Annotated in this window: 98 protein-coding genes, 1 tRNA gene and 2 pseudogenes (2 of these 101 running past the window's edge); 43 read left to right on the top strand and 58 right to left on the bottom strand. The window is 71.3% G+C overall.

What is annotated here, in order from left to right; genetic code table 11:
• The 3 genes in view from ACWD3E_RS06330 to ACWD3E_RS06320 are tightly spaced (at most 53 nt apart) and all read left to right on the top strand, a layout consistent with a single transcriptional unit that may run on beyond the window.
• Positions 1-864: the 3' portion of an ABC transporter ATP-binding protein gene (locus ACWD3E_RS06330; protein ID WP_451386346.1), read on the top strand. 60 nt of this gene lie to the left of the window's left edge; 864 of the gene's 924 nt are visible here — the last part of the coding sequence; the start codon falls outside the window, past its left edge; the stop codon is at positions 862-864.
• 53 nt (positions 865-917) lie between these two features.
• Positions 918-1643, top strand: coding sequence for an ABC transporter permease (locus ACWD3E_RS06325; protein ID WP_451386510.1), 726 nt, complete (start codon positions 918-920; stop codon positions 1641-1643).
• 48 nt (positions 1644-1691) lie between these two features.
• Positions 1692-2702, top strand: coding sequence for a COX15/CtaA family protein (locus ACWD3E_RS06320; RefSeq protein WP_451386345.1), 1011 nt, complete (start codon positions 1692-1694; stop codon positions 2700-2702).
• A gap of 4 nt (positions 2703-2706) precedes the next feature.
• Here the strand turns inward: ACWD3E_RS06320 and ACWD3E_RS06315 are convergent, their stop codons facing one another.
• The 3 genes from ACWD3E_RS06315 to ACWD3E_RS06305 form a co-directional block, all read right to left on the bottom strand.
• The gene (locus tag ACWD3E_RS06315; RefSeq protein WP_451386344.1) at positions 2707-3822 is read right to left on the bottom strand and encodes an amidohydrolase family protein; all 1116 of its coding nucleotides are present in this window, start codon (positions 3820-3822) and stop codon (positions 2707-2709) included.
• Positions 3823-3909: 87 nt separating this feature from the next.
• Entirely contained in the window at positions 3910-4230 is a 321-nt protein-coding gene (locus ACWD3E_RS06310; protein ID WP_451386343.1) for a hypothetical protein, read from the bottom strand.
• Between the two features lie 90 nt (positions 4231-4320).
• Positions 4321-5310, bottom strand: a complete 990-nt coding sequence (locus tag ACWD3E_RS06305; RefSeq protein ID WP_451386509.1) for a heme o synthase — start codon at positions 5308-5310, stop codon at positions 4321-4323.
• Positions 5311-5689: 379 nt separating this feature from the next.
• On the opposite strand from ACWD3E_RS06305, the gene tkt reads away from it, so the two are divergent.
• From tkt to pgl, 5 genes are read left to right on the top strand one after another with little or no spacing between them, the layout of a single operon-like run.
• Entirely contained in the window at positions 5690-7777 is a 2088-nt protein-coding gene (gene tkt / locus ACWD3E_RS06300) for a transketolase (RefSeq protein WP_451386342.1), read from the top strand.
• A gap of 33 nt (positions 7778-7810) precedes the next feature.
• Positions 7811-8929 (top strand): transaldolase, encoded by a 1119-nt coding sequence (tal, locus tag ACWD3E_RS06295; RefSeq protein ID WP_451386341.1) that lies wholly within the window; start codon positions 7811-7813, stop codon positions 8927-8929.
• Between the two features lies 1 nt (position 8930).
• Positions 8931-10469 carry a glucose-6-phosphate dehydrogenase gene (gene zwf, locus ACWD3E_RS06290; protein WP_451386340.1) on the top strand — a complete coding sequence of 513 codons (1539 nt, stop codon included), beginning with the start codon at positions 8931-8933 and terminating at the stop codon, positions 10467-10469.
• Positions 10466-11533 (top strand): glucose-6-phosphate dehydrogenase assembly protein OpcA, encoded by a 1068-nt coding sequence (opcA, locus tag ACWD3E_RS06285; protein ID WP_451386339.1) that lies wholly within the window; start codon positions 10466-10468, stop codon positions 11531-11533. The genes zwf and opcA overlap by 4 nt, the downstream gene beginning before the upstream one ends.
• Positions 11530-12312 (top strand): 6-phosphogluconolactonase, encoded by a 783-nt coding sequence (gene pgl / locus ACWD3E_RS06280; RefSeq protein ID WP_451386338.1) that lies wholly within the window; start codon positions 11530-11532, stop codon positions 12310-12312. The genes opcA and pgl overlap by 4 nt, the downstream gene beginning before the upstream one ends.
• 38 nt (positions 12313-12350) lie before the next feature.
• Here the strand turns inward: pgl and ACWD3E_RS06275 are convergent, their stop codons facing one another.
• The 5 genes from ACWD3E_RS06275 to ACWD3E_RS06255 all read right to left on the bottom strand — a co-directional run bounded on the left by ACWD3E_RS06275 (position 12351) and on the right by ACWD3E_RS06255 (position 18996).
• Positions 12351-13190 (bottom strand): carbohydrate ABC transporter permease, encoded by an 840-nt coding sequence (locus ACWD3E_RS06275; protein WP_451386337.1) that lies wholly within the window; start codon positions 13188-13190, stop codon positions 12351-12353.
• A gap of 10 nt (positions 13191-13200) precedes the next feature.
• Positions 13201-14556 carry an ABC transporter permease subunit gene (locus ACWD3E_RS06270; RefSeq protein ID WP_451386336.1) on the bottom strand — a complete coding sequence of 452 codons (1356 nt, stop codon included), beginning with the start codon at positions 14554-14556 and terminating at the stop codon, positions 13201-13203.
• 11 nt (positions 14557-14567) lie between these two features.
• Entirely contained in the window at positions 14568-15893 is a 1326-nt protein-coding gene (locus tag ACWD3E_RS06265; RefSeq protein WP_451386335.1) for an ABC transporter substrate-binding protein, read from the bottom strand.
• 59 nt (positions 15894-15952) lie between these two features.
• Positions 15953-17578, bottom strand: coding sequence for a glycoside hydrolase family 13 protein (locus ACWD3E_RS06260; RefSeq protein WP_451386334.1), 1626 nt, complete (start codon positions 17576-17578; stop codon positions 15953-15955).
• Between the two features lie 146 nt (positions 17579-17724).
• Complete coding sequence (locus ACWD3E_RS06255) at positions 17725-18996, bottom strand: ABC transporter substrate-binding protein (protein ID WP_451386508.1); 1272 nt, start codon at positions 18994-18996, stop codon at positions 17725-17727.
• 121 nt (positions 18997-19117) lie between these two features.
• On the opposite strand from ACWD3E_RS06255, the gene ACWD3E_RS06250 reads away from it, so the two are divergent.
• The 3 genes from ACWD3E_RS06250 to ACWD3E_RS06240 are packed head-to-tail and all read left to right on the top strand — an operon-like array spanning position 19118 to position 22664.
• Complete coding sequence (locus ACWD3E_RS06250; protein WP_451386333.1) at positions 19118-19633, top strand: PadR family transcriptional regulator; 516 nt, start codon at positions 19118-19120, stop codon at positions 19631-19633.
• Positions 19630-20379, top strand: a complete 750-nt coding sequence (locus ACWD3E_RS06245) for an ABC transporter ATP-binding protein (RefSeq protein ID WP_451386332.1) — start codon at positions 19630-19632, stop codon at positions 20377-20379. The genes ACWD3E_RS06250 and ACWD3E_RS06245 overlap by 4 nt, the downstream gene beginning before the upstream one ends.
• 2 nt (positions 20380-20381) lie before the next feature.
• A complete protein-coding gene (locus tag ACWD3E_RS06240) occupies positions 20382-22664 on the top strand; it encodes an FtsX-like permease family protein (protein ID WP_451386331.1) in 2283 nt (760 codons plus the stop codon).
• Positions 22665-22666: 2 nt separating this feature from the next.
• Here the strand turns inward: ACWD3E_RS06240 and pgi are convergent, their stop codons facing one another.
• The 12 genes from pgi to uvrC form a co-directional block, all read right to left on the bottom strand.
• Positions 22667-24316, bottom strand: coding sequence for a glucose-6-phosphate isomerase (pgi, locus tag ACWD3E_RS06235; RefSeq protein WP_451386330.1), 1650 nt, complete (start codon positions 24314-24316; stop codon positions 22667-22669).
• Positions 24317-24399: 83 nt separating this feature from the next.
• Positions 24400-25593: an MFS transporter gene (locus tag ACWD3E_RS06230; protein WP_451386507.1), complete on the bottom strand. Its 1194-nt coding sequence runs from the start codon at positions 25591-25593 to the stop codon at positions 24400-24402.
• A 207-nt stretch (positions 25594-25800) separates the two neighbouring features.
• A complete protein-coding gene (locus ACWD3E_RS06225) occupies positions 25801-26088 on the bottom strand; it encodes an RNA polymerase-binding protein RbpA (RefSeq protein WP_365159639.1) in 288 nt (95 codons plus the stop codon).
• A 257-nt stretch (positions 26089-26345) separates the two neighbouring features.
• Positions 26346-26576 (bottom strand): preprotein translocase subunit SecG, encoded by a 231-nt coding sequence (gene secG, locus ACWD3E_RS06220; protein ID WP_207927764.1) that lies wholly within the window; start codon positions 26574-26576, stop codon positions 26346-26348.
• A 113-nt stretch (positions 26577-26689) separates the two neighbouring features.
• Entirely contained in the window at positions 26690-27466 is a 777-nt protein-coding gene (gene tpiA / locus ACWD3E_RS06215; RefSeq protein WP_451386329.1) for a triose-phosphate isomerase, read from the bottom strand.
• 5 nt (positions 27467-27471) lie between these two features.
• A complete protein-coding gene (locus ACWD3E_RS06210; protein WP_451386328.1) occupies positions 27472-28683 on the bottom strand; it encodes a phosphoglycerate kinase in 1212 nt (403 codons plus the stop codon).
• Between the two features lie 153 nt (positions 28684-28836).
• Entirely contained in the window at positions 28837-29844 is a 1008-nt protein-coding gene (gene gap, locus ACWD3E_RS06205) for a type I glyceraldehyde-3-phosphate dehydrogenase (RefSeq protein WP_451351482.1), read from the bottom strand.
• Positions 29845-30142: 298 nt separating this feature from the next.
• Positions 30143-33106, bottom strand: coding sequence for a M14 family zinc carboxypeptidase (locus ACWD3E_RS06200; protein ID WP_451386327.1), 2964 nt, complete (start codon positions 33104-33106; stop codon positions 30143-30145).
• 174 nt (positions 33107-33280) lie between these two features.
• Entirely contained in the window at positions 33281-34270 is a 990-nt protein-coding gene (gene whiA, locus ACWD3E_RS06195; RefSeq protein ID WP_031166139.1) for a DNA-binding protein WhiA, read from the bottom strand.
• Positions 34261-35331: a gluconeogenesis factor YvcK family protein gene (locus ACWD3E_RS06190; RefSeq protein WP_451386326.1), complete on the bottom strand. Its 1071-nt coding sequence runs from the start codon at positions 35329-35331 to the stop codon at positions 34261-34263. Before ACWD3E_RS06190 ends, whiA begins: the two co-directional genes overlap by 10 nt.
• Positions 35328-36314 carry an RNase adapter RapZ gene (rapZ, locus tag ACWD3E_RS06185; RefSeq protein WP_451386325.1) on the bottom strand — a complete coding sequence of 329 codons (987 nt, stop codon included), beginning with the start codon at positions 36312-36314 and terminating at the stop codon, positions 35328-35330. Before rapZ ends, ACWD3E_RS06190 begins: the two co-directional genes overlap by 4 nt.
• Positions 36311-38398: an excinuclease ABC subunit UvrC gene (uvrC, locus tag ACWD3E_RS06180; protein WP_451386324.1), complete on the bottom strand. Its 2088-nt coding sequence runs from the start codon at positions 38396-38398 to the stop codon at positions 36311-36313. Before uvrC ends, rapZ begins: the two co-directional genes overlap by 4 nt.
• A 362-nt stretch (positions 38399-38760) precedes the next feature.
• Here uvrC and ACWD3E_RS06175 point away from each other — a divergent pair, with 362 nt between their 5' ends.
• Entirely contained in the window at positions 38761-39708 is a 948-nt protein-coding gene (locus ACWD3E_RS06175) for a hypothetical protein (protein WP_451386323.1), read from the top strand.
• A gap of 83 nt (positions 39709-39791) precedes the next feature.
• Here ACWD3E_RS06175 and ACWD3E_RS06170 read toward each other — a convergent pair whose 3' ends face one another.
• Entirely contained in the window at positions 39792-40220 is a 429-nt protein-coding gene (locus ACWD3E_RS06170; protein WP_451386322.1) for a QcrA and Rieske domain-containing protein, read from the bottom strand.
• 263 nt (positions 40221-40483) lie between these two features.
• Between ACWD3E_RS06170 and ACWD3E_RS06165 the strand changes: the two genes are divergently transcribed.
• On the top strand, positions 40484-41395 hold the full coding sequence (locus ACWD3E_RS06165; RefSeq protein WP_451386321.1) for a carbohydrate kinase family protein: 912 nt from the start codon (positions 40484-40486) through the stop codon (positions 41393-41395).
• A gap of 191 nt (positions 41396-41586) precedes the next feature.
• On the opposite strand, the gene uvrA is transcribed toward ACWD3E_RS06165, so the two are convergent.
• Positions 41587-44613: an excinuclease ABC subunit UvrA gene (uvrA, locus tag ACWD3E_RS06160; protein ID WP_451386320.1), complete on the bottom strand. Its 3027-nt coding sequence runs from the start codon at positions 44611-44613 to the stop codon at positions 41587-41589.
• A 224-nt stretch (positions 44614-44837) separates the two neighbouring features.
• On the opposite strand from uvrA, the gene ACWD3E_RS06155 reads away from it, so the two are divergent.
• Together ACWD3E_RS06155 and ACWD3E_RS06150 are read left to right on the top strand one after the other, a co-directional pair.
• Complete coding sequence (locus ACWD3E_RS06155) at positions 44838-45524, top strand: maleylpyruvate isomerase family mycothiol-dependent enzyme (RefSeq protein WP_451386319.1); 687 nt, start codon at positions 44838-44840, stop codon at positions 45522-45524.
• A 45-nt stretch (positions 45525-45569) separates the two neighbouring features.
• Positions 45570-46226, top strand: a complete 657-nt coding sequence (locus ACWD3E_RS06150) for an MBL fold metallo-hydrolase (RefSeq protein WP_451351493.1) — start codon at positions 45570-45572, stop codon at positions 46224-46226.
• A 201-nt stretch (positions 46227-46427) separates the two neighbouring features.
• Here ACWD3E_RS06150 and aroQ read toward each other — a convergent pair whose 3' ends face one another.
• Entirely contained in the window at positions 46428-46901 is a 474-nt protein-coding gene (gene aroQ / locus ACWD3E_RS06145) for a type II 3-dehydroquinate dehydratase (RefSeq protein WP_451386318.1), read from the bottom strand.
• 210 nt (positions 46902-47111) lie between these two features.
• Here aroQ and ACWD3E_RS06140 point away from each other — a divergent pair, with 210 nt between their 5' ends.
• Entirely contained in the window at positions 47112-48383 is a 1272-nt protein-coding gene (locus tag ACWD3E_RS06140; protein WP_451386317.1) for an MFS transporter, read from the top strand.
• Between the two features lie 10 nt (positions 48384-48393).
• On the opposite strand, the gene ACWD3E_RS06135 is transcribed toward ACWD3E_RS06140, so the two are convergent.
• From ACWD3E_RS06135 to ACWD3E_RS06105, 7 genes are all read right to left on the bottom strand, one after another.
• Positions 48394-49494 carry a calcium:proton antiporter gene (locus tag ACWD3E_RS06135; RefSeq protein ID WP_451386316.1) on the bottom strand — a complete coding sequence of 367 codons (1101 nt, stop codon included), beginning with the start codon at positions 49492-49494 and terminating at the stop codon, positions 48394-48396.
• Positions 49495-49621: 127 nt separating this feature from the next.
• Complete coding sequence (locus ACWD3E_RS06130; protein ID WP_451386315.1) at positions 49622-49924, bottom strand: hypothetical protein; 303 nt, start codon at positions 49922-49924, stop codon at positions 49622-49624.
• 128 nt (positions 49925-50052) lie between these two features.
• Complete coding sequence (locus ACWD3E_RS06125; RefSeq protein ID WP_451386314.1) at positions 50053-51054, bottom strand: TerC family protein; 1002 nt, start codon at positions 51052-51054, stop codon at positions 50053-50055.
• Between the two features lie 223 nt (positions 51055-51277).
• Positions 51278-53200, bottom strand: a complete 1923-nt coding sequence (locus ACWD3E_RS06120) for a TerD family protein (protein WP_451386313.1) — start codon at positions 53198-53200, stop codon at positions 51278-51280.
• A 58-nt stretch (positions 53201-53258) separates the two neighbouring features.
• Positions 53259-53837, bottom strand: a complete 579-nt coding sequence (locus tag ACWD3E_RS06115) for a TerD family protein (RefSeq protein WP_451351499.1) — start codon at positions 53835-53837, stop codon at positions 53259-53261.
• A 157-nt stretch (positions 53838-53994) separates the two neighbouring features.
• Positions 53995-56151: an excinuclease ABC subunit UvrB gene (uvrB, locus tag ACWD3E_RS06110; RefSeq protein ID WP_451386312.1), complete on the bottom strand. Its 2157-nt coding sequence runs from the start codon at positions 56149-56151 to the stop codon at positions 53995-53997.
• A gap of 49 nt (positions 56152-56200) precedes the next feature.
• Positions 56201-57067 carry an MHYT domain-containing protein gene (locus ACWD3E_RS06105; protein WP_451386311.1) on the bottom strand — a complete coding sequence of 289 codons (867 nt, stop codon included), beginning with the start codon at positions 57065-57067 and terminating at the stop codon, positions 56201-56203.
• Between the two features lie 276 nt (positions 57068-57343).
• On the opposite strand from ACWD3E_RS06105, the gene ACWD3E_RS06100 reads away from it, so the two are divergent.
• Together ACWD3E_RS06100 and ACWD3E_RS06095 are read left to right on the top strand one after the other, a co-directional pair.
• Positions 57344-58237, top strand: a complete 894-nt coding sequence (locus ACWD3E_RS06100) for a glycerophosphodiester phosphodiesterase (protein ID WP_451386310.1) — start codon at positions 57344-57346, stop codon at positions 58235-58237.
• A 59-nt stretch (positions 58238-58296) separates the two neighbouring features.
• Positions 58297-58851, top strand: coding sequence for a methylated-DNA--[protein]-cysteine S-methyltransferase (locus ACWD3E_RS06095; protein WP_451386309.1), 555 nt, complete (start codon positions 58297-58299; stop codon positions 58849-58851).
• 16 nt (positions 58852-58867) lie between these two features.
• On the opposite strand, the gene ACWD3E_RS06090 is transcribed toward ACWD3E_RS06095, so the two are convergent.
• On the bottom strand, positions 58868-59296 hold the full coding sequence (locus ACWD3E_RS06090; protein WP_451386308.1) for a VOC family protein: 429 nt from the start codon (positions 59294-59296) through the stop codon (positions 58868-58870).
• A gap of 100 nt (positions 59297-59396) precedes the next feature.
• Between ACWD3E_RS06090 and ACWD3E_RS06085 the strand changes: the two genes are divergently transcribed.
• Together ACWD3E_RS06085 and ACWD3E_RS06080 are read left to right on the top strand one after the other, a co-directional pair.
• Positions 59397-60305 carry a pseudouridine-5'-phosphate glycosidase gene (locus ACWD3E_RS06085; protein WP_451386307.1) on the top strand — a complete coding sequence of 303 codons (909 nt, stop codon included), beginning with the start codon at positions 59397-59399 and terminating at the stop codon, positions 60303-60305.
• Entirely contained in the window at positions 60290-61246 is a 957-nt protein-coding gene (locus ACWD3E_RS06080) for a carbohydrate kinase family protein (protein WP_451386306.1), read from the top strand. Before ACWD3E_RS06085 ends, ACWD3E_RS06080 begins: the two co-directional genes overlap by 16 nt.
• Before the next feature lie 694 nt (positions 61247-61940).
• Here ACWD3E_RS06080 and ACWD3E_RS06075 read toward each other — a convergent pair.
• Positions 61941-62735 (bottom strand): methyltransferase, encoded by a 795-nt coding sequence (locus tag ACWD3E_RS06075; RefSeq protein ID WP_451386305.1) that lies wholly within the window; start codon positions 62733-62735, stop codon positions 61941-61943.
• A gap of 198 nt (positions 62736-62933) precedes the next feature.
• On the opposite strand from ACWD3E_RS06075, the gene corA reads away from it, so the two are divergent.
• The gene (gene corA / locus ACWD3E_RS06070; RefSeq protein ID WP_451386304.1) at positions 62934-64061 is read left to right on the top strand and encodes a magnesium/cobalt transporter CorA; all 1128 of its coding nucleotides are present in this window, start codon (positions 62934-62936) and stop codon (positions 64059-64061) included.
• Between the two features lie 25 nt (positions 64062-64086).
• Here corA and ACWD3E_RS06065 read toward each other — a convergent pair whose 3' ends face one another.
• Positions 64087-64728 (bottom strand): uridine kinase, encoded by a 642-nt coding sequence (locus ACWD3E_RS06065; RefSeq protein WP_451386506.1) that lies wholly within the window; start codon positions 64726-64728, stop codon positions 64087-64089.
• A gap of 63 nt (positions 64729-64791) precedes the next feature.
• Here ACWD3E_RS06065 and ACWD3E_RS06060 point away from each other — a divergent pair, with 63 nt between their 5' ends.
• The gene (locus ACWD3E_RS06060; RefSeq protein WP_451386303.1) at positions 64792-65490 is read left to right on the top strand and encodes a DUF2293 domain-containing protein; all 699 of its coding nucleotides are present in this window, start codon (positions 64792-64794) and stop codon (positions 65488-65490) included.
• Between the two features lie 353 nt (positions 65491-65843).
• Positions 65844-67331 carry a glutamate synthase subunit beta gene (locus ACWD3E_RS06055; protein WP_451386505.1) on the top strand — a complete coding sequence of 496 codons (1488 nt, stop codon included), beginning with the start codon at positions 65844-65846 and terminating at the stop codon, positions 67329-67331.
• Positions 67332-67383: 52 nt separating this feature from the next.
• Here the strand turns inward: ACWD3E_RS06055 and ACWD3E_RS06050 are convergent, their stop codons facing one another.
• The gene (locus tag ACWD3E_RS06050) at positions 67384-67989 is read right to left on the bottom strand and encodes a carboxymuconolactone decarboxylase family protein (protein ID WP_451386302.1); all 606 of its coding nucleotides are present in this window, start codon (positions 67987-67989) and stop codon (positions 67384-67386) included.
• Positions 67990-68036: 47 nt separating this feature from the next.
• On the opposite strand from ACWD3E_RS06050, the gene pdxR reads away from it, so the two are divergent.
• On the top strand, positions 68037-69533 hold the full coding sequence (gene pdxR / locus ACWD3E_RS06045; protein WP_451386301.1) for a MocR-like pyridoxine biosynthesis transcription factor PdxR: 1497 nt from the start codon (positions 68037-68039) through the stop codon (positions 69531-69533).
• A gap of 92 nt (positions 69534-69625) precedes the next feature.
• On the opposite strand, the gene ACWD3E_RS06040 is transcribed toward pdxR, so the two are convergent.
• Positions 69626-69880 (bottom strand): DUF397 domain-containing protein, encoded by a 255-nt coding sequence (locus ACWD3E_RS06040; RefSeq protein WP_451386300.1) that lies wholly within the window; start codon positions 69878-69880, stop codon positions 69626-69628.
• The gene (locus ACWD3E_RS06035; protein WP_451386299.1) at positions 69881-70741 is read right to left on the bottom strand and encodes a helix-turn-helix domain-containing protein; all 861 of its coding nucleotides are present in this window, start codon (positions 70739-70741) and stop codon (positions 69881-69883) included.
• 235 nt (positions 70742-70976) lie between these two features.
• Between ACWD3E_RS06035 and ACWD3E_RS06030 the strand changes: the two genes are divergently transcribed.
• Together ACWD3E_RS06030 and ACWD3E_RS06025 are read left to right on the top strand one after the other, a co-directional pair.
• Positions 70977-71690 carry an ATP-binding protein gene (locus ACWD3E_RS06030; RefSeq protein WP_451386298.1) on the top strand — a complete coding sequence of 238 codons (714 nt, stop codon included), beginning with the start codon at positions 70977-70979 and terminating at the stop codon, positions 71688-71690.
• A 272-nt stretch (positions 71691-71962) separates the two neighbouring features.
• Positions 71963-72352 carry a hypothetical protein gene (locus tag ACWD3E_RS06025; protein WP_451386504.1) on the top strand — a complete coding sequence of 130 codons (390 nt, stop codon included), beginning with the start codon at positions 71963-71965 and terminating at the stop codon, positions 72350-72352.
• Between the two features lie 148 nt (positions 72353-72500).
• Here the strand turns inward: ACWD3E_RS06025 and ACWD3E_RS06020 are convergent, their stop codons facing one another.
• From ACWD3E_RS06020 to ACWD3E_RS06010, 3 genes are all read right to left on the bottom strand, one after another.
• Positions 72501-72689, bottom strand: a complete 189-nt coding sequence (locus ACWD3E_RS06020; RefSeq protein ID WP_451386297.1) for a hypothetical protein — start codon at positions 72687-72689, stop codon at positions 72501-72503.
• Positions 72690-72820: 131 nt separating this feature from the next.
• Positions 72821-73465 (bottom strand): DUF899 domain-containing protein, encoded by a 645-nt coding sequence (locus ACWD3E_RS06015; RefSeq protein WP_451386296.1) that lies wholly within the window; start codon positions 73463-73465, stop codon positions 72821-72823.
• A gap of 139 nt (positions 73466-73604) precedes the next feature.
• Positions 73605-74768: a cytochrome P450 family protein gene (locus ACWD3E_RS06010; protein WP_451386295.1), complete on the bottom strand. Its 1164-nt coding sequence runs from the start codon at positions 74766-74768 to the stop codon at positions 73605-73607.
• Between ACWD3E_RS06010 and ACWD3E_RS06005 the strand changes: the two are divergent.
• Positions 74746-75309 (top strand): annotated as a pseudogene (locus tag ACWD3E_RS06005) (RidA family protein); the annotation flags it as partial. The gene ACWD3E_RS06010 and the pseudogene ACWD3E_RS06005 sit on opposite strands and share 23 nt — an antisense overlap.
• A 135-nt stretch (positions 75310-75444) precedes the next feature.
• Positions 75445-75882 carry a GNAT family N-acetyltransferase gene (locus ACWD3E_RS06000; protein WP_451386503.1) on the top strand — a complete coding sequence of 146 codons (438 nt, stop codon included), beginning with the start codon at positions 75445-75447 and terminating at the stop codon, positions 75880-75882.
• A 41-nt stretch (positions 75883-75923) separates the two neighbouring features.
• Here ACWD3E_RS06000 and ACWD3E_RS05995 read toward each other — a convergent pair whose 3' ends face one another.
• Entirely contained in the window at positions 75924-76631 is a 708-nt protein-coding gene (locus ACWD3E_RS05995) for a uracil-DNA glycosylase (RefSeq protein ID WP_451386294.1), read from the bottom strand.
• A gap of 129 nt (positions 76632-76760) precedes the next feature.
• On the opposite strand from ACWD3E_RS05995, the gene ACWD3E_RS05990 reads away from it, so the two are divergent.
• The gene (locus tag ACWD3E_RS05990) at positions 76761-77426 is read left to right on the top strand and encodes an RNA-binding S4 domain-containing protein (protein WP_451386293.1); all 666 of its coding nucleotides are present in this window, start codon (positions 76761-76763) and stop codon (positions 77424-77426) included.
• Between the two features lie 119 nt (positions 77427-77545).
• Here ACWD3E_RS05990 and ACWD3E_RS05985 read toward each other — a convergent pair whose 3' ends face one another.
• Both ACWD3E_RS05985 and ACWD3E_RS05980 read right to left on the bottom strand, forming a co-directional pair.
• The gene (locus ACWD3E_RS05985) at positions 77546-77992 is read right to left on the bottom strand and encodes a DoxX family protein (RefSeq protein ID WP_451386292.1); all 447 of its coding nucleotides are present in this window, start codon (positions 77990-77992) and stop codon (positions 77546-77548) included.
• 122 nt (positions 77993-78114) lie between these two features.
• Entirely contained in the window at positions 78115-78807 is a 693-nt protein-coding gene (locus ACWD3E_RS05980; RefSeq protein WP_451386291.1) for a class I SAM-dependent methyltransferase, read from the bottom strand.
• A 173-nt stretch (positions 78808-78980) separates the two neighbouring features.
• Here ACWD3E_RS05980 and ACWD3E_RS05975 point away from each other — a divergent pair.
• Positions 78981-79241 (top strand): annotated as a pseudogene (locus tag ACWD3E_RS05975) (DUF6343 family protein); the annotation flags it as partial.
• A 114-nt stretch (positions 79242-79355) separates the two neighbouring features.
• On the opposite strand, the gene ACWD3E_RS05970 reads toward ACWD3E_RS05975, so the two are convergent.
• From ACWD3E_RS05970 to rpsA, 4 genes are all read right to left on the bottom strand, one after another.
• Positions 79356-79736 (bottom strand): tetratricopeptide repeat protein, encoded by a 381-nt coding sequence (locus ACWD3E_RS05970; RefSeq protein ID WP_451386290.1) that lies wholly within the window; start codon positions 79734-79736, stop codon positions 79356-79358.
• Positions 79737-79786: 50 nt separating this feature from the next.
• Complete coding sequence (gene coaE / locus ACWD3E_RS05965) at positions 79787-80398, bottom strand: dephospho-CoA kinase (protein ID WP_451386289.1); 612 nt, start codon at positions 80396-80398, stop codon at positions 79787-79789.
• Positions 80399-80443: 45 nt separating this feature from the next.
• On the bottom strand, positions 80444-81382 hold the full coding sequence (locus ACWD3E_RS05960; protein ID WP_451386288.1) for a PAC2 family protein: 939 nt from the start codon (positions 81380-81382) through the stop codon (positions 80444-80446).
• A gap of 240 nt (positions 81383-81622) precedes the next feature.
• Positions 81623-83113, bottom strand: coding sequence for a 30S ribosomal protein S1 (gene rpsA, locus ACWD3E_RS05955; RefSeq protein ID WP_023551529.1), 1491 nt, complete (start codon positions 83111-83113; stop codon positions 81623-81625).
• Positions 83114-83443: 330 nt separating this feature from the next.
• On the opposite strand from rpsA, the gene ACWD3E_RS05950 reads away from it, so the two are divergent.
• On the top strand, positions 83444-84346 hold the full coding sequence (locus tag ACWD3E_RS05950) for a class I SAM-dependent methyltransferase (RefSeq protein WP_451386287.1): 903 nt from the start codon (positions 83444-83446) through the stop codon (positions 84344-84346).
• 75 nt (positions 84347-84421) lie between these two features.
• Positions 84422-86986 (top strand): ATP-dependent helicase HrpB, encoded by a 2565-nt coding sequence (gene hrpB / locus ACWD3E_RS05945; protein WP_451386286.1) that lies wholly within the window; start codon positions 84422-84424, stop codon positions 86984-86986.
• Between the two features lie 14 nt (positions 86987-87000).
• Here hrpB and ACWD3E_RS05940 read toward each other — a convergent pair whose 3' ends face one another.
• From ACWD3E_RS05940 to polA, 5 genes are all read right to left on the bottom strand, one after another.
• Positions 87001-87993, bottom strand: coding sequence for a DUF3068 domain-containing protein (locus ACWD3E_RS05940; RefSeq protein WP_451386285.1), 993 nt, complete (start codon positions 87991-87993; stop codon positions 87001-87003).
• 27 nt (positions 87994-88020) lie between these two features.
• Complete coding sequence (locus ACWD3E_RS05935; protein ID WP_451386284.1) at positions 88021-88155, bottom strand: SPW_0924 family protein; 135 nt, start codon at positions 88153-88155, stop codon at positions 88021-88023.
• Between the two features lie 155 nt (positions 88156-88310).
• Positions 88311-90095, bottom strand: a complete 1785-nt coding sequence (locus tag ACWD3E_RS05930) for a lytic transglycosylase domain-containing protein (RefSeq protein ID WP_451386283.1) — start codon at positions 90093-90095, stop codon at positions 88311-88313.
• 270 nt (positions 90096-90365) lie between these two features.
• Entirely contained in the window at positions 90366-90740 is a 375-nt protein-coding gene (locus tag ACWD3E_RS05925) for a hypothetical protein (protein WP_451386282.1), read from the bottom strand.
• Between the two features lie 189 nt (positions 90741-90929).
• Complete coding sequence (gene polA / locus ACWD3E_RS05920; RefSeq protein ID WP_451386281.1) at positions 90930-93656, bottom strand: DNA polymerase I; 2727 nt, start codon at positions 93654-93656, stop codon at positions 90930-90932.
• 165 nt (positions 93657-93821) lie between these two features.
• On the opposite strand from polA, the gene ACWD3E_RS05915 reads away from it, so the two are divergent.
• From ACWD3E_RS05915 to ACWD3E_RS05875, 9 genes are all read left to right on the top strand, one after another.
• The gene (locus tag ACWD3E_RS05915; protein ID WP_451386280.1) at positions 93822-96101 is read left to right on the top strand and encodes an FdhF/YdeP family oxidoreductase; all 2280 of its coding nucleotides are present in this window, start codon (positions 93822-93824) and stop codon (positions 96099-96101) included.
• Between the two features lie 48 nt (positions 96102-96149).
• Positions 96150-96644: a PaaI family thioesterase gene (locus ACWD3E_RS05910; protein ID WP_451386279.1), complete on the top strand. Its 495-nt coding sequence runs from the start codon at positions 96150-96152 to the stop codon at positions 96642-96644.
• A 134-nt stretch (positions 96645-96778) separates the two neighbouring features.
• Complete coding sequence (locus ACWD3E_RS05905) at positions 96779-97135, top strand: hypothetical protein (RefSeq protein WP_451386278.1); 357 nt, start codon at positions 96779-96781, stop codon at positions 97133-97135.
• Complete coding sequence (locus ACWD3E_RS05900) at positions 97132-97809, top strand: Tat pathway signal sequence domain protein (protein ID WP_451386277.1); 678 nt, start codon at positions 97132-97134, stop codon at positions 97807-97809. The genes ACWD3E_RS05905 and ACWD3E_RS05900 overlap by 4 nt, the downstream gene beginning before the upstream one ends.
• A 248-nt stretch (positions 97810-98057) precedes the next feature.
• Complete coding sequence (locus ACWD3E_RS05895; RefSeq protein ID WP_451386276.1) at positions 98058-99293, top strand: branched-chain amino acid ABC transporter substrate-binding protein; 1236 nt, start codon at positions 98058-98060, stop codon at positions 99291-99293.
• Positions 99294-99405: 112 nt separating this feature from the next.
• Positions 99406-100335 (top strand): branched-chain amino acid ABC transporter permease, encoded by a 930-nt coding sequence (locus tag ACWD3E_RS05890; protein WP_451386275.1) that lies wholly within the window; start codon positions 99406-99408, stop codon positions 100333-100335.
• A gap of 5 nt (positions 100336-100340) precedes the next feature.
• Positions 100341-102167 (top strand): branched-chain amino acid ABC transporter permease, encoded by a 1827-nt coding sequence (locus ACWD3E_RS05885; RefSeq protein WP_451386274.1) that lies wholly within the window; start codon positions 100341-100343, stop codon positions 102165-102167.
• A 5-nt stretch (positions 102168-102172) separates the two neighbouring features.
• A complete protein-coding gene (locus ACWD3E_RS05880) occupies positions 102173-103126 on the top strand; it encodes an ABC transporter ATP-binding protein (protein WP_451386273.1) in 954 nt (317 codons plus the stop codon).
• The gene (locus tag ACWD3E_RS05875) at positions 103123-103839 is read left to right on the top strand and encodes an ABC transporter ATP-binding protein (RefSeq protein ID WP_451386272.1); all 717 of its coding nucleotides are present in this window, start codon (positions 103123-103125) and stop codon (positions 103837-103839) included. The genes ACWD3E_RS05880 and ACWD3E_RS05875 overlap by 4 nt, the downstream gene beginning before the upstream one ends.
• Positions 103840-103918: 79 nt before the next feature.
• Here ACWD3E_RS05875 and ACWD3E_RS05870 read toward each other — a convergent pair whose 3' ends face one another.
• Positions 103919-104578 (bottom strand): ANTAR domain-containing response regulator, encoded by a 660-nt coding sequence (locus tag ACWD3E_RS05870; RefSeq protein ID WP_451386271.1) that lies wholly within the window; start codon positions 104576-104578, stop codon positions 103919-103921.
• Between the two features lie 100 nt (positions 104579-104678).
• Here ACWD3E_RS05870 and ACWD3E_RS05865 point away from each other — a divergent pair.
• Positions 104679-104753 (top strand) — tRNA-Leu (locus ACWD3E_RS05865).
• A gap of 66 nt (positions 104754-104819) precedes the next feature.
• Here the strand turns inward: ACWD3E_RS05865 and pyk are convergent.
• The 3 genes from pyk to ACWD3E_RS05850 all read right to left on the bottom strand — a co-directional run bounded on the left by pyk (position 104820) and on the right by ACWD3E_RS05850 (position 109201).
• Positions 104820-106256 (bottom strand): pyruvate kinase, encoded by a 1437-nt coding sequence (gene pyk, locus ACWD3E_RS05860; RefSeq protein WP_451386270.1) that lies wholly within the window; start codon positions 106254-106256, stop codon positions 104820-104822.
• A gap of 111 nt (positions 106257-106367) precedes the next feature.
• The gene (locus ACWD3E_RS05855; protein ID WP_451386269.1) at positions 106368-107786 is read right to left on the bottom strand and encodes a lysine N(6)-hydroxylase/L-ornithine N(5)-oxygenase family protein; all 1419 of its coding nucleotides are present in this window, start codon (positions 107784-107786) and stop codon (positions 106368-106370) included.
• Positions 107783-109201: a pyridoxal phosphate-dependent decarboxylase family protein gene (locus ACWD3E_RS05850; RefSeq protein ID WP_451386268.1), complete on the bottom strand. Its 1419-nt coding sequence runs from the start codon at positions 109199-109201 to the stop codon at positions 107783-107785. The genes ACWD3E_RS05855 and ACWD3E_RS05850 overlap by 4 nt, the downstream gene beginning before the upstream one ends.
• A gap of 303 nt (positions 109202-109504) precedes the next feature.
• On the opposite strand from ACWD3E_RS05850, the gene ACWD3E_RS05845 reads away from it, so the two are divergent.
• Positions 109505-110044 (top strand): N-acetyltransferase family protein, encoded by a 540-nt coding sequence (locus ACWD3E_RS05845; RefSeq protein WP_451386267.1) that lies wholly within the window; start codon positions 109505-109507, stop codon positions 110042-110044.
• 82 nt (positions 110045-110126) lie between these two features.
• On the opposite strand, the gene pepN is transcribed toward ACWD3E_RS05845, so the two are convergent.
• The 3 genes from pepN to ACWD3E_RS05830 form a co-directional block, all read right to left on the bottom strand.
• Positions 110127-112607, bottom strand: a complete 2481-nt coding sequence (pepN, locus tag ACWD3E_RS05840) for an aminopeptidase N (RefSeq protein WP_451386266.1) — start codon at positions 112605-112607, stop codon at positions 110127-110129.
• A gap of 82 nt (positions 112608-112689) precedes the next feature.
• Positions 112690-113040, bottom strand: a complete 351-nt coding sequence (locus ACWD3E_RS05835) for a chorismate mutase (RefSeq protein ID WP_451386265.1) — start codon at positions 113038-113040, stop codon at positions 112690-112692.
• Positions 113018-113569, bottom strand: the 3' portion of a protein-coding gene (locus ACWD3E_RS05830) for a helix-turn-helix domain-containing protein (protein ID WP_451386264.1). Its footprint extends 396 nt past the window's final position; 552 of the gene's 948 nt are visible here — the last part of the coding sequence; its start codon lies beyond the right edge, outside the window — the gene reads right to left on this strand; the stop codon is at positions 113018-113020. The genes ACWD3E_RS05835 and ACWD3E_RS05830 overlap by 23 nt, the downstream gene beginning before the upstream one ends.

Here is a 113569-nt window from a genome sequence, read left to right as displayed (position 1 = left end):
GCGGTGGACGGCCTCGACCTGGTGGCCCGGGCGGGTGTGACCGCCGTCCTCGGCCCCAACGGGGCGGGGAAGACGACCACGGTCGAGACCTGCGAGGGGTACCGGAAGCCGGATTCCGGCGCGGTGCGCGTCCTGGGCCTCGACCCGGTCCGGCAGGCCGCCGAGCTGCGGCCCCGCATCGGCGTGATGCTCCAGTCCGGGGGCGTCTACTCCGGCGCCCGGGCCGACGAGATGCTGCGACACATCGCCAAGCTGCACGCGAACCCGCTGGACGTGGACGCGCTCATGGAACGCCTGGGGCTCGGCTCCTGCGGCCGTACCTCCTACCGGCGCCTGTCCGGCGGCCAGCAGCAGCGGCTGGCCCTCGCCATGGCCGTGGTCGGACGCCCGGAGCTGGTCTTCCTGGACGAGCCCACCGCGGGCCTGGACCCGCAGGCCCGCCGGGCCACCTGGGACCTGGTGCGCGACCTGCGCGCCGACGGCGTCTCGGTGATCCTCACCACCCACTACATGGAAGAGGCCGAACAGCTCTCCGACGACGTCGCGATCATCGACGGCGGCCGGGTCATCGCCCAGGGCTCCCCCGAGGAACTGTGCCAGGGCGGCGCAGAGAACACCCTGCGCTTCACCGGCCGCCCCGGCCTCGACGTGGGCTCCCTGCTCAAGGCGCTCCCGGCCGACTGCACGGCCGCCGAGCTGACCCCGGGCACCTACCGCGTCGTCGGAAAGGTCGACCCGCAGTTGCTGGCCACCGTGGCCTCGTGGTGCGCCCAGAACGGGGTGATGCCGGACCGGATCTCGGTGGAACGGCACACGCTGGAGGACGTCTTCTTGGAGCTGACCGGCAAGGAGCTGCGCTCGTGACGACCGCGACGGGTACGTACACCCCCAAGCCCGGAGCCGCCCCCCTCGCCCGCATGATCGCGGCGCAGGCGGCCCTGGAGACGAAGATGCTGCTGCGCAACGGCGAGCAGCTGCTGCTGACGGTCGTCATCCCGACCCTGCTGCTGGTGCTCTTCAGCTCCGTCGACGTCGTCGACACCGGCAAGGGCAAGGCGGTGGACTTCCTCGCCCCGGGCATCCTGGCCCTCGCGGTGATGTCGACCGCGTTCACCGGGCAGGCCATCGCGACCGGCTTCGAGCGCCGCTACGGCGTGCTCAAGCGGCTCGCCTCCTCCCCGCTGCCGCGCTGGGCCCTGATGACCGCGAAGACGGCGTCCGTCCTGGTCACCGAGGTCCTCCAGGTGGTCCTGGTGACGGTCATCGCCTTCGCGCTGGGCTGGTCCCCGCACGGCGGCGTGGCCGGCGTGGCCGCCGTCGTGCTCCTGCTGATCCTCGGTACGGCCGCCTTCTCCGGCCTCGGCCTGCTGATGGCGGGCACGCTCAAGGCGGAGGCGACGCTGGCCGCCGCCAACCTGGTCTTCCTGCTGCTGCTCGTCGGCGGCGGGGTCATCGTGCCGCTGGAGAAGTTCGGTTCGGCCGGGCAGCACGTCCTCGGTCTGCTGCCCATCTCGGCGCTCTCCGACGGCCTGCGGGACGTGCTCCGGCACGGCGCCGGGATGCCGTGGGGCGACCTGGGGATTCTCGCCGTGTGGGCGGTGCTGGGGCTCGCCGCGGCGGGCAGGTTCTTCCGCTGGGAGTGACCCGCACAGGGTGCCCCTCGTGAACGCGTGCACAAGCGGCGGCCTACGATGGTGCGCGTGCCAAAGCTGAACCGTGCCGACGCCGCAGCGGCGCTGCGCAACCCGCTCGCCTTCATCGCCGAACGCTGGACCCCGGAGCCCCGGACGGTCCAGCGGGCGGCCCTCGCCGCGCTCGTCATGGCGGTGGTCATCGTCGTCACCGGCGGCGCCGTCCGGCTGACCGGCTCGGGCCTGGGCTGCCCGACCTGGCCGACGTGCACCGACGACTCGCTGACCACGACCAGCGCCATGGGCTTCCACGGCGCCATCGAGTTCGGCAACCGCATGCTGACGTACGTGCTGTGCGCCGCCGTCGGCTGGGCGATCATCGCCGCGCGCTCCGAGAAGCCGTACCGGCGCAGCCTGACCCGGCTGGGCTGGGCCCAGTTCTGGGTCGTCATGGGCAACGCGGTGCTCGGCGGGATCGTCGTCCTGGTCGGCCTCAACCCGTACACGGTCGCCGCGCACTTCCTGCTCTCCACGGCGCTCATCGCCGTCGCCACGGTGATGTGGCAGCGCAGCCGCGAGGGCGACGCGCCGCCGCGTCCGCTGGTCGGCAAGGCCGTGCAGCAGCTGGTGTGGTGCCTTGTGGCCGCGTCCACGCTGCTCATCGCCGTCGGCACGGTGGTGACCGGAGCCGGCCCGCACGCGGGCGACTCCAGCGAGGTGAACCGGATCCACATCAGCTGGGAGACGGTCTCCAAGCTGCACGCGGTGCTGGCCTGGATCGTGGTGACGCTGACCTTCGCGCTGTGGTTCGTGCTGAAGGCGGTGGACGCGCCGAAGGGCCCGCTGGACCGGACCCGGGAGCTGTTCCTGGTCCTGCTCGGGCAGGGCGTGATCGGCTACGTCCAGTACTTCACGCATCTTCCCGAGGCACTGGTGGGCCTGCACATGTTCGGCTCCACGCTGGTGTGGATCTGGGTGCTGCGCGTGCTGCTGTCGCTGCGGGAGCGCCCGGAGGTCATGGCGGACGTGCGCGGCCCGGCCGCCGAGGCGACGGTCGGCACGCGCGCGTAGCGGCTCACCGGGCGGCTGCCAGCCCGTACACCCGCCGCGCGTTCTCCGCCGCGACCATCCGCGCCACCCGCTGCGCGTCGTCCAGGGACCACGCGCCCTCGGCGACCCAGGTGCCCAGGACGCGGTCCAGGGCCTCGCGGAACAGGCGGGCGCCGACCACGTGCAGTTCGGGCAGGCCGTGGGCGCCGCTGGAGAAGAGGATCTTGCCGAAGGGGGCCAGTTCCAGGATCTCGGCGAGGACCGTGGCCGCGCGGGCGCCGGTGCGCACGAGGGCCGCGCCGGAGTCGGCGTACACGTGCGGGAAGACCCCGGCCAGGTGTGCGGCATGGCGGTGGTACGGGTAGCCGTGCAGCAGGACGAGGTCGGTGCCCAGACCGGCCGTGGCCCGGACGAAGTCCGCCAGCAGCACCGGGTCCGTGCGGTCGATGCGCGAGCCCGGCTCGCCGAGCCCGGTGTGCAGCTGGAGCGGCCGGCCCGAGGCGACCGCGATCCACAGCAGGTGCCGTAGCAGCACCGGGTCGCTCAGCTCGCCGCCCACCCGCCGCCCGGCCAGCCAGCGGCCCGCCGCACCCCGCACCTCCCCCGGCCCCGGCGGCTCGGGCGCGAGGGCCAGGCCGTGCCGCAGGCCCGCGACAGAGGTGAAGGCGACCGCGTGCACCGCGGCCCCGTGCACCGATTCCGCGAGGTTGGCGAGGAAGGACTCCACGGTGCCCGAGGTATCGGCGACCTGCTCCGCGAGCAGCTCCAGCCGGACGATCTCACGGGCTTCGGCATCGCCCGTGGAGGCCAGCTCGGCGGGTCCGGTGAGATCGCCGGGCAGTCCCGTGTCGACGAGGTAGGTGGTGATGCCGCTGCCGCGCAGCAGTCTGCGGCCCGCCTCGAGGACGCCGAGTTCGCGGCGCCGGGCGAGATAGCGGGCGGGCGGGCAGTGGGGTTCCAGGCCCAGGAGGGGCGGACACCAGCGGCGTACGGCGAAGCCGGTCTGGGTGTCGAAGAGCGTGGTGCCCGGCGCGGGCGGCCCCTCGGTCCGGGCGAGCTGGGCCTCGAAGGTGCCCAGACCCAGCTCCGTGCGCAGTACGCCGTGGCAGTACTGGTCCACGAGGGACGGCGTTTCGATCATTCCGGCTCCCCGTAGGACGCGGTCTTACACGTCCTAACGGGTGAACGGGGTTCGAGGTCGCGGTCGGCCGCCCTCGGGGTCGGCTGTTCAGCCGCCGATCTGCATGCCCGCCATGCGCTTCCACTCGTACGGGCCCGTCTTGACCTTCGCCGCGAACTCGCCCTCGAAGGACTCGTGGACGGTGATGCCGGCCTTCTGGACCGCCTGCTCGGCGATCTCGATGCTGGGGGCCACCAGGTTGCCCCACTCGCCGTCCTCGCCGACCAGGGCGATGCGGGCGCCGCGTTCGCCGATGTAGGCCACCTGGCCCTCGGCGCCGCCGTGCGTCTTGGAGAAGGCGGCGATCTGGCGGGCGAGCCTCGCCGCCTTGCGCTCCGCCTTCGGGTCAACCTGCTGCGTGTCTGCCATGAGCAGGATGCTACTCAGGAGTAGATCAAACGGCGACGGGAGGGGTGCGTGGCATTGACCACGCACCCCTCCCATCACAAGCGCCGCAGGCTATCGCAGGAACGGGTCCACCGCGACCGCGACGAAGAGGATCGACACGTAGGTGATCGACCAGTGGAAGAGCCGCATCTCCTTCAGCTTCGCGCCGGTCACCTCGGCCTTCGCCCGGTTCTGCAGCCCGTGCGCCTCCCACAGCCAGAAGCCGCCGGCCGCGAGGGCGACCGTCGTGTAGAACCAGCCGGTGTAGCCGAGCGGGGTGAGCAGCAGGGAGACGGCGACCATGACCCAGCTGTAGATGACGATCTGCCGGGCGACGACCTTGTTGGAGGCGATGACCGGGAGCATCGGCACGCCCACGCGCGCGTAGTCCTCCTTGACCTTCATGGACAGCGGCCAGTAGTGCGGCGGCGTCCAGAAGAACATGACGAGGAAGAGGATGACCGGCGCCCACGACATGGAGTTCGTGACGGAGGACCAGCCGATCAGCACGGGCAGGCAGCCGGCGATGCCGCCCCACACGATGTTCTGCGAGGTGCGCCGCTTGAGGATCATCGTGTAGACGACGACGTAGAAGAGGAGCGCGCCGAGTGACAGCCAGGCGCTCAGCCAGTTGACGGTGAGCCCGAACAGCAGCGTCGAGACGACCGCGAGGGTGATGCCGAAGACCAGGCACTCGAGCGGGCTGACCATGCCGGTCACCAGCGGACGCTGCGAGGTGCGGTCCATCAAGGCGTCGATGTCCCGGTCGATGTACATGTTCAGCGCGTTGGCGCCGCCCGCGGAGAGGTAGCCGCCGACGCAGGTGAGCAGGACCAGCTTGAGGTCGGGCACACCCTGCTGCGCCAGGAACATCACCGGAACGGTGGTGATGAGCAGCAGCTCGATGATCCGCGGCTTGGTCAGCGCCACGAACGCCTTGACACGAGCCCCGAACGACCGGTGAACCGGGCTCTGGCTCGCACCACCGAGCTCCCCCATTGCCTGAACGGCATGGGCGGTGCCCCCACCCGTTGGACGGGATTCGACGGCCGTCACGCACACCCCTGACAGAGACATCCCAGCAAGCCTGGCCGTGTGAAGTCCCGGCAAAAGGCTCGCGCGTACCACGCCACTTTAGACGTTGCCCATACCTCGGCCTTCGCGGGGGTGGGGTCGTGTTGGCGGGGGTCGCATTCGAGGGGTCGTAGGGCTCGATTGAGCGGTCAGATGAGCGGCTCCGTATTCATGTGCCAAATGCGCTGTCGGCCAGTCGGGAGGCGGATCGCGCGGACTCCCGGCAGTCTGGAATGAGTCGAAAAAACGCACGTCCTTACGAGGGTAGGCTCGACCCGGCCGGTGGGCAGAAGTGCACCGGCGGCCGGGGGTGGGCGCGTGCCCAGACGACCGGCGACCGACATGTGGAGAGGAGCCCTGAGCCAGGGTGAGCACCAAGCCGACCACCACAGACCTCGAGTGGACCGACCTGGACCAGCAGGCCGTGGACACCGCCCGGGTCCTGGCCGCCGACGCCGTACAGAAGGTCGGCAACGGCCATCCCGGTACGGCGATGAGCCTGGCCCCTGCCGCCTACACCCTCTTCCAGAAGGTGATGCGGCACGACCCGGCCGACCCGGAGTGGGTCGGGCGCGACCGCTTCGTGCTGTCCGCCGGCCACTCGTCCCTGACCCTCTACACGCAGCTCTACCTGGCCGGTTTCGGCCTGGAGCTGGACGATCTGAAGGCGTTCCGGACCTGGGGTTCGAAGACCCCCGGCCACCCGGAGTACGGACACACCAAGGGTGTGGAGACCACCACCGGCCCGCTGGGCCAGGGTGTCGCCAACGCGGTGGGCATGGCTATGGCCGCCCGTTACGAGCGCGGCCTGTTCGACCCGGAGGCCCCGCAGGGCGAGTCGCCCTTCGACCACTTCATCTACTGCATCGCCGGTGACGGCTGCCTCCAGGAGGGCATCGCCGCCGAGGCGTCCTCGCTGGCCGGCCACCAGAAGCTCGGCAACCTGATCCTGCTGTGGGACGACAACCACATCTCGATCGAGGGCGACACCGAGACGGCCGTCTCCGAGGACACCGTCAAGAGGTACGAGGCCTACGGCTGGCACGTGCAGCGCGTGGAGGCCAAGGGGAACGGCGACCTGGACCCGCAGGCGATCTACGCCGCGGTCCAGGAGGCCAAGGCCGTCACCGACCGGCCGTCCTTCATCGCGATGCGCTCGATCATCGCCTGGCCGGCCCCGAGCGCGCAGAACACCGAGGCCGCGCACGGCTCGGCGCTCGGCGACGAGGAGGTCGCGGCCACCAAGCGCGTCCTCGGCTTCGACCCGGAGAAGACCTTCGAGGTCTCCGCCGAGGTGATCGCCCACACCCGGCAGGCGCTGGAGCGCGGTGCGCAGGCGAAGGCCGAGTGGGAGAAGTCCCTCCAGCTGTGGCGGGACGACAACGCCGAGCGCGCGGCCGAGTTCGACCGGATCAGCAAGGGCGAGCTGCCCGCGGGCTGGGAGGACCAGCTCCCGGTCTTCGAGCCGGGCAAGGGCATCGCGACGCGTGCCGCCTCCGGCAAGGTCCTCCAGGCGCTCGGCGCGATCGTGCCCGAGCTGTGGGGCGGCTCCGCCGACCTCGCCGGGTCGAACAACACGACCATCGACAAGGACAGCTCGTTCCTGCCGGCGGACAACCCGCTGCCCGAGGCCAACCCCTACGGCCGCACGATCCACTTCGGCATCCGCGAGCACGCCATGGGCGCCGAGATGAACGGCATCGCCCTGCACGGCAACACCCGCGTCTACGGCGGCACCTTCCTGGTGTTCTCCGACTACATGCGCAACGCCGTGCGCCTGTCGGCCCTGATGCACCTGCCGGTGACGTACGTGTGGACGCACGACTCCATCGGTCTCGGCGAGGACGGCCCGACCCACCAGCCGGTCGAGCACCTGGCCTCGCTGCGCGCGATCCCGGGCCTGAACATCGTCCGCCCGGCGGACGCCAACGAGACCGCCATCGCCTGGCGCGAGATCCTGCGCCGCTACACCAAGGAGTTCGGCAAGGGCCGGCCGCACGGCCTGGCGCTGACCCGGCAGGGTGTGCCGACCTACGAGCCGAACGACGACGCCGCGCGCGGCGGCTACGTCCTGTTCGAGGCCGAGGGCGGCGAGCCGCAGGTGATCCTGATCGCCACCGGTTCCGAGGTGCACGTGGCCGTCGAGGCGCGCGAGCAGCTCCAGGCCGACGGCGTTCCCACGCGCGTGGTGTCCATGCCGTCCGTGGAGTGGTTCGAGGAGCAGGACCAGGCGTACCGGGACTCCGTGCTGCCGCCGTCCGTGAAGGCCCGTGTGTCGGTCGAGGCCGGTATCGGTCTGACCTGGCACAAGTACGTCGGGGACGCCGGCCGCATCGTCTCCCTGGAGCACTTCGGTGCGTCCGCCGACGGCAAGGTCCTCTTCAAGGAGTTCGGCTTCACCGCCGAGAACGTGGCCGCCAAGGCCCGGGAATCCCTGGCCGAAGCCCAGCGCTGACGCTCATATACGACACGTAGGAGATGTAATTCCATGACAGACGCACTCAAGCGCCTCTCCGAGGAAGGCGTCGCGATCTGGCTGGACGACCTGTCGCGCAAGCGGATCACGTCCGGCAATCTCGCCGAGCTGATCGACCAGCAGCACGTCGTGGGCGTCACCACCAACCCGACGATCTTCCAGAAGGCGATCAGCAGCGGCGACGGCTATGAGCAGCAGCTCGCCGACCTGGCCGCCCGCAAGGTCACCGTCGAAGAGGCCATCCGCATGATCACCACGGCGGACGTCCGCGACGCCGCCGACATCCTGCGTCCCGTCTTCGACGCCACCGAGGGCCAGGACGGCCGGGTCTCCATCGAGGTCGACCCGCGCCTCGCCCACAACACGGCGGCCACCATCGCCGAGGCCAAGCAGCTGGCCTGGCTGGTGGACCGTCCCAACACCCTGATCAAGATCCCGGCCACCAAGGCGGGTCTGCCGGCGATCACCGAGGTCATCGGCCTCGGCATCAGCGTCAACGTCACGCTGATCTTCTCGCTGGAGCGCTACCGCGCGGTCATGGACGCCTACCTCGCCGGTCTGGAGAAGGCGAAGGAGCGCGGCCTGGACCTGTCGCTCATCCGTTCCGTGGCGTCCTTCTTCGTGTCCCGCGTGGACACCGAGATCGACAAGCGGCTCGACGCCCTGGGCACCGACGAGGCCAAGGCGCTGCGCGGCAAGGCCGCCGTCGCCAACGCGCGCCTCGCCTACCAGGCGTACGAGGAGGTCTTCTCCTCCGAGCGCTGGAACGCGCTGGAGAACGCGGGCGCCAACAAGCAGCGTCCGCTGTGGGCCTCGACCGGCGTGAAGGACCCGTCGTACTCCGACACGATGTACGTCACCGACCTGGTCGCGCCGAACACGGTCAACACCATGCCGGAGGCCACCCTGGTGGCCACCGAGGACCACGGCGAGATCACCGGTGACACCGTCACCGGCACCTACGAGCAGGCCCGCGCCGACATCGACGCGGTCGAGAAGCTCGGGATCTCGTACGACGACGTGGTCCAGGTGCTGGAGGACGAGGGCGTCGAGAAGTTCGAGGCGTCCTGGAACGACCTGCTGAAGTCGACCGAGGCGGTTCTCGAGCGCCTCACCCCCTCGGAGGGCTGAGTTGTCACCCCTCGTCGGTTCCGGAGCGAACCCGCTTCGTGACCCCGCCGACCGACGGCTCCCGCGTATCGCGGGGCCGTCGGGCCTGGTGATCTTCGGCGTCACGGGCGACCTGTCGCGCAAGAAGCTGATGCCCGCGGTGTACGACCTCGCGAACCGTGGTCTGCTGCCGCCGGGCTTCTCCCTGGTGGGCTTCGCCCGCCGTGAGTGGGAGCACGAGGACTTCGCCGCCGAGGTCCACGACGCCGTCAAGGCGCACGCCCGTACGCCGTTCCGGGAGGAGGTCTGGCAGCAGCTCATCCAGGGGATGCGCTTCGTCCAGGGCACCTTCGACGACGACGAGGCGTTCGAGCGGCTGCGCGCCACCATAGAGGAGCTGGACAAGGCACAGGGCACGGGCGGCAACTTCGCCTTCTACCTCTCCGTGCCGCCGCGCTCCTTCCCGGTGGTCATCCAGCAGCTGAAGAAGCACGGCCTGGCCGACCAGGAGGGCGGTTCCTGGCGGCGCGCGGTCATCGAGAAGCCGTTCGGCCACGACCTGAAGTCGGCCGAGGAGCTGAACAAGGTCGTGCACGAGGTGTTCACCCCGGACCAGGTGTTCCGGATCGACCACTACCTCGGCAAGGAGACCGTCCAGAACATCCTGGCGCTGCGCTTCGCCAACACGATGTTCGAGCCGATCTGGAACCGGTCCTTCGTGGACCACGTGCAGATCACGATGGCCGAGGACATCGGCATCGGCGGCCGGGCGGGCTACTACGACGGCATCGGCGCCGCCCGTGACGTCATCCAGAACCACCTGCTCCAGCTGCTCGCGCTGACCGCGATGGAGGAGCCCGCCTCCTTCGACGCGGACGCGCTCGCGGCGGAGAAGACCAAGGTGCTCGGCGCGGTCCGGCTGCCCAGGGACCTGGGCGACAGCACCGTGCGCGGGCAGTACGCGGGCGGCTGGCAGGGCGGCGAGAAGGTCATCGGCTACCTCGAAGAGGAGGGCATCGACCCGAAGTCGAAGACCGACACCTTCGCCGCGATCAAGCTGGGCGTCGACAACCGCCGCTGGGCGGGCGTCCCCTTCTATCTGCGCACCGGCAAGCGGCTCGGCCGCCGGGTGACCGAGATCGCGGTCGTCTTCCAGCGGGCCCCGCACTCCCCCTTCGACCACACGGCGACGGAGGAGCTGGGCCAGAACGCGATCGTCATCCGCGTCCAGCCGGACGAGGGCATCACGGTCCGCTTCGGCTCGAAGGTGCCCGGCACCTCGATGGAGATCCGGGACGTCTCCATGGACTTCGCCTACGGCGAGTCCTTCACGGAGTCCAGCCCGGAGGCGTACGAGCGGCTCATCCTGGACGTGCTGCTCGGTGACGCCAACCTCTTCCCGCGCACCGAGGAGGTCGAGCTGTCCTGGAAGATCCTCGACCCGATCGAGGAGTACTGGGACAAGCACGGCAGGCCTGCGCAGTACCCGTCGGGCACCTGGGGCCCCGCCGAGGCCGACGAGATGCTGGCACGAGACGGACGGAGCTGGCGCAGGCCATGAAGATAGACCTGACCGGCACCACCGCCGGAGAGATCAACAAGGCGCTCGTACAGGGCCGCCGCGCCATCGGCACCCCGGCCGTCGGCATGGTCCTGACCCTGGTCATCGTCACCGACGAGGAGAACGCCTACGACTCGCTGAAGGCCGCCAACGACGCCTCGCGCGAGCACCCCTCGCGCACGCTGGTGGTCATCAAGCGGGTCTCCCGCAGTGCACGCGACCGCACGTCCTCCCGGCTGGACGCCGAGGTGCGGGTGGGCGCGGACGCGGGCACCGGCGAGACGGTCGTGCTCCGGCTGTACGGCGAGGTCTCCGACCACGCCGACTCCGTGGTGCTGCCGCTGCTGCTGCCGGACGCCCCGGTGGTCGTCTGGTGGCCGGTGAACGCGCCGCTCGACCCGGCGAAGGACCCGCTGGGCGCGCTCGCCCAGCGCCGGGTGACCGACTCCTACGCCGCCGAGCAGCCGGTGCGGGAGCTCGCCGCCCGCGCCGCGGCCTACACGCCCGGCGACACCGACCTGTCCTGGACCCGGATCACGCCGTGGCGCTCGATGCTGGCGGCGGCCCTGGACCAGGTCACCTGCGAGGTGAAGGCCGTCGAGGTGGAGGGCGAGGAGTTCAACCCGAGCTGCGAGCTGCTGGCGATGTGGCTGGCGGACCGGCTGGAGGTCCCCGTGCGGCGCTCCCTGTCGGCCGGCCCCGGTCTGACGGCGGTCCGCATGGACACCGACGGCGGCCCGATCACCCTGGCACGGGCCGACGGCTCGCTGGCCACCCTGTCCATCGAGGGCCAGCCGGCCCGTGCGGTGGCGCTGAAGCGGCGGGACACCGCCGAGCTGATCGCGGAGGAGCTGCGCCGGCTGGACCCGGACGACACCTACGCGTCGGCGCTGCGCTTCGGCGTGGAGCGGCTGAACACGGTGCCGGAGGCTGCCGCCTCGGAGTCCGCTTCCGCGGAGCCGGTCGCCGTGCCGGTGCCGGAGGAGGAGGCCGTGAAGGCGCCCGCGAAGAGGGCGGCGGCCAGGAAGGCCACGGCCCAGACCAAGAAGGCGGCGGCCAAGTGAGCACTCCGCAGCTGGTCGTGCACCGCGACAAGGATCTGATGGCGCAGGCCGCCGCGGCCCGGCTCATCACGAAGATCGTGGACGCTCAGGCCTCCCGGGGCCAGGCGTCCGTGGTCCTCACCGGTGGCCGCAACGGCAACGGCCTGCTCGCCGCGCTGGCGGCGGCTCCGGCCCGGGACGCCATCGACTGGAGCCGCCTGGACCTGTGGTGGGGCGACGAGCGCTACCTCCCCGAGGGCGACCCGGAGCGCAATGTCACGCAGGCCCGCGAGGCCCTGCTGGACGCGGTGCCGCTGGACCCGGAGCGCGTGCACGCCATGCCCGCCTCCGACGGCCCGTACGGCGCCGACGTGGAAGCCGCGGCGGAGGCGTACGCGGCCGAGCTGGCGAAGGCGACCGGACCGGAGAACCACGGCTCGGTGCCCACCTTCGACGTGCTGATGCTGGGCGTCGGCCCGGACACCCACGTGGCCTCGCTCTTCCCGGAGCTGCCGGCCGTACGGGAGACCGAGCGCACGGTGGTCGGCGTGCACGGCGCGCCCAAGCCCCCGCCGACCCGGATCACCCTCACCCTGCCCGCGATCCGCGCGGCCCGCGAGGTCTGGCTCCTCGCGGCCGGTGCGGACAAGGCGAAGGCGGCGGCCATCGCCCTGTCGGGCGCGGGCGAGATCCAGGCCCCGGCGGCGGGCGCCTACGGCCGGCAGCGCACCCTGTGGCTGCTGGACGCGGCTGCGGCCTCACAGCTGCCCCGCGCGCTGTATCCGCCGGCTTCGCCGTGAGCACAGGGGTGGCGGGGGTTCACGGACCCCCGCCACCCCTATTTCACGGACCCCGCCATGACCCCCTGCACGAAGTGCCGCTGGAACGCGAAGAACACCGCCACCGGCACGATCAGGGACAGGAACGCACCCGGGGCCAGGACGTCGATGTTGCTGCCGAACTGGCGGATCTGGGACTGGAGTTCCACGGTCAGCGGCTGGGAGGAGCTGTCGGCGAAGAGCAGGGCGACCAGCATGTCGTTCCAGACCCAGAGGAACTGGAAGATGGCGAGCGAGGCGATCGCCGGGCGCCCCACCGGCAGGACCAGCCGCGTGAAGATGCGCCACTCGCTGCCGCCGTCCATCCGCGCCGCCTCCAGCATCTCCTTCGGCAGCTCCGCGAAGTAGTTCCGCAGCAGGAACACCGCGAAGGGAAGGCCGTAGGCGACGTGGAAGAGGACGACGCCGGGGATGGTGCCGAACAGGCCCAGTTGCCCGAAGAGTTTGGCCACCGGCAGCAGGCCGATCTGCACCGGCACCACCAACAGGGCCACCACCAGCAGGAAGAGGGGCTCCCGCAACGGGAAGTCCAGCCAGGCGAAGGCGTATCCGGCGAGGGCCGCGATGACCACGACGAGCGTCGTGGCCGGTACCGAGATCAGGACCGTGTTCCAGAAGGCCTGGGTCATCCCGGCGTTCTTCAGCAGCGCCGAGTAGTTGTCGAAGGACAGCTGTCCGGGGCTCGCCAGGGCCGTCCACCAGCCGCCCTTCGCCGTGTCCTGGGCCGAACGCAGGGAGGACAGGAACAGGCCCGCGAGCGGCGTCAGCCAGACCAGGCCGATCACCACCAGGAAAGCCTGCACCAGGCCGTTGCCCAGGCCCCGCCTGATCGCGTTCATCGCTGACTCCTCATCGCTGACTCCTTCGGAAACGGCGGACGTTGAAGACCATCGCGGGGATCACCAGGAGCAGCAGGAGCACGCCGAGGGCGCTGCCGAGGCCCTGGTTGTTGCCGCCGCCGAAGGAGACGAGCCACATCTGGGTCGCGAGGACGGTGGCGTCCTCCTGCACCGGTCCGGGCGCGATGATGTAGACGAGGTCGAAGACCTTCATCACGTTGATCACGAGGGTGACGAAGACGACCGTCAGGACAGGGGCGAGCAGCGGGACCGTGATCCGGCGGAAGATCTGCCACTCGTTCGCCCCGTCCATCCGGGCCGCCTCCAGCGCGTCCCGGGGCAGGGTGGACAGGCCGGCGCCGATCAGCACCATCGCGAAGCCCGTCCAGATCCACAGGTACGCGCCGATGATCGCCGGTGTGACGAGGGTCGGGCCGAGCCAGGAGACGCCCTGGTACGGCGCGGCGAAGTTCGACTCCGGCAGTCTCACCGTGTACGAGCCCGTGTGCAGCCCCGGGAAGCGGAAGGAGCCGTCGGCTGCGGTGGTCGCGCTCGCGACCGTCCTCCCGTCGCGCACCGCCTGCACCTTCATGCCGGGCAGACCGCTCTCCTTCGGGTCGGCCTTGCCCTGCCTGCCTCCCCCGCCGGGGGTGAAGTCCAGGTAGACGACACCGCGCAGTTCGCCGGGCGCGGCCTTCCTCGTGGCCGCCGGGTACGCGGGCGAGGCCCCCTCGGGCAGATCCTTCGGCAGCACGCCGACCATCGGGAGCAGCACCGAGTCGCCCGGCGAGGCGGTCGTACGGTACGAACCGTCCCGGTCCTGGGTGAGCAGTCCCGCGCGGCCCCGGGCCGTCGGATACGCCGATGTTCCCTTGAAGGCGTCGTGGACGGAGACGACGGCCGCGTTGAGCACGCCCTTGTCCGGGTCCTCGTCGTAGGCGAGCCGGAAGATGATGCCGGCGGCCAGGAAGGACACGGCCATCGGCATGAACAGCAGCAGCTTGAAGGCGGTGGCCCAGCGGACCTTCTCCACCAGGACGGCCAGGATCAGGCCCAGGCCGGTCAGCAGGGCGGGGGCCACGACCACCCAGATGGTGGTGTTGCGGATGGCCTTCAGCGTCGCCGGGTCGCGGAACATCTCGGCGTAGTTGTCGCCGCCGACGAACCGGGTGCCGGAGGCGTCGAAGAAGCTGCGGCCGACGGAGAACAGCACCGGGTAGACGACGAGCGCGCCGAGCAGGAGCAGGGCGGGGAAGACGAAGAGCAGGGCGACCAGCCGGGCGCGCCGCCGGCCGCGGCGCCCGCGCGCCGGGCCGGCGGCGGCCCGTGGGCCCGCCTGCTGTTTCACGAGTGTGGTGGCGGTCATGTCCGGTCCGATCAGCCCTGGTAAGCCTTGGCCGCCGCGGACTCCAGCTTCGCCGCGGTGCCCTTCGGGTCGGACGGGTCACGCAGGAAGTCCTGGAGCAGCTTCCACTCGCCCGCGCCCTTGGTGCCGCCGAAGGCCGCCGGCGCCTGGTCGGACATGTCGAAGCGGACCGAATCCCCGGCGCCGACCAGGGACTTGGCGGTGGCGCGGGTGACGTCGTCGCCGTACGAGGCGAGGTCGAGCTTCTTGTTCGGGGACAGGTAGCCGCCCGCCTTCGCCCACACGGCCGCCGCCTCGGGGGTGGCCAGGTACTCCAGGAGTTTCATGCCGGCCTTGGCGTTCTTGGCGTCCTTCAGGACGACGGCCGCGTCACCGCCGCTGACGACGGGTGCCGTGCCGCCGTCGACCGCGGGGAAGGGGAAGAAGTTCGCGTCCTTGCCGATGGTCTTCCCGAACTGGTCGTGGGCGACGCCGGCGACGAAGTCGCCCTCGTAGACCATGCCTGCCTCGGGCTTCGGCCCGAACACCTTCTCCACCGAGCCCGGGAAGTCGGTGTTGAGGGCCTCCTTCTGTCCGCCCGCGATCAGCTGCTTGTCCTTGAACAGCATGCCGAGCGTGGTGAGCGCCCTGACGACGGAGGGGTCGGTCCACTTCAGCTTGTGGGAGGCGAGGGCGTCGTACTTCTCGGGTCCGGCCTGGGAGAGGTAGATGTTCTCGAACCAGTCGGTCAGCGTCCAGCCGTCCTGCCCGGCCACGGAGAAGGCGGCGAGCCCGGAGTCGGAGACGGTGTGCCCGGCCTTCAGCAGCTCGTCGTACGTCTTCGGGGGCTGGACCCCGGCCTGGGTGAGCACGTCGGGGCTGTACCAGACGGTCGACTTGTGGGCGGCCTTGAAGTAGAGGCCGTAGAGGGTGCCGTCGACGCTGCCGTACGTCTTCCACACGGGCGCGTAGTCGGCGGTGATCGTCTGCTGGGCGGTCGGCGACAGCGGCTTGAGCCAGCCCTGCTTCGCGAACTGCTGGAGCACGCCGACCTGCGGGACCATCACGACGTCGGGCGCGTTACCGCCCTCGATCTTGCTGCCGACGACGGTGGAGACGTTGTCACCGGTGGACACGAACTGGGTCTTGGCTCCGGTCTTCGCGGTGAAGGCGTCCAGCACCTTCTGGAAGTTCTTCTGCTCGCTGCCCGACCAGACACCGGCCACGGTGACGGTCTGGCCGCTGAGCGACTTGTCTCCGCCGCCCGCGGAGACGTCGTCCCCGCCGCAGGCGGTGGCGCCGAGCGCGAGGGCGAGGGCGGTGCAGCTCGTGAGCAGGGTCGTACGTCGTCGCATCATCGTCGACGGACCTTTCATTCGGAGGGAGTTGACTCGGTCACAGGGGATTGACGGAGGGATCAGAGGTCGGTGAGCCACCAGGCCGCCGTGGAGCCGGGCAGGACTCCGGGCGGGACGGGGCCGCTGGAGAGCAGCGGGGTGCCGGAGACCGGCGCGGGCGCGGCTGCCGTACCGAAGTTGACGGCGCAGACCAGGCCGTCGCCGCGGGTGAAGGCCAGAACGCCCGGCGGGGTGTCCAGCCAGCGCAGCGTTCCCTCGCCCAACTGAGGGAGTGAGCGGCGCAGTTGGAGGCCGTCGCGGTACAGGTGCCAGAAGGAGCGGGTGTCGGCGAGGGCGCGTTCGGTGGCGTACTCGGCGAAGTACGACGGCTGCGGCAGCCAGGGCTTGGCGCCCTCCGCGCCGGAGGTGAAGCCGAACGGTGAGGCCTGCCCGGACCACGGCAGCGGCACCCGGCAGCCGTCACGGATGCGGGCGCGGCTGCCGGTGCGGCGGAAGATCGGGTCGGTGAGGACGTCGTCGGGCAGGTCGACGACCTCGGGCAGGCCCAGTTCCTCGCCCTGGTAGATGTACGCGGCTCCGGGCAGCGCCAGCATCAGCAGCGCGGCGGCCCGGGCGCGGGCGGCGCCGACGCGGCTGCCCTCGACGGCGGGTTCGCCGTAGCGGGTGACGGTGCGGACCTGGTCGTGGTTGTTGAGGACCCAGGTGACCGTGGAACCGGTGCCGGCGATGTCCTGCATGGCCTCGGAGATGACCTTGCGGAAGGCGTCGGCGTCCCAGGGGGCGCCCAGCAGGTCGAAGAAGAAGGCCTGGTGCAGTTCGTCCGGTCGGACGTAGCGGGCGTGTTCGCGGGCGGTGGGGACGGAGACCTCACCGACGAGGAGGCGTTCGCGGCCGTCCCGGTCGGCGTACTCCTCGCATATGGAGCGCCAGCACCGCCACACCTCGTGCACCTCGGGCTGGTTCCAGGCGAGCGGGTTGACCGAGTCGCGGGTGCGGGCGTCGGCCTCGGGGTCGTCGGAGTCGGGCAGTTCGGGGTGCTTGAACAGCCCGGCGGCGACGTCGATGCGGAAGCCGTCCACGCCCCGGTCCAGCCAGAAGCGCAGGACGCGGTCGAACTCGGCGGGGATCCGGGGGTCGCGCCAGTTCCAGTCCGGCTGCTCGGGCGTGAACATGTGCAGGTACCACTGACCGGGGCGGCCGTCGGACTCCGTGACCCGGGTCCAGGCCGGGCCGCCGAACATGGCGTGCCAGTTGTTGGGCGGCTCGCTGCCGCCCGGGCCGCGGCCGTCGGCGAAGTGGAAGCGGGCTCGGGCCGGGCTGCCGGGTGCACTGTCCAGCGCCTCGCGGAACCAGGGGTGCTCGCCGGAGCAGTGGTTGGGGACGATGTCGAGGAGCACCTTGACACCGAGCCGGCGGGCGCTCGCCATCAGCAGGTCGAACTCGGCGAGGTCGCCGAAGAGCGGGTCGACGTCGCAGTAGTCGGCCACGTCGTAGCCGTGGTCGTGCTGCGGCGAGGGGTAGAACGGGCTCAGCCAGATGCCGTCGACGCCGAGCTTCTTCAGATACGGCAGCCCGGCCCGGACGCCGGCCAGATCGCCGATGCCGTCGCCGGTGCTGTCCAGAAAGCTGCGGACGTAGACCTGGTAGATCACCGCGTCACGCCACCAGTGGTACTTACTCAGCATGCATGCATGTTAAGTAGGCGTGTCGCACGGGTGTCAACGAAGAGACCGCAGATTACTGGTGAGTTGGGGGTGCGAATGCGGACTTAACGGGCATCATGCGCCGAGATGAGATCCGCGCGTTACTTAACAAGTAACTATGGGAGGGACTAGCGACGGGCGATCGCGTCGAGCTCGCGCGCGAGCCGGCGCACGGCCTGCCCGGGCGTCTGCCGCCCGGTGAGCGCGTCCTGCACCACCGCCTGCACGACCAGGCTGACCTGGTCGTAGTGCGCGCTCTTGGGGCGCGGCCGGGCGGTGAGTACGGCGGTGCGCAGGGTCGGCAGATAGGGGAACCGCCGGACGAGTGCGGGGTCCTCGTACAGCGCGGCGCGCACGGGCGGCAGCGCGCCCCGGGTGAGCACCTGGCGCTGGACGCGCTCGCTGGTGAGGTAGGCGATCAGGCGCACGGCCGAATCGGGGTGCCGGGCATGGGTGTTGACCGCGAGATTGGAGCCGCCGAGGACACTGGTCCCCGGCCCGTCAGGCCCGGGCAGCGGTACGGCGCCGATCTTTCCGGCGACCTTGGAGCCCTTGGCGGAGGCCACGGCGTAGGCGTAGGGCCAGTTGCGCAGGAAGAGCAGCTTGCCGTCCTGGAAGGCCTGCTTGGACTCCTCCTCCTTGTAGGTCAGCGCCTGCTTCGGGATCCAGCCCTCGCGGATGCCGCGGGCGAGGAAGCCGATGCCCTCGCGGGCGGCGGCCGAGTCGACCGTGACCCGTGTGCCCTCGCCGCCGAGGATGGTGCCGCCCGCCGAGTACACGGCCTCGGCCGCGTTGACGGTGAGGCCCTCGTACGGAAGGAACTGGCCCGCATAGCCGCCGAGTCCGTGCCGGGGCGCGATGGTCTTCGCGTCGCGCTCCAGCTCTGCCCAGGTGTGCGGCGGTGGCACACCTTCCTCGGTCAGTATGTCCTTGCGATACAGCAGGAGTCCGGCATTCGTGACATACGGGACCGCATACAGCCGTCCGTCGTACGTCGCCGTGTTCACGACCGGCGGCAGGAAGCTCCGCAGCGGGAACCGGTCGCGCGGCAGCGGGCGGATCCAGCCGGCCGCGGCGAACTCCGAGGTCCAGTTGACGTCGATGTTCAGGACGTCGAAGCGGCCCCGGTCTCCGCCGCGCAGATCGGTGGTCATCTGCGCGTGTGTCTCGTCGGCGGAGTCCGGCAGCTCGACGAGCGTGACCTTCTCGCCGGGGTGGGTGCGGTTCCAGCCCTGGAGCAGGGGGCCGAGATAGCCGGTGAGGTCGCCCGCGGTGGCCAGGGTGAGCGGGCCGCGACCGCTGCCGCCGCCCTCCTCGGCATGGGCGCCGGAGGCGACGTACCCGGTCATGATCACGGCGAGAACGAGGAGGCCCCTACCGGCGGCACGCATCCACCGCATAGGTTCCTCCTTGTACACCGGCACCGGGGCACCCTCGCCCCGGGTCAGAGGCATGTATACCTGTTAGGTATGGGCGATACTAGGGCCTGGAGCATATTGAGAGGACAGGAGGACAGCACGAGTGCGCCTGCCCCTCCTGGCACTCCTCGCACGCGGCCCGGCCCACGGCTACGAGCTGAAGCAGGACCTTGAGCAACTGCTGGGCTCCGCGTACCCTCAGCCCAACGTCGGTCAGATCTACGTCACCCTCGGCCGCCTGGAGAAGACGGGACTGATCGAGGGCGAGGACGTCGAGCAGTCCAGCCGGCCCAACAAGAAGGTCTACCACCTCACCGACGCCGGGCGGGAGGCGCTGCACGCCTGGTTCGAGGAGACCGAGGACGAACCGCGGGTGCGGGACGAGTTCTTCATGAAGCTCGCCGTCGCCCCGCAGACCGGTCTCGCCGACCAGATCGCCCTCATCAACAGGCAGCGGCGCCAGTACCTCAACACCATGCGCAACCTGTCGAAACTGGCCGCGGCCGAGAACCGGGACAACCGAATCGCCCATCTGCTGATCGAGGGCGCGATGCTGCACCTGCAGGCCGACCTCGACTGGCTGGAGCGGTGCCAGGAGGAACTGGAGGAGCTGGAGTGAGTGACCGCCACCCTCCTGTGCTGCGGGCCGAAGGCCTGGTCAAGACCCACCACGGTGAGGGCGCGCCCGCGCATGCCGTGCGCGGGGTCGACCTCGCCGTGGCACGCGGCGAGTTCGTGGCGATCACCGGGCCCTCCGGGGCCGGGAAGTCGACGCTGCTGCACCTGCTCGGCGGCCTGCAGCGCCCCGACGAGGGCAGCATCTGGCTCGACGGCCGGTGCACGGACTCCTTCAGCGAGGCCCGCTGGGCGGTGGAGCGCAGGAAGGCCATCGGGATCGTCTTCCAGTTCTTCAACCTCGTGTCGAACCTGTCCGTCGCCGACAACGTCGAGCTGCCCGCCCTGCTGGCCGGCGTCCCGCCGAAGAAGGCCCGCGCCGAGCGCGAGGCGCTCCTGGCCGAGCTGGGCCTCGACGGCAAGGAGCGCAGCATGCCCGGCGAGCTGTCCGGCGGCGAACAGCAGCGGGTCGCCCTCGCCCGGGCCCTGGTCAACCATCCGCCGCTGCTGCTCGCGGACGAGCCCGCCGGCAGCCTGGACAGCAAGGGCACCCGCGAGGTCATGCGCCTGCTGTCCCGCTTCCACGGGCGCGGCCAGACGATCGTGCTGGTGACGCACGACGCCCGGCTGGCGAGCGCCGCCGACCGGGTGATCAGCTTCTTCGACGGCCGCATAGCCGACGATGCCGCCCTGGACGGCACGCCGCCGCGCCGGGCCGGCATCTCCGGTGTGCTCGAACTCAGGGACTGACGGTGCGGGCCACTCTGCGCTGGGCGCACTCCGACCTGCGCACGCACCGTGGCGAGGCGCTGTTCCTCGTGCTGGCCACCGCCGGCATCGTCGCCTCGCTGCTGCTGGCGACGGCCCTGTTCGGCTACGCCACCAACCCCTGGCAGCGCACCTTCACCGAGACCCGCGGGGCGCACGTGTGGATCCACACGGCCGCGTCCGCGGACGCCCGAAGGCTCGCCCGCCTCGACGGCGTCGAGTCCGTCGCCGGCCCCTACCCCACCGAGACCACCACCGTCGCCGCCCGCGGCACCCGCGCCTCGGTGGAGCTGCGCGGCACCCCGGAACCGCCCTCCGTGGGCCGGCCGCTGCTCACCGCCGGGCACTGGTTGGCTGCGGCCGAGCCGGACGGCGTGATCCTGGAGAGCAGCCTGGCCCGGGCCCTGCTGGCGGAGCCCGGGGACACCCTCGCCCTGCCCGGCACCGACCGCACGCTGACTGTCGAGGGCATCGCGGACAGCGCTGAACCCCCCTACAGCCCGGGCGAGCGGCCGGGCCTGGTCTGGGCGCTGCCGTCCGTTGTGCGGTCGCCCGGCGGCCAGGTGATCGGGCTGCGGCTCGGTGACCCGGCCGAAACGGACTACGCGGTGCAGCGCGCCGTCACCGTGCTGGGCGCGGGCGCGATCGGCGAGGTCTCCACCTGGCAGCAGGCGCGTGCCGAGGCACAGGGCGACGACCGGCTGCTGGGCCAGGTGCTCGGCCTGTTCGGTCTGGGCGCCCTGATCGCTGCCGGGCTCGCCATGCACGGGGCGATCGTCACCCGTATCCGCGGCCATCTGCGCGACCTCTCCGTACTGAAGGCGATCGGCTTCACACCGGGCGGGGTGGTGCGGATCTTCCTGTTGCAGCACCTCGCGTACGCCCTTCTCGGCACCGTGGCCTCGGCGGCGCTCACCGAGGCGCTGGGCAGCCGGATACCCGGTCGGCTGGGCGATGCCGTGCGGGTGTGGCAGGGGCTGCCGGGGCACACCGTGGCGCTCTTCGTGGTTCCCGTGGGCGCGGTGCTGTTCATCGGCCTGACCACGGGTCTCGCGGCCTGGCGGGCGGGGCGGGTGCCTCCGGTGCCGGTGCCGCGGCCGTCCGCGCCGGCGGGTGGTCGGCTGACGGGTCCGGCCCGGCAGGCACTCGGGCTGCGGCTCCCGGCCGCGCTGGTCCTCGGCTGCCACAAGGCGTTCGCGGGGCGCGGCCGGTCGTTGGCCACCGTGGCCCGGCTGACGCTGCCGCTGCTGCTGATCGTGGTGGCGCTCAGCGCGTGGACCACCATCGACCGCTTCCACAGCAGCCCGGAGCACGTGGGCCTGCCGACAGCTCTCGCGGTCCGCTCGGACGGCGCCCTGGCCGCATCGGAGGTACGGGCTCTGCTGACGGGCGACTCCCGGGTCGCCGCCGCCTACCCGGGGGTCGAGGTGGCCGCGCTGGTCCCCGGGCAGACCGGGACCATCGCCCTGCGCGGCGTCGGCACCCGCGCCGAGCCCTACCCCTACGCCCTCGCCGAGGGCAGATCCGCCCGCGGGCCGGACGAGGCGGTGGCCGGTCAGGGGCTGCTGGACCTGCTGCACGCACAGGTCGGCGACTGGGTGCGGATGACGGTGGGAGACCGGCCGCAGATCCTGCACATCGTGGGCCGCAGCATCGAACCGCAGAACGCCGGCCGGGTGGTGACGACCTCCCTGGACACCCTCCGCGAGAACGACCCGGGGCTGTCCGCGGCCTCCTACGAGCTGCGCCTGCGCCCCGGCGCCGACCCGCAGCGCGTGGCAGCCGCGCTCACCGCGGCCGGCCGGGGCCACCTGGACGTGCACGCCGTGGCGAACCCCGCCGACGGGCTGTCCCCGCTGCGCGCGGTCGTCGCCGGGCTGGTCGCCGTCCTCGCCCTCATCGGGCTCGTCGAACTGCTCACCGCGATCGGCGGCAGCGTGCGGGAGAGCGAGCGGGACGTGCTGGCGCTCCTGGCGATCGGCATGGCCCCGCGCCAGATCACCGCGATCATCGTCACGGCGACGAGCTGTACGGCACTGGCCGCGGCGCTCGCCGGCACGGTCCTGGGGCTACCGCTCGCCCACCGGCTGATCGACGCCCAGGGCAGCTCCAGCGGCATCGGCGCGGGGATCGCACAGGGCCCGTCACCAGTGCTGCTCCTGTCGCTGGACCTGGCTGTGGTACTGGGTGCCGCTCTGCTGGCCGCGGTGCCTGCGTCCCGAGCGGCGAGACGCAGGCTGGCGGACAGCCTGAACGCGGTGGCCTGAGGTCAGCGCCCGCGCAGTGACCGGTACGTGGCGACCAGTGTCTTGGTCGACGCGTCCAGGCCCGGTACCTCCGCACCCTCGGTCAAGGCCGGTTCGAGGCGCTTGGCGAGGACCTTGCCCAGCTCGACGCCCCACTGGTCGAAGGAGTCGATGTTCCACACGGCGCCCTGGACGAACACCTTGTGCTCGTAGAGAGCGACCAGCTGCCCGAGGACGGACGGGGTCAGTTCCTTCGCCAGGATGGTGGTGGTCGGCCGGTTGCCCTGGAAGGTTTTGTGCGGGACCAGCTCCTCGGCGACGCCCTCCGCGCGGACCTCGTCGGCCGTCTTGCCGAAGGCGAGGGCCTGGGTCTGGGCGAAGAAGTTGGCCATCAACAGGTCGTGCTGATCCTTGAGTTCACCGCTCAGCTCGGCGACCGGCCGGGCGAAGCCGATGAAGTCCGCCGGAATCAGCTTCGTGCCCTGGTGGATCAACTGGTAGTAGGCGTGCTGCCCGTTGGTGCCGGGCGTGCCCCACACGACGGGCCCGGTCTGCCAGTCGACCTGCTTGCCGTCCCGCGCCACGTACTTGCCGTTGGACTCCATGTCCAGCTGCTGCAGGTAGGCGGTGAACTTGGACAGATAGTGGCTGTAGGGCAGCACGGCGTGCGACTGGGCGTCGTGGAAGTTGTCGTACCAGATGCCCAACAGGCCGAGCAGCAGTGGGGCGTTGGCCTCGGCGGGTGCGGTGCGGAAGTGCTCGTCGACCAGGCGGAAGCCGTCGAGCATCTCGCGGAAGCGGTCCGGGCCGATGGCGATCATCAACGACAGGCCGATCGCGGAGTCGTACGAGTACCGGCCGCCGACCCAGTCCCAGAACTCGAACATGTTGGCCGTGTCGATACCGAACTCGGCGACCTTCTCCGCGTTGGTCGACAGGGCGACGAAGTGTTTCGCGACCGCGGCCTCGTCACCGAGGGCGTCCAGCAGCCACTTCCGCGCGGAGGTGGCGTTGGTGATCGTCTCGATGGTGGTGAAGGTCTTGGAGGCGATGATGAACAGCGTCTCGGCCGGGTCCAGGTCGCGGGTGGCCTCGTGCAGGTCGGCGCCGTCCACGTTGGAGACGAAACGGACGGTGAGGTCGCGGTCGGTGTAGCTGCGCAGCACCTCGTAGGCCATGGCGGGGCCGAGGTCAGAGCCGCCGATACCGATGTTGACGACGTTCTTGATCCGCCTGCCGGTGTGGCCGGTCCACTCGCCGGAGCGGACGCGGTCGGCGAAGCCGGCCATCTTGTCGAGGACGGCGTGCACCGCCGGGACGACGTTCTCGCCGTCGACCTCGATCACCGCGTCGCGCGGGGCGCGCAGCGCGGTGTGCAGCACGGCCCGGTTCTCGGTCGTGTTGATCTTCTCGCCGCGGAACATGGCGTCCCGCAGGCCGAAGACGTCGGTGGCGGCGGCCAGCTCCCGCAGCAGCCGCAGCGTCTCGTCGGTGACCAGGTGCTTGGAGTAGTCGATGTACAGATCGCCGACCCGCAGGGTGTACCCGGCGCCGCGCTCCGGGTCGGTGGCGAACAGGTCGCGCAGATGGGTGTCGGCCAGCTCCTCGCGGTGCTTGGCGAGGGCGGTCCATTCGGGCGTCTGGTTGAGCCTGGTACGGCTGTCTGCGTTCATTTCCGACTTCAGCCTTCTTTCCTGCCTGTCCGTGCTGCGTGGTGCTGCGCACCTTGCCCCGCTGCCGCTCCCAACCTAGTTGATCAGGGCGCGACCTGACGCCTTGTCGCGCCGTCATGCGCCGCGGCGACAGATACGTCCGGCCTGCCCGCCGGTATCAACGAGGTGACGGCGAGGGCGAAGAGCACGGCAGCGAGCAGGGCCGGCCCGTTCAGGCCGTACGCGCGGGCGGCGGCGCCGCCGAGGAGGGCGCCGAGCGGGGCGCCTGACGTCGAGGCCGTGCGGAAGGCGGCGGCGATCCGGCCCACCATCGCCTCGGGGCTGCGCTGCTGCATCAGCGTCACCTGGTTGACGTTCCACACCATGCCCATCGCGCCCAGCAGCAGCATCCCGGCGACGAGCGCGGGCATGTGGCGGACGGACCCGATGAGCAGCAGGGAGGCCGTCTGGACGCTACCGGCGACCAGCAGGGCCCGCACCCGGCCGGTGCGGCGGGCGATGCGCTGCGCGAGGAAGCCGCCCGAGATGCTGCCGAGGGAGTAGGCCGTCATGGCTGCCGCGTATCCGGCATTGCCCGCGTGGAGCCAGCGCGTGACGTGCAGCGCAAGGGTGGCGATCAGGGCGCCCATGCCGATGTTGCACAGCAGGGTGGCCGCGCAGGTCGCGCGCAGGGCCCGGTCGCCCCACAGGGCGCGCAGGCCCTCGGCGATCTCCGTGCGCAGGGTGCTGCCCGCCTGGCGCGGTGCCCGCTCGGGCGGCCGTATCCGCAGGGAGGCCACCAGGGCGGCAGCGGTGAGGAACGTGCTCGCGTCGGCCGCGAACGGCACGAAGGCGCCGGCCGCCAGCAGCAGCGGCACGAGCGGCGCGCCGAGCAGTCCGCCGGCGAGCTGCTGACCGGTCATCAGCCGGGCGTTGGCGCCGCCCAGGCTCTCGCGGTCCACCAGGGAGGGCAGCAGGGCCGTGGCGGCGTTGTCGAAGAGCGTCTGGAGCGTGGTGAGCGCGAAGGCGAGCACGAGCAGCAGCGGGATCGAGGCGTGGCCGAGTCCCACGGCGAGCGCGAAACCGGCGACGAACAGCCCCCGTACGGTGTCCACGGCCCACATCGCCCGCCGCTGGTCGACCCGGTCGGCGACGGCCCCGCCGAGCAGCCCGAACAGCAGCCAGGGCACGTAGCCGCAGGCGGTCACGGAGGCGATGACGAGGGGATCGTCGCTGAGGCGCACGGCGAGCAGCGGCAGCGCGGACGTCCGTAGGGCGTCCCCGAACCGGGAGACCACGGCGGCCGTCCACAGCCGTCCGAATCCCCCGCGCCACGCGGGCGCGCCCGCGTCCGCACCGTCCGCCGCCGTCACAACTCCCCCTCGGAATGACCGGAATACACCGATGCACACACCGTAGAGGGCACCACTGACAACCGGTCGGCCCCGAGCGGGCGCAAACGGCTCCGGCCAGGCGCCCGCGGGCACCCGGCCGGTTCTGAAGTCCTAGATCTCGCCCCGCAGTTTGGCGAGCGCCTCGGCGAGGATCGCCTCGCCGTCCGCGTCGCTGCGCCGCTCCCGTACGTACGCGAGGTGCGTCTTGTACGGCTCGGTGCGCGGCGGGGCCGGCGGGTTGTCCTGGTCCTGACCGGCCGGGAAGCCGCAGCGCGGGCAGTCCCAGGTGTCGGGGACCTGCGCGTCGCTGGCGAAGCTCGGCTGCGTCTCGTGCCCGTTGGAGCACCAGAAGGAGACGCGCAGCCGGGGCGCGGACTCGCCGCGCTCGGCCTCGCCCATCGGCCCCGCCCCGACCCGGCTTCCTCGGATCGCGTTGCCACTTGCCACGGTGTAACTCCCTGCGTGATGGTGCCGCGAAGCGAGTCGGCGTTTCGCTTCGTTGCGAGCGCCTCAGTCTACGTAAGGCCCAACGCGCGTCCAGTGATTGGAGTTACAGGCCCCATACCTAGACGCAAGCCCCATGATAGGCCGCGCTCAGGAGCGCGTACCGAACATGGGGCCTTACGTACGGAATGTATGTGCTTGTGCGAGGCTGTTCAGCTGTTCGTCTTCATCAGCAGGCCGAGGACGACGATGCAGGCGAACCAGAGCAGACCGATCACGATCGTGATCCGGTCGAGGTTGCGCTCGGCGACGGAGGAGCCGCCGACGGACGACTGCATGCCGCCGCCGAACATGTCGGAGAGGCCGCCGCCCTTCCCCTTGTGCATCAGCACCAGCAGCATCAGCAGCAGGCTGAAGACGATCAGGGCGATCGAGAACCCCAAAACCACGGCTGGACCAACTTCCTCGGATTCGGATGGACGACGGGGGCACAGCACCACGGCTGTGCCCCGCAAGGGTACGACGTATCGCCGCTACCGCCTACTCACGGACGGGTTCACTGATCGCGGAAACGCACGATCTTGACGAACTCGTCGGCGTCGAGCGAGGCACCGCCGACCAGAGCGCCGTCGATGTCGGCCTGCGCCATGATCTCGGCGACGTTGCCGGCCTTGACGGAGCCGCCGTACTGGATGCGGACCTTGTCGGCCACGTCCTGCGAGTACAGCTCGGCGATCTTGCCGCGGATGGCGGCGCAGACCTCCTGGGCCTCCGCGGCGCCGCAGACCTCGCCGGTGCCGATGGCCCACACGGGCTCGTAGGCGATCACGAGGGTCTCTACCTGCTCGGCCGGGACGTCCTTCAGGGCGCCCTCGACCTGGGCGAGGCTGTGGGTCACGTGGTTGCCCGCCTGGCGGACGTGCAGCTCCTCGCCGACGCACAGGATCGGGGTGAGGCCGTGCCTGTAGGCGGCCTTGACCTTGGCGTTGACGAGTTCGTCGGTCTCGTCGTGGTACTGGCGGCGCTCGGAGTGGCCGATGGCCACGTACGTGCACCGCAGCTTGGCCAGCATCACGCCGGAGATCTCTCCGGTGTAGGCGCCGGAGTCGTACGCCGAGAGATCCTGGGCGCCGTACTTGATCTTGAGCTTGTCGCCGTCGACCAGGGTCTGCACGGAGCGCAGGTCGGTGAAGGGCGGCAGGACGGCGACCTCGACGGCCTCGTAGTCCTTGTCGGCCAGGGCGAAGGCGAGCTTCTGGACGTGCGCGATGGCCTCGAGGTGGTTGAGGTTCATCTTCCAGTTGCCCGCCATCAGCGGCGTGCGCGTGCTCATCTAGGTCAGTCCTCCAGTGCGGCGAGGCCGGGGAGCGTCTTGCCCTCGAGGTATTCGAGGGAGGCGCCACCGCCGGTCGAGATGTGGCCGAACGCGTTCTCGTCGAAGCCGAGCGTGCGCACGGCCGCGGCCGAGTCACCGCCGCCGACGACGGTGAAACCGTTCGAGTCGACGAGGGCCTGGGCGATCGCCCTGGTGCCCTCGGCGTAGTCGGGGTGTTCGAAGACGCCCATGGGACCGTTCCAGAAGACGGTCTCGGCGTCCGCGAGCTTCGAGGCGTAGAGCTTGCGGGTCTCCGGGCCGATGTCCAGGCCCTCCTGGTCGGCGGGGATGGCGTCCGCGGCGACAGTGGTGGGGTTCGCCGGGGTCTTCCCCTTGAGGTCCGGGAACTCCGCGGAGACCAGGACGTCGACGGGGAGGAGGAGCTCCACGCCGTTCTTCTCGGCGCGCTCCATGTACTCGGTGACGGTCGGGATCTGGTCCTCCTGGAGGAGGGAGATACCGACCTCGTAACCCTTGGCCTTGAGGAAGGTGTAGGCCATGCCGCCGCCGATGAGGAGGCGGTCGGCCTTGCCGAGCAGCTGGTCGATGACGGCGAGCTTGTCGGAGACCTTGGCGCCGCCGAGCGCGACGACGTAGGGGCGCTTGACGTCCTCGGTGAGCTTCTTCAGGACGCCGACCTCGGTGGCGATGAGGTAGCCGGCGTAGTGCGGCAGGCGGGCCGGGAGGTCGTAGACGGAGGCGTGCCTCCGGTGCACCGCACCGAAGCCGTCGCCGACATAGATGTCCGCGAGGGCGGCCAGCTGGTCGGCGAACTCACCGCGCTCGGTGTCGTCCTTGGAGGTCTCGCCGGGGTTGAAGCGCAGGTTCTCGATGACCGCGACCTGGCCGGGCTGGAGGCCGCCCACGGCTTCGTGGGCGGCGGGGCCGACGGTGTCCTGGGCGAACGCGACCGGCGCGCCGAGGAGCTCGCCGAGCCGCTCCGCGGCGGGCAGCAGCGAGAAGGCCGGGTCCGGGGCGCCCTTGGGACGGCCCAGGTGCGAGGCGACGACCACCTTGGCGCCCGCGTCGGCGAGGGCCTTCACGGTCGGCAGGACGGCGCGGATACGGCCGTCGTCGGTGATGACGCCGTCGGCGAGCGGGACGTTGAGGTCGGCACGGACGAAGACCCGCTTGCCGTCCACGCCCGCGGAGAGAAGTTCGTCGATGGTCTTCATGTCAGGGGACTCCTGTGGAGGGCTCTTGATCCTACGGGGCCTGATCTTCGCAGGTCGGCCGGGGGGGGGCTGTACGCACGTCAGGGCCCGGACAGCGCGACGTTGCGCTGCCCGAGCCCTGCATTCACGCATCAGCCGGCCTGCTGCGGCCGATCAGAGCTGGTTGCCGACGAAGACCGTCAGGTCCACGAGGCGGTTGGAGTAGCCCCACTCGTTGTCGTACCAGCCGATGACCTTCACGTTCTTGCCCTCCTGGACCATGGTCAGGGAGGAGTCGAAGGTGCAGGACGCCGGGGCGTTGACGATGTCGGAGGAGACGATCGGGTCCTCGGTGTAGTCGAGGAGGCCCTTGAGCTCGCCCTCGGCGGCCTTCTGGAAGGCGGCGTTGACCTCTTCCTTGGTGACCTCGCGGCCGAGCTCGACGACGAGGTCGGTGACCGAGCCGGTCGGGACCGGCACGCGCATGGCGAGGCCGTCCAGCTTGCCCTTGAGCTGCGGCAGCACCAGGGCGGTGGCCTTGGCGGCACCGGTGGTGGTCGGGATGATGTTCTCGGCGGCGGCACGGGCGCGGCGCAGGTCCTTGTGCGGGAAGTCCAGGATGCGCTGGTCGTTGGTGTACGCGTGCACCGTGGTCATCAGACCCTTGACGATGCCGAAGTTCTCGTCCAGGACCTTCGCCATCGGCGCCACGCAGTTGGTGGTGCAGGAGGCGTTGGAGATGACGTGGTGGTTCGCCGGGTCGTACTTGTCCTGGTTGACGCCCATCACGATGGTGATGTCCTCGTCCTTGGCCGGAGCCGAGATGAGGACCTTCTTGGCGCCGCCGGCGATGTGCTTCGCGGCGTCGGCCTTGTTGGTGAAGATGCCGGTCGACTCGATGACGATGTCGACGCCCAGCTCACCCCAGGGGATGTCGGCCGGGTTGCGCTCGGAGAGCACCTTGATGGTGTGGCCGTCGACGGTGATGGTGTCGGCGGTGTGGGAGACCTCCTGCTTCAGGCGGCCCAGGATCGTGTCGTACTTGAGCAGGTGAGCCGTGGTCGCGGTGTCACCCAGGTCGTTGACAGCCACAACCTCGATGTCCGCACCCTGCTCCAAGAGCGCCCGGAAGTAGTTACGCCCGATGCGGCCGAAGCCGTTGATGCCTACGCGGATCGTCACGAACCGATCTCCTCGTTGGTACGCCGGCCATGCGGTGCCGGCGAGCTCTATTTGGGATGTCCCCGACCACCCACGACCCTACCTCTCTGAGGCCCCCTTGGTGACATCCAGATGCCGCATACAAGGGCAGGGGGTCCGTACCCGCCGGTAGGGGTACGGACCCCCTCGGATCGGGGGTTGTTTCGCTCGCTTTTGTCAGGAAATGACGGGCACCGTTGACCGTCTTTTCACTCGTTCGTGAGCGGGTCGGCTCACCTGATCGGTGCCCCTTTCGCGCACCGTTGAGAGGGGGTTGTGCTCACCTGTCGAGTGAGGCGAGCGCCTTCGTCATCAGGGCGGCCCGATCGGCCGCCGACGGCACCTGTTCCAGACCGAAACCGAGCAGCACGGTGTCGTCCGTGGTGACCGCTCCGTAGGTCCGGAAGAGGGTTCCGGTGCGCGTCCAGTCCTTGAGGACGGCCGGGCTGCCCGCGGGCGGTCCGGCGACGCTCCAGGGACCCAGGGACGTCTCGAAGCCCTCGGTCTCCTTCGCGACGGTGCCGACGACGAGCGAGGCGTCGTCGGCGAGGACGCCGTGCCCGCCGGTGCCCGGGTCGGTGATGTAGCTGATCGAGAGCTCGACGGACTTCCCGGCGTACGCGCTCAGGTCGAAGCTCACCTGCTGCCAGCCGCCGGAGCTGCCGGTGAGGCTGTTCCACGAGCCGGTGGTGCCGGTCGCGGTGCAGGCGTTGTCCGCGAGCGTCAGGTAGTGCCTGAGCCAGGGGTGCTCGCCGATCAGGAACCCGGCCCCGCACTCCTCCGGTACGGCCGTCCGGGTGGCCCCGCCGGCCTCCGGGAGGGTCGTCCAGTCGTCGGCACCCACGGTGTGTGCCTCGACCACCGCGTGGTCGTAGCCCGGCTCGGTGTCCCACAGCAGCCGTGTGCTCAGGGCGGGCTTGTCGGCGGCGCTGACACCGGTGAGGTCGATGGTGCGGGTGAGGCGCTTGTAGGCGTCGTCGGTGTGCACGGCCGCGGCCATGTAGGAGCCGGTGTAGGGCCCGTACGGGTTGACCGTCCCGGCGAACTGTCCCGCGCCCGCGCTCTTGAACTGCGGGTACGTGGCCGCGGGCAGCGCCTCGGAGGTGACGCCGTAGGTGCCGGCCCGGTCCAGGGGGTTGCCGGGCGCGTCACCGAGGACGCCGGTGTAGCCGTCCAGGGTGCCCGAGCCGTTGAAGCCGGTGGCTCCCTTGGTCGACGTACGGGAGTACGCGCCCAGGTAGTACTGGCTGAAGTCGTCCGACAGGGTGCCGCGGCCGAGGTCGACGCTGCCGCCGGCCAGCTCGCCGGCCTCGATCAGCCGGCCGCCCTCGTTGAGGTAGGCACGCAGCTGGAGCTGGGTGGCGTTGCCCGGGCCGTTCGCGCCCGAGTAGTGCACGACGGTCTTGAAGTGCTTCAGCACGGCGAGCGCGTCCGGGGCGCCCTGGGTGGCGACGTCCCACACGATCGCCCTGCGGCCCGCGGCCTTGAGCGCGTCCACGTACGCCTGCGCCTGTGTGGCCGCCGCGCCCTCCTCGGCGACGACGAGGGTGTCGGCCTTCGGCCGCTCGGCGACGGTGTACGTGAAGTGGGAGCCGGCGAGCTTCCTGCCGTTCCTGGTCTTCCCGGTGAACCACACCTCGACCTTGTCGCCGGGTGCGCCGTCTTGGACCTTGGCGCGGTACTCGTCGAAGTAGAGGTTGTCCTTGCCGCCGTAGGTCTCGCCGCCCTTCCAGGGCCTGAGGTCCTGGTCGTGCGTCCGGCCGCCGTTGACGCGGTACTTGAGTTCCTTGTCGCGGACCGCCTTGCGGACGACGACGGAGACCTCCTGGTCGTGGCCCCGGGAGTACGAGGTGGAGAACGTGGCCGGGGTGAAGTCGGCGGCGCTCAGGCCGACCGAGGAGACCGGTCGGTCGGGATGGGCGGCGGTCTCGGCGACGGACAGCGCGAACGGGATGTTCTTCTCGAACTCCTGCTGGATCAGCTTCTCGTCGTCGGGGAAGTTGAAGACCGACTGGCAGTCGTCGGCGTTCCAGGCGTCGTTCGGGTCGAGGTCCGACGCGCTCTCGCAGGTCGACATCTCGGGGGTGAACATCGCCATGCCGTTGACGTTCGAGGCATGGCCGTCGGCCTCGCCGTTGGTGGTGTACAGCTCCGAGGAGACCTGCGAACGGTAGCCGGGGATGGCCGGGTTGTCGGGAGTGCCGGCGAGCGCCTTGTAGAGCACGTCGTCGGGGGTCGGGGTGGCGACCTGCCAGCCGACTCCGTAGAGGAGGAGTTCGGCGGCGGAGTGGTAGTTGACGCCGTACCGGAACCCGATGCGCTTCTCGAAGGAATCGAGGGCCCGGGTCTCGGGCTCGGACTCGGGGCTCGCGCCGCGGTAGGTCTGGCTGGTGGGGTTGGGGGACGAACCCTCGTCGTCATAGCCCCACTTGTAGGCGAAGTTGCGGTTGAGGTCGACGCCGTCACCCGTGCCGATGACACCGTCGCCGTTGACGTCGCGCAGGTTCTTGCGCCACAGGCGGGTGGTGGAGTCCTTGAAGGTGTAGTCGTAGCCGTCGGGGTTGGCCGAGATGACGAACCACAGCTCGGTCGAGTCGACGATCTGCTTGATCCGCCGGTCCGTCGTGTAGTGGTCCAGGTAGTAGTGCATCAGCCGCCGGGTCATCTCCGGCGTGATCCACTCACGCGCGTGCTGGTTGGACACGTACAGGACGGCGGGCCTGGAGCCGTCCTGCGACCTCTTCGCGCCCCGGGTCAGCTTGAGCGCGAGAATGTCCTGGCCGTCGACGGTCTTGCCGATGGACTCGACCTTGGCGAGGCCCGGGTGGGCCTGGGCGGTCGCGAGGATCTCCTGTTCGAGTCCGCCGTTTCCGCTGTAGGGCCGGAACACGCCCTGGGAGGCGCCCTCGACGCGCGCCGCGGCCTTCGCCGAAAGGGTGTGCTCGGTGAGGCCGACGCCCTGTTTCCTGAGCTGCTGGGCCTGCCGGTCGGTCAGATAGACCTCGACGGTGCTCTTTCCACCCGCGGTCACCTGCTCGCCGAGTTCCTGGCCGTCCTGCCCGGCCTTGAGGAGCAGCGGTAGCTGCTTCTGGGTGATGTCGGCACGGAAGACCTTGACCTCGGCTCCGTCGTCACCGGCGGACCTGACCGGACTTCCGCTCTGTGCCTGGGCGATGGGTGCGAGGCTCGCTCCGCCGAGCAGGAGCGCGCCGACAGCGAGGATCGATCTCGCTCTGTGTCTCATGAACCCCCCTAGCCGTGGTCCGCCGCAGCGGCGAACTTCTGCCAGGCTCATGACAGTTCATGATCGAGTCAAGAGCGCCTCATTGAAGCGTAAACGGGAGTTCGCCCGGCCATGCGAACGCCGATGCCGACGCCCCAAGTGGGCTTCGGCACCGGCGTGTTGAGAGAGGGCGGGTCAGCCGGCCAGGTTGTCCGCCAGCTCCTCCGAGAGGTTGGCCTCCGTGCCCGGGATGCCCAGGTCGGCGGCCCGCTTGTCGGCCATGGCCAGCAGCCGGCGGATCCGGCCCGCGACCGCGTCCTTGGTGAGCGGCGGGTCGGCGAGCGCGCCCAGCTCCTCCAGGGAGGCCTGCTTGTGCTCCATGCGCAGCCGGCCGGCGGCGGCGAGGTGCTCGGGCACCTCGTCACCGAGGATCTCCAGGGCCCGCTGCACCCGGGCACCGGCGGCCACGGCGGCACGGGCCGAACGGCGCAGGTTGGCGTCGTCGAAGTTGGCGAGCCGGTTGGCGGTGGCCCGCACCTCGCGGCGCATCCGGCGCTCCTCCCAGGCCAGCACGGACTCGTGCGCGCCGAGCCGGGTGAGCAGCGCGCCGATCGCGTCGCCGTCGCGGACGACCACCCGGTCCACGGTGCGCACCTCGCGGGCCTTCGCGGCGATGGACAGCCGACGGGCGGCACCGACCAGCGCGAGCGCGGCCTCCGGGCCGGGGCAGGTCACCTCCAGCGAGGAGGAGCGGCCGGGCTCGGTCAGCGAGCCGTGCGCCAGGAAGGCGCCGCGCCAGGCCGCCTCCGCGTCACAGGTGGCCCCCGAGACCACCTGCGGGGGCAGACCGCGGATCGGGCGTCCCCGGCCGTCGACCAGACCGGTCTGCCGGGCCAGCTGGTCACCGCCCGCGACCACACGCACGACATAGCGCGAGCCGCGGCGCAGCCCGCCGGGCGCCATCACGATCAGCTCCGAGCTGTGGCCGAAGATCTCCAGGATGTCCCGCTTGAGGCGGCGGGCCGCCATCGCGGTGTCCAGCTCCGCCTCGATCACGATGCGCCCGCTGACCAGGTGAAGGCCGCCGGCGAACCGCAGAATGGCGGAGACCTCCGCCTTCCTGCAGCAGGTCCGGGTGACGGGGAGCCGGGAGATCTCATCCTTCACCGCTGCCGTCATCGCCATGGGCCGATCCTTCCATGCATCCGAAAAATACGGTCGTACGCGGCGGCCAACAGCTCCGGGTCGTGCCGGGGTGAACCGTCGGGCCGGGCCACCGGGGCCAGCTCGACCGCGGCTCCGAGCCGCTTGGCGGCCTCGGTGAGCGAATCGCGGTCGGGCACGGCAGCCTCGTCGGCCAGCACCACGTCCAGGGCGAGTTTAGGGGCGTGTCGCCCCAAAACCTCCAAATGACGCTGCGGGGAGAAGCCCTCGGTTTCTCCCGGCTGCGGCGCGAGGTTCAGGGAGAGGACCTTGCGTGCCTTGGTCTCGGTGAGGGCATCCAGCAGCTCGGGGACGAGCAGGTGCGGGATCACGGAGGAGAACCAGGAGCCGGGGCCCAGCACCACCCAGTCCGCGTCCAGGACCGCGGCGACGGCCTCCGGGACGGCGGGCGGGTCGTTCGGGACCAGGTGCACCGACTGCACCTCGCCGGGCGTGAGCGCCACGGTCGCCTGCCCGCGCACCGTGTCGACGTCGTCCGGGCGCTCCGGGTCGTGTCCCCTGACCAAGGCCTGCAGCTCCAGCGGCACGGCGGACATGGGCAGCACCCGCCCGTGCGCGCCGAGCAGCTTGCCGACCAGGTCCAGGGCCTGGACGTGGTCGCCGAGCTGCTCCCACAGGGCGACGATCAGCAGGTTGCCGACCGCGTGCCCGTTGATCTCGCCCTGGGACTGGAAGCGGTGCTGGATGACCCGGGCCCAGGTCTGGCCCCAGTCGTCGTCACCGCACAGCGCGGCCAGCGCCTTGCGCAGGTCGCCGGGCGGCAGCACGCCCAGCTCGTCGCGCAGGCGCCCGCTGGAGCCGCCGTCGTCGGCCACGGTGACGACGGCGGTGAGGTCACCGGTGATCCGGCGCAGCGCGGCGAGCGAGGCGGACAGGCCCATGCCGCCGCCGAGGGCGACGACCTTGGGCTGTGCGCCGCGACGGCGCGGCCGGGCGCCGCGGGGCTCGGCCGCGGCGCGGCCCGCGCGCCCCTCCGGCACAACTCGGCGCAGCCGGCTCAGCCGCCGTGTACGTTCCGTCATTCCCGTCCCATGTCCCGGTGCACGATCACCGTCTCCACGCCTTCGGCCGCGAGACGCGCGGCGAGCTTCTCCGACACCGCGACCGAGCGGTGCTTGCCACCCGTGCAGCCGATGGCGATGGTCACATACCGCTTGCCCTCACGCCGGTAGCCGGCCGCGACGAGCCTGAGCAGCTCGGCGTACCGGTCGAGGAACTCCTTGGCGCCGGGCTGGTTGAAGACGTAGGCGGAGACCTCCTCGTTGAGCCCGGTGAACGGGCGCAGCTCCGGCACCCAGTGCGGGTTGGGCAGGAACCGCATGTCCGCGACCAGGTCGGCGTCGACCGGCAGACCGTACTTGAAGCCGAAGGACATCACGGTGGCCCGCAGCTCGGGCTCCTCCTCGCCCGCGAACTGGGCGTCCATCTTCGCGCGCAGCTCGTGCACGTTGAGGCTGGAGGTGTCGATCACCAGGTCGGCGTCGCCGCGCAGCTCCCGCAGCAGCTCGCGCTCGGCGGCGATGCCGTCCACGATGCGGCCGTCTCCCTGGAGCGGGTGCGGGCGGCGCACCGACTCGAAGCGGCGCACCAGGGCCTCGTCGGAGGACTCCAGGAAGACGATGCGCCGGGTGACGCCCCGGGTGTCGAGGTCGGCGAGGGACTCACGCAGGTTGTCGAAGAACCGCCGGCCGCGTACGTCGACGACGACCGCGATCCGCGCCACGTTGCCCTGGGAGCGGGCGCCCAGCTCCACCATGGTGGGGATGAGGGCGGGCGGGAGGTTGTCGACGACGAACCAGCCGAGGTCCTCCAGACACTTCGCGGCCGTCGACCGGCCCGCTCCGGACATGCCGGAGATGATCACCAGCTCGGGGATGGCCGCCTCGGGGGCGCCGGCCGGTGTGGCGTCCGTACTCACCTGTGCTCCGTCTTCCTGGGGCGCCTGCTCCGGCGTCCCCACGACCGCCTGTTCTCGGTCCGCTGTGGGCTGTGCGTGCTCGGTCATGTCTCCTGCCCCCGTCGTTCGTCCGGGTGTCCCGCGTTCACGGGCTCCCCCGAGGAATCCCCCGTCGTATCGGGTTCCTCGTCTTCAATGATCTCTCCGGTCGCCGTGTTCACGGCGGGTGCGGCCGGGACCGCCCGGGCGAGGGCCGCGGCGATGGTCTCGGCCGTCTTCCTGCCTATCCCGGGCACTTCCTGGATCTGCTCGATTGTGGCGGACCGGAGCTTCTTCACCGAACCGAAATGCTTGACGAGCGCCTGTTTGCGCGTCTCGCCGAGGCCGGGCACGTCGTCCAGGGGACTGGAACGGAAGCGCTTGGCCCGCTTCGTGCGCTGGTAGGTGATCGCGAAGCGGTGGGCCTCGTCACGGACGCGCTGGAGCAGGTACAGGCCCTCGCTGGTGCGGGGCAGCACCACCGGGTCGTCCTCCCCGGGCACCCAGACCTCCTCCAGGCGCTTGGCGAGGCCGCAGACGGCGATGTCGTCGATGCCCAGTTCGTCCAGGGCGCGCCGGGCGGCGGCGACCTGCGGCTGGCCGCCGTCGACCACGACGAGCTGGGGCGGATAGGCGAACTTCCTGGGGCGGCCGTCGTCGTCCTTGAGGCCGTTCCCGAGGCCGCCCTCGGTCTCGGCCTCCTCCTCGACCCACTCGCCGGTCTTCTCCTTCTCGGCCAGGTAGCGCCGGAAGCGGCGGGTGATCACCTCGTGCATGGAGCGCACGTCGTCCTGGCCGGTGCCGTGCCAGAGCTGCGTGTCTCCGACACGACCCTTGATCTGGAAGCGCCGGTACTCGCTCTTGCGCTGCAGCCCGTCCTCGAAGACGACCATGGAGGCGACCACGTCGTCACCCTGGAGGTGCGAGACGTCGTAGCACTCGATCCTGAGCGGGGCACTGTCCAGGTCGAGGGCTTCGGCGATCTCCTCCAGGGCGCGCGAGCGCGTGGTCAGGTCGGAGGCGCGCTTGGTCTTGTGCAGGGCGAGCGCCTGCTGGGCGTTGCGCTGCACGGTCTCCATGAGCGCCTTCTTGTCGCCGCGCTGCGGGATGCGCAGCGACACGTTCGCGCCGCGGCGGCCGGTCAGCCACTCCTGCACCGGCAGGGCCGGCTCGGGCAGTGCCGGGACCAGAACCTCCTTGGGCACCGCGTCCCCGGTCTCCTCGCCGTACAGCTGCTGCAACGCGTGCTCGACCAGGGCGCCGGTGGTGACCTCCTCGACCTTGTCGGTCACCCAGCCGCGCTGGCCGCGCACCCGGCCGCCGCGCACATGGAAGATCTGCACGGCCGCCTCCAGCTCGTCCTCGGCGACGGCGATGAGGTCGGCGTCGGTCGCGTCGGCGAGCACGACCGCGTTCTTCTCCATGGCCTTCCTCAGGGCCTCGATGTCGTCCCGCAGGCGCGCGGCCCGCTCGTACTCCATCTCCTCGGCCGCCTCCATCATCTGCTTCTCCAGACGACGGAGGTACGTGCCGGTGCGCCCGGCCATGAAGTCGCAGAACTCCTCGGCCAGATCCAGGTGGTCCTCGGGGGAGATCCGGCCGACGCAGGGGGCGGAGCACTTGCCGATGTAGCCGAGCAGGCAGGGCCGGCCGGTGCGGGCGGCGTTCTTGAAGACACCGGCCGAGCAGGTGCGCACCGGGAAGACGCGCAGCAGCAGGTCCACGGTGTCCCGGATGGCCCAGGCGTGCCCGTACGGCCCGAAGTACCGGACACCCTTCTTCTTGTGACCGCGCATCACCTGCACGCGCGGGAACTCCTCGTTCATCGTCACCGCGAGGTACGGGTAGCTCTTGTCGTCGCGGTACTTGACGTTGAACCGGGGGTCGTACTCCTTGATCCAGGAGTACTCCAGCTGGAGCGCCTCGACCTCCGTGGACACCACGGTCCACTCCACGGACGCGGCGGTGGTCACCATCGTCCGGGTGCGCGGGTGCAGGTTCGCCAGGTCCTGGAAGTAGTTCGCCAGGCGCTGGCGCAGGCTTTTCGCCTTTCCGACGTAGATCACCCGGCGGTGCTCGTCACGGAACCTGTACACCCCGGGAGAGTCCGGGATCTCTCCCGGCCTAGGGCGGTAGCTGGAGGGGTCGGCCATGTCTCACACCCTACTGGCGAGCACCGACACCGCGTCGGGCCTGTGGACACCGCCCGCACCCGTACGGCTCAGGACCCCGTGCCCTCCGGGATCCGCCCGCGGCACACCGCGCCCGGCGGGCGGGCGCCGACCCCGGCGATCATGGGCGCTGCTCGGCCACGCGCGCGCCGCGGCCGGGCCCGAGGTGTTGTCGGGGCCTGGTCAACACGCTTCAATGCGGGGGAACTCGAGGCCGTGCACACGGCGTACGCCTACCGCGTACGCCCGCACGGGCGCTGCCGGCGCCGACGGGGAGGCCCCGGGGGACCCGCGCCGAGCGGTCTGACCAGCCGTTGTGACAACTCACAGAAAGGCCCCTGTGCATGCTGTACGCCACAGAGCACGCGGACGTCCCCACCGCGGAGCTGGACACGGTTCTGCGGGGCGGCCCCTTCCACGTGGCGCTGCGCGCCGCGATCGCCGCGCGCGGACTGCCCCTCCAGCGCGTGCAGCACCATCTGTCGCGCCACGGGGTCAAGGTCGGCGTGACCAGCCTGAGTTACTGGCAGCAGGGCGCCCGCCGCCCGCAGCGCCCCGAGTCGCTGCGGGCCGTCCGGGCGCTGGAGGAGATCCTCCAGCTGCCGGACGAGTCACTGATCCGCCTGCTCGCCGAGTCCGACAGCCGCGCCGCCGACGGCCACCGGGCGGCCCACTCGTACCGCTCGGTGATCGAGGCCTCCGGCGTCCTGAACCGGCTCCAGACCGAGCTGGGCTGGTCCCTCGACGGCGGTCTGCACACTCTGGGTCAGCACGAACTCGTCCGGATCGGCGCGCGGCGCCGGCTGATGGGCCGCGAGTCCCACCACATCGTGCGGGCCCACCACGACGGCGTCGACCGCTTCGTCGCCGTCCACCACGGCGACCCCGGCTGCAGCCCGCGCGACATGCGCGTCCGGGCCCTGGAGAACTGCCGCACCGGCCGTGTCCGCTGGGACCAGGACACAGGTGTGCTGGTGGCCGAGCTGCTCTTCGGCACCCGGCTGCGCGCCGGCGACACCTTTCTCTTCCGGTACGCCGTGGAGGACGGCACCGCCGGGGACTCGCGCGAGTACGTCCACCGGTGCGGCTCCCCCGGCGGCCAGTACGCGCTCCAGGTGTGCTTCGACGCGGCGGCGCTGCCGGCGCGCTGCCACCGCTTCACCCAGCACTCGCCGGCGGCTCCGCGCAGCGGCCGGCAGGAACTGCCCGTCAGCGGGCCGCACCACAGCGTCCACGTGGTCGAGCCGCGGATCCGGCCGGGCGTCGTCGGTATCGCCTGGGACTGGGCGTAAGCCACCTGGGACCGGGAGCAAGGGTCCCTCGGCACCCGCCCGTCGGTCGGCTTTCCCGCCCGCCGAGCGGTGGGCCGGGCGCGTCAGGCGCCGGGTCCGGCGATGATCCTGCCGTTCGCGGCCTTCACCGGAAGCGCGTTCAACGGCTCGGTGGCCGGCGCCTGCACCACCTTGCCGGTCACGGCGTCGAACTGACTGCCGTGACAGGGGCAGATCAGGGTCGTCCCGTCGAGCTTGTTGATGGCACACCCCGCGTGCGTGCAGATCGTGCTGTACGCCTTGAGCGCACCGCTCCCGTCCCGGCTGACCACCACGTTGTGGTCCCGGAAGAGCTTGGCGCCGCCCTTCCCGACCTCGCTCTCGGCCCCGAGGTCGACGGGCGCGGTCGGGGTCGCCGCGGCCTGGCCGCCGTAGCCCGGCCCCGCACAGGCGGCCAGGCCCAGCCCGGCCACCGGCACCGCGGCGGCTCCTCGAAGAACGGTACGGCGGCTCGCGGACGCGGAGGCGGACATCTGGATCTCCACTGGTCAGGGGACGTGCAGGCCGACGATACCCGGACAGGAGGGCGGGGTCTGGAGGGGGGCGGCCGGGCGCCCGAGGAGAGGCCGCTCGGGCGCGTGAACGCCTGCGCAGGCGTTTGCGCGGGGTCGGTGGATGGGATACCTTCCCGGCCCGCCCGGACGGTGCGTCTGCCGTGCGCGTTCGTGCACCGCACGTCCTGTGGCCGCCCGGCGCGAACCGGACCGTCCACGCTGTCCGAGAAGGGAACCGTCCCGTGATCGTCGTCGCCGGTGAGGCACTGATCGACCTGGTACCGCAGGGCCCCGGTGCCCTGGCCGGCCTGAAACCGGCGCTCGGCGGCGGCCCGTACAACACCGCCGTGGCTCTCGGCCGTCTCGGCTCTCCCACCTCCTTCCGCTCCCGCACCTCGTACGACGCCTTCGGTGAGGCGCTGCTGGACGGGCTGCGGCGGGCGGGGGTGGACGTGTCGGGCGTGCAGCGCGGCCCGGAGCCGACCACTCTCGCCGTCGCCACCCTCGACGCCGGGGGTTCGGCCGCCTACTCCTTCTATGTCGACGGCACCGCCGACCGCCTGTTCACCGCGCCCGCCGGTCTGCCCGCGGCCACACGCGCGGTGTCCTTCGGCACCTGCTCGCTCGTCCTGGAACCGGGGGCGAGCGCCTACGAGGAACTGATGCGGACCGCGGCCGGGCAGGGCCTGTTCACCGCGCTCGACCCCAACATCCGGACGGGACTGATCCCGGACGCGGACGCCTACCGGGCGCGTTTCGAGAGCTGGCTGCCCTCGGTCACGCTGCTGAAGCTCTCCGCGGAGGACGCCGCGTGGCTGGGCGGCACCCCGCGTGAGTGGCTGGCCGCGGGACCGGCGGCCGTGGTGGTCACCCGGGGCGGCGACGGCCTGACCGTCTTCACCCGGGACGGGGCGGAGTATTCCGTGCCCGGTGAGAAGGTCGAGGTCGTGGACACCATCGGCGCCGGTGACACGGTGAACGCGGCCCTGTTGCACGGGCTGTCCGCCCTGGACGCGCTGTCTCCGGCGGCACTCGCCGCCCTGGGCCGGGACGGCTGGACGCGGCTGCTGCGGTTCGCTGCGCGCGCGGCGGCGATCACCTGCTCGCGGGCGGGGGCGGAGCCGCCGTACGCGGCCGAGTTGTGCGAGCTGTGAGCGAGGCCGGCGAGTACCGGTCTCCTCTCTGGTCTTGTCAAGGTTCGGCTGAACCCGCGGTCGGTGGGACCGGCGAACCGCAGGGCCAGGGTGGCTGTTGATGGAACGAGCGGCGCCCCGCGGGAAGTTCCCGCGGGGCGCCGGATTTTTGATGTCGTGTCAGGACTTTCAGAAGATGGCCTGACTCACCCTCAGACCTTGCGGGCCCGCGTCGTCTTCTTCGCGGGTGCCGTCTTCTTCGTGACCGCGGTGGCCTTCTTGGTCGCCGTGTTGTTGGCCTTGGCCGTCACCGTCTTCTTCGCCGTCGACCTGGCCGCGGCCGTCTTCCTGGCCGCCGTGGCCCGCGGCGCCCGTACCGGCTCCGCGTCGCTGATGCGGTCGGCGCCGAGGATCTCGCGCAGGAACTTGCCGGTGTGGCTGTCCGGCACCCCGGCGACCTCCTCGGGCGTGCCCTCGGCGATCACGAGGCCGCCGCCGGCGCCGCCTTCGGGGCCCATGTCGACGATCCAGTCGGCGGTCTTGATCACGTCGAGGTTGTGCTCGATGACGATCACCGAGTTGCCCTTGTCGACCAGGCCGGAGAGCACCTTCAGCAGCTTGCTGATGTCCTCGAAGTGCAGACCGGTGGTCGGCTCGTCCAGGACGTAGACCGTGCGCCCGGTGGAGCGCTTCTGCAGCTCGCTGGCCAGCTTGACGCGCTGCGCCTCACCGCCGGACAGGGTGGTCGCGGACTGGCCGAGCCGGACGTAGCCGAGGCCGACGTCCTTCAGCGTCCTCAGGTGCCGGGAGATGGCCGGGACGGCCTCGAAGAAGTCCGTGGCCTCCTCGATCGGCATGTTCAGCACGTCGGCGACGGACTTGCCCTTGTAGTGGACCTCCAGGGTCTCCCGGTTGTACCGGGCGCCGTGGCAGACCTCGCACGGGACGTAGACGTCCGGGAGGAAGTTCATCTCGATCTTGATGGTGCCGTCGCCCGCGCAGTTCTCGCAGCGCCCGCCCTTGACGTTGAAGGAGAAGCGGCCGGGCAGATACCCACGGACCTTCGCCTCGGTCGTCTCGGCGAACAGCTTGCGGATGTGATCGAAGACGCCGGTGTACGTCGCCGGGTTGGACCGCGGGGTGCGGCCGATGGGCGACTGGTCGACGTGCACGACCTTGTCGACGAGGTCGTCGCCGTCCACGCGCGTGTGCCGCCCGGGGACGTTCCGCGCGCCGTTCAGCTCGCGGGCCAGGTGCGTGTAGAGGATGTCGTTGACCAGCGTCGACTTGCCGGATCCGGAGACGCCCGTGACGGCCGTGAAGACGCCGAGCGGGAAGGACACGTCGATGTCCTGAAGGTTGTTCTCGCGGGCGCCGTGCACGGTGAGCTGCCGGGACAGGTCGCGGGGGCGCCGTACGTCCGGGACGGGGATCGACTTGCGGCCGGACAGATACTGCCCCGTCTGCGACTCGGCGTTGGCGAGCAGCTCCTTCAGGGAGCCGCTGTGCACGACCTTGCCGCCGTGCTCACCGGCGCCGGGGCCGATGTCCACGATCCAGTCGGCGACCTTGATGGTGTCCTCGTCGTGCTCCACGACGATGAGCGTGTTGCCCATGTCGCGCAGCCGGACCAGGGTCTCGATCAGCCGGTGGTTGTCGCGCTGGTGCAGGCCGATGGACGGCTCGTCCAGGACGTACAGGACGCCGACGAGACCGGAGCCGATCTGGGTGGCCAGCCGGATGCGCTGGGCCTCGCCGCCGGAGAGGGTGCCGGCCGCGCGGTTGAGCGAGAGGTAGTCGAGGCCCACGTCGACCAGGAAGCGCAGCCGCTCGTTGACCTCCTTCAGCACGCGCTCGGCGATCTTCTTGTCGCGGGCGTTCAGCTTCAGCTCGCCCAGGAAGTCCGCGCAGTCGCTGATCGACATCCCGGAGACCTCGGCGATCGACTTCTCCATGATCGTGACCGCGAGGACGATCGGCTTCAGGCGCGTGCCCTCACAGGAGGGGCAGGGCACCTCGCGCATGTAGCCCTCGAAGCGCTCGCGGCTGGCGTCGCTCTCGGCCTCGCTGTGCCGGCGCTTGACGAAGGGCACCGCGCCCTCGAAGGGCGTGGTGTACACGCGCTCGCGGCCGTACCGGTTGCGGTAGCGGACCTCGATCTGGGTCTTGTGGCCGTAGAGCAGGGCCTTCTTGGCGCGCTGCGGCAGGCCCGCGAAGGGGATGTCCGTGCGGAAGCCGAGGGCGTCGGCGAGCGCACCGATCAAGCGGCCGAAGTAGTCCTTGGTGTGGCCGTGCGACCAGGGGTGGATGGCGCCCTCGTCGAGGGACTTCTCCTCGTCCGGGACGATCAGCTCGGGGTCGACCTCCATGCGCGTGCCGATGCCGGTGCACTCGGGGCAGGCGCCGAAGGGCGAGTTGAAGGAGAAGGAGCGCGGCTCCAGCTCCTCGAAGGACAGGTCGTCGTACGGGCAGTACAGGTGCTCCGAGTACATGCGCTCACGCTCGGAGTCGTCCTCGGGGAGGTCCACGAAGTCGAGCACGACCATGCCGCCGGACAGGCCGAGGGCGGTCTCCACGGAGTCGGTGAGGCGGCGCTTGGCGGAGTCCTTCACCGTCAGGCGGTCGATGACCACCTCGATGGTGTGCTTCTCCTGCTTCTTCAGCGTCGGCGGGTCGGAGAGCTGGATGGTCTCGCCGTCCACGCGCGCGCGGGAGTAGCCCTTGGTCTGGAGGTCCGCGAAGAGGTCCACGAACTCGCCCTTGCGCTCGCGCACCAGCGGCGACAGCACCTGGAAGCGGCTCCCCTCCGGCAGCTCCAGGACCTTGTCCACGATGGCCTGCGGCGACTGGCGCGAGATCGGACGGCCGCACTCGGGGCAGTGCGGCTTGCCGATGCGCGCGAAGAGCAGGCGCAGGTAGTCGTAGACCTCGGTGATGGTGCCGACCGTCGAGCGCGGGTTGCGCGAGGTCGACTTCTGGTCGATGGAGACCGCGGGCGACAGGCCCTCGATGAAGTCGACGTCCGGCTTGTCCATCTGGCCGAGGAACTGCCGGGCGTAGGAGGACAGCGACTCCACGTAGCGGCGCTGGCCCTCCGCGAAGATCGTGTCGAAGGCCAGGGAGGACTTGCCCGACCCCGACAGGCCCGTGAAGACGATGAGCGAGTCGCGCGGCAGGTCGAGCGAGACATTCTTGAGGTTGTGCTCGCGCGCGCCACGGACGATGAGACGGTCGGCCACGCCGGTCCGCACCTTTCTTGAGAGAAGTGACAGGGGCGGGGCCCCCGTGCTTCTTCAGACTAGGGGGAGCCACTGACAACGCCGGTCGGATTTCCCGGTTGCATAACAACCCCCGGCCATCCAGCATGCCCGACGCCGCTCTCGACGATATAGCACGCGCATTCGATTTGCGGGCGAGGTTCACCACCTTCACCCAAAGGTGTGGCGGGACTAGGGTCGGGCTCATGATTGATCACGCTCATGACCTGGCCTGTGTACGTGACGCGACCGATCGGCTGCTCAGCGCCGCCGGCAAACTGGACAACGCGTCGCTCGCCGCGCCGTCACGGCTTCCGGGCTGGAGCCGCGGGCATCTCCTCGCGCACATCGCCCGCAACGCCGACGCCCTGGTGAACGTACTCGAGGGCCGTCCCATGTACGCGAGCGGCGAGGCACGGGACGCCGACATCCAGCGGGACGCCCCGCGCCCCCTCGACGTGCAGCTCACGGACGTGCGCGAGAGCGCCGACCGCTTCCAGGAGGCGGGGGCCGCGCCCGCGGACTGGACGCGCACGGTGGAGCTGCGCAACGGCGTGACGGACTCCGCGGCCCGGGTGCCGTTCCGGCGCTGGGTCGAGGTCGACCTGCACCATGTCGACCTCGGAGTGGGGTACGAGCTGGAAGACCTCCCCGAAGAATTCACGGAACGGGAGATCGACTTCCTGGCGCAGCGGTTCTCCGGGCTCCCCGACGTCCCGGCGACCCGCGTCACGGACGGCACGCGCGCGTGGAGCACGGGACGCGAGGCGGCCGAGCCCGAGGTCACCGTCAGCGGCCGGCCGGCGGACCTGCTGGGCTGGCTCTCCGGGCGGCGCGACGGACTGGAGCTTCAGGTGCGGGGCGGCACGCTCCCGAAGCTGCCCCCCCTGTAGGCCGTTGACGGTCCGCCGGGCCCTCCCCGCTATAGGCTGACCGCCATGACGTACAGCGGAGAGGTCAAGGTCGGCGGACCCGCACAGGTCCACGAGCTGAGCGACCTGATGATCACCAAGATCGCGGTCGGCCCGATGGACAACAACGCCTACCTGCTGCGCTGCCGGGCCACGGACGAGCAGCTCCTGATCGACGCCGCCAACGAGGCGGGGACACTCCTGGCCATGATCGGTGACGACGGCATCGCGTCCGTCGTCACCACGCACCAGCACGGCGACCACTGGCAGGCGCTGGCCGAGGTCGTCGCCGCCACGGGCGCGCGCACCTACGCGGGCCGCGAGGACGCCGCCGGGATCCCGGTGCCCACCGACGTCCTGGTCGACGACGGCGACACCATCCGCGTGGGGCGCGTGGAACTCACCGCGCGCCACCTTGTCGGGCACACCCCGGGTTCCATCGCGCTGGTGTACGACGACCCGCACGGCCACGCGCACGTCTTCACCGGCGACTGCCTCTTCCCGGGCGGGGTCGGCAACACGCGCAAGGATCCGCAGGCGTTCGCGAGCCTGATCCACGACGTCGAGACCAAGATCTTCGACGTACTGCCGGACGAGACCTGGGTCTACCCCGGGCACGGCAACGACACGACGCTGGGCGCGGAGCGACCGCATCTTCCGGAGTGGCACGCGCGCGGGTGGTGATGCGCCGGGCGCCGCACGGCCCCGCGCCCCGTGTGAACGTTTCGCACGCGCCGGACGCGTGTGCGCGCTCCCGGCCGGTGGTGACGCGCGGTCAACTGGTAGCAGCCCGTACAGGATGACGGCTCCTGCACGGTAGGGCCGCCGGCCTCCTCACCCCGCCCTCGGCCGGCGGCCCGGGCCGAAGAGCGCTGCGGGACGGGGTTACGCGTCGGCCTGCGCCGCGCCCAGCAGGGCGGCGACGCGCTCCACGCCGAACACGTACCCCTGCACCCCGCAGCCCGCGATGACACCGTCGGCGCGCAGCGAGACGTACGAGTGGTGCCGGAACGACTCACGCTGGTGGATGTTGGAGATGTGCACCTCCAGCACGGGCATGCCGTCGCAGGTGTTGAGTGCGTCCAGAATCGCGACCGACGTGTGGGAGTAGGCGCCGGGGTTGATGACGATCCCGCAGTGGCCGAGCCGCGCCTCGTGGATCCAGTCGACCAGCTCACCCTCGTGGTTGGACTGCCGGAAGTCGACCGTGCCGCCGTGCGCAGCCGCCGCCTTGGCGCACATCGCCTCGACGTCGGCGAGCGTGTCCTTGCCGTAGATCTCGGGCTGGCGCTGGCCGAGCAGGTTCAGGTTGGGCCCGTTGAGGATCATGATCGGGGCGGTGGCCAGGGTGCGGGGCACGGTTCCTCCGGTCCGTTCGGGGCGGTACGCCGACGACCGCCGCTCGACCCCGGTCTATCACGGCGTGCACGGCGACCGTCGGGCCGTGTACGCGGTTCCATCGGCGTGCGCTCCCGTCCCGCTGATCACCTCCACGCGCCCCCGTAACCCGTGATCACTGCGGGTAGTTGACGCAGCATGCACGTTGCACGCGCTGTAAGAGCCCCGTCCATGCCGCGACTCGCAGCCGCCTCCCTGGCCGGCACCGCGATCGAGTTCTATGACTTCTTCGTCTACGGGACGGCGGCGGCCCTGGTCCTGGGGCCCCTGTTCTTCCCGACGTTCTCGCCGCTGGCAGGGACGCTGGCGGCATTCGGGACGTTCGGTGTGGGCTTCGTGGCCCGGCCGCTGGGTTCGGTGCTGTTCGGGCATCTCGGGGACCGGCGCGGCCGGCGGCCGGTGCTGGTCGTCTCCCTGCTCCTGACGGGCGCCTCGACGGTCGCGGTCGGCTGTCTGCCGTCGTACGGGACGCTCGGCGTGGCCGCTCCCCTGCTGCTGCTCCTGCTGCGCTTTCTGCAGGGGCTCGGACTCGGCGGCGAGTGGGGCGGGGCGGTGCTGCTGACCGCCGAGCACGCGCCCGCGGGGCGGCGGGCTCTGTGGACGAGCATCCCTCAAGTGGGGCCGCCGCTCGGCTTCGTGCTCGCCAACGGGGTGATGCTCGCGCTGTCGGCGGCGCTGTCCGACGCGCAGTTCGCGGCCTGGGGGTGGCGCGTGCCGTTCTGGGTGGCGGGCGTGCTGGCCGTCGCCGGGCTGTGGCTGCGCTCGTCGCTCACGGAAAGTCCCCGGTTCCTGGAGATCGACGACCACGCGCGCGTGCCGATCGCCGAGGTCCTACGGCACCAGTGGCGGCTGGTGCTGCTGACGGCCGGGGCGATGGCCGCCGCGTACGCGGTGTTCTACGCGGTGACGACGTGGTCGCTGGCGTATGCGACGGAACGACTCGGCGTGAGCCGTACGGTCATGCTGACCTGCGTCCTGGCTGCCGTGGTGGTGAACGGCGTACTCACCCCCCTCATGGCCGTCCTCGGCGACCGCTACGGGCGCCGTCCGATGTGCCTGACGGGGTGCGCCGCGTCCGCGCTGTGGATGCTGCCGATGGTCGCGCTCCTGTCGACGGGCGAGCCCCTGCTGATGTTCCTCGGCATCCTGGGGGCGCTGATCTCCTTCCTCACCGTGTTCGCGGTAATCGCCGCGTATCTGCCGGAGCTGTACGAGGCACGGGTGCGCTGCACGGGCGCGGCGGTGAGCTACAACCTCGGTGGGGTCGTCGGTGGCGCGCTCACCCCGATCGTGGCCACGGCGCTCGCCCACCACGGACGCGTCCCCTGGGGGGTGGGCGTGTATCTGACGGGGATCTCGCTGCTGAGCCTGGTCTGCTTCGCGCTGATGCCGGAGACGCGGCCGGTGCCCGCGGGGGCGGCGGTGGAGCCGGCCACGGGCTGACCGGGCGGGGTCAGGGGTTGATCGCCAGTTCCAGGTAGGCCGCGAAGATCACCAGGTGGACACCGCCCTGCAGGGGTGTGGCCCGCCCTGGCACCACGGTCAGGGAGGCCACCACCACGGTCAGCGCGAGCAGCAGCATGTGGGTCGAGCCGAGGCCGAGCACGAGCGGCCCGGACAGCCAGACGGAGGCGAGGGCGACCGCGGGGATGGTCAGGCCGATGCTGGCCATCGCCGAACCGAGCGCGAGGTTGAGACTGGTCTGCACCCGGTCGCGACGGGCCGAGCGCAGCGCGGCGATCGTCTCAGGGAGCAGCACCAGCAGGGCGATGATCACACCGACGACGGCCTGGTGCAGACCTGCCGCCTCCACGCCCGACTCGATGGTGGGTGACACGCCCTTGGCCAGGCCGACCACGCCGACGAGGGCGAGGCCGAGCAGGCCGAGGCTGATCCAGGCGGCATGCGCGGACGGGGGCGCGGCGTGGCCCTCGGCGGTGACCACCTCGCCCTGCCGGGTCATCGGCAGGAAGTAGTCGCGGTGCCGCACGGTCTGGGTGGCGACGAACAGGCCGTAGAGGATCAGTGAGGACAGCGCGGCGAAGGTCAGCTGGATGCTGGAGAACTCGGGACCCGGCTTGCTGGTGGTGAAGGTCGGCAGCATCAGGCTGAGCGTGGCCAGGGTCGCCACGGTCGCCAGGGCGGCGCCGGTGCCCTCGGGGTTGAAGACCGCGATGCCGTGCCGCAGAGAGGCCACGAGGAGGCAGAGGCCGAGGATGCCGTTGCAGGTGATCATCACGGCGGCGAAGACGGTGTCTCTGGCCAGGGTGGAACTCTTGGCGCCGCCGTCTGCCATGAGGGTGACGATCAGAGCCACCTCGATGATCGTGACGGCGATGGCGAGAATCAGCGAGCCGAACGGTTCGCCGACGCGGTGGGCGATCACTTCGGCGTGGTGCACCGCTGCGAGGACGGACCCGGCGAGCACCAGGGTCACCAGCGCGACGACCGCTCCGGGCAGGCCCCGGCCCCAGGTGAAGACCAGCAGGACCACCGCGAGCACCGGCACGAGGAGCGTCCATTGGCGGGTGAGCGACCGCAGCCGAGTGATCATGCGGCGATGGTCGCAGAGGCGTACAGGATTCGCATTCCGTTCTTTTCGGATATCTCTCGCCCTTTCCGGTGCGGGGCCCGGCGCCGGTGCGGCCGGGCTCCCGCGGTTCCGCGGCGGCGCGGAGCGGCTAGGCGAGGTCGCGCGCTTCCACGACGTCGCAGTCGGTGAAGACCGGCGGGCGGGTGCAGAGGGCGGCCATCTGCTCGGAGAACTTGGCCGTCTCGGGGTCGTCGCTGTTCTGCCTGGCCTCCTCGTGGGAGTTGAACTCGATCACGGCCAGGTAGCGGCCGGGCTGGTTGCGGTCCTTGAGGATGAATCGGCGGGTGGGGCCGTTCGCGCGGCCTCCGAAGCGCTTCTCCATCTCGTCGGAGAGGGCCCGCATTTCGTCGATCCGGTCGGTCTCGAAGTCGATGATCTGGGTGAACTTCACGGCTGCCTCCACCGGGCGGTGGCGTCCCGGCCCGGGACGCGGTCATCACCCAACGAAGCACCGGGAGCAGGGCTCGGCAATTCACCCCGCCCCGCTCCCGGGGGTGGTTGTTCCTACGCCGGAATCGGTCAGGCGTCGATGGCGTCCTTCGGAGCGCCTTCGCTCTTCACCTGCGCCGCCTGCGCCGCGGCCTGCTTCCGGGAGGCCGTCAGGCTGGTGATCGTGGTGACGATCAGGACCGCGCAGATGACGCCGAGCGAGACCGGGATGCTGATCTCGGGGACTTGGGCACCGGACTCGTGCAGCGCCTGCAGCACGAGCTTGACGCCGATGAAGCCGAGGATGACCGACAGACCGTACGAGAGGTGGACCAGCTTCTTCAGCAGGCCGCCTATGAGGAAGTACAGCTGACGCAGTCCCATCAGGGCGAAGGCGTTGGCGGTGAAGACGATGTACGGGTCCTGAGTCAGGCCGAAGATCGCGGGGATGGAGTCCAGGGCGAACAGGACGTCCGTCGTACCGATGGCGAGCATCACGACGAGCATCGGGGTCATGACCCGCTTGCCGTTCTGACGGATCCACAGCTTGGTGCCGTGGTACCGGTCCGCCACGCCGAACTTGCGCTCGACGGCCTTCAACAGCCTGTTCTCCTCGAACTCCTCGTCCTCCTCGTCGGCCCGGGCCTCCTGGATGAGCTTCCAGGCGGTCCAGATGAGGAAGGCACCGAAGATGTAGAACACCCACGAGAAGCTGCCGAGGATCGCGGCACCCGCGGCGATGAACACGGCCCGCAGGACCAGGGCTATGAGGACGCCGACGAGCAGGACCCGTTGCTGGTACCGCGCGGGCACCGCGAACTTGGCCATGATCAGGACGAAGACGAAGAGGTTGTCGACGCTCAGCGACTTCTCGGTGATGAAGCCGGCGAAGAACTCTCCGGCCGGCTGCCCGCCGCCGAAGACGAGCAGTCCGAGGCCGAAGAGACCGGCCAGGGCGATCCAGACGACGGTCCAGATCCCGGCTTCCCTGATGGACACTTCGTGCGGCTTGCGGCCGATGAAGAAGTCGACGGCGATCAGGGCGGCCAGGCCCAGGACGGTGAGGACCCACAGGGTCGGAGAGATTTCCACTGCACCTCCGGCATGACGGGACGGCGAACACATGAGCGTTGTCGCTGCCGGAGGTCTCTTCCGCCCGGGACGGGCCGGCGCCCCGGGACCTGAGCAGGTCCGTGCTGACGGATGCGCCGCAGCCAGGGAATACTCCCCTCCGCACGGAAGACAGTACCTCATTCACCAAGTATTGGTAAAGAGATTAGTAAAAGAAAGACCAAATACGCTGGTCAGACGCGCTTTACCTGTACTTGGTCCTGGTCCTGGCCACCTCGGTGAGCACGTGCTGGAGGACCTGGCTGCCGGGCGGTACGAGCGCGGGCTCGTACGTCCAGGCGTGACCGACCCAGGGGTCGGCGAGGTGGTCGTCGGGCACAGGTGTGAGCCGCATCAGCGAACGCCACAGCGGGTCGAGCAAGGGGCCGTAGGCAGCGGCGTCCTCGCAGTCCGCGACCATCAGCAGGTGGACCCCGACGGCCGGACCCTCGTCGGCGAGATAGCGGAGCCGCGTCACGGCCCGGTCGTCGAAGCCGTGCGGGAAGTCGTTGACGATCAGCAGCTGCCGGGCGAGGTCGACACCGGGGGGCAGCGACTCGGGAGCGCCGCCGCGCACCGCCATCTGCAGCAGGTCGACCCTCCGCGTGAGTCCCTCCAGCACGTCCGCCACACCCCTCGCCCCGCTCGCGGGCGGGACGGCGAGCGCCTCCGTGCCCGTCAGCGGCAGGAGCGCCCGGGCGCCGGCGCCGGCCGGGTCGATGACCTGCACGGCGAACTCCCCGGCCGGGTGCGCGGCGAGCAGTCGAGCCGCGAGCGCCACCGCCGTCTCCATGGCCAGCTGGCGCAGCTGGGCGGAGTCCGGGAAGGTTTCGTCGGCTGCCGCGGTAGGCCCGCTGTCGATCCACAGGCCCCGTTCCAACGGCAGCCTCACCAGCAACGGGATGCGCAGCGGCGCGCTCTCGGGGAGGTGGAGATCACCGACTCGCACGGCCATCGCGGGCTCGGACGGCACCTGGTAGCCGTGCCAGACGGGGTTGTCCCACCGGGCGTACGCCGGCGGAAGCGCAGGCTCGACGACCTCGGACTCGGCGGTCAGCTGGGCGAGGTCACGGTCGAGGACGGCTCTCGCCTGGTCGACCAGCCCGGCGCGCCGCGCCTGGGCCTCCTCGCGCGCGGCTCCGCCCGCCGTGCCGATCCGGCTGTGCAGGTCGCCGAGGAGCTGGTCCAGCTCCTTCTCCATGCGGGAGTCGGCGAAGTCGACGGCGCTGCGGTACGCGGCCGTGGTGCGGGCCAGGTCCTCGAACATCCCCCACACCTGGTTGTACAGCCGCTCCTCCATCGACCAGCCCACCGCGTCCCCGGCGACAGGCTGCGCGGGCTCCCCGTCGGCGGCCGGGGGCGCCGTGGGGGCGGGCGGTGGCGGGGAGGTGTGTGTACGACGGCGGGGGTGGGTGTAGTCGATCGGGCCGCCGGGGTCCTGACCTCCGTCGGGGGTCCGGGCGGTGTGCGGGGGGCGCGCGTCGTACGGGTGCTGGGTCTCGTACGACAGCGGCTCCCCCGTCGCGGACGCCGAGGTGTCCTGCGGCGGGGGCGCCGGGGCCGTTGTCGCGCGGGCCAGGCTGCGGGCCACGGACTCCTGGATGCCGGCCGCGAGTTCGTCGGCCTCGCGTATGCCGTGGTCGGCCAGGAGCGCGGCCAGGCCGCCGTCGTACCCCTGGCCCACCGCGCGCACCTTCCAGGCGCCCTGGCGGCGGTACAGCTCCACGGCGACGACGGCCGACTCGGCGTCGAGGCCGGTGAGGGTGTAGCCGACGAGTTCGGTGCCGTCGGCTTCGGTGAGCGTGGTGCGCGGGGCGGCGACGGCGCCGAACCGGAGCGGGCCTCCCGTCGCCGCCGGCAGGGCGAGGAACACGTCGACCCGGTGCACCGCTTCGGACAGGGCGGCCAGGTCGACGGCCAGGCGGTGCTCGGCGGCGGCCTGCCGGGACACCTCGAGACCGGGCTGGGCGGGGGCGCCGGGGTGGACGACCCACTGGGGGCCGTGCACCGTGCCGTTCTCGTCGCCGAGCGTCGCTCCGGCCAGGACCGGCGCACCGGACGTGATCCGGATCTCCAGCCGGGTCGGGGGCAGCGGGTGGTTCTGCCCTCGCACCAGTTCGGCCGTCATCGCCCTCGCCCCCGTGTGTCGTGATGTCGTGCGTGTTTCGCCGGATGAGCGGGCGGGCCTACAGGTGCGGCAGGATCGCCGGCATCAGGTCCTGGAACGTACGGCCGTTGGCCGGGGTGCCCAGTGCGGTCATGGTCCAGCCCGAGCCCGCGCGGTGCACCTTCGCCATGATCTGCGCGGTGTACTCGCCGCCGCCCGCCAGGGTGTACCGGGCGAGTTCCTGGCCGTTGGTCTCGTCCACGAGGCGGCAGAACGCGTTCTGCACCTCCTGGAAGGTCTGGCCCGTGAAGGAGTTCACGGTGAAGACGATCTGGTCGATGTGGACCGGGACGCGCTGCAGGTCCACGAGGATCGCCTCGTCGTCGCCGCCCTGGCCCACGCCGCCGACCAGGTTGTCGCCGGTGTGGCGCACGGAGCCGTCGTCGCTCACGAGGTGGCGGAAGAAGACGACGTCGACCGGCTGCTTCTCCGCGAACAGCACCGCCGAGGCGTCCAGGTCGATCTCGCGCGTGCGCGAGCCGAACAGGCCGCGCCGCTTCGCCGCCTGCCAGCCGAGCCCCATGCGGACCGCCGTCAGGGTGCCTCCGTCCTTCTTCTCCAGACTGATGGCCTGACCCTTGGTCAAGTTGACGGACACGGCCGCTTCCCCTTTCGGTGTTCCCCTGTTGCCGCGCAGTGTGCGGTTGTTCAGAACCCTACGCAGGGGCACTGACAGCGCCGAACCCCGGCCCGCGCTTTGTGTCGGTGTTGCAACACTTGGCGCGTATGCCGAGGTCCGGCACAGTGCCCACGGCTCAGGCGAGGCCCGCCTCCCGCATCTGGCGCAGTTCCTTCTTCATCTCGGAGACCTCGTCGCGCAGCCGGGCCGCGATCTCGAACTGCAGCTCCGCGGCGGCGGCGCGCATACGCTCCGTCATCTCCTCGATCTGCTCGGCGAGTTCGGCCGCCGGGCGGTCGGTGGGCACCGCGGCAGCCGCCTTGCCCTTGGCGGACTTGGCGGTCTTGCCGGCCTTCGCGCCCTTGGCCGCCTTGTCGCCGAGCGACGGGACGGGTGCCTTGGCGCCCTTGCCGTCCTTCAGCTTGCGGTAGCCGGAGCCGAGGAGCTGTTCGGTGTCGACCTCCTCGCGGGCGATCTGCGCGACGATGTCGTTGATCTTCTTGCGCAGCGGCTGCGGGTCGATGCCGTTCGCCTTGTTGTACGCGACCTGCTTCTCCCGGCGGCGGTTGGTCTCCTCGATGGCCTTCTCCATCGCCGGGGTGATCTTGTCGGCGTACATGTGGACCTGGCCGGAGACGTTGCGCGCCGCGCGGCCGATGGTCTGGATCAGGGAGGTGCCGGAGCGCAGGAAGCCCTCCTTGTCGGCGTCGAGGATCGCCACCAGGGAGACCTCGGGCAGGTCGAGGCCCTCGCGCAGGAGGTTGATGCCGACCAGGACGTCGAACTCGCCGGAGCGCAGCTCGCGCAGCAGCTCGACGCGGCGCAGGGTGTCCACGTCGCTGTGCAGGTAGCGCACCTGGATGCCGAGTTCCAGGAAGTAGTCGGTGAGGTCCTCGGCCATCTTCTTGGTGAGCGTGGTGACCAGGACGCGCTCGTCCTTCTCGGTGCGCTTGCGGATCTCGTGGACCAGGTCGTCGATCTGGCCCTCGGTGGGCTTGACCACGACCTCCGGGTCGACCAGGCCGGTCGGGCGGATGATCTGCTCCACGACGCCGTCGCCGCGGGACAGCTCGTAGGTGCCGGGGGTCGCCGACAGGTAGACGGTCTGCCCGATGCGCTCCTGGAACTCCTCCCACTTCAGCGGCCGGTTGTCGAGCGCGGAGGGCAGTCGGAAGCCGTGCTCCACGAGGGTGCGCTTGCGGGAGGCGTCGCCCTCGTACATGGCGCCGATCTGCGGGACGGTCACGTGCGACTCGTCGATGACGAGCAGGAAGTCGTCCGGGAAGTAGTCCAGCAGGGTGTTGGGCGGGGAGCCGGGCGAGCGGCCGTCGAAGTGCATCGAGTAGTTCTCCACACCGGAGCAGCTGCCGATCTGGCGCAGCATCTCGATGTCGTACGTGGTGCGCATCCGCAGGCGCTGGGCCTCCAGGAGCTTGCCCTGCTTCTCCAGCTCGGCCAGGCGCTCCCCCAGCTCCTTCTCGATGTCGTTGACGGCCCGCTCCATGCGCTCGGGGCCTGCGACGTAGTGGGAGGCGGGGAAGACGTACAGCTGCTGGTCGTCGCTGATGATCTCGCCGGTGAGCGGGTGAAGCGTGGACAGCGCCTCGATCTCGTCGCCGAACATCTCGATGCGGACGGCCAGCTCCTCGTAGACCGGGAAGATCTCGATGGTGTCGCCGCGGACCCGGAAGGTGCCGCGGGTGAAGGCCATGTCGTTGCGCGTGTACTGGATGTCGACGAAGCGGCGCAGCAGCTCGTCGCGGTCGATCTCGTCGCCGACGCGCAGGGGGACCATCCGGTCCACGTACTCCTGGGGGGTACCGAGGCCGTAGATGCAGGAGACGGAGGCGACCACGATGACGTCGCGCCGGGTGAGCAGCGAGTTCGTCGCCGAGTGGCGCAGCCGCTCGACCTCCTCGTTGATCGAGGAGTCCTTCTCGATGTAGGTGTCCGACTGCGGGACGTAGGCCTCGGGCTGGTAGTAGTCGTAGTACGAGACGAAGTATTCGACCGCGTTGTTCGGAAGAAGCTCGCGGAACTCGTTGGCCAGCTGGGCGGCCAGCGTCTTGTTCGGCGCCATGACGAGCGTGGGGCGCTGGAGCTTCTCGATCATCCACGCCGTGGTGGCGGACTTGCCGGTACCGGTCGCGCCGAGCAGGACGACGTCCTTCTCACCGGCCTCGATGCGCTTGGCCAGCTCGGCGATGGCCGCCGGCTGGTCGCCGCTGGGCTGGTAGGGGCTGACGACCTCGAAGGGCGCCACCGTGCGTTCGATCTGGGAAACGGGCCGCATGGAATCAACCGTACGACCCCGCACTGACAACCGGCCCGGATCAGCGCTTTTACGGGGTGCGGGAGCCCTCGTGCTCGGGCCGGGCGGCCCGTCCGGCGGCGGGGTGGGGCGGCCGGCGGTCCAGGTGGGAGGCTACGGCGGCGGCCGGGACGCCCGGCTTGTGCTCGACGGGCGTCCAGTCGGGCCGGCCCATGACCATCCGCGGGTCGAACATCACGACGACGCCGGCGAGGAGCAGGAAGGCGAGCGGGCCGATCAGCATCGGCGCGAGCACCGAGGCCTCGGACGCCCCGCCGGTGGCGCTCCGGGTGCCGTGCAGGTGGACGCTGAGGGCGGCCATGCCGGTGTAGTGCATGCCGCTGACCGCGAGGCCCATGACCAGGCTCGCTCCCACGCTCCACAGGAAGCCACGGACGCGTCCCGCGGCCCACAGCGCGGCGGTGGCGGCCACGACCGCTATGACGACGGACGCGGCGACGGTCAGCGTGTTGTAGCTGAACCGCCCGTCGAACTCCATTCCGGCCATGCCGAGATAGTGCATCGAGGCGACGCCCAGACCGGTGATCGTGCCGCCGGTGAAGAGCGGGGTGCCGGTGGCGCCCCGGTAGCCGACGATGAAGATCCCGACGCCCACCATGACGATGGCGAGGCCGAGGCTCGCGTAGGTGATCCCCTCGTCGTAGTGGATCGGGGTCTCCTTGATGGTGAAGCCCATCATGGCGACGAAGTGCATGGTCCATATGCCGGAGCCGATCGCGGCCGAGCCGAGGGCCAGCCAGGCGGGCCGCCGGGAGTGCGTGACCAGCAGGGACCGGGTGGTGCAGCGCAGGCCGAGAGCACCGCCGAGGCAGGCCATCACATAGGCCACCAGCGGGGTGACGGCCCCGTAGCTGAATCCGTCGACCGTGCCATGCATGCGCGGCTGCCCCTCCGCCTCTCGCGTCCCGGAATACCTGGATATGCCCCCGTCCCAGGACCGCACGGGCGGTCAGGGTTGTCGCAGAGAGTATGACCCCCACCGGAATGGTCGAACGAAATTCCGGCAAAGAAACACGCCCCTCCCCCAGTTGTGCGGGCCCGGTGAGCACGCGGGAACCCTTCGGTTCCAGGTGTGGCCATCGTGCGCCCGGACAGTGTTCACCCACTGCTGTCAATATGTAGCTGTATGTGTTCGCTGACGCCAGGAGGACGCATGTACGCGCGCGCAGCCGCCACGATGGTCGCCGCGGTCCTGGGGACGGTCGTCCTGCAGACTCCCGCCTCGGACGCCGGTGAGACCCCCGCCCCGCACGCCCGTCCGGGCAGGACGGGCGAACCCACCGTGATCGCCCACAGGGGCGCCTCCGCCTACGCTCCCGAGAACACCCTGGCCTCCATCGACAAGGCGGCGCGGCTCGGCTTCTCGTGGGTCGAGAACGACGTCCAGCGCACCAAGGACGGGCAACTGGTCGTCATCCACGACGACAGCCTGCAGCGCACCACGAACGTCGAGGACGTCTTTCCCGACCGGGCGCCATGGAAGGTGAAGGACTTCACCGCGGCCGAGATCGCCCGGCTGGATGCGGGCAGCTGGTTCTCCCGCGCGTACGCGGGCACGCGCGTGCCGACACTGAAGCAGTACATGCGCCGGGTCGAGCACAACCACGAGAAGCTGCTCCTGGAGATCAAGAATCCGCAGCTGTACCCGGGCATCGAGCAGCAGACCCTGAAGCTCCTGGGCGACGAGGGCTGGCTGGACCGGGAGCACCTCGGCCGGCTGATCGTGCAGAGTTTCAGCGCGGACACCCTGCGGATCGTCCACGAGCTGCGGCCCGCCGTCACCACCGGCTACCTCGGCAGGCCGTCCGTGGAACAGCTGCACCGGTACGCGCGCTTCACCGACCTGATCAATCCCTCGTACCCGTCGATCTCCCTCGGCTACGTCGCGACCGTGCACACCTTCAAGGGGGTGCACCGCAAGCCGCTGGAAGTGTTCTCGTGGACGGTGAACGACGCGGCAACGGCCCGGAAGGTCGCGCGCTACGGCGTCGACGGGGTCATCACGAACAAGCCGGACCTCGTGCGGTCGGCCCTCCGCAGACGGTGAGCACGCGGACGGTCGGCGGCCGGACGGGCGTTGTCAGTGGCGGGTCGTACGGTGGGCGCATGGACAGCCATGGGCAGGACGAGCAGCGGGTGGTGTGGGCCGTCGTGGACAGCGGCATCGGCCCGCTGATGCTGGCGGCGACCGGCGAGGGACTGGTCAACGTGATCTTCCACGCCACGGACGCGGTGCGCGACCGGGCCCTGGAGCGGCTCGCGGCCCGGCTGGGCAGCCAGCCGGCCGAGGATCCCGGCTCGCCGCTGCTGGCCGAGGCGATACGCCAGCTCGAGGCGTACTTCGCGGGCGAGCGTCACGACTTCGACCTGCCGCTGGACTGGTCGCTGATCTCCGGCTTCAACCGGCAGGTGCTGCGCGAGCTGGCGTCCGGCGTGCCGTACGGCACGGTGGTGGGCTACGGCGATCTCGCCGGACGGGTCGGGCAGCCGGGCGGGGCGCAGGCGGTGGGCGCGGCCATGGGGGCCAATCCGCTGCCGGTCGTCGTGCCGTGCCACCGCGTGGTGGAGAGCGACGGCGGCATCGGCGGCTTCGGAGGCGGCCTGGAGACCAAGCGGAAGCTGCTCGCGCTGGAGGGCGTGCTGCCCGAGCCGCTGTTCTGACCGCGCCCGGACTCGGCTACGCGTAGTGCCGGGCCTCGAAGATGTTGCCGTCGGGGTCCCGGAAGTAGAAGCTGCGCGGGGCCTCGCCCCGGGCGCCGTACGAGTCGTGGCCGATGTCGGACACGGGTACGCCCTGTTCCGTCAGCCGGGCGCGCAGGGTGTCGAAGGCGTCCGACGGCAGGGACAGGCAGATGTGGTTGACGGGGTGGCCCGCGCTGTCGGCCGAACCGGGGAGCATCTTCATGTGCTCCGCGGAGGCGCGCGGGGCGAGGTCGAGGATGGTCTCCTGGTTGACGCGGACGGAGGGGAAAGTGACCTTGCCGGCGACGTACTCGTCGAGGCGCAGCGGCTCCAGGCCGACGGCCTTTTCGTAGAAGCCGGCCGCGGCGACGGGATCGGTCACCCACAGGACGACGTGGTCGAGACGCGTGGTGTTGTCCTTCATGCCGCCCAGGTTGGTGGCGTCCCCCACAGGGCGCAAGCGTTTATGCGGGCGTGGTGCCCGCCAGGGATCAGGGAAGGACCGACTGACAGGAGGCGGGCACGTGGTGCTGGTGGTGTCGGAAGAAGTCCGGGAAGCGATCGACTCCGGGCGGCCCGTGGTGGCCCTGGAGTCCACGATCATCGCGCACGGGCTGCCCCGGCCGCGCAATCTGCGGGTGGCGCTGGAGCTGGAGGACCTGGTGCGGCGGGAGGGCGCCGTGCCCGCGACCATCGCCGTGCTCGACGGGCGCCCCCATGTCGGCCTGGACAAGGAACAGGTGGAGCGGGTCGCGAACGAGGACGGCATCCGCAAGCTGGGCCACCGCGACCTGCCGCTCGCCGTGGCGGCGGGGGCGAGCGGGGCGACCACGGTGTCGGCGACGGCGCAGCTGGCTGCGCTCGCGGGTGTCCGGGTGTTCGCCACGGGCGGGCTCGGCGGTGTGCACCGGCAGTGGACGGTGACGCAGGACGAGTCGGCCGACCTGGGCCTGCTGGCGCGCACCCGGATCACGGTGGTGTGCGCGGGCGTGAAGTCGATACTGGACGTGCCGGCGACCCTGCAGCGTCTGGAGACGCTCGGCGTGGCCGTCGCCGGGTACGGCACGGACCGGTTCCCCGGCTTCTACCTGTCCGACTCGGGGCATCCGGTCGACTGGACGCTGCACAGCCCGGAGCAGGTCGCAGCGGTCATGCGGGCGCAGGACACGCTCGACGCGCCCGGGTCGGCGCTGATCGTCGCCAACCCCGTCCCGGAGGCCGAGCAGCTCGATCCCGGGCTGCACGCGCGCGTGCTCGCCGACGCGCTGCGCGCCTGCGAGGAGGAAGGGGTCACCGGCCAGGCGGTCACGCCGTTCCTGCTCGACTATCTGGTCCGGCACACGGACGGGGCCTCGCTGAGCGCCAATCTGGCGGCGGTGCGCGGCAATGTGCGCCTGGCGGCCCGGATCGCCGCGGCGTGGACCAGGCCGTGACCGTCGGCCCGGCGGGGGCGCTGCTGGTTGTCGGTGACGTCGTCACGGACGTGGTCGCCCGGCACCGCGGTCCGCTTGCGGCCGGTACCGACACGGCCGCCGTGGTGCGGACGCTGCCCGGCGGGGCAGGGGCCAACGTGGCCTGCTGGGCCGCTCACGCGGGCTGTGCCGACGTACGGCTGCTGGGACGGGTGGGCGCGGACGCGGCCGGCTGGCACGAGCGGGAGCTGGTGGCGGCCGGGGTGCGGCCCCGGCTGGTGATCGACCAGGAGGCGGCCACCGGGACGGTCGTCTGCCTCGTCGACACGGGCGCGGCGGCCGAGCGCACGTTCCTCACCGACAGCGGAGCGTCCCTGCGGCTCGAACCCGCCGACTGGACGGACGCGTTGCTCGACGGGGTCGCCCGGCTGCACCTGTCGGGATATCTGCTGTTCACGGAGTCGAGCCGGGCCCTCGCGGCGAGGGCGCTGGCGGCGGCACGCACGCGTGGCGTACCGGTCAGCCTGGATCCGGCGTCGGCGGGCTTCCTGGTGGAGCTGGGGGTGGACCGTTTCCTGGCGTTCGCGGACGGGCTGGACGTGCTGCTGCCCAGCCGGGACGAGGCGTCTGTGCTGACCGGCCTTTCCGATCCGGCGGACGCGGCGGCCAAGTTGAGTCGCCTGGTACCGCTGGTGGTGGTCAAGTCGGGGGCGGACGGGGCCGTGGTGGCCCGTGCGGGGACCGTGCTCGCCCGGGTACCCGCCGTGCCCGCGGCGCCCCGGGACACCACGGGCGCGGGCGACGCTTTCACCGGCGCGTTCCTCGCCGCCCTGGCCGCGGCCGCGGACCCGGTCGAGGCGGCGGCACGGGGCTGCCGGGCGGGCGCCCGGGCGGTGGAACGGGTGGGAGGCAGACCACCCTGCCGGGGCGCGGGGACCGATGCTGGGGCCGGTACTGGCTGACGCCTCCCTGGGCCGTAGCCGGGGCGGATGCCGTACTCGTCCCGGGGCCGCGCGAGTGCCGATGCTGAGGCTGGTGTCGGCTGACGCCCCCTGGACGGGAGCCGGGGATGCCGCACCCGTCCCGGGGCCGCGCGAGTCCCGATGCTGAGGCTGGTGTCGGCTGACACCCCCCGGACCGGAGCCGGGGCGGATGCCGCACCCGAGCCGGGGCCGCGCGAGTCCCGATGCTGAGGCCAGTGTCGGCTGACACCCCCCGGACCGGAGCCGGGGCGGATGCCGCACCCGTGCCAGGGCCGCGCGAGTCCCGATGCTGAGGCCAGAGTCGGCTGACACCCCCCGGACCCGAGCAGGGGCGGATGCCGCACCCGTGCCAGGGCCGCGCGAGTCCCGATGCTGAGGCCAGAGTCGGCTGACACCCCCCGGACCGGAGCCGGGGCGGATGCCGTACTCGTCCCGAGGTCGGCGCTGGCGCGGGTTCAAATGCTGAGGCCGGAGTCGGCTGACGCCCCCTGGACCGGAGCGGGGGCGGATGGCGTACCCGAGCCAGCGCCCGGAAAGATGCCGATGCTCAGTCCGGGGTCGACGCCGGCGCGGATGCAGGTGCTGAGGCCGGAACCGACTGACGCCTCCCTGGCCAGAGCCGGCGGCCCCGGCCTGGTCTCGGGCGCGCTCCCCCAGGGCCCCTCCTCACGGCCTAGCCCTTGCGTCCCCACGCCGAGATCATCGGTGCGGTGGCCAGGTCCATGCTGCCGGACTCGACGTTGGCCAGGTGCTGGTCGATGTCCTCGTCGGTGGCCAGCCCCGCGGTGACGAGCTGGTCGCGGATCTGGCGGACCGTGGCGGCCTCCAGGGCGGCACAGGCAGGTGAGGTCACCGGGAAGTACGCGTCGGCGGCCACCCCGCGCAGTCCGGCCTCGCGGAGAAGGCGCGGGAGCTTGCGGCCGTAGGACAGGTCGGCGCCGCGGTCGGCGAGCAGCTGGCGGAAGCCCTGGCGCAGCCGGTTGGCGAGCCGCTGCTCGGGGCCGTGCTCGTCGGGGCAGAGGAGGGGTTGCAGGGCGGGGTCGGCGTCCTCGATCAGCAGCCGTCCGCCGGGCCGCAGCGCCTTGATCATGGAACGCAACGCCCGGTCCCGGTCCGGGACATGGACGAGGACCAGCCGGGCGTGCACCAGGTCGAAACCCTCCCCCGGCGGCTCCTCGGTGCCCACGTCGTGGACGAGGACCTCGACCGGGGGCCGGGCCGCGGCGGCGACCTGTGAGGTGTCGATGTCGGTGGCGACGACCTTGCCGGTCGGGCCGACCTTCTTGGCGAGCCAGGACACCACGGAGGTGCCGCCCGCCCCGACTTCCCAGCAGCGCCAGCCGGCTCCGAGCTCGAACCCTTCGAGGTGCCGGAAGGTGACGGGGTCGAAGAGCGTGGCGAAGGCGTCGAAGCGCTCCCCCGCCTGCGTCTGCCGATTGTCCAGGAGATAGCCGTCGGATCGCGTCATACCGTGATCATTCCAGCTGTCCTGCTTGTCCGGGGTGGTCGACGCTCCGTCCGCAGCCGGGTACGGCCTCTGTCCACAGGCCGGAACCAAGCGGAACGCGTTGTTCCCACAGGCTTACCCGCAACTTGCGCCGGACTGGCAGACTGCCGGTCAAGTCGCGGAAGCGTTGCGCGAGGAGATCCACACGAGGAGATCCAGATGTCCATGGCTGGGAATCTGCGGAAGGTCACAGGGCTCGACAGGGTCGGCAGGCTGCGCCGGATGGCGCGGCTGGCCCAGCGCCGGCCCCGCGTCGACCTGAGTCATCCCGCCAGGTCTCCGCTGGGCTCCTCGGTGGTGAACTGCGTGACCTACCAGGACGGCGTGCGCGTGCCGGAATCCACCGATCTGATCGACGGCCTGGAGCTGGTCCGCAAGAGCCGCGAGGGGTTCGTCTGGCTGGGGCTGCACGAACCGACGGACCGTGAGTTCGCCGGCATCGCAGAGCTGTTCGACCTGCATCCGCTGGCGGTGGAGGACGCGGTCGAGGCGCATCAGCGGCCGAAGCTGGAGCGTTACGGCGAGACGCTCTTCGCGGTGTTCAAGACGGTCTGTTACGTGGAGCACGAGCAACTGACGTCGACCAGCGAGGTGGTGGACACCGGCGAGATCATGGTGTTCGTCGGCCAGGACTTCGTCATCACGGTGCGGCACGGCCGGCACGGCTCCCTGGGCCCGCTGCGCGAGGAACTCGAGGCGGATCCGCAGCAACTGGCCAAGGGGCCGGCGGCGGTGCTGCACGCGATCGCCGACCACGTCGTCGACGACTACCTGAACGTCACGGACGCGGTGCAGGCCGACATCGACCAGGTCGAGACGGACGTGTTCTCGGAGAACGGCGCGCGGACCGACCCCGGACGCATCTACCAGCTGAAGCGGGAACTGCTGGAGCTGAAGCGGGCGGTGGTGCCGCTGGCCCGCCCTGTCGAGGATCTGGCCACCCGGCCGATACGGGTGGTCGATCCGGAGATACAAGCCTACTTCCGGGATGTGTTCGACCATCTGATGCGAGCCAAGGAGCAGATCGCCGCGTTCGACGAACTCCTCAACTCCATCCTGCAGGCGCACCTGGCGCAAGTGACGGTCACGCAGAACGAGGACATGCGGAAGATCACGGCCTGGGCGGCAGTGATCGCCGTACCGACGATGGTGTGCGGCGTGTACGGCATGAACTTCGACCACATGCCGGAGCTGCACTGGCGGTTCGGCTATCCGCTGGTGATGGGTGTGATGGCGGTGGCGTGTCTGGTGCTGTACCGGGGCTTCAGGCGCAACGGCTGGCTCTGACCGACGCACCCGGCGGACGGGCTGATCAGCCGCTCCAGGCGGGATGCCGTGGGTCGTCGGCGCGGACGAGGACGTCGGCGGTCGCGGCGGGGTCGGTCTCGGTCGCGTAGCGCTCCAAGGCCGGGAGCATCCAGTGGTCGGCCTCGGGGGTACGGCGGCGCAGGGCCGCCGGAGACAGGAGGACATGGACGGTCAGGTCGAAGGGGAACCAGTGCCGAAGGAGGAGGGGGCCGTGGACCAACAGGACTCCCCCGGGCGGGAGTTGGACGTAGGGGCTGCGGGTGGCGCGGTCGGTGGCCGCGTCCCAGAGGTCGGGCAGGACGCGCCCGTTGCCTCCGGGCTCGAGCGGGCCGAAGACCTCGCGCCACAGGGCACCCGTGTCGAACCAGCCGCCGTAATACGACTCGGCGTCGCGCCGCCCGTGTTCCAGGCGGAGTGAGGCGGGGCGCAGGAAACCCTCGGTGCCGACGACCAGCGAGGGCCGGCCGCGCACACGCAGCGCCTCCCCGACACGCTCGGCGAGGTCTCCCGGGCGGGCGGCCGGGGCACCGTCGAAGCCGACGCGCGGCCAGGCACCGCCGTCGGCAGGCGCCAGACCGGCCAGCCGGTCGGCGAGCAGGCCGGCGAGCCGGTCCCAGGTGATCGCTTCGAGTCGCACAGGGCCCATCATGCCGGGTGGCGGTAGGGCGGAAGAGGAGGTGTCGGGGCGGCGACGGGGAAAGCAGCGGGTATGGCACTTCCCATAACTCCCCGCCCTGCCGACGGACTTGTCGTCATCCAGCCCCTGAAGGCCAAGCGGTGTGTCGCATGCCGGCGTGGGCCGTTGTCGCTGCTCGTGCTGGAGGACGGAGCGCCGCGCTGCCTGGACTGCGTGGACCTCGGGCACCTGGTGTTCCTGCCGCGCGGTGACACGGCGCTGACCCGCAGGTCACGGGAGGAGAGCGCGCTGTCGGCGGTGGTGGTGCGGTTCAACCGGCGGCAGAGCCGGTACGAGCGGCAGGGCGTGCTCGTGGAGGAGGCGGCACTGGCCCGGGCCGAGGCGCGGTGCCTGGCGGACGCGGAGGTCCGGCGCCGGCGGCGGGCGCGGGACGCGCGGCGCCGGGCGGCCGAGGACGAGCGGTTCGTGGTGGCGTTCGCGGCCGACATACTGCGGCTGTTTCCCGGTTGCCCGGCCGAGCGGGCCCGGGCGATCGCGGCGCACGCGTCCGTGCGGGGCAGCGGGCGGGTCGGGCGCAGCGCCGCCGGGCGGGCGCTGACGGAAGGGGCGGTGATCTCGGCCGTCGTGGCGGCCGTACGGCATGTGGACACACCGTACGACCAGCTGCTGATGAGCGGGCTGCACCGGTACGAGGCGCGGCGGCGAATCGCACCGGCCGTGGAGGACGTGCTGCGGGCCTGGCAGGACGGCGGGGAGCGGCTGGGCGCCTGAGGCATCGGCCGGGGTGCCAGGCGCCGAGGGGTGCCGAGCGCCGAGAGGTGGTAGCGGCCCTCCGTCGGGGACCGTCGGCCCGCGCACCCCGTGCCCCCAGGGCCCGCGCACGCCAGTCCCCCCGGGGCCCGCGCACCCCGGTCCCTCCAGGGCCCGCGCACCCCGGGCACCCCCGGGCCCGCGTATGCCGTCGTCACCGCCGCCGCTGCCCTGCCTCGGCAGAAAGCGCTGTCCGACCGCTCTGCGCCGCCGTCGTCGCGGACGTATCGTGGCCGGAAGAGTGGCGCCCGATGGCGGCGCACGGCCCGTCGTACACCCAGTACCTCCGGTACGCGTACGCGAGGAAGACGACCATGGCCGATCCCAAGGGGTTCATGACCACGCCGCGCCAGGAGTGGCCGCGGCGGCCCGTCGAGGAGCGGGTGCGGGACTGGGACGAGGTGTACGTCCCGGGGGCGCTGCTGCCCATCATCAGCAAACAGGCGGACCGCTGCATGGACTGCGGCGTCCCGTTCTGTCACGACGCGTGCCCGCTGGGCAATCTCATCCCCGAGTGGAACGACCTGGTGTCGCGGGAGGACTGGCGGGCCGCGAGCGACCGGCTGCACGCGACGAACAACTTCCCCGAGTTCACCGGACGCCTGTGTCCGGCGCCGTGCGAGGCGGGGTGCGTGCTGGCGATCAACCAGCCGGCCGTCACGATCAAGAACGTCGAGTGTGCGATCGCCGACCGGGCGTGGGAGGAGGGTTTCACCTCGCCGCGGCCTCCCGAGCGGCTGTCGGGCAGGACGGTCGCGGTGATCGGCTCCGGGCCCGCCGGGCTCGCGGCGGCGCAGCAGCTGACCCGGGCGGGGCACACGGTCGCGGTGTACGAGAGGGACGACCGGATCGGCGGTCTGATGCGGTACGGCATCCCCGAGTTCAAGATGGAGAAACGGCATCTGGAGCGGCGGCTCGCACAGATGCGGGCGGAGGGGACCAGATTCCGCGCGTCGACGACGGTCGGAAGGGATGTGTCGGCGTCCGGCCTGCGGAGCCGGTACGACGCGATGGTGATCGCCACGGGGGCCACGGCGTGGCGGGAACTTGCGGTGCCCGGTCGGGAGTTGGACGGGATACACCAGGCGATGGAGTACCTGCCGCTGGCCAACCGGGTGTGCGAGGGGGATCTGGAGGTCTCGCCGCTGTCCGCCGCCGGCAAGCATGTCCTGATCGTCGGGGGCGGGGACACCGGGGCGGACTGTCTGGGGACGGCGGTGCGCGAGGGGGCGGCGTCCGTGACCCAGCTGGACATCTACGCCCAGCCGGGTGCCGAGCGCGACGAGGAGGCCGAGCCCTGGCCGACGTACCCGAAGGTCTACCGGCTGTCGGCGGCACACGAGGAGGCGCGGGACCTGCGGACGGCTCCGGCGGCGGATGCGGACGCGCGGCTGTTCGCGGCGTCCACGCTCCGCTTCACCGGGGACGCGGGCGGGCATGTGCGGGCGTTGCACCTCGTCGAGGTCGACGAGCGGCGGCAGACGGTGCCGGGTACGGAGCGGACGCTGCCCGCCGACCTCGTGCTGCTCGCCCTCGGCTTCTCCGGGCCCGACCAGGAGGACGGGCTCATCGGGCAGTTGGGCCTGCGCCTGGAGCCGCGCGGCACGATCGCCCGGGACGACGGCTACGCCACCAACGTCCCCGGCGTGTTCGCCGCCGGGGACGCGGGGCGCGGGCAGTCGCTGATCGTGTGGGCCATCGCGGAGGGGCGGGCGGTCGCCGCGGCCGTCGACCGCCATCTGACGGGGAGTTCGCGGCTGCCGGCGCCGGTCTCTCCGAGGGACCGGCCGATGGTGGTGTGAGGCCTCGGCCGGCCGGCGCCGCACCGAGCCCCCCAGCCCGCGCGCGGCCTGCTCAGCGGCGCCGTTCGTCCGTGCCCGCCACCTTGGCCGTGGCCAGGGCCAGGCGGTTCCAGGTGTTGATCGTGAAGATCAGGGCGAGTACCTGGGCCAGTTCCTCGTCCTCGAAGTGGGTGGCGGCCTCCGCGTAGACCTCGTCCGGGACGCCTCCGTCGGCGACGAGGGTGACCGCCTCGGTCAGGGCCAGTGCCGCCTGTTCCCGCGGGGTGAAGAAGTGCCGCGCCTCGCGCCACACGGCGACCATGTGCAGCCGGTCCTCGCTCTCACCGGCCTTGCGGGCGTCGTTGGTGTGCATGTGGAGGCAGTAGGCGCAGTGGTTGAGGAGCGAGGCGCGGATCTGGATCAGCTCGACCAGCGCGGGGTCGAGGCCCGCGCGGGAGGCGGCGTCGAAGCCGATGAGGGCGCGGAAGACCTTCGGAGCGGTCCTGGCGAAGTCCAGGCGGCTGCGGGAGACCTCGGCCGCGGCGATCCCCGCGGCGGTGTCGACCGCCGTACCGGAGGCGAGCGCGGTCGTCGGCCGGGTGGTGTTCGTCGTCGTGTTCGAGGTCGTGTTCGTCGTCGTGTTCGAGGTCGTGTTCGTCGTCGTGTTCGCCGTCGTCATGGCTCCCAACCTATGCAGTCGAAAGACCTGTCGTAGGGTGCATTTCTGTGACGGAATCATGGGTCAATTCCGCGGAGCGGATCGGCGCCGATCTGCATCTGGAGCTGTCGGGGCCGGGTGGGCGGCGGGCCGCGCTGATCCGGGCGCTGCGGGAGGCGGTGCGTGGCGGGCGGCTGGCGCCGGGCACACGGCTGCCGCCGTACCGTTCGCTCGCCGCCGACCTCGGCATGGCCCGGAACACGGTGGCCGACGCGTACGCGGAGCTGGTCGCGGAGGGCTGGCTGACCGCCCGCCAGGGCTCGGGCACCCGGGTCGCGATGGGGGTACCTCCCACGCCTCTCGGGCAGCGGGGGAGGGCCGTGCCGTTGCCACAGGCCGAGCGGGTGCCCGTGAAGACTCCCGCACGCGCGGGTGGGCCGCGGCACGATCTGCGGCAGGGCACGCCGGACGCCTCGGCGTTCCCCCGGGCGGCCTGGGCGGCCTCCTACCGCAGGGCGCTGCGGGCGGCACCCAACGAGGCGTTCGGGCCGGGGGATCCCGCCGGACGCCGGGAGCTGCGGGAGGCGCTCACGGAGTACCTGGCACGCGCGCGAGGGGTGCGTACCGCGCCGGACCGGATCGTGATCTGCTCCGGCTTCGCGCACGCGCTGCGGCTGCTGTTCGGGCCACCGGGCGGGCCCGGAGGCGGCGCAGGCGACGGCGGCGCAGGCAACGGTGGCGTGCTGCGCGGTCCGCTGGCCGTGGAGGCGTACGGGCTGGGCTTCCACCGAGGGCTGCTCGCGGCGGCCGGCGTGCGGACCGTGCCGCTGCCGCTGGACGAACACGGCGCGCGCGTGACGGAGTTGGGGCAGGAGCGGGCCGTACTGCTCACGCCCGCACACCAGTTCCCGACCGGCGGCCCGCTGCACCCGGAGCGCCGGGCGGCGGTGATCGACTGGGCACGCGGGCGCGGGGCGGTGGTGCTGGAGGACGACTACGACGGCGAGTTCCGCTACGATCGACGGCCCGTCGGCGCGCTCCAGGGCCTCGATCCCGAGCGGGTGATCCACATCGGCTCGGTCAGCAAGAGCCTGTCACCGGCGCTGCGGCTGGGCTGGATGGTGCTGCCGGAGCGGTACGTCGGCCCCGCGCTCGCCGCGAAGGGCGAGCGGGAGGCGTGGGCGAGCGTGCCGGACCAGCTCGCCCTCGCGGACTTCATCGGCTCCGGGTCGTACGACCGCCATGTGCGGCGGATGCGGCAGCGCTACCGGCGCCGCCGCGATCGGCTGGTCGAGGCGCTCGCCGCGCACGCGCCGCACATCGAGGTGACCGGTGTCGCCGCCGGGCTGCACGCGGTGCTGCGGCTGCCGCCCGGCACCGAACGGTCCGCGGTCAAGGCCGCCGCCTGGCAGGGCGTCGCGCTCGACGGCCTCGCCGCGTTCCGGCATCCGGAGGCGGCGACGGCAGCGGCCGACGGCCTGGTGGTGGGGTACGCGACGCCCGCGGAGCACGCCTACGGGGCGGCCGTTGAGGCCCTGTGCGGGGTGCTGCCGCCGCCCGGATGACGGCCGTGAAGGATCGGGAGGAACAAGGTGGGCCAGGTAACAGGAGGCGGGGTCAGGGAAATGGAGCAAGTCATAAAAAGGGCACGGATCGCTCACGTGAGCAGGAAGTCCGCCTCACCCGCCTTCGCACCCTCGATGAAGGCGGTCATCTCGTCCGTGGTGTAGATCAGCGCGGGGCCGTCCGGGTCGGTGGACTGGCGCACGGCGATCCGTCCGTCGGACAGCTTCATCGCCTCCAGGCAGTTGCCGCCGTTGCCGCCGCTCCAGGGCTTGTGCCACCCCTCGCTTCCCAACTCCCGTGCTGGCATGCCGTTGTAGACGCGACTGCGCGGCGTGATGCGATCCATTCACAGCTCCTTGCGGAGATCCCGGAGGATCTCCTTCGTGCGTTGTGCCGTGGCGGCCTGCGCCGCCATGCGGTCCATGACCTCCAGATGGGTCCCCACCTCGGAGCGCGCGTCCAGGTAGACAGCTCCGGTCAGGTACTCGCTGTAGACCATGTCCGGGAGTTCCGACATGGCGAACCGGAACAGCACGAAGGGCCCGTACGTCCCCGGGTGCGGCCCGTTGACGAACGGGGCGACCTGGAGTGTCACATGGGGCAGCTTCGTAGCCTCCAGCAACTTGTCGATCTGCGCGCGCATCACCTCCGGCCCGACGACGGGGCGGCGCAGGGCGGTCTCGTCCATCACCACCCAGAAGCGGGGGGCGTCGGGCCGGGTGAGCAGGTCCTGGCGTTGCATGCGCAGCGCGACATGGCGCTCGATGTCCTCCGGGCTCGTCTGCCCGATGGCACCGGACTTGAGCACTCCGCGCGCGTAGTCCTCGGTCTGCAGCAGCCCGGGGACGAAGTGCGGCTCGTAGGAGCGGATGAGGCTGGCCGCGCCCTCCAGGCTGACGTACATGGAGAACCAGCCCGGCAGGATGTCGTGGAACCGCTGCCACCAGCCGGGCCTGTTGGCCTCCTCGGCGAGCTGCACAAAGACGTCGGCCTCGTCGTCGGGCACGCCGTAGGCCTTCAGCAGCAGCTGCAGGTACGGGATCTTGAGGGCGACCTCGGCCATCTCCATACGGCGGACGGTGGCGGGGGCGACGCGGAGGACACGGGCGGCCTCCTCGCGCTTGAGACCGGCACGTTCCCGCAGGTCCAGCAGGCGCCGGCCAAGGACGACCTGACCCACGGTCGGCGCGGACCGCGGCTCGCTCACGCTCCCACCTCCACCGAAGGAAACCCGAAGTCCCGCAGAGGATCCCGCAACGGATCCCGACTGCCCTACGAGAGCACAGCCCTACGACAGCCCTACGGCGCCATTCGAAGATTCATTCGAAGATCCGGACGGATCAGCGACGATCCCAATTGGCGCCGTTCGACGTGCTGTTGCGAGCAGTGTGCCACGGCCGCTGACCGAGTCACACTGCACTCTGCAATTTTCAGAGTGACACTTGCCAAGTGTTCGCGGCGGGGCGATAGTGGCAAGCGTGATTCCGTCCGCGCCCTTAGGAACAGACGCCGCCGCAGACCGCCCCGGTCTCGGTGCCACCACGGGAGCAGCCCCTGGCAGGGGCGCTGCCGGGCGCCGGTTCCGCTTCGAGCTGGCCGCTCATCCGGGTTCCCCCGCACAGGCGAGACGCCTGACGCGTGCCCGGCTGACGGGCTGGTCGGTGTGCGCGGACACCTGCGACAACGCGGCTCTGGTCATATCCGAGCTGGTCACCAACGCGATCGTGCACACCGCGAGCAGTCGCGTCGTGTGCGAGCTGCACGACCACGACGACACGGTGCGCATAGCCGTGCGCGACGACGGCTGCGCGCCGGGCGATCCGCACCCGTCCCCGCAGCGGCCCGACGACGAGCGCGGGCGCGGCCTGCTGCTCGTCGACGCCCTGTGCGAAGCCTGGGGAGCCCAGGAGCACGGTCCCGGACTGCTGGTCTGGGCCGAGCTACCCCACCAGACCGACGCGGCCTCCGACACCGCCGGACCGCGCAACGACCTGGGCTGGGGCACCCGGCCCAAGCCGAGCCCCTCGCACGACCCGGGCCGCTCGCACGAGCCGAGCCCTTCGCACGGCTCCCGCGAGGACGGGCCGGTCCCGGTTCAGCGCCGGACACCCCCGCAGCAGCGCGGCGGATGGGAACCGAAGCAGCACAGCGCATAGGAGCTGCCGTGAACAGCACCATCGGCCCCGGCCGCCCGCACCACACCTCCGCCACCACCTCCGCCACCGGAGTCGGCGCGTACCACGCTACCGGTCCGCACCTCGCGACGAGCCCAGGCGTCGTCGCACACCCCGCCGCCGGCCTCGGCGCGCCCCGTATCAGCGATGTCGCCCCACGCCACACCACGGGTTCCGACCGGCCGCTCGGCCTGGACACGCTGGTGCGTCTGAAGCGCCGGCAACCCGCTGCGGCCCCGGCAGCACCCGCAGCCATGACCGCGATCACGGCCAAGAACGCCACCACGAACACAGCCACGACGCGCCGGCTGCCGCTGCCCGAGGGCATGACGGTCCCGCTCGGCTGCGACGCCGTGGCCGTGCCGGACCGCCTCGGCCCGCTCGTCGCCCCGCGGCTGCCGCGCCTGGGCTGTGTGTACACCGACGGCGCCCGCTGGTGGTGGATCGTTCCGGCGGACTCCGACGACGCCCTCCCCTGGCCGGCCCCGGCCCACTACGCCCCCGGCGCGCTGGTCCCCGGCATCGCCCGCCTCATCCACCGCCCGGAGGGCACGGTCCCGTACACCCCGCCGATCCCCCTGTACCTGGCCCTGTGCCGGGTGACGGGCACGACCCCGGACTGGTCCCGGGCCGTCTCGGCGTAGCCGCCCCGACCCCCGGCCCCCGCCCCCCCCTCGCGCCCCCGCACTCCCCCACGCGCCCCGCCCCGCCCCCGGCCGCCCGGCGAAGTCGTACACCCCGGCGACAGCGGCGGGCTCTGCGCGGAGCCGTACGCGCTCCAGGCGCAGCGGTTCACGGCGCGGGCACCAGTCCCCCGCCCTCGCCACCCCGCACGATGACCAGGAACGTGTCCGTCGCGAGGTCCATCACGACCTCGGCGGGCAGGCCTTCCAGACGCCGCGCGTGCGCGAACTCCTCCGCGGGCCACGATCCTCGCGGACCGCCGGCGGGAAAGCGCTCGACCACTGTTCGCCCGTTCACCGTCCTGCACCTCCAGAAAGCGTCCTGTTGTCAGGAGTTAACGCCCTGGAGCAGGCCAGCGCCTCGCGCAGTGACGGGACTGAGACATGACCGACACCACTTCGGCACGCTCCGCACAAGGAGCGGAACCGTCAGTATTCGTACTCGTCGTGCAGCCGCAGCCGGTCGCTGCCCACGGGCCTGCGCCCGAGCGGCGTGAGGTCGAGCAGGCCGACGGTCGTACCGAGGCCGTCCAGGCCGTCGTCGTACACCGAGTAGGTGTGGAAGACCCGGTCGCGATCCCGCAGGAAGCAGCTGACGCCCGACCGCTCGACCAGTTCCCCGCCCAGGTCCACGGTCGCCTCGAAGTCGAGGTTGAAGTCGCTGTGGCACGACGAGTACCAGGGCACCGCCCAGCCCATCCGCGACTTGAACGGCAGGAGCCGGGTGAACGGCGCCCGGGACACCGCCGCGAACGAGGTGTGCCGGGCCCGCAGGTGCGCGAGGTGGCCGACCTGGTCGAGGAAGGCCGAGCAGCCCGGGCAGCCCGCCTCCCACTCCGGCGCGAACATGAAGTGGTGGACGACGAGTTGGGCCCGCTCCTCGAAGAGGTCGAGGAGGGTGGCCTTGCCGTCGCCGCCCTCGAAGACGTACTCCGGGTCGACCTCGACCATGGGCAGTCTTCGCCGTTCGGCGCCCAGTTGCTCGTACGCCTTGCTGACCGCCTCCTCCTTGCGCAGCAGTTCCTCACGCGCCGCGCGCCACTGCTCGCGCGAGACGATCTCCGGAAGCGACATGGGCCCTCCTGTCCGACGGTCGTTCCGGATGGTGACCGCCGGCAGGAGCGGAACTCATCGGAATACGGCGGCCGATTCCAAGAATCTTTCCGGCGCCTCTCAGCCACGGCCACGACCCGCACACCGGTTCACTACGCCCTCAGTACGTCACCGGCAGCGCCACCAGCCCACGGGCCCGCAGCGACCGGCGCCAGCGCAACTCGCCCTCCGCGAGCGCCAGATCGGGGAACCGCTCCAGCAGGGCGGCCAGCGCGATCTCGGCCTCGGCACGGGCCAGGGGTGCGCCCAGGCAGTAGTGGATGCCGTGCCCGAGGGCGAGCTGGCCGGTGGCGTCGCGGCCGAGGTCGAGGCGGTCGGGGTCGGGGAAGCGGGCGGGGTCGCGGTGGGCGGAGGACAGGGAGACCCAGACCGTCTCGCCCGCCGGGATGGTCACCCCGGCGATCGTCACGTCCTCGACCGGGAACCGGCGCATGGCCAGCAGCATGGGGCCCTCGTAACGGGCCAACTCCTCGACGGCGGCGGGAAGTCGCTCCGGCTCCTTGCGCAGGGCGGCGAGCTGGTCGGGGTGTTGCAGGAGGGCGAGCACGGCGTTGCCGATGAGCTGGACCGTGTTCTCGTACCCGGCGAAGAGGATGAGCCAGGCGAGGGACATCAACTCGTCCTCGGTGAGCCGGTCGCCCTCGTCGCGTACGGCGATCAGGTCGCTGAGCAGGTCGTCCCCGGGCTCCCGGCGCTTGGCCGCGAGGAGCCCGGTGAGGAAGCCGAGCATGGCCGCCATCGCCTCCTTGGCGGCGTGCGGGCGGGCCGGGTCGGGGGCCATGAGGACATCGGTCCACTGCCGGAAGTCCAGCCGGTCCCCCTCCGGGATGCCCAGCAGGTCGCAGATGACGGTGATCGGCAGCGGCGCGGCATAGGAGGCGACCAGGTCGGTGCTGCCGTGCGTGCCGAGGGCGTCGAGGAGCCGGTCCGCGGTACGCCGGATGGGTGTGCGGAGCTGCTGGATTCGGCGCGGGGTGAAGGCGCGGCCGACCAGGCGCCGGATGCGGGTGTGGTCCGGCGGGTCCATGTTGAGAAGGTTGGCGTCGAGGGCGGGTGGCAGCGAGAGACCCTTGTACGTGCCGGCCCCGCTCCGTTTGTCCAGGGAGAGGCGGGGGTCGGCGAGGGCGGCACGGACGTCCTCGTACCGGGTGACGAGCCAGGCGGGGGTGCCGTCCGGTCCGGTGACGCGGTGCACGGGCGCGGTCTCGCGCAGGCGCCGGTAGACGTCGTAGGGATGGTCGATGAGGCCGTCGGCGAGGTCCATACCGGGCAGCCTACGCGGGCTCCTCCCCAACTCCCGTACGGCGGACGGCACATCGGCGGTGGCGGCGAGGTCGTGGACCGGCGAGCGGAAAATCGGGTGCGGACCGGCGGCCGAGGTGCGGATCATCAGGAGGTTGGCCCTTGCCACGTCCCGATGGCCTGTTGGCCCGACCTCCCGATGCCCCGACGCCCCGATCCGAGGAGCCGCCATGATCCGTCGAATGAACGCGCCCGGCCTCTTCCCGCCGCCCACCTATGCGCACGCATCCGTCGTGGAGGCGGGCACGAAGCTCGCGTTCCTGGGAGGAGCCGTACCGCTCGACGCCGAGGGCACGCTGGCCGGGGCCGGCGACCCGCTGCGGCAGGCCGAGCAGGTCATCGCGAACCTCCGGGAGCAACTGCAGGCCGTCGGCAGCGACTTGGAACACGTCGTCGCCACCGATGTGTACGTGGTGAGCGCCGACCCCGCCGTACTGGCCGCGGTGTGGAAGGTCGTCGAGGCCTCGGGGCTGAGCCTCGGCCCGCATTCGTCCACGCTGCTCGGTGTGGCCTGCCTCGGGTACCCCGGCCAGCTGGTGGAGATCACGGCGACGGCCGTGGTCCCGGAGGAGGCCGACGCGACGGCCGACGCGACGGCCGGGGGGACGGTCGGGGGGACGGTCGGGGGGACGGTCGGCATCCGGCGGGCGGGGCCCGCGGACGCGCGCGCCGCCGCCGACGCCTGGTTGCGGTCCTTCGCCGCCGCGCTGCCGACGGTGGTCCGGCCGCACTCCGACGACGAGGTGCGGGACTACTTCCGGGACGTCGTGATCCCGCTGCGGGAGACGTGGGTCGCGGAGGCAGCCGGAGGCGAGATCGTGGGCCTGATGGTCCTGGAAGGGGAGTCGCTGTCCCAGCTGTATCTGGACCCGGGGTGGCGGGGCCGTGGGCTCGGTGACCGGTTCGTCGCCCTCGCCAAGGAGCGCAGCCCCGGTGGCCTCACGCTGTGGACCTTCCAGGTCAACAAGCCCGCCCACCGCTTCTACGAGCGGCACGGCTTCACCGCCGTGGAGTTCACCGACGGCAGCGGCAACGAGGAGCGGGAGCCGGACGTGCGCTACGTGTGGCGCCCCTGAGGCGTCGGGCCCGGGACGCCGGCAAGATCAAAAAACACCACCTACGGCAGCCCGGCCGCGTCCGCCGCCGTGCGCAGCACCTCGCGCAGCATCTCCGGGGTGAGCCTGCCGGTGAAGGTGTTGCGCTGGCTGACGTGGAAGCAGCCGAAGAGGTCGAGGCGGAGACCGGGGCGGTCCAGGGCGACCCGGGTGCCGTGGGCAAAGGCCGGGCGGGGGCGCGGGACGGTCCAGCCCGCCTCGGCGAGCGCGGGCAGCGCGGCCTGCCAGCCGAAGGCACCGAGCACCACGGCCGCCCTGAGCGTCGGGCGCAGCAGCTTCAGTTCCTCGACCAGCCAGGGGCGGCAGGTGTCGCGCTCACCGGGGGTCGGCTTGTTGGCGGGCGGGGCGCAGTGCACGGGCGCGGTGACACGGACGCCGTACAGCTCCAGGCCGTCGTCGGCGCTGACCGAGCTGGGCTGCGAGGCGAGCCCCACGTCGTACAGCGCCTGGTAGAGCACGTCTCCGGAACGGTCACCGGTGAACATGCGGCCGGTGCGGTTGCCGCCGTGCGCGGCGGGCGCCAGCCCGATGATCACCAGACGGGCGTCGGCGGGCCCGAAGCCGGGCACCGGCCGCCCCCAGTACGTCCAGTCGGCAAACGCTGCCCGCTTGGTCCGGGCCGCCTCCTCGCGCCAGGCGACGAGCCGGGGACAGGCCCGGCACTCGGCGACACGCCGGTCGAGCCGAGCGAGGGCACAGCTGTCGTCCATGGGGCCACGGTATGCCCGCTCCGGCCTGGCGAAGGTTCTCCCCGTCGTTCTCGTGTTCCCTGACCGGAGACGGGTGCGCCCCCGGAAAACGCCTCCGGCTCGCCCGCCCCGGGGCGCTAGGGTCGGCGTATGGCTTCCGAGGATGCGGACGAGAACGTGAACCGTGACACCGGCGGACGGGGCGAGACGGCCCCCGCCCGGGATGCCGAGAACCCCGGCGCCGCCGTTGCCCAGCCGCTCGACCCCAAGGTCGCCGCCGCGGTGGCCGCCGCCGAGGCCGCCGGGCCGGCCAACGGCGAGACGGTACGGATCGACAGCTGGATCTGGGCCGTACGGCTGATCAAGACGCGCTCCCTGGGCGCCACCGCCTGCCGTGGCGGGCACGTCCACGTCAACGGCGAGCGGGTGAAGCCCGCCTACTCCGTGCGCGTCGGCGACGAGGTCCGCCTGCGGCACGAGGGCCGGGAACGCGTCGTGATCGTCAAGCGCCTGATCCGCAAGCGGGTCGGCGCCCCCGTGGCCGTCCAGTGCTACATCGACAACTCCCCGCCGCCCCCGCCCCGCGAGGCCACGGCCCCGGCCGGCCTGCGCGATCGCGGCGCGGGCCGCCCCACCAAGCGCGACCGCCGCGAACTGGAACGCCTCCGGGGCCTCGCCGGGCCGGGCGGGTTCGGTGGGCTCGGTGGACCTGGAGGGCCGGGAGGATCCGGAGGGCCGGGAGGACCCGGAGGGCTGGGGGGACCCGGAAGGCCGGGAGGACCCGGCGGACCCGGCGCCCGACCCCGGAGCCGCTGACCTGGGGCCCCTCCCTCCTCCCCCGCCCCTCCCACCCCGCTCCCCTCCGGTGACACACGCCGATGACGTCGGCCGGGCCCCCGCGCCCGGTCGGCGTCACCGACGCTCTCGCCTACGGGTCACGCCTGCCGTCCCACTCGCCGCACCAGCCCCAGCAGCTGGGCGTTGTACCCGCGGCGGGCCCGGGCGATCACGATGAGCGGGATCATCAGGATCAGCGGGGTCGCCGCGTACTGGCCGTCGAACACGGTGAGCTGGACGATGAACGCCCCCACCATGAGCGCGCTCAGCGCCATCGCCGCCACCGACTGCAGCACGGGGATCAACAGCGCGACTGCCCCCGTGAGTTCGAGGACGCCGATGGTGTACATGCCCGCACTGCCCCAGCCGATCTTGTCGAAGGACTCGACAGCCGACGGATGCGCGATCAGCTTGGGCAGCGCACTCGCGATCCCGAAGAACAGGGCGAGCAGCACCTGCACACCACGCAGAGCGTGAGCGGCAAAGGGACGCCTCGAGGGCGCGGAAGCGGCGGAGGAGGCGACGGGGGCGGTGATCTCGGACATCAGGGTCTCCTGGGTGATGCGAACTTGCTTGCTGTCACCGAGACAGACCGACCGCGCCCCTGAAACTCATCGCCACCCACGCGATCCTCGTGCAGGCCATGAGGCTTGCCGGCTTCGGCCCCCTACCTCGCCACCGGCACCGCCTTCACCCAGATCCCGTCCGGGGTCAGGTACTCGGCCACCTCCAGTCCCGCTTCCGCGAGTGCCGTTTCGAACTGGTCCCGGGTCAGGAGGCGGGACCGGAAGGTCTGGGTCCAGACCGCGTCGGGGAAGACGTACTCGGCGAGGACGGAGTTCACGCCGTCGCCGACCGGCTCCGTCGAGACGATCCGCATGGTGAAGCCCGGGTCGACGCGCTCCCTCGGCACGTTGGTGTGGTAGTCGGCGCCCTCCCGCTGGATGAGCACGCAGCCGCCCTCCGCCACGTGCCGGACGCAGGTGCGCAGCAGGCCCCGGCGCACCTCGACGTCGGCGGCGTGGACGAGGAACGACGCGAGCATCACCACGTCGAACTCCTCGTCCAGATCGAGGTGCTCGATGGGGCTGCATATCGTGCGCGCCCCGCGGACGCGGGCGAGCATCTCCGCGGACTCGTCCACGGCCGTGACCGTGAAGCCGCGTTCCAGCAGGGGGTGGGTCACCCTGCCCACTCCGCTGCCCAGTTCCAGGATGTGTGCCCCGGCCGGTACCGCCGCGGCGATGACGTCCGGTTCGTCGCGCGCCGGCAGTCGCGAGTACAGCTCGACCGCGCAGCCGTCCGGGGTGATCGCACCGGGTCCTGTTCCGCTGTGTCCCTCACGCATTTTGATCGTCATGCCCGCACAACGGCCGGGCGTCGTAGGGCCGTTCCCTACTTGCTGCAGTTCACTCGTTCGAGGGATTCGCCGGTGCTGCGGGAACTTTCGGGCCGGCTTCGTCCCGGCCATGACGACCGCGCTTGATGGACGTCTGCGGCGAAGAGTACGTTTTTAGGAGGAACGGTGATCCTATGCGTACGGGCAGTGAACCGGCGACCGCGCGCAGTGCGCTGCGAGCGCGGTTCTGGCTGAGCGTGTGGGGGCTGATCTGGGCGATTTTCGGCACGGCCCTGTTCGCGCTGGTCGGGCGCCCCGGCTGGGCGGCGGCCTTCGGGGTGCTGTGGCTGGTGATCACCATCGACCTGGTGATGATCGTCCGGCACATCCGGGAGGGCCCGCACTATCAGCCCGGCCCCGACGTACCGCCGTACTGGCCGCCGGAGAGCCGCCCCCCACGCCTGCCACCGGACGGCGGTCCGCCCTATACGCAGCAGCCGCCGTACCCGCAGCAGCCTCCCCGTCGGCGGCAGCCGCCGCCCCGTCACCCGTGACGGGCGGGGTCGGCCTCACGCGTCGAAGCGCGCGGCCTTCAGGTAGTCGGGGTTGGGGTCGAGCGCGGCGGCCAGCCGGAAGTGGCGGATGGCATGGTCGGGGCGGCCTTGGCGTTCGTAGGTGCGGGCGAGCGCGAAGTGGGCGAAGGCGTTGTCCGGCTCGCGTTCCAGCACGATGGTGAATTCCAGCTCGGCGGGGCGCAGTTGCGCGGCGGCGAAGAAGGCACGCGCGCGCAGCAGGCGGGCGGCGGTGTTCTCGGGGTGCGCGGCGATGACTCCGTCGAGCAGCTTCACCGCGCCCCGCGGGTCCCGCGCGTTGAGCAGTTGCTCGGCGGCGCGGAAGTCGATGACATGCGTCTCCGGGGTTCGTCCGATCGGACCGCTGGTCTCGGGCACGGCACAGTCCTTCCCTCTCTCCGGCGGTTCAACGCCCGGACGGGGGACCGCTATTCCGCGCCGTCGGCTGCCGCCCGCCGCACGAGGTCGTCCCACACCTGCGCCACGCGCTTTCTGAGGTCGTCCAGGGGTACGTCGTTGTCGATCACGATGTCCGCGATCTCCCGGCGCTGCTCGCGCGTCGCCTGCGCGGCCATACGCGCGCGTGCGTCGTCCTCGGTCATGCCGCGCAGCCGTACGAGCCGGTCGAGCTGGGTCTCGGGGCTCGCGTCCACGACGACCACGACGTCGTACAGCGGCGCCAGGCGGTTCTCGGTGAGGAGCGGGACATCGTGGACCACCACGGCGTCGTCGTCGGCGGCGCTCTCCAGTTCGCGGGAGCGGGCGCCCACCAGGGGGTGGACGATCGAGTTGAGGACGGCGAGCTTGTCGGGGTCGGCGAAGACGATGGAGCCGAGCCGGGGGCGGTCGAGGCTGCCGTCGGCGGCGAGGACGTCCTCGCCGAATGCCTCGACCAGCGCCGCAAGGCCGGGTGTTCCGGGCGCGACGACCTCGCGCGCGATGCGGTCGGCGTCGATCAGTACGGCGCCGTGTTCCACGAGCAGCCGCGACACCTCGCTCTTGCCGGCGCCGATTCCACCGGTGAGGCCCACTTTCAGCATGAGCGGAAGCTTAGGCCCTGCCGCTGACGGCGGAATCGGCGGAGGTCAGTTGTCGCCCTCGCGTTCGGCCAGGAAGCGCTCGAACTCCAGCCCGATCTCGTCGGCCGAGGGGATGTCGACCGGTTCGGCGAGCATGTTGCCGCGGGTCTCGGCGCCGGCGGCGGCGTCGTACTGGTGCTCCAGGCCCTGGACGAGCGCGGTCAGCTCCGCGTCGCCCTCCTGGATCTGCCGGTCGATCTCGGTCTGCGTGCGGTGCGCCTCCGTGCGCAGGGAGTGTGCGATGCCGGGCAGGACCAGGCCGGTGGCGGCCGTGATGGCCTCCAGCACGGTCAGGGCCGCGTCCGGGTACGGGGAGCGGGCGATGTAGTGCGGGACGTGCGCGGCGACGCCCAGGACGTCGTGTCCGGCCTCCATGAGGCGGTACTCGACGAGCGACTCGGCGCTGCCGGGCACCTGGGCCTCGTCGAAGGGGCTGCGGTGGCCGGGGACGAGGTCGGTGCGGTTGCCGTGCGGGGTGAGGCCCACGGGGCGGGTGTGCGGGACGCCCATGGGGATGCCGTGGAAGTTCACGGACAGGCGGACGCCGAGCCGCTCCACGATCTGCTGTACGGCCGCGGCGAACCGCTCCCATTCGACGTCCGGTTCGGGGCCGGACAGCAGCAGGAAGGGGGCGCCGGTGGTGTCCTGGACGAGCCGGACCTCGATGGCGGGGTCTTCGTATTCGGTCCAGCGGTCCCGCTTGAAGGTCAGCAGCGGGCGGCGGGCACGGTAGTCCACGAGCCGGTCGTGGTCGAAGCGGGCCACGACCTGGTGGGGCAGCGAGTCGAGGAGCCGGTCGACGATCTGGTCGCCGGTCTCGCCCGCGTCGATGTATCCGTCGAAGTGGTAGAGCATGACAAGTCCGGCCGACTCCTGGGCGAGCGCCATGTCGACGACGGCGAGGCCCTTCGGCTCCCATGCGTACAAACCCTGCGGATCAAGCACTGTGACCGCTCCTCCTCGTGTTCCTCATCGACAACACGCCCTGGAGCAGGGGCATTCCCGCGACGCGCCGCTGATCAGCGATCTCACGAAGAGGATACGAACGAAGGTGCGGGCAACCGCAGCTCCAGGGGGGCGCGCCCGAAGAAGAGCCGAAGGGACCCCGGAAAACGCCTGAGGGGCCGCACCTCGAAAGGTACGGCCCCTCAGAGCCGGCTATCGGCTAAGCCTCAGTGGCAGAGCTCAGCTCTGGCCGCCGGCCAGCTTCTCGCGCAGAGCGGCAAGCGCCTCGTCCGAGGCCAGCGCGCCGGAGGTGTCCGCGCCCTCGGAGGAGTACGAACCGCCGGTCGCGGCCGGAGCCGCAGCCTCGCCGCCCTCGGCGGCAGCAGCCGCGTCGGCCTCGCGGGACTTGATGACCTGCTGCTGGTGCTGCTCGAAGCGGGCCTGCGCCTCGGCGTACTGGCGCTCCCACTCCTCGCGCTGCTTCTCGTAGCCCGGCAGCCAGTCGTTGGTCTCCGGGTCGAAGCCCTCGGGGTAGATGTAGTTGCCCTGGTCGTCGTAGGACGCGGCCATGCCGTACAGGGTCGGGTCGAACTCGACCGAGGCCGGGTCGGCACCGAAGGACTCGTTGGCCTGCTTCAGCGAGAGGCTGATGCGGCGACGCTCGAGGTCGATGTCGATGACCTTGACGAAGATCTCGTCGTTGACCTGGACGACCTGCTCCGGGATCTCCACGTGGCGCTCGGCCAGCTCGGAGATGTGGACCAGACCCTCGATGCCCTCGTCCACGCGGACGAACGCACCGAACGGAACCAGCTTCGTGACCTTACCGGGCACGACCTGGCCGATCTGGTGGGTGCGGGCGAACTGCTGCCACGGGTCTTCCTGGGTCGCCTTCAGCGACAGGGAGACGCGCTCGCGGTCCATGTCGACGTCGAGGACCTCGACGGTGACTTCCTGGCCGACCTCGACAACCTCGGACGGGTGGTCGATGTGCTTCCAGGACAGCTCGGAGACGTGGACCAGACCGTCCACGCCACCCAGGTCCACGAAGGCACCGAAGTTGACGATCGAGGAGACCACACCGGAACGGACCTGACCCTTCTGGAGGGTCGTGAGGAACGTCTGGCGGACCTCGGACTGGGTCTGCTCCAGCCAGGCACGGCGGGACAGGACCACGTTGTTGCGGTTCTTGTCCAGCTCGATGATCTTGGCCTCGAGCTCCTTGCCGACGTACGGCTGGAGGTCGCGGACGCGGCGCATCTCGACCAGGGAGGCCGGGAGGAAGCCACGGAGGCCGATGTCGAGGATGAGACCACCCTTGACGACCTCGATGACGGTACCGGTGACGATGCCGTCCTCTTCCTTGATCTTCTCGATGGTGCCCCAGGCACGCTCGTACTGGGCGCGCTTCTTCGAGAGGATCAGGCGGCCTTCCTTGTCCTCCTTCTGGAGGACCAGGGCCTCGATCTCGTCGCCGACGGCGACGACCTCGTTCGGGTCGACGTCGTGCTTGATCGAGAGCTCGCGGCTCGGGATGACACCTTCGGTCTTGTAACCGATGTCGAGCAGGACCTCGTCCCGGTCGACCTTCACGATGACGCCGTCGACGATGTCGCCGTCGTTGAAGTACTTGATCGTCTCGTCGATCGCGGCGAGGAAGGCTTCCTCGTTACCGATGTCGTTGACCGCAACCTGCGGAGTGGTGGCGGTGGTCTCGGTGCTGCTCGTCATGTGGGAAAGGGCTCCGGTACGGACATGAAGTCGTAGGTACTGCTTACGCCGGGAGCCCGTTTCGCTCTGATGAAGCCGGACAGCCAAGGAAGCGCCCCACCAGCACAAACTGGTGATGGCGCCTCGAGAACCGAGGGGACATACAACAGATGCGAGCGCAGCCTGCTACGTCTGAGGTGCGCAGGCCCGCAGCGCAACTTGTAGCATACGGGGGCAGCCGGGCAGGGTCAATGCGCGAAGGCGCACACCCGGGGCGGATCACCGCATTCCCGGCACAAGAAATCGTCCCAGGAGGCCGCGCAGGGCTGCGGGACCCCTCCTGTGACACGCGTGGCGACACTGCACAGCGACACGCGCGCCCGGCGGGTTGCACGGAAGAGTACGACGAGGGAGCCGATCATCCAAGAGCCTGAAGCGTTCGAACCCGAAGGGTCCGAGGAGTTCGAACCGGAAGCCACCCGGCGTGACGCCGGGGTCGCGGAGAGCGCCCGTGCCAACCGGGGCTGGTGGGACCGCAACGCGGACGAGTACCAGGTCGAGCACGGCACGTTCCTGGGCGACGACCGCTTCGTGTGGGGCCCGGAGGGCCTGGACGAGGTGGAGGCCGAGCTGCTCGGCCCGGCGGAGGACCTGAAGGGCAAGGGGGTCCTGGAGATCGGCGCGGGCGCGGCGCAGTGCGCGCGCTGGCTGGCCGCCCAGGGCGCGCACCCGGTGGCCCTGGACCTCTCGCACCGCCAGCTCCAGCACGCGCTGCGCATCGGCGGATCGTTTCCCCTCGTCTGTGCCGACGCCGGCGCGCTGCCCTTCGCGGACGGCTCCTTCGACCTGGCGTGCTCCGCGTACGGGGCGCTGCCGTTCGTCGGCGACCCGCGGCTGGTGCTGCGCGAGGTGCGCCGGGTGCTGCGGCCGGGCGGCCGGTTCGTCTTCTCGGTGACGCACCCGATCCGCTGGGCCTTCCCGGACGAGCCGGGCCCCGAGGGGCTGTCGGTGTCCTCGTCGTACTTCGACCGCACGCCCTACGTGGAGCAGGACGAGGAGGGCCGGGCGGTGTACGTCGAGCACCACCGCACCATCGGCGACCGGGTGCGGGACGTCGTGGCCTCGGGCTTCCGGCTGGTCGACCTGGTGGAGCCGGAGTGGCCGGCCTGGAACACCGCGGAGTGGGGCGGCTGGTCCCCGCTGCGCGGGAACCTGATACCGGGGACGGCGATCTTCGTGTGCGAGCGGGACTGAATCCGTTGCCCGTTGCGTACACCTGCGCGTCCGCGCGCGTGAAGGGTGATTTCACGGTCGTACGACACTAGGGGCGTGATCCGTTACGACGCCCTGGACGCGCTGCCCGTGCGTACCGCCCTGCCCGCTCTCGCCGACGCGCTGGAGGGGGACGGCACCGCCGTCCTGGTGGCGCCGCCGGGCACCGGCAAGACGACGCTGGTGCCGCTCGTGCTGGCCGGGCTGGTCGGGGGCGGTCCCGCGCGGCGGGTCGTGGTCGCCGAGCCGCGGCGGATCGCGGCGCGCGCGGCGGCCCGGCGGATGGCGTGGCTGCTGGGCGAGCAGGTGGGCGGCAGCGTCGGCTACACGGTGCGCGGCGAGCGGGTCGTGGGGCGCCGCGCGCGCGTGGAGGTCGTGACGACCGGTGTGCTGCTGCAGCGGCTGCAGCGCGATCAGGAGCAGCCGGGCGTGGACGTGGTGGTGCTCGACGAGTGCCACGAGCGTCATCTGGACGCCGACACGGTGGCCGCGTTCCTGTGGGACGTACGGCAGACGCTGCGGCCGGAGCTGCGGCTGGTGGCGGCGTCGGCCACCACCGACGCGGAGGGCTGGGCGCGGCTGCTCGGCGGGGCGCCGGTGATCGAGGCGAAGGGTGTCTCGCACCCGGTCGAGGTGGTGTGGGCTCCCCCGGTGGGTCCGGTACGGCCGCCGTACGGGATGCGGGTGGATCCGGCGCTGCTGGCGCACGTGGCGTCGGTGGTGCGGCGGGCGCTGGCCGAGCGGGACGGGGACGTGCTGTGCTTCCTGCCGGGCGTGGGCGAGATCGCGCGCGTGGCCGGGCAGCTCGGGGATCTCGGTGACGTCGAGGTGCTTCAGGTGCACGGGCGGGCGCCGGCGGCCGTGCAGGACGCGGTGCTGGCGGGCGGGGAGCGGCGGCGGGTGGTGCTGGCCACGTCCGTGGCGGAGTCGTCGCTGACCGTGCCCGGGGTGCGGGTGGTCGTGGACGCGGGGCTGGCGCGGGAGCCGCGGGTGGACCATGCGCGCGGGCTGAGCGGGCTGACGACGGTACGGGCGTCGCGGGCGGCCGGGCGGCAGCGGGCGGGCCGGGCCGGGCGGCAGGCGCCGGGTGCGGTGTACCGGTGCTGGGCGGAGGCCGAGGACGTCCGTCTGCCGGCTTTTCCGGCGCCGGAGATCAAGGTGGCCGACCTGACCGCGTTCGCGCTTCAGGCGGCCTGCTGGGGCGATCCGGACGCCTCCGGGCTGGCGTTGCTGGATCCGCCGCCGGGCGGGGCGATGACGGCGGCGCGCTCGGCGCTGACAGCGGTAGGGGCGGTGGACTCCGTCGGGCGGGCCACGGAGGTCGGTGTACGGCTGGCCCGGCTGGGGGTGCACCCTCGGCTGGGCCGGGCGCTCCTGGACACCTCCGGTGAGGGTGCCCCGGTTGTCGCCCTGCTCTCCGAAGAGGTGCCGCGCGACTACGGCGACGACCTCGCCGGTGCGTTGCGGCGCGCGCGGCGCGGGGGCGACACCTACGCCGGCCGGTGGGCAAGGGAGGTGCGGCGCCTGCAGTCCGCCTCCGCGGAGTTCGCCCATCCACCGGCCCGTGGCTCTCTTCCGGTCGAGACGACCGCCGGGGCTTCTTCGCTCACCGCAACCGCGGTGCGGACGGGTGGGTTGGCCGACGCCGGGGACGACAGGCTGGTCGGGGTTGTTGCCGCCCTCGCGTTTCCCGAGCGGGTTGCCAGGCTGGACGGGGGGTCGTACCTGATGGCGTCCGGGACTCGGGCCGAGCCGGCGGAGGGGTCGGCGTTGCGTGGGGCGCCCTGGATCGTCGTCGCCGTTGCCGATCGGCCCTCGGGGAAGGGGCACGCGCGTGTGCGGCTCGGGGCTGCCGTGCAGGAGGACGTGGCGCGGGCCGCTGCCGGGGCGCTGCTGGAGGAGCGGGACGAGGTGCACTGGGCCGACGGGGATGTCGTGGCCCGGCGTGTCGAACGGCTGGGGGCCGTCGAGCTGGCCGTACGGCCGCTGAAGCAGGTCGGAGCCGGTCTCGTACGCGAGGCGTTGCTCGAAGGGCTGCGGCTCGAAGGGTTCGGGCTGCTGCGGTGGTCGCCGGAGGCGCAGGTGCTGCGGCAGCGGCTGGCGTTCCTGCGTGCGCATCTCGGGGAGCCGTGGCCGGACGTGTCGGACGAGGCGCTGCACGCGCGCGTGGACGAGTGGCTGGAGCCGGAGCTGAGCAGGGCCCGGCGGCGGGCGGACCTGGCACGGATCGACGCCGGGCAGGCGCTCGCGCGGCTGTTGCCGTGGGCGGGCGGGGAGGCCGCCCGGCTGGACGAGCTGGCGCCCGAGCGGATCACCGTGCCGAGTGGGTCCAGAATTCGGATCGACTACCAGGACCCGGAGCGGCCGGTCCTCGCCGTCAAGCTGCAGGAGATGTTCGGCCTGCAGGAGACGCCGGCCGTGGCGGGGGTGCCGCTGCTCGTGCATCTGCTCTCCCCCGCCGGGCGGCCCGCCGCCGTGACGGCCGACCTCGCCTCCTTCTGGAAGGACGGCTACAAGGGCGTACGCGCGGAGCTGCGCGGGCGCTATCCGAAGCATCCGTGGCCCGAGGACCCGGCCGGTGCCGAGCCCACCCGGCACACCAACGCGCGCCTCAGGGGCTGACCGGGACGCGGGGTTCAGGCGCTGACCGGCTCGGGTTCCGTCGCCTCCGTGGGGGCCGGGTCCGCCGGGCGTCGGCTGCGCGCCTCCAGGTAGAGGGAGAGCGCGAGGAGCAGGAGGCCGAGGGTCAGGAGGCCCCGGGGCAGGTACGAGGTCAGCAGCAGGACCAGCGTGCGGTTGTGTTTGACGAGGGCGACCGTGTGCTCGATGTAGTCCTCGCGCATCTTCACGTCTCCGGCGAACGCGGTGACCCTGTCCCGGCCTCCGAGGAGCGTGCCGCCGCGCAGTTCCTCCTTGTGCAGTTCCTCGGCGTAGACGGGCGCCCCGGTCACCGGTTCGACCCAGAACGTGCGGACGGTGGTGTACCAGCGGGTCGTGCCGGTTCTGGCGACGGACTCGGGGGTGATGCCCTGCACGGGCATGGCCTTCGGGAGGCGCACCTTGGTCCAGGGGATGGTCTGTTCGAAGAAGTAGACCTTCAGGCCGCGGAAGTGCCTGGTGCCTTTGTAGTGGATGGGGTTGACGGTGCGGGTCTGCGCGTCGAAGTACTCGTAGTCCCGTTTCTGGGTCAGGAACGGGAACTTGAACTCGAGGCCGTCCCGGCGGACCGGGTCGCCGTCGACCGACTCGCCGGTGGCGTGGACGGGGTCCTGGCTGTGGGCGTCGAAGATGTAGCGCTCCGGGATCTTGGAGACCATCTTGCCGTCGGGGCCCTGGACGTAGGACAGGCTGTCCCAGACGACGACGGGCCGGCCCGCCGCTCTGCCGACCTTCTTCGCCGACTCCACGTCGCCCTTGAGGGTCTGCACGATCGTCACCTTGGAGACTTTCCTGGCGCGCATGGTGCCGTAGTCGAGGAGGGTCGCTCCCCTGGCCTCCAAGACCATGTCCTGGTACTGGTTCGCGGGGATGCGGGCCAGGCGTGGGAAGGCGTACCAGCGCAGCAGCGGGGACAGCGCCGCGCAGAACACGGCGCAGGCGAGCAGGACCAGGCTTGCCTTGCGGCGCATTCCGGCCTCCCTCCCGGTCGGGCGCGGCTACGGGTGCGAGGGCACCGTCGTCAGCAGCGGCTTGGGGGATGTCCGGCCTGTCGGCGCGCCCAGGGCGGTCATCGCGAGGACCAGGGCGAGCGCGAGGGCGAGACCGGTCGCGGCGGCGATGAGGGCGCGCATGCGGGGCCTCCCGGCGGACGGTTCCTGATGGTTCGTCAGGTGGGGCACCGTAGCAACGGGCGGGCGAGATGAGAACACGTTGCACGCATGCACGAGGGCGCCCTCCCGCCGGAGCGGAGGGGCGCCCTGCTGTGCTGTGCTTTACGGCCGTCCGGTCAGGCGGTCGCGGACGGGCTCGGCGACGGGCTCGGGGACCCGCTCGGCGAGGGGCTCGGGGACGTGCTCGGCGAGGGGTCGGGCGCGGTGACCTTCAGTTCGACGGTGAGGGTGGCGCCGCCGGCGGTGGTGATGCGGAGCAGGAACGTGCCGGTGGCGTCGTCCGCGTACAGCTTCGGCAGCGTCAGCAGGCCCTTGTCGTCCGTCTGGAGGCCGGTGAGCGTGCGTACGGCCTTGCCGTCGGCGTCCTTGAAGTAGGGGCCCTTGTCGTTCTCGGTGGCGTCGTCCGCCGACTTGACCAGCGTGGCCGTGGCCGCGACCTTGTCCGCGACGGCGCCCTTGTACGTCGCCTTCACCTGGACCTGGTCGGCGAACTCGCCGCCCGGGGTGCAGGTCAGCGGGGTGTCGCTGGTGCGGGCGAGGGTGTCCGCGGCGCGCTCGGTGACGGTGGCGGTGTAGTCGACGCCCTTGGCCCGGTGGCCGACGACGGCCGTGGTGATGGTGAAGTCGCCGGTCTTCTCGCCCGCCTGGAGCGCCGGTGCGACCGCCACGCCCTGGGCGTTGGTGATGATCGTGGCCACGGTCTCGCCGCCGGCGAACGTGGCGTCGGTGTCGCCGGTGATGGTGAACCGGATCCTCACCTTCCCCACGGACTTCTCGGCCTTGGTCTCCGCGCGGGTGCTGATCCGCTGGTCGAACGCGTCGCCGGCCATCGCGGTGAGCTGTGCGGTGCCCGCGTCCTCCAGGTGATCCACGGTGTCGGCGGGGGTGGGGGTGGGGGTGGGCGGCTTCGGCGGGACCGGGGGCTTCGGGTCGGGGGTGCCGGAGCCGCCGGGCTTGTCCGGGGTCGGGGCCGGCTTCTTGTGCTGCGGGTGCTTCGGGGACGCCGGGGCTCCCTTGTGCCCGCCCTTGTGCCCGCCCTTGCTGTCGTCGCTGCGGTGGGAGGGCACGGGGCCGGTGCCGTCGGGGACGGAGTGGGTGCCCTTGCGGTAGTACTCCAGCCAGTTCAGGACCAGGTCGAGGTAGTCCTGCGAGTTGTTGTAGCTGAGGATCGCGCCGTGCAGGCCGCCCGTGGTGGACATGTCCCAGCCGTTGCGGCACAGGTAGTGACCGGCGGCGAGGGCGGCGTCGTAGACGTTGTTGGGGTCGCTCTTGCCGTCGCCGTTGCCGTCGCGGCCGGCCCAGGCCCAGGTGGACGGGATGAACTGCATCGGGCCGACGGCCTGGTCGTACTGGCTGTTGCCGTCGTACAGGCCGTGGTCGGTGTCCTTGATGAGGGCGAAGCCGTTGCCGTCGAGCTGCGGGCCCAGGATCGGGGTCAGGGTGGTGCCGTCCGCGTCGACACGGCCGCCGCGGGCCTGGCCCGACTCCACCTTGCCGATGGCGGCGAGCAGTTGCCAGGGCAGGTTGCAGCCGGGCTTTGACGCGCGCAGTTCGGTCTCGGCCCTCTTGTAGGCGTCGAGGACGGTCGCCGGGATGCCGGCCTCGGCCTCGCCCCGGGGGGCGGGGGTTGCGATCGTCGGAGAGGGGCTCGGTGCGGGGCTGTTCAGCGGCGGCAGGTCCGTGTAGTACGGCGAGTTGCCGGTGGCGTTGCCCTCGGCGGTGCTGCCGTCAAAGCCGCCGGTGTCCGCTACCGGGGAGCTGGCGCCGGCCGCGGCCTGTCTGCCGTGGTCCTCGCCGATCACTCCCGGACCCTGGGACGCGGACAGAGCCGCGACCGCCGCCGCGGTCACGGCGGTGGTCGCCGCCCCCTTGCGCAGTCGACTGCCGAAATGCGCCGCCATTGAGTGAACCCCTCCCGTGGACGCCTCGGCGTCCGTGTCCCGTCCGTCTGCCTCGCTGTGATCTGACGGTCGACCCGGTCCTGTGGTTGCCCTCCAGGCCCGGCAACCCAGGTGACCCTACGACAACTTGCCTGACACCGGGACCCGTTCACGCCCGATTTTCACCGGTTGGCCAACTGGCGTTGACCCGCAGGACAAAGGGATGAGTCGGGACACAGCGGACGAAGATGATCGTACTGGCGGCGGCGCGGCTCGGGCCCGCATGCGGGGTCAGGACGTGGCGGACGGCCGCTCGCGCAGCCCGGGTCTCTCGGTGAGGGACGCCACGAAGACGGTGAGCTTGGGCCGGGTGCGCGCTCTCGGGACGAGGGTGAGCGCGAGGGCGAGGTAGCAGCGGGCGAGGTCGGCCCACTGGTGCCAGTCGGGGGCGCGGCCCGCCCGGACGGCCCGGCCGGCGAACAGGCATCTGAGGTCCGCGGCGGCGCTGCGTACGGTCGTCGCCAGGTCGGCGGGAATGCGGGCGGTGCTTGCGTCGGCCGCGAGGGCCGGGACCGGCGAGGGAGGCGTCACCGGGGCCGAGGCGGTGTCCGCCCGGGCCGGGGTGCCCGCCTCGGGCGACCGGCGGTGGAGCATGCGTATACCCATGCCCGCATCTTGGCGGCTGGGAGGCCCGGGGGGCGTTTTGGCGGGGGCCACGTGAGTGACGGGCCCCGCCGGGGTTCGGCCGTTTTCCGGTGAGGGTGGGCTGGAGGGGCCGTGCCAGGTGGCATGGCGAGGGGGCGCCGGCTGTCCTCGGCGGACAGCACCGCGCCCCCTCCTGCCGGGCGCCGCAGGCTAGTGCGCCGCCGACTCCCAGTCCGGGCCCACGCCCACCGAGACGTCGAGCGGGGCCCTCAGGCGGACGGCGTCGGCCATTTCGCGGCGGACGAGCTGCTCGGTGGCCTCGCGTTCGCCGGGGGCGATCTCCAGGACGATTTCGTCGTGGACCTGGAGCAGCATGCGGGACCTGAGGTCCGCCTCGCGCAGGGCCCGGTCGACGTTGAGCATGGCGATCTTGACGATGTCCGCCGCGGTGCCCTGGATCGGGGCGTTGAGGGCCATGCGCTCGGCCGCCTCGCGGCGCTGGCGATTGTCGCTGTTGAGGTCGGGGAGGTAGCGGCGGCGGCCGAAGAGGGTCGCCGTGTAGCCCGTCGCCCGCGCCTCGTCGACGACCCGGCGCAGATAGTCCTGCACGCCGCCGAAACGCTCGAAGTACGTGTCCATCAGGGCACGCGCCTCGCCCGCGTCGATGTTCAGCTGCTGGGACAGACCGAACGCCGACAGGCCGTACGCCAGGCCGTACGACATCGCCTTGATCTTGCGGCGCATCTCCGCGTCCACCGCGTCGCGTTCCACGGAGAAGACCTGGGAGGCGACGGTGGTGTGCAGGTCCTCGCCGGAGGTGAACGCCTCGATCAGACCCTCGTCCTCGGAGAGGTGGGCCATCACGCGCAGCTCGATCTGGCTGTAGTCGGCGGTCATCAGGGACTCGAAGCCCTCGCCGACCACGAAACCGCGGCGGATGGCGCGGCCCTCGTCGGTGCGGACCGGGATGTTCTGCAGGTTCGGGTCCGTGGAGGACAGGCGGCCGGTGGCGGCGACCGTCTGGTTGAACGTGGTGTGGATACGGCCGTCGGCCGCGACCGTCTTGATCAGGCCCTCGACCGTGACGCGCAGCTTCGCCTGCTCGCGGTGGCGGAGCATGATCACCGGCAGTTCGTTGTCGGTCTGGGTGGCGAGCCAGGCGAGGGCGTCGGCGTCGGTGGTGTAGCCGGTCTTGGTCTTCTTCGTCCTGGGCAGGGCCAGCTCGCCGAAGAGGACCTCCTGGAGCTGCTTGGGCGAGCCCAGGTTGAACTCGTGCCCGGCCGCGGCGTGCGCCTCCTTCACGGCCTGCTGCACGGCACCCGCGAACATCTGTTCCATCGCTTCGAGGTGCGCGCGGTCGGCCGCGATGCCGTGGCGCTCCATGCGGGCGAGCAGCGCGGAGGTGGGCAGCTCCATGTCGCGCAGGAGGTCGGCGGCGCCCACTTCCTCCAGGCGGCTCTCGAAGGCCTCGCCCAGGTCGAGGACGGCGCGGGCCTGGATCATCAGTGCCTCGGCCTCGGCGCCGTCGTCCGCGCCGAAGGCCAGCTGGCCGTCGGCTGCGGCGGCCGGGGCCAGCTCGCGGTGCAGGTACTCCAGGGAGAGCGCGTCGAGGTCGAAGGAGCGGCGGCCCGGCTTGACCAGGTAGGCGGCGAGCGCGGTGTCCATGGTGACGCCCTCGACGGTCCAGCCGTGCTCGGCGAAGACGCGCATGGCGCCCTTGGCGTTGTGGAACACCTTGGGCCGGCCGGCGTCGGCCAGCCAGGCGGCGAACGCCTTCTCGTCGGCCTCGTCCAGCTCGGACGGGTCGAACCAGGCCGCGGCCCCGCCGGAGGCGGCGAGGGCGACCTCGGCGACCGAGCCGGTGCCGAGCGCCCAGGTGCCGACGGTGGCGACGCCCAGGGTCTCGGTGCCGTGCTCGGCGAGCCATGGGGCCAGCTCGCCGGTGCCGAGGACGGAGCCGTCCAGTGCGACGCCCTCGGTCACGACCGGGGTGGTCTCGGCCTCCTCGGCGCCGGGGTCGACCGCGTAGAGGCGCTCGCGCAGGGACGGGTTGCGGATCTCCAGGGTGTCCAGGATCATCGCGACGCCCTTGCGGTCGTACGGGGCCCGCTCCAGCTCGGCGACCGTCCGCGGCAGCTCGACCTGGCGCTCCAGCTCGGTGAGCCGGCGGTTGAGCTTGACCGACTCCAGGTGGTCGCGCAGGTTCTGCCCGGCCTTGCCCTTGACCTCGTCGACGCGCTCGACCAGCTCCGCGAACGAACCGAACTGGTTGATCCACTTCGCCGCGGTCTTCTCGCCGACGCCGGGGATGCCGGGGAGGTTGTCGGACGGGTCGCCGCGCAGGGCAGCGAAGTCCGGGTACTGCGCGGGCGTCAGTCCGTACTTCTCGAAAACCTTCTCCGGGGTGAACCGGGTCAGCTCCGAGACGCCCTTCGTCGGGTACAGGACCGTCGTGTTCTCGGTGACCAGCTGGAAGGAGTCGCGGTCGCCGGTGACGATCAGCACCTCGAAGCCCGCGGCCTCGGCCTGGGTGGCGAGGGTGGCGATGACGTCGTCGGCCTCGAAGCCCTTGACGGCGAAGCGCGGCGCGTGCATCGCGTCCAGCAGCTCGCCGATCAGCTCGACCTGGCCCTTGAACTCGTCCGGGGTCTTGGAGCGGTTCGCCTTGTACTCGGTGAACTGCTCGGAGCGCCACGTCTTGCGGGAGACGTCGAAGGCCACCGCGAAGTGGGTGGGCGCCTCGTCACGCAGGGTGTTGGCCAGCATCGACGCGAAGCCGTAGATCGCGTTCGTCGGCTGGCCCGTCGCGGTGGTGAAGTTCTCCGCGGGCAGCGCGAAGAACGCGCGGTACGCCAGCGAGTGCCCGTCCATGAGCATCAGCCGGGGACGGGTGCCGCCGGGGGTCTTGTCGGTCTGCTTCGGTGCTGTCTCTGCCACGCCCCCGATCCTGCCACGCCCCACTGACAGCCGGGCCCGCGGTGACGGCGCCACAGGGCTCACCCACAGGTCCCGGCCGTCGTGCTCCCGCCCGGCACGGTTGTCGGTGGTGCATGGGAGGATCGGTCCCGAATTTCTCACACGCAGTCGAAGGGGGGCCGTGCGATGGCGACGAAGCCACCGAAGGGTGATCCGGTTCAGGACGCACCACAGGTCGCAAAGCCCAAGCACGCGGTGGCGGGGCTGCCGGCCCTCGGCCACACGCTGCGTATAGCCCAGCAGCAGATGGGTGTGAAGCGCGCCACGCTGGCGCTGCTGAGCGTGAACCAGAAGAACGGCTTCGACTGCCCGGGCTGCGCCTGGCCGGAGCCGGAGCATCGGCACACGGCGGAGTTCTGCGAGAACGGCGCGAAGGCGGTGGCCGAGGAGGCCACGCTGCGCCGGGTCACCCCCGAGTTCTTCGCCGCGCACTCCGTCGCCGGCCTCGCCGGGCGCAGCGGCTACTGGCTGGGGCAGCAGGGGCGGCTGACGCACCCCATGTACCTCCCCGAGGGGGGCGAGCACTACGAGCCGGTCACCTGGGAGCGGGCCTTCGGCATCATCGCCGAGGAGATCGCCGCGCTCGGCTCCCCCGACGAGGCCGTCTTCTACACCTCGGGCCGTACGAGCAACGAGGCCGCGTTCCTGTACCAGCTGTTCGCGCGCGAGCTGGGCACGAACAACCTGCCGGACTGCTCGAACATGTGCCACGAGTCCTCGGGCTCGGCGCTGTCGGAGACCATCGGCATCGGCAAGGGCAGCGTCCTGCTGGAGGACCTGTACCAGGCCGACCTGATCATCGTCGCGGGCCAGAACCCGGGGACCAACCACCCGCGCATGCTCAGCGCGCTGGAGAAGGCCAAGGCGGGCGGCGCGAAGATCATCAGCGTCAACCCGCTGCCCGAGGCGGGCCTGGAGCGGTTCAAGGACCCGCAGACCGCGAAGGGCATCCTCAGGGGCACCGCGCTCACGGATCTGTTCCTGCAGATCCGCATCGGCGGCGACCAGGCGCTCTTCCGGCTCCTGAACAAGCTGATCCTCGAGACGGACGGCGCGGTCGACGAGGAGTTCGTGCGCGAACACACCCATGGGTACGAGGAGTTCACCGAGGCGGCCCGGGCCGCCGACTGGGACGGCACGCTCACCGCGACCGGCCTCACGCGCGCGGAGATCGAGCAGGCCCTCGGCATGGTCCTCGCCTCGAAGCGGACCATCGTCTGCTGGGCGATGGGCCTCACCCAGCACAAGCACGCCGTCGCGACCATCCGCGAGGTCGTCAACTTCCTGCTGCTGCGCGGCAACATCGGCCGGCCGGGCGCGGGCGTGTGCCCGGTGCGCGGCCACTCGAACGTGCAGGGCGACCGGACGATGGGCATCTTCGAGCGGCCCGCTCCGGCCTTCCTGGACGCGCTGGAGAAGGAGTTCGGGTTCACGCCGCCGCGCGCGCACGGCTTCGACGCCGTACGGGCCATCCGCGCGCTGCGCGACGGCGAGGCGAAGGTGTTCTTCGCGATGGGCGGCAACTTCGTCTCCGCCTCCCCGGACACCGAGGTGACCGAGGCGGCCATGCGGCGGGCCCGGCTGACCGTGCACGTGTCGACCAAGCTGAACCGCTCGCACGTGGTCACGGGCGCGCGGGCGCTGATCCTGCCGACGCTCGGGCGCACCGAGCGGGATCTCCAGGACAGCGGCGAGCAGTTCGTGACCGTCGAGGACTCCATGGGCATGGTGCACGCCTCCCGGGGCCGCCTGCAGCCCGCGAGCACGCATCTGCTGTCCGAGCCCGCCATCGTGTGCCGGCTCGCCCGCCGGGTGCTGGGCGGGGACAGCGTGGTGCCGTGGGAGGAGTTCGAGAGGGACTACGCGACGATCCGTGACCGCATCGCGCGCGTGATCCCCGGTTTCGAGGACTTCAACGCGCGCGTGGTCCGTCCGGGCGGCTTCACGCTGCCGCACGCCCCGCGCGACGAGCGGCGTTTCCCGACGGCCACCGGCAAGGCGAACTTCACGGCGGCGCCGGTCGAGTACCCCGAACTGCCCGAGGGGCGGCTGCTGCTCCAGACGCTGCGCTCGCACGACCAGTACAACACCACGATCTACGGCCTCGACGACCGCTACCGGGGCATCACGAACGGCCGCCGGGTCGTCCTGGTGAACCCCGAGGACGCGCGGGAGCTGAAGGTCGCGGACGGCTCGTACGTCGACCTGGTGAGCGAGTGGCGGGACGGGGTGGAGCGGCGGGCGCCCGGCTTCCGGGTCGTGCACTACCCGACGGCGCGGGGGTGCGCGGCGGCGTACTACCCGGAGACCAACGTACTGGTGCCGCTGGATGCCACCGCGGAGACCAGTAACACCCCGGCCAGCAAGTCCGTCGTGGTGCGTCTGGAACAATCAGCGACCGACTGAGCGTTTGCTCAGCCACCAGACAGGAGCACCACGAACGGAGCCGGGCCCATGGGTGAGCAGCAGCGAGTGAAGTTCCCGCAGGAGATCATCGACGAGTACGCGGCGCTCGGCGTCGACCTGCCCGCCCTGTTCTCCGCCGGGCACCTCGGCAACCGGATGGGCGTGCAGATCCTGGAGGCCTCGCCGGAGCGGGTCGTCGGGACGATGCCGGTGGAGGGCAACACGCAGCCGTACGGCCTGCTGCACGGCGGCGCCTCCGCGGTGCTGGCGGAGACCCTGGGCTCGGTCGGCTCCATGCTGCACGGCGGCAGCTCGAAGATCGCCGTGGGTGTGGACCTGAACTGCACGCACCACCGCGGGGTCCGCTCGGGCCTGGTCACCGGTGTGGCCACGCCGGTGCACCGGGGCCGCTCGACGGCGACGTACGAGATCGTGATCAGCGACGAGGGGGGCCGCCGGGTGTGCAGTGCCCGGCTGACCTGTCTGCTGCGGGACGTGCCGACGGGCGAGGAGGCTCAGGCGCAGACCGCCGCCGGCAGCTGAGAGTTCGGGCGCAGACCGCCGAAAGCCGGGCGGGCCGGGCCGTTGCCCCCGGCCCTCCCTCCCCTTAGCTTCGGCACATGGGACGGCGAGGAGGCCCCCCGACGGGGGCGAGGTTCCTGATACTCGGACTGGCTTTGCCGGCGCTCCTGTTGCCGTCGGCGGCCGGCTGCGGCGGGTCCGGGCCCGGCGGCTCCCGGCGCCCCGTCGACAACTGGGCCGAAGCGTCGGCGACGTCCGACGCCGCACTGTGCGCCAGGATCGTCGCGCACTGGGCGCGCATGGTGCTCGACAGCGGCACCTACGGCGACTACCAGTCGATGGGGCTGTCCAACGGGCAGTACGAGATCCTGCGGGACGTCGTGGACGCGGCCCGGGCCGTGAAGCGGCGTCAAGGGGCCGCCGCGGCCGACCAGTTGATCGACCGTCAGACTCGCCGGGCCTGCGCCCAGCGGTACCGGCACGGGGCCCCGAGCGGAGGTCCGTGGCAATGAGCGGCATCGGACCCCTGGAGCCCGGCGAGGGCACCCACGAACGGGAGGACCGGAGGGCGCCGGAGGTCCCCGGGACCGCCCGCACCGCCGGCCGGGCGCGCAGTGCCGTCGCCGCGCTGTACGCCCGCCACCGCCGCACGGTTCTGACCGTGGCCGCGGGCGCCGTCCTGCTCGCGGGCGGCGGCACGGTCTATCTGACCCGGCCCACGCCGCCGCCTCCACAGCCTGCGCCCCAACCGCCGTATCCGGCACAGGTGGTGGAGGTCGCGTATCTGCACGGCGCGGCCACCCCGGCAAGCGCCCCGCCCGGCAGCTTCAGCTTCACGGTGCTGCTGACCGTGGAGTCAGGACCGCCGGTCACCGTGACCCGGGTGACCCAGCCGTACGAGGGTCTCGCGCTGACCACGGACCCGCGCGTCCCCTTCGGAACAAAGGCGGGTTCCGCCCGCAAGATCACGATAACCATGCACGTGACGGAATGCGGAAAAGTACCGAAGGACGCCGGGCTCCCTTTCCTGGAAGTAACTCTACGTAATACGCGCGCAATACAGATTCACAGTTACATCCCTGGTTCGCGCTACGCGCAGTACCTCTCACGAGCCCTGAAAGTCGCCTGCAGCAACAGAGCCGCGTCATCACCAAAACCCTTGAGACGCCTGAACCGATCAGGGTGAGTCCTGCGGGTTCTCACGATGCGGACTGGGCGAATCGGCCAGAATTCCGCCGATCCACCCATGGCGTACCGCTCTGCATTACCCCGTGTCATAACAAGAGCGTCACAGCATCGGTCAGACCCTCCTCGACATTCCCCGCACGCGCCTAGAGTCACGGCCAGTCACCGCGCCGTCAGATTGTCAGTTCTGCCGGACCGCGGCTCGACCGTTTCCGTGGGGAGACGGTCGTCTTGGGGAAAGGACTGATCGTGCGTCAACGTTCGCTCATCGCCATCACCGCCGCCCTGGCGGCGGGAGCACTCACCCTCACCGCCTGCGGCTCGCGCGACAGCGGCGACAAGGGTTCGGACTCCGGCAACGGCGGCACCACCGTCGTCATCGGCGTCGACGCCCCGCTGACCGGCGACCTGTCCGCGCTCGGCCTGGGCATCCGCAACTCGGTGGACCTCGCCGCCAAGCAGGCCAACAAGCAGAACTACGTCAAGGGCGTCACCTTCAAGATCGAGGCCCTGGACGACCAGGCGCAGCCCTCCTCTGGCCAGCAGAACGCCACCAAGTTCACCGGCGAGAACGACGTCCTCGGCGTCGTCGGCCCGCTGAACTCCTCCGTGGCCCAGTCGATGCAGAAGGTCTTCGACGACGCCAAGCTGGTCGAGGTCTCCCCGGCCAACACCAACCCGGCGCTGACCCAGGGCGACAACTGGCAGAAGTCGAAGGCGCGTACGTACAAGTCGTACTTCCGCACCGCGACCACGGACGCCATCCAGGGCCCGTTCGCCGCGCAGTACGTGTACAACAAGGCCAAGAAGTCCAAGGTCTTCGTCATCGACGACAAGAAGACCTACGGCGCGGGCCTCGCCGCGACCTTCACCAGCGAGTTCACCAAGCTCGGCGGCAAGGTGGTCGGCACCGAGCACATCAACCCGGACACCAAGGACTTCTCCGCGGTCGCCACCAAGGTGAAGAACTCCGGCGCCCAGGTGATCTACTACGGCGGTGAGTACCCGCAGGCCGGCCCGCTGAGCAAGCAGATCAAGGCCGCCGGCGCCAAGATCCCGCTGGTCGGCGGTGACGGCATCTACGCCGACGACTTCATCAAGCTGGCCGGCGCCTCCGGCACCGGCGACCTGGCCACCTCGGTCGGCGCGCCGGTCGAGACGCTGCCCTCCGCCAAGGACTTCGTCGCCAACTACAAGGCGGCGGGCTACAAGGAGGCGTACGCGGCCTACGGCGGTTACTCCTACGACTCGGCCTGGTCGATCATCGAGGCCGTGAAGAAGGTCGTGGACGACAACGGCGGCAAGCTGCCGTCCGACGCCCGCGCCAAGGTCACCGCCGCGGTCCAGAACGTCTCCTTCGACGGTGTGACCGGCAAGGTCTCCTTCGACGAGTACGGTGACGCGACCAACAAGCAGCTCACCGTCTACTCCGTGACCTCCGGTGCCTGGAAGGCCGTGGAGTCCGGCACCTACAGCGGCGGCTGACCCCTCCCCCCGCACCAGACGAGCCGCGCGGGGCGCTGAACCACTGGCGCCCCGCGCGGACTCGCATCCGGTCACATCTGTCGAACATTCCGAACGTCTCGGAGGACATGCGGTGAACGAACTGCCGCAGCAGCTGGTCAACGGCCTGCTACTGGGATCCATGTACGGGCTGGTCGCCATCGGCTACACGATGGTCTATGGCATCGTCCAGCTCATCAACTTCGCCCACGGCGAGATATTCATGACGGGAGCGTTCGGCGCTCTCACCGTCTGGCTCTGGCTTCCCGGCGGCACGACCATGTGGATCGCGCTGCCCCTGATGATCATCGGCGCCATCATCGTCGCGGTGGCCATCGCCATCGGAGCGGAACGGTTCGCCTACCGCCCCCTGCGCAACGCCCCGCGCCTCGCCCCCCTCATCACCGCCATCGGCCTCTCCCTCGCCCTGCAGCAGGCCGTGTGGGCCTGGTACCCGGAGGCGAAGTCCGCGCGCACCTTCCCGCAGATCGACGGCGGACCCTTCGAGATCGGCAACGTCACCATCCAGACCGGTGACATCTTCCTCGTGGTCGCCGCCCCGATCAGCATGGCGATCCTCGCCTACTTCGTGATGAAGACCCGTACCGGCCGCGGTATGCAGGCCACGGCCCAGGACCCGGACACCGCCAAGCTGATGGGCGTCAACACCGACCGCATCATCGTGATCGCGTTCGCCCTCGGCGCCGCGTTCGCCGCCGTCGGTGCCGTCGCCTACGGCCTGAAGTACGGCGAGATCAACTTCCGTATGGGCTTCATCCTCGGTCTGAAGGCGTTCACCGCGGCCGTCCTCGGCGGCATCGGCAACATCTACGGAGCCATGATCGGCGGCATCGTCCTCGGTGTCGCGGAGACCCTGGCGACGGCCTACATCGCCGACATCCCGGGCATGGACAAGTTCGGCAGCCAGTCCTGGGCCGACGTCTGGGCCTTCGTACTCCTCATCCTCGTACTGCTGTTCAGGCCACAGGGTCTGCTCGGCGAGCGCGTCGCGGACAGGGCGTGAGACCGATGACCACACAGACCACCGCATCCGAGACCCCGAGCGCCCCGGACACGGCCGCGCCGTCCGGCCTCATCGGCCTCCCGGAGAAGGCCGGTCGCGCGCTCGCCACCGGCGGCAGCGTGCTGACCATCATCTCCACGTTCCTCGCTTGGACCTGGACCGCCCGCTTCCCCGGTGACCTCACCGTCTACGGCTACCCGGGCGGCCTACAGGTCCTCGTGCTCATCGGCGGCGCCCTGACCACCCTGCTGTGCCTGGCCTCGTACGGCATCAAGGGCCTGGGCTGGCTCGTACCGGCCGGCGCGGACGTGGCCATCAAGTTCGCCGCGCTCGCCACCTTCGCCACCAGCTGGTACACGGTCATCGCGATCAGCGACGAGCTCGGCGGACTCGTCAACCTCGAAGCCGGCGGCTTCCTCGTCGCCGTGGGCAGCCTCGCCGCCTTCGTCGGCGCCCTGGCCCTGCCCTTCCAGCGGCCCGAGCCGGACCCGATCGACCCCGACGACAGCGGCTGGGAGCAGTTCAAGCACGGTCTCGCCCAGAAGTGGGAGACGGTCAAGGCGGCCTTCAGCGCAGACTCCCCGCGGCCCCTGGGCAAGCTGCCCGCGTACGCCGAGATCCTGATCATCGTCGCGGTCCTCGCGCTCGGCCTGACCGTCTTCACCTACGGCATCGGCACCGAGTACGACGAGCTGTTCATCGGCTTCCTGATCACCGCGGGCTTCAGCTTCGCCGCCCTGAACAAGTCGGGTCTGGTCGCCCACGCCTCCCAGATCACGTCCCGGCACCAGACCATCACCATCTTCGGCGCGTTCATCGCCGCGGCGCTGTTCCCCTTCACGCAGACCTCCGACCAGTACGCGACGCTCGGGGTCTACATCCTGATCTTCGCCACGGTCGCGCTCGGCCTGAACATCGTCGTCGGCCGCGCGGGTCTGCTCGACCTCGGTTACGTCGCGTTCCTCGGCGTCGGCGCCTACGCCGCGGGTCTGGTCTCGGGCTCCCCCAACTCGCCGTTCGACGTGCACTTCCCGTTCTGGGCCGCCGCCCTGGTCGGCGCCGCCGCCTCGCTCGTCTTCGGCGTCCTCATCGGCGCCCCGACGCTGCGCCTGCGCGGCGACTACCTCGCCATCGTCACGCTCGGCTTCGGTGAGATCTTCCGGATCACCGTCAACAACCTCGACGGCACCTCCGGCCCCGATGTCACCAACGGCTCCAACGGCGTCTCCTCCATCCCGAACCTCGACATCGGCGGATTCGACTTCGGCGCCCAGCACGACATCGCCGGGTTCACCATCGGCCGGTTCGCCAACTACTTCCTGCTGATGCTGATCATCACGGCCATCGTCGTGGTCGTCTTCCGGCGCAGCGGCGACTCCCGCATCGGTCGCGCCTGGGTGGCCATCCGCGAGGACGAGACCGCCGCGCTCGCCATGGGCATCAACGGCTTCCGGGTCAAGCTCGTCGCCTTCGCCGTCGGCGCCTCCCTCGCCGGTCTCGCCGGTACGGTGCAGGCTCACGTCACCTACACCGTGACGCCCGAGCAGTACCAGTTCGCCGGGGCCATCCCGCCCAACTCCGCCTTCCTGCTCGCCGCGGTCGTCCTCGGCGGCATGGGCACCATCAGCGGTCCGCTCATCGGCGCGGCCCTGCTGTACCTGATCCCCAACAAGCTCCAGTTCCTCGGCGACTACCAGCTCTTCGCCTTCGGTGTCGCACTCATCCTGCTGATGCGTTTCCGCCCTGAGGGCCTCATCCCCAACCGCCGCCGCCAGCTCGAGTTCCACGAAGACGCGGAAGCGCCCACCGTCCTCACCAAGGCAGGGGCCTGACCAAGATGACCACCGACACCACCACGCAGGACACCGCCCCCGGCGCCTCCGTGCCCGGCGAGACCGTCCTCGACGCCCGCGGTGTGACGATGCGCTTCGGCGGCCTCACCGCCGTCCGCGGCGTCGACCTCACCGTGAACGCCGGCGAGATCGTCGGTCTCATCGGCCCCAACGGCGCCGGCAAGACCACCTTCTTCAACTGCCTCACCGGCCTGTACGTCCCCACCGAGGGCGAAGTCCGCTACAAGGGCAACGTCCTGCCGCCCAAGTCCTTCAAGGTCACCGAGGCGGGCATCGCGCGCACCTTCCAGAACATCCGTCTGTTCGCCAACATGACGGTTCTGGAGAACGTGCTCGTCGGCCGCCACACCCGCACCAAGGAAGGCTTCTGGTCGGCCGTGCTGCGCGGCCCCGGCTTCCACCGCGCCGAGAAGGCCTCCCGCGAACGGGCCATGGAACTGCTGGAGTTCGTGGGCCTGGAGCACAAGGCCGAGCACCTGGCCCGCAACCTGCCCTACGGCGAGCAGCGCAAGCTGGAGATCGCGCGCGCCCTGGCCAGCGAGCCCGGTCTGCTGCTCCTGGACGAGCCGACCGCCGGTATGAACCCGCAGGAGACCCGGACCACCGAGGAACTGGTCTTCGCCATCCGCGACAAGGGCATCGCCGTCCTCGTCATCGAGCACGACATGCGGTTCATCTTCAATCTGTGCGACCGCGTCGCCGTGCTCGTGCAGGGCCAGAAGCTCGTCGAGGGCGACAGCGCGACCGTGCAGGGCGACGAGCGGGTCGTCGCCGCCTACCTCGGCGAGCCCTTCGAGAACGCCCCCGGCGCCGAGGAGGTCGCCGAGGTCGAGGCCGCGGAAGCACACGCAGAGGCGGCAGAAGCCCAGGCCGAGCCCGCCGAAGCGCAGGCCGAGAACCAGACGGATGCCGCGCCCGGCAAGGAGAACGACCGATGACCGCACTGCTCGAAGTAGAGGACCTGAGGGTCGCCTACGGCAAGATCGAGGCCGTCAAGGGCATCTCCTTCAAGGTCGAGGCCGGTCAGGTGGTCACCCTCATCGGCACCAACGGCGCCGGCAAGACCACCACCCTGCGCACCCTGTCCGGCCTGCTCAAGCCGGTCGGCGGGCAGATCCGGTTCAACGGCAAGTCGCTGAAGAAGGTCCCGGCCCACCAGGTCGTCTCGCTGGGACTCGCCCACTCCCCCGAGGGGCGGCACATCTTCCCGCGCATGACCATCGAGGACAACCTGCGCCTCGGCGCGTTCCTGCGCAGCGACAAGCCTGGCATCGAGAAGGACATCCAGCGCGCCTACGACCTCTTCCCGATCCTCGGGGAGCGCAGGAAGCAGGCCGCCGGCACCCTCTCCGGCGGTGAGCAGCAGATGCTGGCGATGGGCAGGGCGCTGATGTCCCAGCCGAAGCTGCTGATGCTGGACGAGCCGTCCATGGGTCTGTCGCCGATCATGATGCAGAAGATCATGGCGACGATCGCCGAGCTGAAGTCCCAGGGCACCACGATCCTGCTGGTCGAGCAGAACGCCCAGGCGGCGCTCTCGCTCGCCGACCAGGGCCATGTGATGGAGGTCGGTTCCATCGTGCTCTCCGGCACCGGCCAGGACCTGCTGCACGACGAGTCCGTGCGCAAGGCGTACCTGGGCGAGGACTGATCGCCGTACAGCTGAGGCCCGCGCCCTCTTCTCCGGGGCGCGGGCCTCTTCATGTCCGCGAAACGGCTGTCTGCGGGGATCAGCCGTTCTTGGCCGCCTTCTTCTCCTCGCTGTCCGCGATGACCGCCTCGGCGACCTGCTGCATCGACATGCGGCGGTCCATGGAGGTCTTCTGGATCCAGCGGAAGGCGGCCGGCTCGGTCAGCCCGTACTCGGTCTGGAGGACGGACTTGGCACGGTCGACCAGCTTGCGGGTCTCCAGCCGCTGGCTGAGGTCGGCGACCTCCTGCTCCAGCTGCTTCAGCTCGGCGAACCGGGACACCGCCATCTCGATGGCCGGTACGACGTCGCTCTTGCTGAACGGCTTGACCAGGTACGCCATGGCGCCGGCGTCCCGGGCGCGCTCCACGAGGTCGCGCTGCGAGAAGGCGGTGAGCATCAGGACCGGGGCGATGGACTCCTCGGCGATCTTCTCGGCCGCGGAGATGCCGTCCAGCTTGGGCATCTTCACATCGAGGATGACCAGGTCGGGCCTGTGCTCGCGGGCCAGTTCGACGGCCTGCTCGCCGTCCCCGGCCTCGCCGACGACGGTGTACCCCTCCTCCTCCAGCATCTCTTTCAGGTCGAGCCGGATCAGGGCCTCGTCCTCGGCGATGACGACACGGGTCGTCATCGGAGGCACGTGCGACTTGTCGTCGTCGGGCGCGTCGACGGGCTGGGGCGACTCGGCGGCGGTCACGAAAGCTCCTCGTTCAGGGCAGGGGTACTGCTGACAAGAGCCTACCTAGCTACGGTATGGTGGACGCGCGGAGGGTCAAGGGAAACCTTGGATTCTACGAGCCCCGGTAGCCCAATTGGCAGCAGGCAACGGATTCAAAACCCGTACAGTGTCGGTTCGAGTCCGACCCGGGGCACTTTTCCTTGGATTTCAAGGTCAGTGTTCCTGACAGGGCCCCTCCTTCCGGAGAGGCCCTTCGGTGTTACCTGGGGCTGTCGTCCTCGCCGATGTGGTGGACGCGGACCAAGTTGGTCGAGCCGGAGACGCCGGGCGGGGAGCCCGCCGTGATCACCACGATGTCGCCCTTCTCGCAGCGGCCGTACTTCAGGAGCAGTTCGTCCACCTGGTCGACCATGGCGTCCGTCGAGGCCACGTGTGGGCCGAGGAAGGTCTCGACGCCCCAGGTGAGGCTGAGCTGGGAGCGGGTGGCCGGTTCCGGGGTGAAGGCGAGCAGCGGGATCGGGGAGCGGTAGCGGGAGAGTCGGCGGGCCGTGTCTCCCGACTGGGTGAAGGCGACCAGGAACTTCGCGCCGAGGAAGTCGCCCATCTCGGCTGCGGCCCGGGCGACCGCGCCGCCCTGGGTGCGGGGCTTGTTGCGGTCCGTCAGGGGCGGGAGGCCCTTGGCCAGGATGTCCTCCTCGGCCGCTTCGACGATCTTCGCCATGGTCCGCACGGTCTCGATCGGGTACTTGCCGACGCTGGTCTCGCCGGAGAGCATCACCGCGTCCGTGCCGTCGATGACCGCGTTGGCCACGTCCGAGGCCTCGGCGCGGGTCGGGCGGGAGTTGTCGATCATCGAGTCCAGCATCTGGGTGGCCACGATGACCGGTTTGGCGTTGCGCCTGGCGAGTTTGATGGCGCGCTTCTGGACGATCGGGACCTGTTCGAGGGGCATTTCGACGCCCAGGTCGCCGCGGGCGACCATCAGCCCGTCGAAGGCGGCCACGATGCCGTCGAGGTTCTCGACGGCCTGCGGCTTCTCGACCTTGGCGATCACCGGGAGGCGGCGGCCCTCCTCGTCCATGATGCGGTGCACGTCCTCGACGTCCTCGCCGCTGCGGACGAAGGAGAGGGCGACGACGTCGAAGCCCGTGCGCAGCGCCCAGCGCAGGTCGTCCTCGTCCTTCTCGGAGAGGGCGGGGACGGAGACGGCGACGCCGGGGAGGTTCAGGCCCTTGTGGTCGGAGACCATGCCGCCCTCGACCACCCGGGTGCGCACGCGGGGACCTTCGACGGCGGTGACCTCCAGGCAGACCTTGCCGTCGTCCACGAGGACGCGCTCACCGAGAGTGACGTCGGCGGCGAGGCCGGCGTAGGTGGTGCCGCATTGGTGGCGGTCGCCTTCGACGCCCTCCTCCACGGTGATGGTGAAGGTGTCGCCGCGTTCAAGGAGTACGGGTCCTTCGCCGAAGTGGCCGAGCCGGATCTTCGGACCTTGAAGGTCGGCCAGAATTCCGACGCTGCGGCCGGTTTCGTCGGCCGCCTTTCGCACTCGCCGGTAACGCTCCTCGTGATCGGCATGGCTGCCGTGGCTGAGGTTGAACCGGGCCACATCCATTCCGGCCTCGACCAGTGCCTTGATCTGGTCGTACGAGTCGGTGGCGGGCCCCAGAGTACAAACGATCTTCGCTCGGCGCATGACTTCGAGCCTATTCCTTACCGACCGGTAGAGAATTGGCGCTGCATGACTACTCAACACACATTGAGTAAAGGGTTATTGACAAGTGTTGAATTGTGCGAGGGCTCGCTCCTATGAGCGATTCTCGGCACCTTCCACGAGCGGGGTCAGCCGCCTGGACTGCGGTGGAACGCGTTCCGGTCGCTCCTGGAGTCCGAAGGCGGTGAAGGCCGTTCGGGACGGGAGCGGGTACGACTCCTTTCCGGTGAGGGAGTTGAGGATCGTGGCGCTGCGCCAGGCGGCGAGGCCCAGGTCGGGGGCGCCGACGCCGTGGGTGTGCAGTTCGGCGTTCTGGACGTGGACCGAGCCGGTGACCGAGGAGCCGAGGTCGAGCCGGAACTGCGCGTCGATGCACGGGCGTTCGCTGCTGTCGCGGCGCATATAGGGGTCGAGTCCGGCGAGGATGCGGTCGAGGGGGCGCTCGCGGTAGCCGGTGGCGAGGACGACCGCGTCGGTGGTGAGGCGGGATCGGCTGCCCTGCTGGACGTGTTCCAGGTGGAGCTCCACCTTGGTGGTGGCGATGCGGCCCGCCGTGCGCACCCGGACCCCGGGGGTGAGGACGGCGTCGGGCCAGCCGCCGTGCAGGCTGCGCCGGTACAGCTCGTCGTGGATCGCGGCGAGCGTATCCGCGTCGATGCCCTTGTGCAGCTGCCACTGAGCGGCGACGAGCCGGTCGCGGACGGGTTCGGCGAGGGCGTGGAAGTAGCGGGTGTAGTCGGGGGTGAAGTGTTCCAGGCCGAGCTTGGAGTACTCCATCGGCGCGAACGCCTCGGTGCGGCCGATCCAGTGGAGCTGTTCGCGGCCGGCGGGGCGGTGGCGCAGCAGGTCGAGGAAGACCTCGGCGCCGGACTGCCCGGAGCCGACGACGGTGACGTGCCCGGCGGCGAGGATCGTGTCCCGGTGGCCGAGGTAGTCGGCGGCGTGGACGACGGGCACGCCGGGGGCGTCCACCAGCGGCTTGAGCGGGTCGGGCACATGGGGGGCGGTGCCGGCGCCGAGGACGATGTTCCGGGTGTAGGTACGGCCGAGGGCCTCGGCCTCGCCGTCGGCGTCGAGCTGGGTGAAGTCGACCTCGAACACGTCCCGTTCGGCGTTCCAGCGCACGGCGTCGACCTGGTGGCCGAAGCGCAGCCCGGGCAGGCTCTGCGCGACCCAGCGGCAGTAGGCGTCGTACTCGGCGCGCTGGATGCGGAAGCGCTCGGCGAAGTAGAAGGGGAAGAGCCGCTCGCGGGTCCTGAGGTAGTTGAGGAAGCTCCACGGGCTGGTGGGGTCGGCGAGGGTCACCAGGTCGGCGAGGAAGGGCACTTGGAGGGTGGTGCCCTTGATGAGCAGTCCGGGGTGCCAGTCGAAGCCGGGGCGCTGTTCGTAGAAGACGGCGTCGAGTTCGGCGAGCGGGTGGGCGAGGGCGGCGAGGGAGAGGTTGCACGGCCCGATGCCGATGCCGACCAGGTCGCGCGGGGAGTCGGGCTCTTCGCGTGCGGGGAGCGTCATCCGAGGATGCCTTCTTCTACGAGTTCTGCCACGGCTTCTGCTGCGGTTTCTGCTGCGGTTTCTGCTGCGGCTTGCGTCACTGCGTTAAGGAGGTGGGCCAGTTCGTCCGGCCGGGTGTGGGGGTTGAGGAGGGTGGCCTTGAGCCAGAGGCGGCCGTCGAGGCGGGCCCGGCCGAGGACGGCCCGGCCCTCGTCGAGCAGCCTGCGGCGTACGGCGGCCACGGCGTCGTCGGCGGCGCCCGCGGGCCGGAACAGCACCGTGCTGATGACGGGCCGGTCGTACAGCTCGAAGCCGGGGTGGCCCTGCACGAGGGCCGCGAACTCCCGGGCGCGGGCGCAGACCTGGTCGACCAGGGCGGCCAGTCCGGTGCGGCCCAGGGTCTTGAGGGTGACCGCGACCTTGAGGATGTCGGGTCGGCGGGTGGTGCGCGGGGAGCGGCCGAGCAGGTCGGGCAGGCCGGCTTCGGTGTCGTCGTCGGCGTTCAGGTAGTCGGCGCGCTGGTGGAGCACGGCGAGTTCGCCGGGGTGGGCGACGGCGAGGAGGCCGGCGGCGACCGGCTGCCAGCCGAGCTTGTGCAGGTCGAGGGTGACGGTGTGGGCGGCTTCGAGTCCGGCGAGCTTGTCGCGGTGCCGGTCGCTGAAGGCGAGCCCTCCGCCGTAGGCCGCGTCGATGTGCAGGCGGGCGCCGTGCGCGGTGCAGAGGCCGGCGATCTCGGACAGGGGGTCGATGAGGCCGGCGTCGGTGGTGCCGGCGGTGGCGGTGACGAGCAGCGGGCCGGGCAGCGTGGTGAGGGCCTGGTCCAGGGCGGCCGGGTCGAGGGTGCCGCCGGGGGCGGGTACGACGACGGGGTCGGGCAGCCCGAGCAGCCAGGCGGCGCGGGGCAGCGAGTGGTGGGCATTGGCCCCGCAGACCAGCTGGACGCTGCCGCCGTGGGCCTCGCGGGCGAGCAGCAGGGCGAGCTGGTTGGCCTCGGTGCCGCCGGTGGTGACCAGGGCGTCGGCGAAGCCGAGTTCGCGGGCGAGGGCGCGGGTGACCTCGGCCTCCAGCGCGGAGGCGGCCGGGGCCTGGTCCCAGGAGTCCAGGGACGGGTTGAGGGCGCTCACGGCGAGATCGGCGGCGGTGGCGACGGCGAGCGGCGGGCAGTGCAGATGGGCCGCGCACAGCGGGTCGGCGGGATCGGCGGCGCCCTCGGCGAGGACGTGCACGAGGGCGCGCAGGGCGTCCGGGTCGCCGTCGTCCGGCAGGACCTCGCCGAGCGCGGCGACGACCCTGGCCGCGACGGCCTCGGGTCCGCCGGCGGGCAGCGGCCCGCCGCGCGCCCTGGCGCCGGCCGCGAGCGCGTCGAGCACGGTGTCCACGTACGGCCGCAGGGCGCCGGGGCCGTCGGGTCCTGAGGCGAGGGACGGCATGCTCATGGGCTCTCCTCCGGGGCGCGGGCACTAACCAGCTTGTACCGGGAAAGGGCTGGGCCTCCGGAAAGTCCAACGAGCGGAACCCGAAAGTGGGTACTGCCGTACAGGGAAAACACGTTGGGGCCGCCGGCCCGCGGGGCTACGTCCTGTCGTCACATTCCCGTCGTCCGCCCGGAGGGCGGGCCCCGCGGCGGCGATGGGGGTGCCCTCGCGCGAGCGTGTTCGAGCGTGGGGGAGCGTGCGAGCGTGCGTGCCGGGCGTCGCGGGGCAGGCGGGAATTTGCCGACAGGGCCTAGCGTCGGTCGGATGGTTGACACCTGGATGATCGACGTGGCCGGGGAGCGGGTACTGGTGCGGGAGTTGGGCCCGGCGGACGAGGCAGCGCTGCTGCGGCTGTTCGAGGAGAGCGCGGACTGGTTCGTGGCGGCGACTGGGCTGCCGTCGGGTCCGGGCGACGTGCAGAGCCTGTTCTACTCGCTGCCGGAAGGAGCGCACCCCGAGGACAAGGTGCTCCTGGTGGTGGAGCGGGACGGCGTGGTCACGGGCCTGGTGGACGCCGTACGCAACCATCCGGAGCCGGGGGCGGTGGCGGTGGGCCTGTTCCTGCCGGCGCCCTGGGCGCGGGGCCGGGGCCTCGGCCGGGCCGTGGCCGAGGCGCTGCCGGCCCGTGCCGAGGGCATGTCGTCGGTGACGGCGACGGTCCCGCCGGGCCGGCGCCCGGGCGAGTGCTTCCTGGAGCGGCTCGGCTTCACCCTGGACGCCCCGGCCCCGGGTGCGTCCGGGACGGGAAACCGGCGGACGGGACCGCGTGAAGGGGGCGTGCGGCGAGCGGAGTTGCGCCTGTGAGGCGGTGACGGACGAGGGGGGCGGCCGAGCGCAGTCCGGCCCGGCCGCCCCTCCTGAGTCACCTGTCCTGCCTCACCGGTCCCTATGCTTCCCGCACCCGCAGCGCCCGGGCCAGGTCGTCCAGTTCGTCGACGAGCTTGCGGCGCAGTGCGGTGACCGGTTCGGCATCGCGCAGGCAGGCCTCGCCGAGGGCGAGGTGTTCGGCGTCCACCGCGTGGCGCGGGAAGGCCGTGCGGCCCGCGGCCTGGGCGATGGCCGGGCCGCGGCGGGCGGCGAGCGCGACCACGTCCTGGTAGTAGCGCGGCACGTACTGCCGTACCAGCTCGGCCTGTTCGGGCTGCCAGAAGCCCTGTGCGGTCGCCGTGAAGAGGTAGTTGGACAGGTCGTCGCGGCTGAACATGGCCTCCCAGGCCGCCGCCTTGGCCTCCGGATCGGGCAGGGCGGCGCGGCAGCGGGCGGCGCCCTCCTGGCCGGTGGCGGACGGGTCGCGCTCCAGCTCGGCGGCGATGGCGGCTTCGTCGGTGGCGCCGAGCACCGCGAGCCGGGCGAGGATGCGCCAGCGCAGCTCGGGGTCGAGCTCCGGCCCGCCCGGGACGGTGCCGTCGGCCAGCCAGGCGGCGATGGTGTCGGGGTGGGCGGCGACGTCGATGAAGTGCCGTACGGCGATCAGGCGCAGGCCGGGGTTGTCGCCGTCCTCGGTGCGGCGCAGCAGGTCGCGGCAGAGGGCGGAGAGGGTGCCGAGAGCGGCCGGGCGGTCCTCCGGGGCGAGGTAGCGGTCGGCGATCTGGCCGCAGGCGAAGGCGAGGACGCCCTGGACGAGGGCCAGGTCGGTCTCCAGCGGCAGATGGGTGCGGGCCGTCTCCAGGTAGGCGGCGGGCGCCAGTTCGCCGTCGCGGACGGCGTCCCGCAGGGCGTTCCACACGACCGCTCGGTTGAGCGCCCCGGGCAGCCCGGACAGGCCGGTGCGGACCGCGTCGAAGGACTCGGCGTCGAAGCGGACCTTGGTGTAGGTGAGGTCGCCGTCGTTGACCAGGAGCAGCGCGGGGCGCTTGCCGATGGGCTGCGGGGCGCTCTGCGGGACGTCGACCTCGACGCGTTCGCGCAGGGTGAGGTGGCCCTCGTCGGCGAGGTCGCGGTCGTACAGGCCGACGGTGACGCGGTGCGGGCGGCTGCCCGCGCGGTCGACGGTGAGCGCGCAGGTGCCCTCGGCGGAGGTGACCGCGGGGGTGAGCGTGTCGACGCCGCTGGTGCGCAGCCAGGCGTCGGCCCAGCCGTGCACGTCGCGTGCGGTGGCGGCGGCGAGGGAGTCGAGGAAGTCGGCGAGGGCTGCGTTGCCGAACCGGTGCCGCTTGAAGTGGATGTTGATGCCCGCGAGGAAGTCCTTCTCACCGAGCCAGGCGACGAGCTGGCGCAGTGCGGAGGCACCCTTGGCATAGGAGATGCCGTCGAAGTTGAGCAGGGCGGAGGCAGTGTCGTCGACGGCCTCGGGGGCGACCGGGTGGGTCGAGGGGCGCTGGTCGGCGTCGTAGCCCCAGCCCTTGCGGGAGACGCCGAACTCGGTCCAGGCGTCGGTGAAGCGGGTGGCCTCGACGGTGGTCTGGTAGCCCATGTACTCGGCGAAGGACTCGTTCAGCCAGATGTCGTCCCACCACTTGAGGGTGACGAGGTCGCCGAACCACATGTGGGCCATCTCGTGGGCGATGACCATCGCGCGTTCCTGCCGCTCGGTGTCGGTGACGGCGGAGCGGAAGACGAACTCGTCGCGGAAGGTGACCAGGCCGGGGTTCTCCATGGCGCCGGCGTTGAACTCGGGGACGAACGCCTGGTCGTAGGAGTCGAAGGGGTACGGCTCCTCGAACGTCTCGTGGAAACGGTCGAAGCAGGCGCGCGTGACCTCGAAGATCTCGTCGGCGTCGGCGTCGAGGTGGGGCGCGAGGGAGCGGCGGCAGTGGATGCCGAAGGGCAGTCCGCGGTGCTCGGTGCGCACCGAGTGCCAGGGGCCGGCGGCGACGGCTACGAGGTAGGTGGAGATCAGCGCGGTCGGGGCGGCCCGCCAGCGGCCCTCGCCGAGGTGCTCGGTGACGGTGTTGGCGAGCACGGTCCAGCCCTCGGGCGCCTTGACGGACAGGTAGAAGACGGCCTTCAGGTCGGGCTGGTCGAAGGCGGCGAAGACGCGCTGGACGTCGTCCAGGAACATCTGCGTGTAGAGGTACGTCTCGCCGTCGGCGGGGTCGGTGAAGCGGTGCAGGCCCTCGCCGGTCCGCGAGTAGGTCATGGCCGCGTCGACCCGCAGCTCGTGCTCGCCCGCGGCGAGGTTCTTCAGCGGCAGCCGGCCGTCGGCCAGGGACTCCGGGTCGAGGGGCTCTCCGTCGAGCGTGACGCTGCGCAGCTCGGCGGGCTTCAGTTCGACGAACGTGTCCCCGGCGGACCGGGCGGTGAACCGGATCACGGTGCGGGAGTCGAAGGTCTCGTCCCCGGTGGTGAGGTCCAGTTCGACCGTGTAGCGGTGGACGTCGAGGAACTGTGCTCGGAGCTGCGCTTCATCGCGCGTCAGTACGGACATGTACGCCATGCTGCCTGATGGCGCCGACAGCGCACAGGGGCGGATCGGTACACGGCATTTGTCCGCCCCGCGCCCACGTGCGTCAGTCGGTCGGCGCGGGCTCCCCGGTCGCGGCGTCCTCGGCGATGCGCTCGTGGTGCCGGATCACCTCGGCGATGATGAAGTTCAGGAACTTCTCGGCGAAGGCCGGGTCGAGCTTGGCGTTCTCGGCGAGGCTGCGCAGCCGCTCGATCTGCCGGGACTCGCGCGCGGGGTCGGCGGGCGGCAGCTGGTGCCGCGCCTTGAGGCGGCCGACCTGCTGGGTGGCCTTGAACCGCTCGGCGAGCATGTGGACGACGGCCGCGTCGATGTTGTCGATGCTCTGACGCAGCCGCTCCAGCTCCTGGCGGACCTCGGGGTCGACGTCACCGCTACCGGTCTTGCTGATGTTCATGGGTGTCCACCCTAGGGGGTCGGCGCAGCGGGCCCCAGTGGGATTCGAGGGGTGAGATCGTCGGCGGATCGTCCGGATCCGGAATCCGGTCACTCCAGCCGCCTGGCACGCTACGACCCTGCTGGGCCCGGAAGCGGACGGGGGCGAGGCCGACCCGGCGGGTGAACAGGCGGGAGAAGTAGGCGGGGTCGTCGTAGCCCACGCGGCGGGCCACGGCGGCGACGGGCAGCTCTGTTGCGGCGAGGAGTTCCTTGGCGCGGCCCAGGCGGATGCCGAGCAGGTAGTCCTTGGGGCTGCACCCGGCGGCGCGGCGGACGGCGCCGCGCAGCTCGGCGGGGGTCATGCCGTGCACGCGCGCGTGGTCGGCGACGCTCATCGGCTTGCAGGCGTCCCGGGCGAGCGCTTCGAGCACCTGGTCCCCGTCGGGGGCGAGGTCGGCGCGGGCGCGGCGCAGGGCGACGAGGAGTTCGTGCACGGCGGCGCCGGTCTCCACCTCCAGCAGCGGGTTGCCGCGGCGGGCGGCGCGGGC

Source organism: Streptomyces sp. NPDC002676 (genome assembly GCF_053592455.1).
The sequence above is the reverse complement of the archived record's forward strand: the minus strand, read 5'-3'. Positions and strand labels throughout refer to the sequence as shown.

Coding starts and splice junctions, on each gene's coding strand:
- ACWD3E_RS06325 (WP_451386510.1), top strand. CDS start 918: ATGATCGCGGCGCAGGCGGCCCTGGAGACGAAGATGCTGCTGCGCAAC.
- ACWD3E_RS06320 (WP_451386345.1), top strand. CDS start 1,692: ATGGTGCGCGTGCCAAAGCTGAACCGTGCCGACGCCGCAGCGGCGCTG.
- ACWD3E_RS06315 (WP_451386344.1), bottom strand. CDS start 3,822: ATGATCGAAACGCCGTCCCTCGTGGACCAGTACTGCCACGGCGTACTG.
- ACWD3E_RS06310 (WP_451386343.1), bottom strand. CDS start 4,230: ATGGCAGACACGCAGCAGGTTGACCCGAAGGCGGAGCGCAAGGCGGCG.
- tal (WP_451386341.1), top strand. CDS start 7,811: ATGACAGACGCACTCAAGCGCCTCTCCGAGGAAGGCGTCGCGATCTGG.
- opcA (WP_451386339.1), top strand. CDS start 10,466: ATGAAGATAGACCTGACCGGCACCACCGCCGGAGAGATCAACAAGGCG.
- ACWD3E_RS06275 (WP_451386337.1), bottom strand. CDS start 13,190: ATGAACGCGATCAGGCGGGGCCTGGGCAACGGCCTGGTGCAGGCTTTC.
- ACWD3E_RS06270 (WP_451386336.1), bottom strand. CDS start 14,556: ATGACCGCCACCACACTCGTGAAACAGCAGGCGGGCCCACGGGCCGCC.
- ACWD3E_RS06265 (WP_451386335.1), bottom strand. CDS start 15,893: ATGATGCGACGACGTACGACCCTGCTCACGAGCTGCACCGCCCTCGCC.
- ACWD3E_RS06260 (WP_451386334.1), bottom strand. CDS start 17,578: ATGCTGAGTAAGTACCACTGGTGGCGTGACGCGGTGATCTACCAGGTC.
- ACWD3E_RS06255 (WP_451386508.1), bottom strand. CDS start 18,996: ATGCGGTGGATGCGTGCCGCCGGTAGGGGCCTCCTCGTTCTCGCCGTG.
- pgi (WP_451386330.1), bottom strand. CDS start 24,316: ATGAACGCAGACAGCCGTACCAGGCTCAACCAGACGCCCGAATGGACC.
- ACWD3E_RS06225 (WP_365159639.1), bottom strand. CDS start 26,088: ATGGGCGAGGCCGAGCGCGGCGAGTCCGCGCCCCGGCTGCGCGTCTCC.
- tpiA (WP_451386329.1), bottom strand. CDS start 27,466: ATGAGCACGCGCACGCCGCTGATGGCGGGCAACTGGAAGATGAACCTC.
- ACWD3E_RS06210 (WP_451386328.1), bottom strand. CDS start 28,683: ATGAAGACCATCGACGAACTTCTCTCCGCGGGCGTGGACGGCAAGCGG.
- ACWD3E_RS06200 (WP_451386327.1), bottom strand. CDS start 33,106: ATGAGACACAGAGCGAGATCGATCCTCGCTGTCGGCGCGCTCCTGCTC.
- whiA (WP_031166139.1), bottom strand. CDS start 34,270: ATGGCGATGACGGCAGCGGTGAAGGATGAGATCTCCCGGCTCCCCGTC.
- ACWD3E_RS06190 (WP_451386326.1), bottom strand. CDS start 35,331: ATGACGGAACGTACACGGCGGCTGAGCCGGCTGCGCCGAGTTGTGCCG.
- rapZ (WP_451386325.1), bottom strand. CDS start 36,314: ATGACCGAGCACGCACAGCCCACAGCGGACCGAGAACAGGCGGTCGTG.
- uvrC (WP_451386324.1), bottom strand. CDS start 38,398: ATGGCCGACCCCTCCAGCTACCGCCCTAGGCCGGGAGAGATCCCGGAC.
- ACWD3E_RS06175 (WP_451386323.1), top strand. CDS start 38,761: ATGCTGTACGCCACAGAGCACGCGGACGTCCCCACCGCGGAGCTGGAC.
- ACWD3E_RS06170 (WP_451386322.1), bottom strand. CDS start 40,220: ATGTCCGCCTCCGCGTCCGCGAGCCGCCGTACCGTTCTTCGAGGAGCC.
- ACWD3E_RS06155 (WP_451386319.1), top strand. CDS start 44,838: ATGATTGATCACGCTCATGACCTGGCCTGTGTACGTGACGCGACCGAT.
- ACWD3E_RS06150 (WP_451351493.1), top strand. CDS start 45,570: ATGACGTACAGCGGAGAGGTCAAGGTCGGCGGACCCGCACAGGTCCAC.
- ACWD3E_RS06140 (WP_451386317.1), top strand. CDS start 47,112: ATGCCGCGACTCGCAGCCGCCTCCCTGGCCGGCACCGCGATCGAGTTC.
- ACWD3E_RS06135 (WP_451386316.1), bottom strand. CDS start 49,494: ATGATCACTCGGCTGCGGTCGCTCACCCGCCAATGGACGCTCCTCGTG.
- ACWD3E_RS06120 (WP_451386313.1), bottom strand. CDS start 53,200: ATGACGGCCGAACTGGTGCGAGGGCAGAACCACCCGCTGCCCCCGACC.
- uvrB (WP_451386312.1), bottom strand. CDS start 56,151: ATGCGGCCCGTTTCCCAGATCGAACGCACGGTGGCGCCCTTCGAGGTC.
- ACWD3E_RS06105 (WP_451386311.1), bottom strand. CDS start 57,067: ATGCATGGCACGGTCGACGGATTCAGCTACGGGGCCGTCACCCCGCTG.
- ACWD3E_RS06100 (WP_451386310.1), top strand. CDS start 57,344: ATGTACGCGCGCGCAGCCGCCACGATGGTCGCCGCGGTCCTGGGGACG.
- ACWD3E_RS06095 (WP_451386309.1), top strand. CDS start 58,297: ATGGACAGCCATGGGCAGGACGAGCAGCGGGTGGTGTGGGCCGTCGTG.
- ACWD3E_RS06090 (WP_451386308.1), bottom strand. CDS start 59,296: ATGAAGGACAACACCACGCGTCTCGACCACGTCGTCCTGTGGGTGACC.
- ACWD3E_RS06075 (WP_451386305.1), bottom strand. CDS start 62,735: ATGACGCGATCCGACGGCTATCTCCTGGACAATCGGCAGACGCAGGCG.
- corA (WP_451386304.1), top strand. CDS start 62,934: ATGTCCATGGCTGGGAATCTGCGGAAGGTCACAGGGCTCGACAGGGTC.
- ACWD3E_RS06065 (WP_451386506.1), bottom strand. CDS start 64,728: ATGGGCCCTGTGCGACTCGAAGCGATCACCTGGGACCGGCTCGCCGGC.
- ACWD3E_RS06060 (WP_451386303.1), top strand. CDS start 64,792: ATGGCACTTCCCATAACTCCCCGCCCTGCCGACGGACTTGTCGTCATC.
- ACWD3E_RS06055 (WP_451386505.1), top strand. CDS start 65,844: ATGGCCGATCCCAAGGGGTTCATGACCACGCCGCGCCAGGAGTGGCCG.
- ACWD3E_RS06050 (WP_451386302.1), bottom strand. CDS start 67,989: ATGACGACGGCGAACACGACGACGAACACGACCTCGAACACGACGACG.
- ACWD3E_RS06040 (WP_451386300.1), bottom strand. CDS start 69,880: ATGGATCGCATCACGCCGCGCAGTCGCGTCTACAACGGCATGCCAGCA.
- ACWD3E_RS06025 (WP_451386504.1), top strand. CDS start 71,963: ATGACCGCGATCACGGCCAAGAACGCCACCACGAACACAGCCACGACG.
- ACWD3E_RS06015 (WP_451386296.1), bottom strand. CDS start 73,465: ATGTCGCTTCCGGAGATCGTCTCGCGCGAGCAGTGGCGCGCGGCGCGT.
- ACWD3E_RS06010 (WP_451386295.1), bottom strand. CDS start 74,768: ATGGACCTCGCCGACGGCCTCATCGACCATCCCTACGACGTCTACCGG.
- ACWD3E_RS05995 (WP_451386294.1), bottom strand. CDS start 76,631: ATGGACGACAGCTGTGCCCTCGCTCGGCTCGACCGGCGTGTCGCCGAG.
- ACWD3E_RS05990 (WP_451386293.1), top strand. CDS start 76,761: ATGGCTTCCGAGGATGCGGACGAGAACGTGAACCGTGACACCGGCGGA.
- ACWD3E_RS05985 (WP_451386292.1), bottom strand. CDS start 77,992: ATGTCCGAGATCACCGCCCCCGTCGCCTCCTCCGCCGCTTCCGCGCCC.
- ACWD3E_RS05980 (WP_451386291.1), bottom strand. CDS start 78,807: ATGACGATCAAAATGCGTGAGGGACACAGCGGAACAGGACCCGGTGCG.
- coaE (WP_451386289.1), bottom strand. CDS start 80,398: ATGCTGAAAGTGGGCCTCACCGGTGGAATCGGCGCCGGCAAGAGCGAG.
- rpsA (WP_023551529.1), bottom strand. CDS start 83,113: ATGACGAGCAGCACCGAGACCACCGCCACCACTCCGCAGGTTGCGGTC.
- ACWD3E_RS05940 (WP_451386285.1), bottom strand. CDS start 87,993: ATGCGCCGCAAGGCAAGCCTGGTCCTGCTCGCCTGCGCCGTGTTCTGC.
- ACWD3E_RS05935 (WP_451386284.1), bottom strand. CDS start 88,155: ATGCGCGCCCTCATCGCCGCCGCGACCGGTCTCGCCCTCGCGCTCGCC.
- ACWD3E_RS05930 (WP_451386283.1), bottom strand. CDS start 90,095: ATGGCGGCGCATTTCGGCAGTCGACTGCGCAAGGGGGCGGCGACCACC.
- ACWD3E_RS05925 (WP_451386282.1), bottom strand. CDS start 90,740: ATGGGTATACGCATGCTCCACCGCCGGTCGCCCGAGGCGGGCACCCCG.
- ACWD3E_RS05915 (WP_451386280.1), top strand. CDS start 93,822: ATGGCGACGAAGCCACCGAAGGGTGATCCGGTTCAGGACGCACCACAG.
- ACWD3E_RS05910 (WP_451386279.1), top strand. CDS start 96,150: ATGGGTGAGCAGCAGCGAGTGAAGTTCCCGCAGGAGATCATCGACGAG.
- ACWD3E_RS05900 (WP_451386277.1), top strand. CDS start 97,132: ATGAGCGGCATCGGACCCCTGGAGCCCGGCGAGGGCACCCACGAACGG.
- ACWD3E_RS05885 (WP_451386274.1), top strand. CDS start 100,341: ATGACCACACAGACCACCGCATCCGAGACCCCGAGCGCCCCGGACACG.
- ACWD3E_RS05880 (WP_451386273.1), top strand. CDS start 102,173: ATGACCACCGACACCACCACGCAGGACACCGCCCCCGGCGCCTCCGTG.
- ACWD3E_RS05875 (WP_451386272.1), top strand. CDS start 103,123: ATGACCGCACTGCTCGAAGTAGAGGACCTGAGGGTCGCCTACGGCAAG.
- pyk (WP_451386270.1), bottom strand. CDS start 106,256: ATGCGCCGAGCGAAGATCGTTTGTACTCTGGGGCCCGCCACCGACTCG.
- ACWD3E_RS05855 (WP_451386269.1), bottom strand. CDS start 107,786: ATGACGCTCCCCGCACGCGAAGAGCCCGACTCCCCGCGCGACCTGGTC.
- ACWD3E_RS05850 (WP_451386268.1), bottom strand. CDS start 109,201: ATGAGCATGCCGTCCCTCGCCTCAGGACCCGACGGCCCCGGCGCCCTG.
- ACWD3E_RS05845 (WP_451386267.1), top strand. CDS start 109,505: ATGGTTGACACCTGGATGATCGACGTGGCCGGGGAGCGGGTACTGGTG.
- pepN (WP_451386266.1), bottom strand. CDS start 112,607: ATGTCCGTACTGACGCGCGATGAAGCGCAGCTCCGAGCACAGTTCCTC.
- ACWD3E_RS05835 (WP_451386265.1), bottom strand. CDS start 113,040: ATGAACATCAGCAAGACCGGTAGCGGTGACGTCGACCCCGAGGTCCGC.